The 115,343-nt window shown below is 67.3% G+C and carries 99 protein-coding genes (2 of these 99 running past the window's edge); 52 read left to right on the top strand and 47 right to left on the bottom strand.

Annotated elements, in window-relative coordinates:
* The 5 genes in view from EP380_RS18220 to EP380_RS18200 are tightly spaced (at most 5 nt apart) and all read left to right on the top strand, a layout consistent with a single transcriptional unit that may run on beyond the window.
* Positions 1-1,402: the 3' portion of a TonB-dependent receptor plug domain-containing protein gene (locus EP380_RS18220; protein WP_164749911.1), read on the top strand. Its footprint begins 539 nt before the window's first position; the window shows 1,402 of its 1,941 coding nt (coding positions 540-1,941); the start codon falls outside the window, past its left edge; the stop codon is at positions 1,400-1,402.
* Positions 1,403-1,407: 5 nt separating this feature from the next.
* The gene (locus EP380_RS18215) at positions 1,408-2,277 is read left to right on the top strand and encodes an ABC transporter substrate-binding protein (protein WP_127599830.1); all 870 of its coding nucleotides are present in this window, start codon (positions 1,408-1,410) and stop codon (positions 2,275-2,277) included.
* Entirely contained in the window at positions 2,270-3,271 is a 1,002-nt protein-coding gene (locus tag EP380_RS18210; RefSeq protein ID WP_127599828.1) for a FecCD family ABC transporter permease, read from the top strand. Before EP380_RS18215 ends, EP380_RS18210 begins: the two co-directional genes overlap by 8 nt.
* Complete coding sequence (locus tag EP380_RS18205) at positions 3,268-4,074, top strand: ABC transporter ATP-binding protein (protein WP_127599826.1); 807 nt, start codon at positions 3,268-3,270, stop codon at positions 4,072-4,074. The genes EP380_RS18210 and EP380_RS18205 overlap by 4 nt, the downstream gene beginning before the upstream one ends.
* Entirely contained in the window at positions 4,071-5,102 is a 1,032-nt protein-coding gene (locus EP380_RS18200) for a DUF6925 family protein (RefSeq protein ID WP_127599824.1), read from the top strand. The genes EP380_RS18205 and EP380_RS18200 overlap by 4 nt, the downstream gene beginning before the upstream one ends.
* 41 nt (positions 5,103-5,143) lie before the next feature.
* Here EP380_RS18200 and EP380_RS18195 read toward each other — a convergent pair whose 3' ends face one another.
* Entirely contained in the window at positions 5,144-7,429 is a 2,286-nt protein-coding gene (locus EP380_RS18195) for an NADP-dependent malic enzyme (RefSeq protein WP_106572930.1), read from the bottom strand.
* A 200-nt stretch (positions 7,430-7,629) separates the two neighbouring features.
* Here EP380_RS18195 and mutS point away from each other — a divergent pair, with 200 nt between their 5' ends.
* From mutS to EP380_RS18160, 7 genes are all read left to right on the top strand, one after another.
* A complete protein-coding gene (gene mutS, locus EP380_RS18190; RefSeq protein WP_127599923.1) occupies positions 7,630-10,278 on the top strand; it encodes a DNA mismatch repair protein MutS in 2,649 nt (882 codons plus the stop codon).
* 111 nt (positions 10,279-10,389) lie between these two features.
* Positions 10,390-13,065, top strand: coding sequence for a bifunctional diguanylate cyclase/phosphodiesterase (locus EP380_RS18185; protein WP_238719915.1), 2,676 nt, complete (start codon positions 10,390-10,392; stop codon positions 13,063-13,065).
* Positions 13,066-13,149: 84 nt separating this feature from the next.
* Positions 13,150-15,957 (top strand): [protein-PII] uridylyltransferase, encoded by a 2,808-nt coding sequence (locus EP380_RS18180; protein WP_106572929.1) that lies wholly within the window; start codon positions 13,150-13,152, stop codon positions 15,955-15,957.
* Positions 15,958-16,040: 83 nt separating this feature from the next.
* Complete coding sequence (murJ, locus tag EP380_RS18175; RefSeq protein ID WP_106572928.1) at positions 16,041-17,633, top strand: murein biosynthesis integral membrane protein MurJ; 1,593 nt, start codon at positions 16,041-16,043, stop codon at positions 17,631-17,633.
* Positions 17,634-17,761: 128 nt separating this feature from the next.
* Positions 17,762-18,829, top strand: coding sequence for a tryptophan--tRNA ligase (trpS, locus tag EP380_RS18170; protein ID WP_127599822.1), 1,068 nt, complete (start codon positions 17,762-17,764; stop codon positions 18,827-18,829).
* 109 nt (positions 18,830-18,938) lie between these two features.
* A complete protein-coding gene (locus EP380_RS18165; protein WP_127599820.1) occupies positions 18,939-19,430 on the top strand; it encodes a universal stress protein in 492 nt (163 codons plus the stop codon).
* 107 nt (positions 19,431-19,537) lie between these two features.
* Positions 19,538-20,107, top strand: coding sequence for a NifU family protein (locus EP380_RS18160; RefSeq protein ID WP_127599818.1), 570 nt, complete (start codon positions 19,538-19,540; stop codon positions 20,105-20,107).
* Positions 20,108-20,209: 102 nt separating this feature from the next.
* Here EP380_RS18160 and EP380_RS18155 read toward each other — a convergent pair whose 3' ends face one another.
* Positions 20,210-20,827 (bottom strand): L,D-transpeptidase, encoded by a 618-nt coding sequence (locus tag EP380_RS18155; protein ID WP_106572924.1) that lies wholly within the window; start codon positions 20,825-20,827, stop codon positions 20,210-20,212.
* A 274-nt stretch (positions 20,828-21,101) separates the two neighbouring features.
* Here EP380_RS18155 and EP380_RS18150 point away from each other — a divergent pair, with 274 nt between their 5' ends.
* Entirely contained in the window at positions 21,102-21,602 is a 501-nt protein-coding gene (locus EP380_RS18150; RefSeq protein ID WP_106572923.1) for an MmcB family DNA repair protein, read from the top strand.
* Positions 21,603-21,639: 37 nt separating this feature from the next.
* Here EP380_RS18150 and EP380_RS18145 read toward each other — a convergent pair whose 3' ends face one another.
* From EP380_RS18145 to EP380_RS18125, 5 genes are all read right to left on the bottom strand, one after another.
* Positions 21,640-22,053: a DUF1801 domain-containing protein gene (locus EP380_RS18145; RefSeq protein WP_127599816.1), complete on the bottom strand. Its 414-nt coding sequence runs from the start codon at positions 22,051-22,053 to the stop codon at positions 21,640-21,642.
* A gap of 34 nt (positions 22,054-22,087) precedes the next feature.
* Positions 22,088-22,324, bottom strand: coding sequence for a hypothetical protein (locus EP380_RS18140; protein WP_106572921.1), 237 nt, complete (start codon positions 22,322-22,324; stop codon positions 22,088-22,090).
* 57 nt (positions 22,325-22,381) lie between these two features.
* On the bottom strand, positions 22,382-22,792 hold the full coding sequence (locus tag EP380_RS18135; protein ID WP_127599813.1) for an SRPBCC family protein: 411 nt from the start codon (positions 22,790-22,792) through the stop codon (positions 22,382-22,384).
* Complete coding sequence (locus EP380_RS18130; RefSeq protein ID WP_106572919.1) at positions 22,789-23,112, bottom strand: ArsR/SmtB family transcription factor; 324 nt, start codon at positions 23,110-23,112, stop codon at positions 22,789-22,791. Before EP380_RS18130 ends, EP380_RS18135 begins: the two co-directional genes overlap by 4 nt.
* 184 nt (positions 23,113-23,296) lie before the next feature.
* Positions 23,297-24,907, bottom strand: coding sequence for a CHASE domain-containing protein (locus EP380_RS18125; RefSeq protein ID WP_164749910.1), 1,611 nt, complete (start codon positions 24,905-24,907; stop codon positions 23,297-23,299).
* Positions 24,908-25,132: 225 nt separating this feature from the next.
* Between EP380_RS18125 and EP380_RS18120 the strand changes: the two genes are divergently transcribed.
* Positions 25,133-25,330 carry a CsbD family protein gene (locus EP380_RS18120; protein ID WP_106572917.1) on the top strand — a complete coding sequence of 66 codons (198 nt, stop codon included), beginning with the start codon at positions 25,133-25,135 and terminating at the stop codon, positions 25,328-25,330.
* A gap of 104 nt (positions 25,331-25,434) precedes the next feature.
* Here EP380_RS18120 and EP380_RS18115 read toward each other — a convergent pair whose 3' ends face one another.
* From EP380_RS18115 to EP380_RS18105, 3 genes are all read right to left on the bottom strand, one after another.
* Positions 25,435-26,448, bottom strand: a complete 1,014-nt coding sequence (locus EP380_RS18115) for a sensor histidine kinase (RefSeq protein ID WP_127599809.1) — start codon at positions 26,446-26,448, stop codon at positions 25,435-25,437.
* A 66-nt stretch (positions 26,449-26,514) separates the two neighbouring features.
* Positions 26,515-26,679, bottom strand: coding sequence for a DUF1328 domain-containing protein (locus tag EP380_RS18110; protein WP_106572915.1), 165 nt, complete (start codon positions 26,677-26,679; stop codon positions 26,515-26,517).
* A gap of 101 nt (positions 26,680-26,780) precedes the next feature.
* Complete coding sequence (locus EP380_RS18105) at positions 26,781-27,575, bottom strand: response regulator (protein ID WP_106572914.1); 795 nt, start codon at positions 27,573-27,575, stop codon at positions 26,781-26,783.
* Between the two features lie 144 nt (positions 27,576-27,719).
* Here EP380_RS18105 and EP380_RS23945 point away from each other — a divergent pair, with 144 nt between their 5' ends.
* A complete protein-coding gene (locus EP380_RS23945; protein ID WP_106572913.1) occupies positions 27,720-27,935 on the top strand; it encodes a NepR family anti-sigma factor in 216 nt (71 codons plus the stop codon).
* Positions 27,932-28,498 (top strand): RNA polymerase sigma factor, encoded by a 567-nt coding sequence (locus EP380_RS18095; protein ID WP_106572912.1) that lies wholly within the window; start codon positions 27,932-27,934, stop codon positions 28,496-28,498. The genes EP380_RS23945 and EP380_RS18095 overlap by 4 nt, the downstream gene beginning before the upstream one ends.
* Here EP380_RS18095 and EP380_RS18090 read toward each other — a convergent pair.
* Complete coding sequence (locus tag EP380_RS18090) at positions 28,495-28,872, bottom strand: response regulator (protein ID WP_127599805.1); 378 nt, start codon at positions 28,870-28,872, stop codon at positions 28,495-28,497. The two genes, EP380_RS18095 and EP380_RS18090, sit on opposite strands and share 4 nt — an antisense overlap.
* A gap of 162 nt (positions 28,873-29,034) precedes the next feature.
* Between EP380_RS18090 and EP380_RS18085 the strand changes: the two genes are divergently transcribed.
* Both EP380_RS18085 and EP380_RS18080 read left to right on the top strand, forming a co-directional pair.
* Positions 29,035-29,793: a Crp/Fnr family transcriptional regulator gene (locus EP380_RS18085; RefSeq protein WP_106572910.1), complete on the top strand. Its 759-nt coding sequence runs from the start codon at positions 29,035-29,037 to the stop codon at positions 29,791-29,793.
* A 465-nt stretch (positions 29,794-30,258) separates the two neighbouring features.
* Positions 30,259-30,945 (top strand): IS110 family transposase, encoded by a 687-nt coding sequence (locus tag EP380_RS18080; protein ID WP_238719914.1) that lies wholly within the window; start codon positions 30,259-30,261, stop codon positions 30,943-30,945.
* Between the two features lie 46 nt (positions 30,946-30,991).
* Here the strand turns inward: EP380_RS18080 and EP380_RS18075 are convergent, their stop codons facing one another.
* The 8 genes from EP380_RS18075 to EP380_RS18040 all read right to left on the bottom strand — a co-directional run bounded on the left by EP380_RS18075 (position 30,992) and on the right by EP380_RS18040 (position 37,884).
* Positions 30,992-32,296, bottom strand: a complete 1,305-nt coding sequence (locus EP380_RS18075; protein WP_127599918.1) for a polyhydroxyalkanoate depolymerase — start codon at positions 32,294-32,296, stop codon at positions 30,992-30,994.
* Positions 32,297-32,421: 125 nt separating this feature from the next.
* Positions 32,422-32,865 (bottom strand): GNAT family N-acetyltransferase, encoded by a 444-nt coding sequence (locus EP380_RS18070; protein WP_275069014.1) that lies wholly within the window; start codon positions 32,863-32,865, stop codon positions 32,422-32,424.
* Positions 32,866-32,960: 95 nt separating this feature from the next.
* Positions 32,961-33,254: a DUF1330 domain-containing protein gene (locus EP380_RS18065; RefSeq protein ID WP_127599801.1), complete on the bottom strand. Its 294-nt coding sequence runs from the start codon at positions 33,252-33,254 to the stop codon at positions 32,961-32,963.
* 25 nt (positions 33,255-33,279) lie between these two features.
* Complete coding sequence (gene pyrF / locus EP380_RS18060; protein ID WP_106572967.1) at positions 33,280-33,981, bottom strand: orotidine-5'-phosphate decarboxylase; 702 nt, start codon at positions 33,979-33,981, stop codon at positions 33,280-33,282.
* Positions 33,978-34,568 (bottom strand): NADPH-dependent FMN reductase, encoded by a 591-nt coding sequence (locus tag EP380_RS18055; RefSeq protein WP_106572968.1) that lies wholly within the window; start codon positions 34,566-34,568, stop codon positions 33,978-33,980. Before EP380_RS18055 ends, pyrF begins: the two co-directional genes overlap by 4 nt.
* A gap of 345 nt (positions 34,569-34,913) precedes the next feature.
* Positions 34,914-35,531, bottom strand: a complete 618-nt coding sequence (locus EP380_RS18050; protein ID WP_238719913.1) for a transglutaminase-like cysteine peptidase — start codon at positions 35,529-35,531, stop codon at positions 34,914-34,916.
* 139 nt (positions 35,532-35,670) lie between these two features.
* Complete coding sequence (arfB, locus tag EP380_RS18045) at positions 35,671-36,108, bottom strand: alternative ribosome rescue aminoacyl-tRNA hydrolase ArfB (protein ID WP_106572970.1); 438 nt, start codon at positions 36,106-36,108, stop codon at positions 35,671-35,673.
* 165 nt (positions 36,109-36,273) lie between these two features.
* A complete protein-coding gene (locus EP380_RS18040; RefSeq protein WP_127599799.1) occupies positions 36,274-37,884 on the bottom strand; it encodes a phosphoenolpyruvate carboxykinase in 1,611 nt (536 codons plus the stop codon).
* Between the two features lie 351 nt (positions 37,885-38,235).
* Here EP380_RS18040 and EP380_RS18035 point away from each other — a divergent pair, with 351 nt between their 5' ends.
* The 13 genes from EP380_RS18035 to trxA all read left to right on the top strand — a co-directional run bounded on the left by EP380_RS18035 (position 38,236) and on the right by trxA (position 56,066).
* Positions 38,236-38,937, top strand: coding sequence for a response regulator transcription factor (locus EP380_RS18035; RefSeq protein WP_106572972.1), 702 nt, complete (start codon positions 38,236-38,238; stop codon positions 38,935-38,937).
* A gap of 35 nt (positions 38,938-38,972) precedes the next feature.
* Positions 38,973-40,742, top strand: coding sequence for a sensor histidine kinase (locus tag EP380_RS18030; RefSeq protein WP_106572973.1), 1,770 nt, complete (start codon positions 38,973-38,975; stop codon positions 40,740-40,742).
* Between the two features lie 22 nt (positions 40,743-40,764).
* The gene (locus EP380_RS18025) at positions 40,765-41,274 is read left to right on the top strand and encodes an HPr kinase/phosphorylase (protein ID WP_127599797.1); all 510 of its coding nucleotides are present in this window, start codon (positions 40,765-40,767) and stop codon (positions 41,272-41,274) included.
* 47 nt (positions 41,275-41,321) lie between these two features.
* Positions 41,322-41,630: a hypothetical protein gene (locus EP380_RS18020; RefSeq protein WP_127599795.1), complete on the top strand. Its 309-nt coding sequence runs from the start codon at positions 41,322-41,324 to the stop codon at positions 41,628-41,630.
* Entirely contained in the window at positions 41,627-42,028 is a 402-nt protein-coding gene (locus EP380_RS18015) for a PTS sugar transporter subunit IIA (RefSeq protein WP_106572975.1), read from the top strand. Before EP380_RS18020 ends, EP380_RS18015 begins: the two co-directional genes overlap by 4 nt.
* Positions 42,025-42,315, top strand: coding sequence for an HPr family phosphocarrier protein (locus EP380_RS18010; RefSeq protein WP_106572976.1), 291 nt, complete (start codon positions 42,025-42,027; stop codon positions 42,313-42,315). The genes EP380_RS18015 and EP380_RS18010 overlap by 4 nt, the downstream gene beginning before the upstream one ends.
* A 322-nt stretch (positions 42,316-42,637) precedes the next feature.
* A complete protein-coding gene (gene ahcY / locus EP380_RS18005) occupies positions 42,638-44,038 on the top strand; it encodes an adenosylhomocysteinase (RefSeq protein WP_127599793.1) in 1,401 nt (466 codons plus the stop codon).
* A gap of 202 nt (positions 44,039-44,240) precedes the next feature.
* On the top strand, positions 44,241-46,799 hold the full coding sequence (locus tag EP380_RS18000) for a sensor histidine kinase (RefSeq protein ID WP_127599791.1): 2,559 nt from the start codon (positions 44,241-44,243) through the stop codon (positions 46,797-46,799).
* A gap of 6 nt (positions 46,800-46,805) precedes the next feature.
* Complete coding sequence (gene tsaE / locus EP380_RS17995) at positions 46,806-48,299, top strand: tRNA (adenosine(37)-N6)-threonylcarbamoyltransferase complex ATPase subunit type 1 TsaE (RefSeq protein WP_275069013.1); 1,494 nt, start codon at positions 46,806-46,808, stop codon at positions 48,297-48,299.
* Complete coding sequence (locus tag EP380_RS17990; protein ID WP_127599789.1) at positions 48,296-49,030, top strand: nucleotidyltransferase family protein; 735 nt, start codon at positions 48,296-48,298, stop codon at positions 49,028-49,030. Before tsaE ends, EP380_RS17990 begins: the two co-directional genes overlap by 4 nt.
* Positions 49,027-52,152, top strand: a complete 3,126-nt coding sequence (addB, locus tag EP380_RS17985) for a double-strand break repair protein AddB (protein ID WP_127599787.1) — start codon at positions 49,027-49,029, stop codon at positions 52,150-52,152. Before EP380_RS17990 ends, addB begins: the two co-directional genes overlap by 4 nt.
* Positions 52,149-55,670, top strand: coding sequence for a double-strand break repair helicase AddA (gene addA, locus EP380_RS17980; protein ID WP_127599785.1), 3,522 nt, complete (start codon positions 52,149-52,151; stop codon positions 55,668-55,670). Before addB ends, addA begins: the two co-directional genes overlap by 4 nt.
* Before the next feature lie 72 nt (positions 55,671-55,742).
* On the top strand, positions 55,743-56,066 hold the full coding sequence (gene trxA / locus EP380_RS17975; RefSeq protein ID WP_106572982.1) for a thioredoxin: 324 nt from the start codon (positions 55,743-55,745) through the stop codon (positions 56,064-56,066).
* Positions 56,067-56,319: 253 nt separating this feature from the next.
* Here trxA and EP380_RS17970 read toward each other — a convergent pair whose 3' ends face one another.
* The 3 genes from EP380_RS17970 to EP380_RS17960 form a co-directional block, all read right to left on the bottom strand.
* Complete coding sequence (locus tag EP380_RS17970; RefSeq protein ID WP_127599912.1) at positions 56,320-57,651, bottom strand: bifunctional folylpolyglutamate synthase/dihydrofolate synthase; 1,332 nt, start codon at positions 57,649-57,651, stop codon at positions 56,320-56,322.
* A 156-nt stretch (positions 57,652-57,807) separates the two neighbouring features.
* Positions 57,808-58,731 carry an acetyl-CoA carboxylase, carboxyltransferase subunit beta gene (gene accD, locus EP380_RS17965; protein ID WP_106572983.1) on the bottom strand — a complete coding sequence of 308 codons (924 nt, stop codon included), beginning with the start codon at positions 58,729-58,731 and terminating at the stop codon, positions 57,808-57,810.
* A gap of 126 nt (positions 58,732-58,857) precedes the next feature.
* Positions 58,858-59,499 carry a phosphoribosylanthranilate isomerase gene (locus EP380_RS17960; RefSeq protein ID WP_106573044.1) on the bottom strand — a complete coding sequence of 214 codons (642 nt, stop codon included), beginning with the start codon at positions 59,497-59,499 and terminating at the stop codon, positions 58,858-58,860.
* 121 nt (positions 59,500-59,620) lie between these two features.
* Between EP380_RS17960 and EP380_RS17955 the strand changes: the two genes are divergently transcribed.
* Positions 59,621-60,718 carry an AI-2E family transporter gene (locus EP380_RS17955; protein WP_238719912.1) on the top strand — a complete coding sequence of 366 codons (1,098 nt, stop codon included), beginning with the start codon at positions 59,621-59,623 and terminating at the stop codon, positions 60,716-60,718.
* Between the two features lie 51 nt (positions 60,719-60,769).
* Here the strand turns inward: EP380_RS17955 and EP380_RS17950 are convergent, their stop codons facing one another.
* Positions 60,770-61,528, bottom strand: a complete 759-nt coding sequence (locus tag EP380_RS17950) for a M48 family metallopeptidase (protein ID WP_106572984.1) — start codon at positions 61,526-61,528, stop codon at positions 60,770-60,772.
* Between EP380_RS17950 and EP380_RS23625 the strand changes: the two genes are divergently transcribed.
* Positions 61,463-61,960, top strand: a complete 498-nt coding sequence (locus EP380_RS23625; RefSeq protein ID WP_164749898.1) for a hypothetical protein — start codon at positions 61,463-61,465, stop codon at positions 61,958-61,960. The genes EP380_RS17950 and EP380_RS23625 overlap by 66 nt on opposite strands.
* A 79-nt stretch (positions 61,961-62,039) precedes the next feature.
* On the opposite strand, the gene EP380_RS17940 is transcribed toward EP380_RS23625, so the two are convergent.
* Together EP380_RS17940 and EP380_RS17935 are read right to left on the bottom strand one after the other, a co-directional pair.
* Positions 62,040-62,483: a DUF2852 domain-containing protein gene (locus EP380_RS17940; RefSeq protein ID WP_106573046.1), complete on the bottom strand. Its 444-nt coding sequence runs from the start codon at positions 62,481-62,483 to the stop codon at positions 62,040-62,042.
* A 232-nt stretch (positions 62,484-62,715) separates the two neighbouring features.
* Positions 62,716-63,495, bottom strand: a complete 780-nt coding sequence (locus EP380_RS17935) for an alpha/beta hydrolase (protein WP_127599783.1) — start codon at positions 63,493-63,495, stop codon at positions 62,716-62,718.
* A gap of 209 nt (positions 63,496-63,704) precedes the next feature.
* On the opposite strand from EP380_RS17935, the gene infC reads away from it, so the two are divergent.
* The 8 genes from infC (at position 63,705) to EP380_RS17895 (ending at position 74,143) form a co-directional block, all read left to right on the top strand.
* The gene (gene infC / locus EP380_RS17930; protein ID WP_106573047.1) at positions 63,705-64,241 is read left to right on the top strand and encodes a translation initiation factor IF-3; all 537 of its coding nucleotides are present in this window, start codon (positions 63,705-63,707) and stop codon (positions 64,239-64,241) included.
* 299 nt (positions 64,242-64,540) lie between these two features.
* Positions 64,541-64,741, top strand: coding sequence for a 50S ribosomal protein L35 (rpmI, locus tag EP380_RS17925; protein ID WP_106572987.1), 201 nt, complete (start codon positions 64,541-64,543; stop codon positions 64,739-64,741).
* Between the two features lie 41 nt (positions 64,742-64,782).
* Entirely contained in the window at positions 64,783-65,184 is a 402-nt protein-coding gene (gene rplT, locus EP380_RS17920; protein WP_106572988.1) for a 50S ribosomal protein L20, read from the top strand.
* Between the two features lie 158 nt (positions 65,185-65,342).
* Positions 65,343-66,428 carry a phenylalanine--tRNA ligase subunit alpha gene (gene pheS / locus EP380_RS17915; RefSeq protein ID WP_106573048.1) on the top strand — a complete coding sequence of 362 codons (1,086 nt, stop codon included), beginning with the start codon at positions 65,343-65,345 and terminating at the stop codon, positions 66,426-66,428.
* A complete protein-coding gene (locus EP380_RS17910) occupies positions 66,425-66,850 on the top strand; it encodes a GFA family protein (RefSeq protein ID WP_106572989.1) in 426 nt (141 codons plus the stop codon). The genes pheS and EP380_RS17910 overlap by 4 nt, the downstream gene beginning before the upstream one ends.
* Positions 66,847-69,294 (top strand): phenylalanine--tRNA ligase subunit beta, encoded by a 2,448-nt coding sequence (gene pheT, locus EP380_RS17905; protein WP_127599781.1) that lies wholly within the window; start codon positions 66,847-66,849, stop codon positions 69,292-69,294. Before EP380_RS17910 ends, pheT begins: the two co-directional genes overlap by 4 nt.
* A 142-nt stretch (positions 69,295-69,436) precedes the next feature.
* A complete protein-coding gene (locus tag EP380_RS17900; protein ID WP_127599779.1) occupies positions 69,437-70,423 on the top strand; it encodes a Gfo/Idh/MocA family protein in 987 nt (328 codons plus the stop codon).
* 87 nt (positions 70,424-70,510) lie between these two features.
* Positions 70,511-74,143: a tetratricopeptide repeat protein gene (locus EP380_RS17895; protein ID WP_238719924.1), complete on the top strand. Its 3,633-nt coding sequence runs from the start codon at positions 70,511-70,513 to the stop codon at positions 74,141-74,143.
* Between the two features lie 79 nt (positions 74,144-74,222).
* On the opposite strand, the gene EP380_RS17890 is transcribed toward EP380_RS17895, so the two are convergent.
* Complete coding sequence (locus EP380_RS17890) at positions 74,223-75,917, bottom strand: glycine/sarcosine N-methyltransferase (protein WP_106572994.1); 1,695 nt, start codon at positions 75,915-75,917, stop codon at positions 74,223-74,225.
* A gap of 406 nt (positions 75,918-76,323) precedes the next feature.
* Positions 76,324-77,442 carry a zinc metalloprotease HtpX gene (locus EP380_RS17885; RefSeq protein ID WP_127599775.1) on the bottom strand — a complete coding sequence of 373 codons (1,119 nt, stop codon included), beginning with the start codon at positions 77,440-77,442 and terminating at the stop codon, positions 76,324-76,326.
* A gap of 302 nt (positions 77,443-77,744) precedes the next feature.
* Between EP380_RS17885 and dnaK the strand changes: the two genes are divergently transcribed.
* Both dnaK and EP380_RS17875 read left to right on the top strand, forming a co-directional pair.
* On the top strand, positions 77,745-79,661 hold the full coding sequence (gene dnaK / locus EP380_RS17880) for a molecular chaperone DnaK (protein ID WP_106572996.1): 1,917 nt from the start codon (positions 77,745-77,747) through the stop codon (positions 79,659-79,661).
* A 326-nt stretch (positions 79,662-79,987) separates the two neighbouring features.
* Positions 79,988-81,106 (top strand): acyltransferase family protein, encoded by a 1,119-nt coding sequence (locus EP380_RS17875; protein WP_127599773.1) that lies wholly within the window; start codon positions 79,988-79,990, stop codon positions 81,104-81,106.
* Between the two features lie 89 nt (positions 81,107-81,195).
* Here the strand turns inward: EP380_RS17875 and hemA are convergent, their stop codons facing one another.
* The 3 genes from hemA to EP380_RS17860 all read right to left on the bottom strand — a co-directional run bounded on the left by hemA (position 81,196) and on the right by EP380_RS17860 (position 84,747).
* The gene (hemA, locus tag EP380_RS17870; protein ID WP_106572998.1) at positions 81,196-82,410 is read right to left on the bottom strand and encodes a 5-aminolevulinate synthase; all 1,215 of its coding nucleotides are present in this window, start codon (positions 82,408-82,410) and stop codon (positions 81,196-81,198) included.
* Between the two features lie 268 nt (positions 82,411-82,678).
* Positions 82,679-83,380, bottom strand: coding sequence for a GntR family transcriptional regulator (locus tag EP380_RS17865; RefSeq protein ID WP_106572999.1), 702 nt, complete (start codon positions 83,378-83,380; stop codon positions 82,679-82,681).
* Entirely contained in the window at positions 83,377-84,747 is a 1,371-nt protein-coding gene (locus tag EP380_RS17860) for a formimidoylglutamate deiminase (protein ID WP_127599771.1), read from the bottom strand. The genes EP380_RS17865 and EP380_RS17860 overlap by 4 nt, the downstream gene beginning before the upstream one ends.
* An 80-nt stretch (positions 84,748-84,827) precedes the next feature.
* On the opposite strand from EP380_RS17860, the gene hutI reads away from it, so the two are divergent.
* The 7 genes from hutI (at position 84,828) to EP380_RS17825 (ending at position 93,335) form a co-directional block, all read left to right on the top strand.
* Entirely contained in the window at positions 84,828-86,036 is a 1,209-nt protein-coding gene (hutI, locus tag EP380_RS17855; protein WP_127599769.1) for an imidazolonepropionase, read from the top strand.
* A gap of 2 nt (positions 86,037-86,038) precedes the next feature.
* Positions 86,039-87,574, top strand: a complete 1,536-nt coding sequence (gene hutH, locus EP380_RS17850; protein ID WP_127599767.1) for a histidine ammonia-lyase — start codon at positions 86,039-86,041, stop codon at positions 87,572-87,574.
* Complete coding sequence (gene hutG / locus EP380_RS17845) at positions 87,571-88,383, top strand: N-formylglutamate deformylase (protein WP_127599765.1); 813 nt, start codon at positions 87,571-87,573, stop codon at positions 88,381-88,383. Before hutH ends, hutG begins: the two co-directional genes overlap by 4 nt.
* Positions 88,380-90,053, top strand: a complete 1,674-nt coding sequence (gene hutU, locus EP380_RS17840) for a urocanate hydratase (protein WP_127599763.1) — start codon at positions 88,380-88,382, stop codon at positions 90,051-90,053. The genes hutG and hutU overlap by 4 nt, the downstream gene beginning before the upstream one ends.
* An 87-nt stretch (positions 90,054-90,140) precedes the next feature.
* Complete coding sequence (locus EP380_RS17835; protein ID WP_106573005.1) at positions 90,141-91,232, top strand: TRAP transporter substrate-binding protein; 1,092 nt, start codon at positions 90,141-90,143, stop codon at positions 91,230-91,232.
* A 55-nt stretch (positions 91,233-91,287) separates the two neighbouring features.
* The gene (locus EP380_RS17830; protein WP_127599761.1) at positions 91,288-91,791 is read left to right on the top strand and encodes a TRAP transporter small permease subunit; all 504 of its coding nucleotides are present in this window, start codon (positions 91,288-91,290) and stop codon (positions 91,789-91,791) included.
* Entirely contained in the window at positions 91,788-93,335 is a 1,548-nt protein-coding gene (locus EP380_RS17825; RefSeq protein WP_127599759.1) for a TRAP transporter large permease, read from the top strand. Before EP380_RS17830 ends, EP380_RS17825 begins: the two co-directional genes overlap by 4 nt.
* Before the next feature lie 98 nt (positions 93,336-93,433).
* On the opposite strand, the gene mgrA is transcribed toward EP380_RS17825, so the two are convergent.
* The 11 genes from mgrA to EP380_RS17770 form a co-directional block, all read right to left on the bottom strand.
* Positions 93,434-94,480 carry an L-glyceraldehyde 3-phosphate reductase gene (mgrA, locus tag EP380_RS17820; RefSeq protein ID WP_127599757.1) on the bottom strand — a complete coding sequence of 349 codons (1,047 nt, stop codon included), beginning with the start codon at positions 94,478-94,480 and terminating at the stop codon, positions 93,434-93,436.
* A gap of 41 nt (positions 94,481-94,521) precedes the next feature.
* The gene (gene gndA / locus EP380_RS17815; RefSeq protein ID WP_106573009.1) at positions 94,522-95,934 is read right to left on the bottom strand and encodes an NADP-dependent phosphogluconate dehydrogenase; all 1,413 of its coding nucleotides are present in this window, start codon (positions 95,932-95,934) and stop codon (positions 94,522-94,524) included.
* 36 nt (positions 95,935-95,970) lie between these two features.
* Entirely contained in the window at positions 95,971-96,921 is a 951-nt protein-coding gene (locus EP380_RS17810) for a glycosyltransferase family 2 protein (RefSeq protein WP_164749908.1), read from the bottom strand.
* 4 nt (positions 96,922-96,925) lie between these two features.
* A complete protein-coding gene (locus tag EP380_RS17805; protein WP_127599753.1) occupies positions 96,926-98,677 on the bottom strand; it encodes an ABC transporter ATP-binding protein in 1,752 nt (583 codons plus the stop codon).
* On the bottom strand, positions 98,677-99,900 hold the full coding sequence (locus tag EP380_RS17800; RefSeq protein WP_127599751.1) for a glycosyltransferase family protein: 1,224 nt from the start codon (positions 99,898-99,900) through the stop codon (positions 98,677-98,679). Before EP380_RS17800 ends, EP380_RS17805 begins: the two co-directional genes overlap by 1 nt.
* Positions 99,901-100,003: 103 nt before the next feature.
* Complete coding sequence (locus EP380_RS17795; protein ID WP_127599749.1) at positions 100,004-100,744, bottom strand: GNAT family N-acetyltransferase; 741 nt, start codon at positions 100,742-100,744, stop codon at positions 100,004-100,006.
* The gene (locus EP380_RS17790; RefSeq protein WP_127599747.1) at positions 100,741-101,748 is read right to left on the bottom strand and encodes a glycosyltransferase family 2 protein; all 1,008 of its coding nucleotides are present in this window, start codon (positions 101,746-101,748) and stop codon (positions 100,741-100,743) included. Before EP380_RS17790 ends, EP380_RS17795 begins: the two co-directional genes overlap by 4 nt.
* The gene (locus EP380_RS17785; protein WP_127599745.1) at positions 101,745-102,968 is read right to left on the bottom strand and encodes a lipid-A-disaccharide synthase-related protein; all 1,224 of its coding nucleotides are present in this window, start codon (positions 102,966-102,968) and stop codon (positions 101,745-101,747) included. The genes EP380_RS17790 and EP380_RS17785 overlap by 4 nt, the downstream gene beginning before the upstream one ends.
* On the bottom strand, positions 102,965-103,741 hold the full coding sequence (locus EP380_RS17780) for a DUF2334 domain-containing protein (protein WP_127599743.1): 777 nt from the start codon (positions 103,739-103,741) through the stop codon (positions 102,965-102,967). Before EP380_RS17780 ends, EP380_RS17785 begins: the two co-directional genes overlap by 4 nt.
* Before the next feature lie 93 nt (positions 103,742-103,834).
* The gene (locus EP380_RS17775; RefSeq protein WP_127599741.1) at positions 103,835-105,442 is read right to left on the bottom strand and encodes an ArnT family glycosyltransferase; all 1,608 of its coding nucleotides are present in this window, start codon (positions 105,440-105,442) and stop codon (positions 103,835-103,837) included.
* Positions 105,443-105,460: 18 nt separating this feature from the next.
* Complete coding sequence (locus EP380_RS17770) at positions 105,461-106,648, bottom strand: LptF/LptG family permease (RefSeq protein ID WP_127599740.1); 1,188 nt, start codon at positions 106,646-106,648, stop codon at positions 105,461-105,463.
* 291 nt (positions 106,649-106,939) lie between these two features.
* Between EP380_RS17770 and EP380_RS17765 the strand changes: the two genes are divergently transcribed.
* Positions 106,940-108,634 (top strand): ArnT family glycosyltransferase, encoded by a 1,695-nt coding sequence (locus tag EP380_RS17765; RefSeq protein ID WP_164749907.1) that lies wholly within the window; start codon positions 106,940-106,942, stop codon positions 108,632-108,634.
* A 15-nt stretch (positions 108,635-108,649) separates the two neighbouring features.
* On the opposite strand, the gene EP380_RS17760 is transcribed toward EP380_RS17765, so the two are convergent.
* The 6 genes from EP380_RS17760 to EP380_RS17735 form a co-directional block, all read right to left on the bottom strand.
* The gene (locus EP380_RS17760) at positions 108,650-109,501 is read right to left on the bottom strand and encodes a sugar phosphate isomerase/epimerase family protein (protein ID WP_127599736.1); all 852 of its coding nucleotides are present in this window, start codon (positions 109,499-109,501) and stop codon (positions 108,650-108,652) included.
* Between the two features lie 41 nt (positions 109,502-109,542).
* A complete protein-coding gene (locus EP380_RS17755) occupies positions 109,543-110,541 on the bottom strand; it encodes an ABC transporter ATP-binding protein (protein WP_106573021.1) in 999 nt (332 codons plus the stop codon).
* Positions 110,542-110,685: 144 nt separating this feature from the next.
* Entirely contained in the window at positions 110,686-111,525 is an 840-nt protein-coding gene (locus EP380_RS17750) for a carbohydrate ABC transporter permease (protein WP_106573022.1), read from the bottom strand.
* Between the two features lie 10 nt (positions 111,526-111,535).
* Positions 111,536-112,465 carry a carbohydrate ABC transporter permease gene (locus tag EP380_RS17745; protein WP_106573023.1) on the bottom strand — a complete coding sequence of 310 codons (930 nt, stop codon included), beginning with the start codon at positions 112,463-112,465 and terminating at the stop codon, positions 111,536-111,538.
* 65 nt (positions 112,466-112,530) lie between these two features.
* On the bottom strand, positions 112,531-113,790 hold the full coding sequence (locus EP380_RS17740) for an ABC transporter substrate-binding protein (RefSeq protein ID WP_127599734.1): 1,260 nt from the start codon (positions 113,788-113,790) through the stop codon (positions 112,531-112,533).
* 24 nt (positions 113,791-113,814) lie between these two features.
* Positions 113,815-114,738 (bottom strand): N-acetylmuramic acid 6-phosphate etherase, encoded by a 924-nt coding sequence (locus EP380_RS17735; protein ID WP_127599732.1) that lies wholly within the window; start codon positions 114,736-114,738, stop codon positions 113,815-113,817.
* A gap of 199 nt (positions 114,739-114,937) precedes the next feature.
* Here EP380_RS17735 and EP380_RS17730 point away from each other — a divergent pair, with 199 nt between their 5' ends.
* Positions 114,938-115,343, top strand: partial view of a glucosamine kinase nucleotide-binding domain-containing protein gene (locus EP380_RS17730; RefSeq protein ID WP_127599730.1) — the 5' end (the start) only. Its footprint extends 467 nt past the window's final position; 406 of the gene's 873 nt are visible here — the first part of the coding sequence; the start codon lies at positions 114,938-114,940; its stop codon lies beyond the right edge, outside the window.

The following is a 115,343-nucleotide window of genomic DNA, read 5'->3' as shown; positions in this document are numbered from 1 at the left end:
CTGGCTCGGCGGCCTGTCGATGCGCGGCGGCGGCGAGAACTACGACGTGGCGCTGTCGGGCCTGTTGCGCAACACAGGCGGTTTCAACGTCTCCGACTACGGGACCGAACGCGACGGCGACCGCAACGCCACGATGAACGGTCGTTTCACGGTCGACCTGACGCCCGCGCTCAGCGTCGACGGCACGCTGCGTTACGTGGACCGCAAGAGCGACCTCGACGCGCAGGATTATGGCTGGGGCAGCCCGACCTACGGCCAGGTGCTCGACACGGACGACCAGGTCGCGAGCCGCGAACTGTTCGGCTCGCTCGGCGCGACCCATGTCGCCTTCGACGGCGCGCTGACCCAGCGGCTGCGCTTTACCGGCAGCGATACGTTCCGCGAAAACTTTGCCGGCGGGGCGCTGACTTCGTCCAATTCCGGTGCTCGCTATAACGGTCTTTACCAGGCGACGTGGGAATTCGACACGCCGAGCCTGCTGGAGGCCCGCCACCGTCTCACCGGCGGATATGAGTGGGAGCGGGAAACCTTCCTGCCGTCGCACCTGACGAACAAGCTTGCCCGCAACACCAATTCCTTCGTGGGCGAATATCGCGGCGAGTTCCTCGATCAGGTCTCCCTGAACGCCGCGCTGCGGCGCGACGACAACGACGCCTTCAGCGACGTCACCACCTACAGCCTCAGCGCTGCCTGGCGCATTCCCGGCACCGACACCCGCCTGCACGCCTCGCTGGGCACCGGGGTCACCAACCCGACCTTCTTCGAGCAGTTCGGGTATCTGCCGACCCAGTTCGTCGGCAATCCGGGCCTGTTGCCTGAAGAGAGTTTCGGCTGGGATGTCGGCGTCGAGCAGGGCTTTTTCGGCGGCATGCTGGTCGTCGACCTGACCTATTTCAACCAGGATCTCACCAACGAGATCGCCACCTCCTATGCCGGGCCTTTGCCGACGCCGGTCAATCTCGGCGGCCGCAGCGAGCGCCAGGGCGTCGAGGTCGCCGCGACGGTCGATCTGTTCAACGGGTTCACGGCCACGGCGACCTATACCTATACCGACGCTACCGAGCAGACGGTGGCCGGCGGGCCGCGCCTGGTGGAAGTGCGCCGGCCGAAGCATTCGGGATCGCTGAACACGGCCTATAATTTCTACGACAACCGTGCCCGCGTCTTCGGCGAAGTCGTCTTCAACGGCGAAATGCTCGATCTCGACTTCTCGACCTTTCCATCCTCCCGTGTGAGGCTGAAGCCCTATACGGTGGTCAATGTCGGCGGCAGCTTCCGCTTCAACGAGACCGTCGAGGGGTTCGCCCGCATCGAAAACCTGTTCGACGAGGAGTACGAGGACGTGCTCGGCTACAACACCCAGGGCCTGGTCGCCTTTTTCGGCCTCAAGGGCAGTTTCTGATCGCGATGACGCAACGACGCGTCCTTCGCCGATGGCTCGGGGCGGCGTGCGCCGCCGCCCTGGCGGTCTGCGCGCCGGCGCTGGCGCGCGCCGAAACCGCACCTGCCCGCGTCGTGTCGATGAATCTGTGCACCGACCAGCTCGCCATGCTGATCGCGGACAAGGACCAGCTCCATTCGGTCTCGTATCTGGCCGCCGATCCGGGCGCATCGGTGCTTGCCGCACGCGCTCGCGCCTATGTCGCCAATCACGGCTTGGCGGAGGAAATCTTCCTGATGCGGCCGGATCTGGTAATTGCCGGCACCTACACGACGCGCACGACGGTGGCGTTGCTGCGCCGGCTCGGCTTCCGCGTCGAGGAGTTCGCGCCGGAAACCGGTTTCGACGACGTCCGGCAAAACATCGCCCGCATGGGCGCGATCCTCAACCGGCAGGAGCGGGCGGCCATGCTGCTTGCCGATCTTAACGCCGGGCTTGCCGCGCTGGCCGCATCGCCGGCTCAGGGCTCGGTGGCCGTCTATTCCTCCAACAGCTATACGGTCGGGCCGGGCTCGCTCGCCGACGCCGTCATCGCCGAAACCGGGCTCGACAACATCGCCGCTTCGCTGGGCATCTTCGGAGCCGGTCGGCTGCCGCTGGAAAGCCTGATCGCCGCCGATCCCGACCTGATCGTGACCGGCGCACGGCGCTTCGACAGTCCCGCGCTCGCCCAGGAAAATTTTCGTCATCCGGCCTTCCGCGCCTTTGCGCACCAGGTCGCGGAGGTCGAAATCCCGGACAAATACTGGCTGTGCGGCGCCCCTTTCACGCTGATTGCCGCCCGCATCCTCAAACAGGCCATGGACGACCGGCAGCGGGCGACCCGGAATGAGTGAGGTGGCACGCTATCGCCTGTTGCTGGCACTGCTCGGCGGCGCGACAACGGTGTTGTTCGTCTTGTCGCTGACGGTCGGGCCGGCGGCGATCGGTTTTGGCGATTCGCTTGCCGCGCTCGTCTCCGGCGATGGCGGCGCGATTGTCCTGATCATGCGCGAAATACGCCTGCCGCGCGCGCTGCTCGGCCTGACGATCGGCGCCACGCTCGGCCTTTCGGGCGCCGCGCTGCAGGGTTATCTGCGCAATCCGCTGGCAGAGCCGGGGTTGATCGGGGTTAGCGCCTCGGCCTCGCTCGGCGCCGTGCTGGCGATCTATACCGGGCTGTCGGCCGCCTTTCCGCTCGCCTTGCCGCTGTCGGCGCTGGCGGCCGCGGTTGTCGGTGTGCTCGTCGTCCAGGCATTGGCCGGTATGCATGGCGGCACGCTGACCGTCATTCTGGCCGGCGTCGCGGTGTCGAGCTTCGCCGGGGCGATGACCTCGCTGGCGCTCAACCTGTCGCCCAACCCGTTCGCCGCGCTCGAAATCCTGTTCTGGATGCTGGGCTCGCTCACCGACCGCTCCATGGACCATGTCTGGCTGGCCGGCCCGTTCATCCTCCTCGGCTGGGCGATGCTGGCCATGCTCGCCCGCCCGCTCGACACGCTGACGCTGGGCGGCGACGCCGCCACGAGCCTCGGCGTCGACATGCGCCGGGTGCGGTTCCTCGCCGTTTTCGGCACCGCGGCCTGCGTCGGCGCGGCGACGGCGGTGGCCGGCGCGATCGGCTTTGTCGGCCTGGTCGTGCCGCATCTGCTCAGGCCCTTGGTCGGCGCGCGCCCGTCAAGGCTTTTGCCGGCATCGGCACTCGGCGGCGCCTGCGTCTTGCTGGCGGCCGACATCCTGGTGCGGCTGATCGCGCCCGGCCGCGACCTGAAGCTCGGCGTTCTGACGGCGATCGTCGGCGCGCCGTTCTTCCTCTGGCTGATCTGGCGCAGTCGCGGGAGGCTGACATGAGCCTGCTTGCCCTGTCCGGGATCGGTGTCGCGCTTGGCGGCCGCGAGGTTCTCGACGACGTGTCGCTGCGCGTCGGCGAAGGCGAATTCGTCGGACTGATCGGGCCGAACGGTGCCGGCAAGTCGACCCTGCTGCGCGCGGCGCTGGGATTGGTCGCGGCACGCGGCACGGCGGAGATCGGCGGCATGCCGGCGGCGCGGCTGTCGGCGCGGGAGCGCGCCCTGCGCATCGCCTACCTGCCGCAGGAGCGCGAGATCGCCTGGCCGGTCTCGGTCGAGATGCTGGTCGGGCTCGGCCGCGCCCCGCATCGCGGCCCGTTGACCGCTCCGGGGGTGCAGGATCGCGCGGCGGTCGACGCCGCGCTCGCGCGCATGGAGATCGCCGCCTTCCGCCACCGCCAGGCGACGGCGCTGTCGGGCGGCGAAAAGGCCAGGGTGCTGATCGCCCGCGCGCTGGCGCAGGAGGCGCCGCTGCTGCTTGCCGACGAGCCGACCGCCGGCCTCGATCCCGAGCACCAGATCGGCCTGATGCGCCTCTTCGCGGATCTCGCCCGCGAGGGTCGCGGCGTCGTCGCCTCCTTGCACGATCTCGGGCTTGCGGCGCGCTGGTGCACGCGGCTGGTGCTGCTCGACCGTGGCCGCATCGTCGCCGACGGTCCGCCCCGGCAGGTGCTGAGCCCGCAACGCCTGCGGGACATCTATGCCGTCGAAGCCTTTTTCGGCGAAGCGGCCGGCGGTCTCGTCGTGCAGCCGCTGGATCTGACGACACAGAACGCCAAGGACGAAAGGACGGTGCTCCGGTGAACGATCTTGAAAATCTGTTGCGACGCGCCCTGGCCGACTGGCAGTGCGGCTGGAGCATGGGCACTTTCGGCGCCATCGCCGAATTTCATCAAGATGATGGCGAGACGGCGGTCGTGGACGATCCCGCCACCCTGACGCGCGCCACCGCCCGCGGCGGCATTGCGCTCGACCGTGCCGCGCTGGCGGCGGTCGTTCCCGTCGCCTACGAGACGCTGAGCCCGAAACGGCATCGCTGGAGCCATGCGCTGGCGCTGTGCCTGCCGCAGACCGCGGCCCGCCGCGCCTGCCGCGCGACGCTCAGCGAACTCGGCCCCGACGACGGCGCCATTCGCGAGGCGGATCGCGGCGCGATCCTGTTCGACATGGGGCTGTCGCTGCCGCAATCGGATTTCTGCATCCGGACCCGAGACGCCGCGCTGCTTGCCGTTTTGCGGTCGTCGCTCGGTCGCTCGCTGCTGGAGCCGGGCAATCCGGCAATGGCGGCGATCCTTTCGGCCCATCCGCATCGCGTCGCCGTCACCGGGATCGGCCGGGTCGAGGTCTACCAGAAGATCGGCGGTCCCGACACGGGCGGCGTGTCGCCGCCGGGGCCGCATACCCACGTTCTGCCCAAGCTTCTCAAGTCGGGCCGCACCCATTCCGCCAACACGCCGATTCCCGACGGGCTGATGCCGCTCGCAGCGCTGCATCCGGGTCATCCGGTGATCGGCCCGTTGGGTGAGGACCGGGCCTTCGACGCCACGCTGGATGCCGGTTTCCAGGCCCTTTTGACGAAGTATGGCCTTCCCGAGGCGGTCGCGGAGAAGAACCGGGTGCTAACCGCCCTGTCGCGCGGCGAAGCGCCCGACGAGTTCACGCCGTCCGAAACCCGCCTCGCGCGCTCGGCCCTGCGGCTCGCCCTGCGCCAGGAGATGCACCGCTGCGGCCATCGCGGCGAGGACGCCCGCCTGCGATTGCTGACGCAATGGCAGGCGCGCTTCGAGCCGGCCGCCGACGACGAGGCCGAGGACGACAGGCCGGGACACTGATGGCGGCCTTGCCCGGCCCTTTTTAAGGGCCGGCGGAACGGTCATGCCCCGGCATTGTAGGCCGCGATCGCGGCCATGTTGACGATGTCGCTGTCCTTGGCGTTGAGCGAGACGATCTGCACCGGCTTGTTCAGCCCGACCAGCAACGGGCCGATCACCATCGAGCCCCCCAGTTCCTGCAGCATCTTGGTGGCGATCGAGGCCGAGTGGAAGGCCGGCATGACCAGCACATTGGCCGGCCCCGACAGGCGGCAGAACGGATATTGCGCCATCAGCTTCGGGTTGAGCGCGACGTCGGCGGCCATCTCGCCGTCATACTCGAAATCGACCCGGCGCTTGTCGAGGATCTTGACGGCCTCCTGCACGCGCTCTGAGCGCTCGCCCGGCGGGTGACCGAAGGTCGAATAGGCGAGCATGGCCACGCGCGGCTCGTAGCCCATGCGCCGCGAAAAGCCGGCCACCTCCTCGGCAATGTCGGCGATCTGCTCCGAATTGGGCATGTCGTGCACGGCGGTGTCGGCGACGATGACGGTGCGTCCGCGGCACAGCGCGATCGACACGCCGATCACCCGATGGCCGGGTTTGGCGTCGATCACCCGGCGCACGTCGTCGAGCACGGTGGAATAGTTGCGGGTCACGCCGGTCACCATCGCGTCTGCATCGCCGAGCGCGACCATGGCGCCGGCGAAATGGTTGCGGTCGTTGTTGATCAGCCGCTGACAGTCGCGAAACAGGAAGCCTTTGCGCTGCAGGCGTTCGTACAGATAGTCGGCATAGATGCCGTTGCGGCGCGACAGGCGCGCATTGATGATCTCGATCCCGGGCTTGTTGAGATCGACGCCGGCCTGTTTGGCGGTTTCCCGGATCTGCTCGTCGCGGCCGAGCAGGATCGCGGTGCCCAGGCGCTGGTTGGCATAGGAGACGGCGGCGCGCATGACCTGTTCCTCCTCGCCCTCGGCGAACACCACGCGCTTGGGCTGGCGGCGCACGCGCTCGTAGATGCGCTGCAAGGTGGAGGCGATCGGATCGCGCCGGGCCGACAGTTCCCGCGCATAGTTGGAAAGGTCGAGGATCGGCCGGCGGGCCACGCCCGAATCCATCGCCGCCTTGGCCACGGCGACCGGTACCGCCGAGATCAATCGCGGGTCGAAGGGCACCGGGATGATGTAGTTGGCGCCGAATTTCGGCCGGTTGCCCTGATAGGCGGCGGCCACGTCGTCGGGCACGTCCTGGCGCGCGAGCGCGGCCAGCGCCTCGGCGGCGGCAAGCTTCATGTCGTCATTGATGGTCGTCGCGCGCACGTCGAGCGCTCCGCGAAAAATATAGGGAAAGCCGAGCACGTTGTTGACCTGGTTCGGATAGTCCGAACGGCCGGTCGCCATGATGGCGTCGGTGCGGATTTCGGCCACTTCCTCCGGCGTGATCTCGGGATCGGGATTGGCCATCGCGAAAATGATGGGGTTCTTGGCCATCGACTGGACCATGGCAGGCGTCAGCGCGCCCTTGGCCGAGAGGCCGAAAAAGATGTCGGCCCCGTCGAGCGCCTCGGCCAGGGTCCTGTGCTTGGTGTTGACGGCATGGGCGGACTTCCACTGGTTCATGCCCTCCTTACGCCCCTGGTAGACGACGCCCTTGGTGTCGCACAGGATGACGTTTTCGGGCGGAAAGCCCATCGCCTTGATCAATTCGATACAGGCGATGCCGGCCGAGCCGGCGCCGTTGCACACCAGCCGGGTCGTCTTGATGTCGCGCCCGGTGATCTCCAGCGCGTTGATCAGCCCCGCCGCGGCGATGATCGCGGTGCCGTGCTGGTCGTCGTGGAAGACGGGGATGTCCATTATTTCGCGCAACCGGCTTTCGATGATGAAGCAGTCGGGCGCCTTGATGTCTTCCAGGTTGATGCCGCCGAAGGACGGGCCGAGAAAACGCACGCAGTTGATGAACTCGTCGACGTCGTCGGTGTCGACCTCGAGGTCGATCGAATCGACGTCGGCGAAGCGCTTGAACAGCACCGCCTTGCCCTCCATCACCGGCTTCGAGGCCAGCGCGCCGAGATTGCCCAGGCCGAGGATCGCCGTGCCGTTGGAGATCACCGCCACCATATTGCCGCGGGTCGTGTAGTCGAAGGCGCGGCTGGGATCCTCGTGGATGGCCTTGACCGGCGCGGCCACGCCCGGCGAATAGGCCAGCGACAGGTCGCGCTGGGTCGCCATCGGCTTGGTGGGGTTGATTTCAAGCTTGCCGGGCCGTCCGGCGGCGTGAAAATCGAGTGCTTCCGCCGCCGAGACAGAGGGACCTTGTTGATCGTTCTTGCTTTTTTCGGCCATGATGGGTCTGCGCTTCCTGCCCGGTTTTGCGCCTTTTCGGCGCTTCTTTTGTGGAGCGTTTCGATTAAGGCTACACTTCGGGCCTGTAAATCGCCAAGCAGGAAACAGTTTCAGGATTTACGCGAAAACGGACCTTTGGCCGCGGCTCGAGAGTGAACCAGCATCGCCCCGTCAAGAACGCTTCCCCGGCGGCCACGCCGATGATGGAGCAATATATCGAGATCAAGGCCGCGAACCCGGATTCGCTGCTGTTTTACCGCATGGGCGATTTCTACGAACTGTTCTTCGACGACGCGCTGGTGGCCTCGCGCGCGCTCGGCATCACGCTGACCAAGCGCGGCAAACATCTCGGCGAGGATATTCCGATGTGCGGCGTGCCGGTTCATGCCGCCGACGATTATCTGCAAAAGCTGATCGCCCTCGGTCATCGCGTGGCGGTGTGCGAGCAGACCGAGGACCCCGCCGAGGCCAAGAAGCGCGGCTCCAAATCGGTGGTGCGCCGCGACGTGGTGCGGCTGGTCACGCCCGGCACCATCACCGAGGAAAAGCTTCTGGCCCCGTCGGAGGCCAACCATTTGATGGCGCTGGGGCGGGTGCGCGGCGAGGACGGGCTGGGGCTCGCCTGGATCGACATCTCGACCGGTACCTTCCTGGTCGCCGCGACCGCGCCCGACCGGCTTCTGGCCGACATTCTGCGGATCGATCCGCGCGAGATGATCGTCGCCGATCCGGTGTTCCACGATCCGGAGTTCAGGCCGGTCTTCGATGTGCTGGGCCGCATCGTCACGCCCTTGCCGCCGAGCCTGTTCGAATCGACCGCCGCCGCCGAACGCGCGGCACGGTTCTTCGGCCTCGCCACGCTTGACGGGATCGGCGATTTCGCGCGTGCGGAACTCTCCGCCATCGGCGGCGCGATCGCCTATGTGGAGCGCACGCAGAAGGCGGAGCGGCCGCCGCTGATGCGCCCCGCGCGCCAGGATGCCGGCACGACGATGTTCATCGATCCGGCCACGCGCGCCCATCTCGAGCTGACCCGCACCCTGTCTGGAAAGCGCGAGGGGTCGCTGTTCAACGTCATCGACCGGACGCTGACGGGTGGCGGCGCGCGCCTGCTCGCCGAGCGGCTGATGTCGCCGCTGACGGATCCCGACGCCATTAACGAGCGGCTCGATTCGGTCTCCTATTTCCGTGCCGAACGGGCTCTGGCCGATGCCGTGCGTGCGAGCCTGAAAGGCGTGGCCGACATGCCGCGTGCCCTGGCCCGCCTGGCGCTCAATCGCGGCGGGCCGCGCGATCTGGGCGCGCTCGCTTCGGGGATGGCGGCGGCCGCCGAGGCGGCGGCACTGTTTGAAGACGCCTCCCCGCCGGCCGAGATCGCCGGCGCGCTGGAGGCGATCGCCGCTTTGCCGGCGGCGCTGCGCGGTCATTTCAGGGCCGCACTCGCCGACGAACTGCCCTTGCTGAAGCGCGACGGCGGTTTCGTGCGACGCGGCTATCACGCCGAACTCGACGAGATGCGGGCTCTGCGCGACGAGGCGCGCCGGGTGATCGCGGCGATGGAGGCGAGCCTGATCGAGGAGACGGGCATCCGCTCGCTCAAGATCCGCCACAACAACATTCTGGGCTACTACATCGAGGTCACCGCCAACCATCATGCGGCGCTGACGGGGACGGACGCGGCCAAGGCGCGCTTCATCCACCGCCAGACCATGGCCAACGCCATGCGTTTCACGACCACCGAACTGGCCGGGCTCGAAACCAAGATCGCCAACGCGGCCGACCGCGCGCTGACGATCGAGCTGGAGATCTTCGCCACGCTTGTCGCCGAGGCGGTGGCGTGTGCGGATGCGATCCGGGCCGGCGCGCGTGCGCTCGCCGTGCTCGACCTGTCGACGGCGCTCGCCGTGCTCGCCGAGGACGAGGGCTACGCGCGCCCGGTGGTCGACACCAGCCTGGACTTTCAGATCGTTGCCGGCAGGCACCCAGTGGTGGAAAAGGCGTTGCGCGCCCAGGACGGCGAGCCGTTCGTGGCAAACGACTGCGACCTGTCGCCGGCGGACGCCGGCCGGCCCGGCGCGATCTGGCTCCTGACCGGCCCCAATATGGGCGGCAAGTCGACCTTTTTGCGCCAGAACGCGCTGATTGCCATTCTCGCCCAGATGGGCGGCCACGTGCCGGCCGCCGAGGCGCGCATCGGCGTCGTCGACCGGCTGTTTTCGCGCGTCGGCGCCTCCGACGATCTGGCCCGGGGGCGCTCGACCTTCATGGTCGAGATGGTCGAGACGGCGGCGATCCTCAACCAGGCCGGCGAACGCGCGCTGGTCATTCTCGACGAGATCGGCCGCGGCACCTCGACCTTCGACGGCCTGTCGATCGCCTGGGCGGCGGTGGAATATCTGCACGAAAACAATCGCTGCCGTGCCATCTTCGCCACCCATTTCCACGAGATGACGGCGCTCGCCGACAAGCTCGAGCGCCTGTCCAACGTCACCATGCGGGTGAAGGAGTGGGAAGGCGACGTGGTCTTCCTGCACGAGGTCGGTCGCGGCGCGGCCGATCGCTCCTACGGCGTTCAGGTCGCCCGTCTCGCCGGCCTGCCCGATGCGGTGGTGGCGCGCGCCCGCGCGGTGCTTTCCCAACTCGAGGCGAGCGAGATGTCGGGCAAGGCCGGACGCCTGGTCGACGATCTGCCGCTGTTTTCGGCCGTCGCCGACCGCCCGCCGCAGCCCGCCGCTCCTCTGGAACCCCTGACCGGCGCGCTCGAGGCGCTCGACCCCGACGACATGACGCCCAAGGAAGCGCTCGAGGCGCTTTACCGGCTGAAGGGGATGGCGCGCAAAACGCACTGAGAGCGACGTCTCCCAGGGTCTTTCCCTCCTGCTCAATGCAAATTTAAGGACTGCCAACTATTTTCGTGCGGTGTATGGGCGAGCCCCGGACGAAGAGGCCAGTTGGACAGTATGAAGTCAGTCCTTGCCCGGATCGGGAACGGAATTTTCCGGGTCACCAACATTCCCGTTGCGATCGTTTTCGTCGTGGTCGTCGCCGCGGGCCTGTTCGCCGAAAACCAGCATCGCGAGGCGTTCCGGCGCGATCTGCGCGCCGAGGTGCTCGGCGATATCAGCCTGATCCGCGCCAAGCTGGAAGGGAACATCAAGGGCAATATCGAGCTCGCCCGCGGCCTGGTCAGCGTGCTGGAGGCACAACCGGATACCGATCAGGCCGGCTTCGCGGCGCTGGCGCGCCGCCTGCTGGCCGGAGAATCCCAGATCCGCCACCTCGCGGCAGCCCCCGGCCTGGTCGTTTCGATGGTCTATCCGCTCGAAGGCAACGAAAAGGCGATCGGCCTCGACTACCGCAGCAACGACACCCAGCGCGCGGCAGCCGTCCGCGTGCGCGATTCGGGCAAGATCGTGCTGGCGGGGCCGCTCGATCTCGTCCAGGGCGGCAAGGCGCTGATCGGCCGGTTCCCGGTCTTCACCGGGCCGGAGGGCGGGCAATTCTGGGGCATCGTTTCGGCGGTGATCGACATCGAGCGGCTTTACGCCGCCAGCGGCCTGAATGCGGTCTCCGACAGGCTCGATATCGCAATCCGCGGCAAGGACGGCACCGGTGCCGCCGGCGGGCCGTTTTACGGCACCGCAACCGTCCTGGCGCAAGACCCCGTCGTCGTCGATGTCGGTCTTCCGATCGGCTCCTGGCAGGTCGCGGCGGTGCCGAGAGGCGGCTGGGATTCCATTGCCCCGAACGCCTGGCCGTTGCGGCTGTTGGTTTTCGCCGCGGGCGCGCTGATCCTGATTCCCACCTTCTTCACCGGCAGGCTGATCGAAGAGCGGCAACGCCATATCGGCGAACTGCGCAACCGCCAGAAGCTGCTGGCGCGCCTGTCGCGCCGCCTCGGCCTGGCGCTGGCCACGTCACGGATCGGCGTTTGGGAAATGGACATCGACAACAACGAGCTGTTCTGGGACGATCGCATGAACGAGCTCTACGGCTATCCGCGCGATGACGGCGCGCGCGCCTACGACCACTGGGCGCAACGGCTGCACCCCGACGATCTCGCGCAGGCGCAAGAGGAGTTCCGCGTCGCCGTGGACACGCGCGGGCGTTATGATTCGCAATACCGGCTGTGCCTGCCGGACGGATCCGTCCGGCACATTCGCGCCATCGGTGCGGTATATCGCGACGAGGGCGAGCCGACCCGGATCGTCGGCGTCAATTGGGACGTTTCCAGCGACATCCTGCTGACCGAGGACCTGAAGCGGGCCAAGCAGCTCACCGAGGCCCGCAACACGGAACTGGAGGCGACCAGGGCGCGTATCGAGCACAATGCGCTGCATGATTCGCTGACCGGGCTCGCCAACCGCCGCTACCTGGACGAGATGCTCCGCGAAAGCGCCGGGGCGCATGACAGCGCCCGAAAGGTCACCGCGCTTTTGCATATCGACCTCGACCGCTTCAAGCAGATCAACGACACGCTCGGCCATGCCGCCGGCGACGCGATCTTGACCCATGCGGCGTCGGCTTTGGCCGATACGGTCGAGGCGGGCGATTTCGTCGCGCGCGTGGGCGGCGACGAATTCGTGGTGCTGTGCCGCCGTCCCGTCGGTGCGGGCGCCGGGCCGGCCGAGGCGCTGGCGCGGCTGGCCGAGCGCATCATCGCCCGCATCCAGCGTCCGGTGGTCTACGAAGGTCATGAATGCCGGGTCGGCGGCAGTATCGGGATCGCGTTCGCGGCCGATGACGGGGCCGATCCGAAAAAGCTCCTGGTCAATGCCGACATCGCGCTCTACCGGGCCAAGGGCCGCGGTCGCAACCGCTACCAATTCTTCACCGAGGCCCTGCAGGCCGAGATCGTCACCACCAAGCGCGTGGCCGACGAGATCCTGACCGGCATCGAGCGCGGCGAGTTCATACCCTATTACCAGCCGCAGTTCGACGCCGACACGCTCGCCCTGACCGGCGTCGAGGCGCTGGCACGCTGGCGGCACCCGCGCGAGGGCATCCTGGCGCCGGACCGGTTCATGAAAATCGCCGAGGAACTCAATGTCGTCGACATGATCGACCGCATGATCCTGGAAAAGACGCTGGCCGATATGCAGACCTGGCAGCGTGCCGGCCTGGCGATCCCCAAAGCCTCGGTCAACGTATCCGCGCGCCGGCTGCGCGACGAGGACCTGGTCCGCAGCCTGCGCGACCTGGAGATCGCGCCGGGCACGATCTCCTTCGAACTGGTCGAGTCGATCTTCCTCGACGAGCAGGACGAGATCGTGGCGTGGAATGTCGATCACATCAAGGAACTCGGCATCGACGTGGAGATCGACGATTTCGGCACCGGTTACGCCTCGATCGTCAGCCTGCTCAAACTGAAGCCGCGCCGCCTGAAGATCGACCGCCAGTTCATCCTGCCGATCGTCGACGACGACCAGCGGCGGCAATTGGTTGGTTCCATCATCGATATTGGGTCGTCGCTCGGCATCGAGGTGCTGGCCGAGGGCGTGGAGACGATGGCGCATGCCCGCATCCTGCGCCAGATCGGCTGTCACGCGCTGCAGGGTTATGCCTTCGCCCGGCCCATGCGCGCCGGCGACCTGGCCGATTTCGTGCAGTCCAGGCGCTGGCGGGCGGCGTCCTGACGTTCCGCGCCGGCCTGCCCCGTATCGCCGGAGCGCGTTTCACGCTATAGACGCCGTCGCGGCGATCCCGAACGGCTCCGAGACATGGCCAAGGTACCCCTCAAGCTCGGCGAAATCATCAATGGTACGCTCCTGCGCGAGCGGCTGTCGGCGTTTGCGTCGGAGGCCGGCGGGGACGGCTCGGGCCACGCAGTGCGCGCGGCGGTGCTGAAGGCGCTGCGCGAGGAGTTCGCGGCCGGCCGTGCCAAGGCCGAGGCGATGCTGATGAAGGACGGGGGCGGCACCGCCTGCGCGGCACGGCTGTCGCACCTGATGGACGAGATCATCCGCGCGCTGCACGATTTCGCCGTCTCGCACGTCTACGCCTCGAAGAACCCGTCCGCGGCCGAGAAGATGGCGATCGTGGCGGTCGGCGGCTATGGCCGCGGCACGCTGGCGCCCGGATCCGACATCGATCTGCTGTTCCTTCTGCCCTACAAGCAGACGCCCTGGGGCGAGCAGGTCACCGAATATGTGTTGTACATGTTGTGGGACATGGGCCTGAAGGTCGGTCATGCCACCCGCAATGTCGACGAATGCGTGCGCCTGTCGCGCACCGACATGACGATCCGCACCGCGGTCCTGGAAGCCCGTTTCCTGTGCGGCGAGACCGCGCTTTACGACGAGCTTCTGCATCGCTTCGACACCGAGCTGATGCGTCAGTCGGGCGGCGAATTCGTGCAGGCCAAGCTCGCCGAGCGCGATGCCCGCCATGCCAAGGCCGGCGAAAGCCGCTATCTGGTCGAGCCCAATGTCAAGGACGGCAAAGGCGGTCTGCGCGACCTGCACACGCTGTTTTGGATCGGAAAATATTATTATCGCGTGCGCAGCGGCGAGGAGCTGGTCGAGCGCGGCGTCTTCACCCGCAAGGAATATCTCGTCTTCCGCAAGGCGGAGGATTTTTTGTGGGCCGTGCGCTGCCACATGCATTTCCATGCCGGCAAGGCCGAAGAGCGCCTGCATTTCGACATTCAGCGCGATATCGCCGACCGGCTGGGTTATACCAGCCACCCCGGCCTGTCGGCGGTCGAACGGTTCATGAAGCACTATTTCCTGGTCGCCAAGGATGTTGGCGACCTGACCCGGATTTTGTGCGCGGCCCTGGAAGAGGAGCAGGCCAAGCACGTGCCGGGCTTCAACCGGCTGATCCAGTCCTTTTCGCGCCGCCGCCGCAAGGTGCCCGGGACGAGCGATTTCATCATCGACAACGATCGTATCAACGTGGCCGACCCGCAGGCCTTCGAGCGCGACCCCGTCAACATGCTGCGCCTGTTCTGGTTCGCCGACCGGCACGGGCTGGAATATCATCCCGAGGCGCTGAAATTGCTGCGCCGTTCGTTGAAGCTGATCGACCGCAATCTGCGCCGCGACGCCGAGGCCAACCGGCTGTTCCTCGACGTGCTGACCTCGGACCGCAATCCCGAGCTCAACCTGCGCCGCATGAACGAGGCCGGCGTTTTGAGCAAGCTCATCCCCGATTTCGGCAAGATCGTCGCGATGATGCAGTTCAACATGTATCACCACTACACGGTGGACGAGCATCTCGTGCGCTGTGTCGGCGTCTTGTCGGAGATCGAGCACGGCGACGACGCCCGCGTCCATCCGCTTTCGCACAAGCTGATGCCAGGCTTGCGGCCGCAGCGCGAAGTGCTCTACACGGCCGTTCTGCTGCACGATATCGCCAAGGGCCGGCCCGAGGACCATTCGATCGCCGGCGCGCGCATCGCACGGCGCATGTGCCCGCATATGGGATTCTCCGCCGCCGATACGGAAACCATCGCCTGGCTGGTGGAAAACCATCTGGTGATGTCGAACACGGCACAGATGCGCGACCTCAACGACCGCAAGACGATTGAGGATTTCGCCGCCGTCGTGCAGTCGGTGGAGCGGCTGAAACTGCTTCTGGTGCTGACCGTGTGCGACATACGCGGTGTCGGACCGGGCGTATGGAACGGCTGGAAGGGGCAGTTGCTGCGCACGCTCTACTACGAGACCGAGCTGCTGTTGACCGGCGGCTTTTCCGAGGTCGCCCGCGACAAGCGCGCGGCCCATGCACGCGCACAGCTCGCTAGCGCCCTCGACGACTGGCCCGAGGCCGAAAGCCGGCGCTATGTCGACCTGCACTACGAAAACTATCTTTTGACCGTCGATCTGGACGACCAGCTTCGCCACGCCGCCTTTGTGCGCGAGGCCGACGCGGCCGGCCGCCGCTTGGCGACCATGATCAGGACGCATGAATTCGAGGCGGTGACCGAGATCGCCGTGCTCGCGCCCGACCACCCCCGCCTGTTGTCGGTGATCGCGGGAGCCTGCGCGGCCGCCGGCGCCAACATCGTCGACGCCCAGGTCTTCACCACCTCGGACGGGCGCGCCCTGGACACGATCCTGATCAACCGCGAGTTCGACCGCGACGAGGACGAGCGCCGGCGTGCCGAGCGGGTCGGAAAGCTGATCGAGGAGGCGCTGGCGGGCAGGTCCTGGCTGCCGGAGATCATCGAAAAACGCGCCAAGCGCCGGCGCGGTGCGGGCGCCTTCCGCATCACGCCGCAGGCCGAAATCCGCAACACGCTGTCGAACCGCTTTTCGGTGATCGAAGTGTCGGGCCTCGACCGGCCGGGCCTGTTGTCGGAAATCACCGGCGCGCTGTCGGACCTCTCCCTCGACATCGCCTCGGCCCATATCACCACGTTCGGCGAAAAGGTGATCGACACGTTCTACGTCACCGACCTGACCGGGCAGAAGATCGAAAATCCGACCCGTCAGGCCGCGATCCGCGAGCGCCTGGTCGCCACGCTGGCGGGGCCCGCGCCCTCCAGGCCGGCGCGCGGCGGCCGCGCCGCGGCGGCGCAATAGGCAAAAGGTGGGTACCCGATGATCCGGCCAGTCCGTCCACGCGGCTTTTGCCGCTTCGCCACGACCGCAAGGTGCCTGCCCGCATGAGCCTGATCAGAAAATTCGCCAGCGTCGCCTCGGGCACGATGGCAAGCCGCGTCTTCGGCTTCGCGCGCGAGGCGCTGATCGGCGCTACGCTGGGTGCGGGGCCGGTCGCCGACGCGTTTTATGCCGCCTTCCGCTTTCCCAACCTGTTTCGGCGGCTGTTCGCCGAGGGCGCCTTCAACACCGCCTTCATTCCGCTGTTCGCCAAGGAACTCGAAGGCGGCGGCATCGACGGCGCGCGCCGCTTCGGCGAGGAGGTGCTGGCGGTGCTGGTCATGAGCCTGGCGGTGCTGTCGGTCGCGGCGATCGTGTTCATGCCGTCTCTGGTCGGCACGATCATCGCGCCCAAATTCGCCGACACGCCGGACAAGTTCGACCTGACCGTCGTGCTGACGCGGATCATGTTCCCCTATCTGTTCTGCATGTCGCTGGTGGCGATGCTGTCGGGCATCCTCAACTCCATGCGCCGCTATTTCCTCGCCGCCGCGGTGCCGGTGCTGCTCAACATCATCCTGATCGCGGTGCTGGTCACGGCGCTCATCATGGGGGCGGAACAGCGTGTCGTCGGGCTGGGACTGGCCTGGGGCGTGCTGGTTTCGGGTATCGCGCAGCTCGCCATCCTGGTGTGGGCGGCGGCCCGCGAGGGCTATGCCATGCGCCTGCGCTGGCCGCGTCTGTCGCCATCGGTCAAGCGCCTGCTCGTTCTGATGGGGCCGGCGCTTCTGACCGGCGGCGTCACCCAGATCAATTTGCTCGTCGGCCAGATCATCGCCTCGGCCCAGGACGGGGCGATCGCGCTTTTGAACTATGCCGACCGCATCAACCAGCTTCCGCTCGGCGTTATCGGCATCGCGGTCGGCGTGGTGCTGTTGCCGGAACTGTCGCGCGCGCTGAAGGCCGGCGACGCGGCCGACGTGCAGCACCTGCAAAACCGCTCGCTGGAATTCGCGCTGGCGCTGACCCTGCCGGCCGCGGTCGGCTTCGCCGTCATGCCCGCACCGATCGTAGCTCTGCTCTACGAACGCGGCGCCTTCACCGCGGAGACCACCGCACTGACCGCCGCCGCCCTTGCCGCCTTCGCCGTCGGCCTGCCGGCCTTCGTGCTGAGAAAGGTGTTCCAGCCGGCATTTTTCGCGCATGAGGACATGAAGACGCCGATGTGGTTCACCGGCGTCGAGGTCGCGCTCAACATCTCCCTCAGCCTCGCCCTGTTCCCGGTCTACGGCCATGTCGGCATCGCCGCGGCCACCTCGATCGCGGCCTGGGCCAACGTCGCGCTGCTGGTTGTGACGCTCTGGCGTCGCGACCTGTTCCGGCCCTCGCCGGCGACGCTGCGCCGCGTCGCGCTGATCGTTTTGGCGAGCGCGATGATGGGCGGCGTGGTCTGGTGGCTGCAGGAGACGTTTTCGTCCAGCCTCACGGGCGCGCCGCTGCTGATCCGCCTCGTCGCCGTCGCCGGGGTGATCGGCGCCGGCGCGGCGGTCTATTTCAGCCTCGCGATCGTCACCGGTGCGCTCGACCGCAGGGAACTGGCCGGGCTTGTCCGTCGCCGTCGCGCCAGGGCGCCCGCCGCTCCGGCCGAAACGGACTGAGCCGTCCACGACGGGCCTGGGTGCCATATCCGGCTTGAAAGCGTGCCCGGCCTCGTTCATAAGCCCCTCGCACTCGCGATGCCCTCGCCATACACGAGGCCCTCCACAAGCCCCGGAGACCAACAGCCATGTCGTCCTTCAAGCAGCTCGTCTTTTCCGGCGTCCAGCCGACCGGGAATCTGCACCTTGGCAACTATCTCGGCGCGCTGCAGAAATTCGTGGCGCTGCAGGATAGCCACGACTGCATCTATTGCGTCGTCGACCTGCACTCGATCACCGCCCAGCTCGTGCACGACGACCTCGTGGGGCAGACCCGGGCCATCACCGCGGCCTTCCTGGCCTCGGGCATCGATCCGAAGAAACACATCGTCTTCAACCAGAGCCGGGCGCCGCAGCACGCCGAACTGGCCTGGATCTTCAACTGCGTCGCCCGCATCGGCTGGATGAACCGCATGACGCAGTTCAAGGACAAGGCCGGCAAGGACCGCGAAAACGCCTCGCTCGGCCTGCTCGCCTATCCCAGCCTGATGGCGGCCGACATCCTGGTCTATCGCGCCACGCACGTGCCGGTCGGCGACGACCAGAAACAGCATCTGGAACTGACGCGCGACATCGCCACCAAATTCAACAACGATTTTTCCAAGCGGATCGCCGAGCGCGGTCTCGGCGTCGAGATGGCGATGGGCGAGGAGACGGTCAACGGCTTCTTCCCGCTCACCGAACCGCTGATCGAGGGGCCGGCCACCCGGGTGATGAGCCTGCGCGACGGCACCAAGAAGATGTCGAAGTCCGACCCGTCGGACCTGTCGCGCATCAATCTGACCGACGACGCCGACCAGATCGCCAAGAAGATCAAGAAGGCCAAGACCGATCCCGAGCCGCTGCCCTCCGACGTCGAGGGCCTGGCCGGCCGCCCGGAGGCGGAAAACCTGGTCGGCATCTACGCGGCGCTGTCCGGCATGACGCGCGCCGCCGTGATCGGCGAATTCGGCGGCAAGCAGTTTTCCGTCTTCAAGCCGGCCCTGGCCGAGCTGGCGGTCGACAAATTGGCGCCGATTTCCGGCGAAATGCGCCGGATTTCGGCCGATCCGGGCTTTGTCGACGGGGTTTTGCGCGATGGCGGCGCGCGGGCCGGCGCACGCGCCGAAAAGACGATGAAGGACGTGCGCGCGATCGTCGGACTGCTGGGCGATTGAGCCGGCGGCGGCGCGGCCGGCCGTCGATCGGGGTCCGCGAAGCCATGCCTTGCCGTGCCCGGCGCCGGATGGCAGATTGCGCCCGGGCATGGTGCCCCAGGATGACTGAATGGTTTCGAAACGACTGAGCCGCGAAGTCGGACACCGGCGCAAATTCCTCGCGATCGTGGACGAAACGCCGGAATGCGAGCGCGCCGTGGCCTATGCCTCGCGGCGGGCCCAGAGCACGGGCGGGGTTCTGGTGCTTCTGTTCGTGATCGAGCCGACCGATTTTCAGCAATGGTTCGGCGTCGAGAAGATCATGCGCGAGGAGGCCAACGCCGCCGCGACGGCCGCGCTCGACGCCGCCGCGCGGCGGGTGCGCGAGCAAATCGGCATCGAACCGGAACTGGTGGTCCGCGAAGGCGAGCCCGCCGAGGAAATCCACAGGCTGATCGAGGAGGACCAGGACATCGCCATCCTGGTGCTTGCCGCCGGCGCGGCCAAGGAGGGCCCCGGCCCGCTGGTGTCGTCGATCGCGGGCAAGGGCGCGGCCTTTCCCATCCCGGTCACCGTCGTGCCGCTGAACCTCAGCGACGAGGATATTGAAAGCCTGGCCTGAGAAAACTATTTCGTCACAGCCGGCACGGCGGCCCCGTCATCGCTTGATCAAACCGGCCGCAGCCATTATTTAGAATAATTCAAAACTGGAAAGGCTGGAGTCCCGCCATGTTCATTCAGACCGAGGCGACCCCCAATCCCGCGACGTTGAAATTTCTGCCCGGCGTGGTGGTCATGAACGAAGGCACCGCCGATTTCCGCGATGCCGCCCAGGCGCGCGAGGCCTCGCCGCTCGCCGGCCGCCTGTTCGAGGTTCCCGGCGTGACCGGCGTGTTTTTCGGCTACGATTTCGTCACCATCACCAAGGACGGGCCCGACTGGCAGCATCTCAAGCCGGCCATTCTCGGTGCGATCATGGAACATTTCATGTCGGGCCAGCCGGCCATGGCGATGCCGACGGCCGGTTCCGAACCGGTCGAGGAAGGCGAGTTCTACGATCAGGCCGACGAGGAGATCGTCTCCACGATCAAGGAACTGCTCGATACGCGGGTGCGCCCCGCCGTGGCGCAGGATGGCGGTGACATCACTTTTCGCGGTTTCGAGAACGGCACCGTTTTCCTGCACATGAAGGGCGCCTGCGCCGGCTGCCCGTCCTCGACCGCCACGCTCAAGCACGGGATTCAGAACCTGCTTCGCCATTTCGTGCCCGAGGTGCAGCAGGTCGAGCAGGTCGTCTGAGCGCGCCGCCGGCGCCGTTTCCGTTCCCTTTCACGACAAAAGGCCGGGTTGCGAAAACCCGGCCTTTTTTGGGACGTCCGTGTTGCCTGGACGGTCCGCGGATTATTTCACGATCACCTTGGCGCCGATCTCGGCGCGGTCATAGAGATCAATCACGTCCTGATTGATCAACCGGATGCAGCCCGACGACATCGCCCGGCCGATCGAGGCCCATTCCGGCGTGCCGTGCAGGCGGTAGCCGGTATCGCCACGCTTGTTGTGCAAATAGAGCGCGCGCGCGCCGAGCGCATTGTTGAGGCCCGGGGGCATTCCGCCGGCATATTTGGCCAGTTCCGGCTGCCGCTTGATCATTGCCGGCGGCGGCGTCCACACCGGCCATTCCCGCTTGGCGGCGATGCGTGCGGTGCCGCTCCATTCGAAGCCCTCGCGCCCGACGCCGATGCCGTAGCGCATCGCCTTGCCTTCGGGCATGACGAAATAGAGGAATTTCTCCGACGTATCGACGATGATCGTCCCCGGCTTTTCCTTGCTGTCGTAGCGCACGATCTGGCGATGATACTTGCGCGGAACCTTGCTGATCGGGATCGACGGCAGCCGATACCCCGCATCCCGCTTCGATCCGTATTCCGACGTAAACACCCGGAAGGACGTACTCGTGCACCCGGCCAGGGCCACGACCAATGCCAGCCCGGCGGCAGTTACCAATGATCTGATTGTCATGCTCACGATCCGCGCGTTCCCCACCCTGCGCAATTGCGCCCGATTCAAGCCATGTTTATGCCACGTTCGTTAAACTGCGATAAACCAGTTTTGCCAAGTCGGGAAGTGGGCCCGACGGGCGCGGAGAAGCATTTGCGGCGTTCATCATTGCATTTCAGCAACATTTTCACGCATTTGTGATAGATAATTGCCGAACACCTTGTCCTGTCAGGAGTGAATGCGTTCGCTCGCCGGGCCGGTTTGCGGGCCGGCGCGATCATGGCATGGTGGCGCCATGCCGATCGTGAGTCCCGTTTCCGCCAACCCGCTGGCCGATGGCCGCCAATCGCAGAACGCGCTTCTGGTCCGGCGCGGCGTGCAGCGCATGCTGGTCCAGATGAACGCGCACGTGCTGCCCGAACTGTCGCTGGCCGGCGGCCGCCGGGCCGACCTGGTGGCGATCATGCGCAACGGCGAGTTCTGGATCATCGAGATCAAATCGTCGGTGGAGGATTTTCGCGTCGATCGCAAATGGCCTGACTACCGGGCGCATTCCGACCGGTTCTTCTTCGCCACCCATCCCGATGTGCCCGCATCGATCTTCCCGCCCGAATGCGGCTTCATCCTTGCCGACGGCTACGGTGCCGAAATCCTGCGCGAGGCGCCCGAGCACCGGCTGGCGCCGGCGACGCGGCGCGCGTTGATGCTGCGTTTCGCGCGCGCCGGGGCGGCGCGGCTGACCAATGCCGAATTGGCCGGGCTGAGCGTGCCCGTGCTCGACGGCGAAAGTGATTAGCCGGTGTCGGCCGGGCCGGCGCGCGGCCCGGTTCGCGTCATGCCGTCTTGCCGGCGCGTTTGTTTGCGCCCGCGGACGCGTTTTTCTTCAAGCTGGTCCGGTTGTGGTCGATTGCTGCGCGCACCAGCGCGGTCAGGGCGCGCGCATCGACACGATCGCCCTCGAAGAGATCGATCGCCCGCCGCGCATTGCCGTCCAGCCCCGCATTGAACAGGCCGTCGGGGTCCGGCAGGCTGGCCCCGTGGGCGAAGGTCAGCTTGACCTTGTTCTTGTGAGCATTGCCGACCGCGATCAGCCCGTCGCGCGACCAGGTCGGACTGCCCATCCACTTCCATTCCTCGACGATCCCGGGGTCGGCCCGAAGAACGGCCTTGCGCAGGTCGGCCAACGTCTTGCCGCGCCAGTCGGCTAACTCGGCGATCATCTGGTCGATGCGTTGCGATGCGGTCATGGGACGGTTGTGCCTTCGATGTCTGTCGGTGCGTTCACGCCGCGCCGCGCCCGCCGCGCCGCCTGGCCGCATAGGGCAGTACGAACAGGTACAGCCCGCTGGGCAACAGCAGGAACAGCGGGATCAGCACCAGCAGATAGACCCAGAAGGCCGGGTCTTGCCCGGTGCTGATGGCGACGATGTTGACGAGGAAGCCTGCTGTGAAGGCGATCGACAACCAGCGGTGACACTGTCTGATCCACGTGCTCCAGCTCCATCTGCTCCGGGTCAAGGAAACCTCCTTTTCGGTGATTGGCGTCGGCGGATCGGCGGGCCGGCCGGGCGCTTTTCAGTCCAGCCCTTCCAGAACCCGCTCGAGATCGGCCATAAAGCGCGGCCAACCCGCCATGGCGCCTCGGTAATAGGACGACTGGTCGGGCCGGAAGCCGGTTTGCTCCAGGCGCAGCCTTGTGCCCTGCGGGGTGGGGATGAGCCTCCAGGTGACGACGCTTCTAAGGTCCTTGGTGTCCCAGGTGTAGGACAGCGTCCGGTTGGGCTCGATGGCCTGAACCTGGCAGGCGACGGCGCCCCAATCTGCGCGAAGGCCGAAACGGTGGCCCAAAACGGGCGAAAAATCGTTTTTCATCAGCCACTCGGCGATCAGGTGCGGTTGGGTCAGCGCGCGCCAGACCTTTTCGGGTGGATGCGGCAGCTCGCGCTCTACGACGATGGTTTTCGTCTCGCTCGCGGCCTCGTTCATTGGTCCATCCTTTCGAGCAGGTCTTCCAAATCGTCGAACCGGCTCTGCCAGAAACCGGCCATCTGCTGCGTCCAGTCGACGAGCGGAGCCAGCGCGCCCGGTCGTGCGCTATAATGGGTCTGCCGGCCTTGGTGACGGTCGCGCACCAGTCCGGCCTGCCGCAACAGAGCGAGATGTTTGGAAACGGCCGGTTGCGAAATGCCTGCCTGGGCCGTCAGCGCCTTGACCGTCTGCTCCCCGTCCCGGCACAGGCGCTCGAAGATCGCCCGGCGGGTCGGGTCGGAAAGCGTCTTGAAAAGCGTGTCTTGAGGCTGCGGCATCGCGATTGATAACTTTCCGGCTATTGAATAATTAATAACCATCCAGCTATGGTTTCGTCAAGCCGCGCGGCGCAAAGCCAGGAGACCCGATCCCGGCCGGCAAGTTCGAGATGGCGTGAGGTCTGTGCGTCGCGTATCGGCCGGCAAGGCGCGAATGGCCACCGGCGACACGTCGCGCCCGCCGCTACCGACGGTGTGGAACGGTGATCGTGACCGAAAACCCGGTCTCGCCAAAGCTGCGTTCGACACGGCCGCCCAATTCGCCGATGATGTTGGCGTCGATCAGGCGGCTGCCGAAGCCGCGTGTTTCCGGTTCGCGGATCGCCTCTTCGGTCTGTTCGGTCCAGATCAGGCGCAGCATCCGCTTGCGCGGCGGCCCCTCAAGGCGCCATGTCACCTTCAGCCGTCCTTGCGGTTCGGCGCCCGAGCCGTATTTCAGCGTGTTGGTCGCCAGCTCGTGGAAGGTGAGCGCAAAAGCCTGGCTCTGTTTTTCGTCGAGTTCCACGCGGGGTCCCGCGACACGGTCCCCGCCCAGCGCTTCGCCGAAGACCTGATCGAGTTCCGTGCACAGCAATTCGCGCAAATCGGCCTTTTGCCAACGCGACCGCGTCAGCATGTCCTGCGCGTTGGCCATCGCCTGCAGGCGGGCGGTGAAGGAGTCCGAAAACTCCTCAACCGAGGCCGCCCGCGCCCCGGTCTGGCGCGCCATGGCCAGAATGCGCGCGATCGCGTTCTTCAGCCGGTGCTTCATCTCCTGGAGGATCAGTTCCTTCTCCTTGACCGTTCTCTCGGAGATAGCGTGAAGCGCATGCGCGCTTTCGACCGCCTTGATCTGCCAGCGGGCCGAGGCGGCGATCGCGGCGGCCAGAAGCAGCGAGATCGCGCCGACGATGAACGTGTAGAAATTTGTGCGGCCGCGCAGGAAGCCGGGACTCTCGTGCATTCTCAGCGTCCATTGCCGGCCGGCGACCTCGATCGAGCGACTGACCACGTAGCGCGCCGTCGTCTCCTCGTCGTCGAAAGCCTCGGAGCGATAGAGCACCCGGGCGTCGTCGCCGGTCGTATCGAGCGTCTCCACCTCGACCGGCAATTGGTAGCTCGTGTTGAGCGCGGCCGCGTGCAGGTCCCCGGCCCGGAACGGCGCGTAGACGAACCCGGCATGCTCTCTAAGACCCGCGCCGCGCGCATCCCGCAAAGGCAACGGCAGATAGACCAGGAACCCGGCCTGTTTTTCGTTGGTGATTTCCTGAACCAGTTCCACCGGCGCGCTGGCACGCGGCTTGCCGCTGGCCATGGCGCGCTCCATCGCGTCGCGTCGCGTGGTCTCGGCATACATGTCGTAGCCAAGGGCCTCGCGGTTGCGCGCGTCCTGCGGTTCCAGCATGACGATCGGCGCGCGCAGCGCCTGGTCCGTTGCCGGTCTCACGGCGCGCTCGATACCGTAATTGCGCGCGATTTCGCGGACGATTTCAGCATCGTCGGCCGGCGTGGACAGGCGCGCGAAGCCCAGACCGTGGATGCCGTCGAACTCACCGTCGAGATCCAGCCCGTCAACGAACCGGGTCAACGCCCGCCGCGTGACCCTGCCGTCGTTCGCCTCGAAGAACGACATCGTCGCCACCAGTAAAGCGATATGCTGGTTGACCCGGTTGCTGATGCGATCGACGGCCTCGTTGGCGATCACCTCGAAACGGGCGCGATTGGCCGCCTCCTCGGTCCGGTAGACCACGGAGGCGACGCCGGCCCCGACCAGGGCGACGAGCAGGAAGGCGATCAGGGGCAGATATCGTTTCACGTCCTGTGTCCGCATTTGGCAGCCGGCGAGTGTTAGCATCGTTGCCGGCGGCTGCAACGACTTGTTTCGCGCCGGTGCCCGTCCAAATCCGTCCGACGCGCCGATGGCGGCGCTTTTCGGCCAAGCCTGCCCATTTCGACGTTTACGGTGGAACTCCGCCGCCTGCCGGACGTTTTGAACACGACGATCGCAGCATCGATTGTCTGACAAGAAAAGGAGAATGGCATGAACTGGAATCAGGTTGAAGGAAACTGGGAGCAATTCAAGGGCAAGGTGCAGGAGCAGTGGGGCAAGCTGACCGGCGACGACCTCGACGTGGTGGCGGGCAATCGCAAACAGCTCGCCGGCAAGCTGCAGGAACGGTACGGCAAGGCCGAGGCCGACGCCGAACGCGAGATCGACGATTGGCTGAGCCGCCACTGACGTGCCTGGGGCGGGCGCGTATGCCGGCCGCGCAGAAGCGGGCCCTGACGGGTCCGCTTTTTTGTGCGTGCCTTGCCGACCCCGCCATGGTTGCGCGCCGCGCTCTACCGGTTCGCATGCAGCGGAAAGGTCAGATCGTAGGAAATCACCCCTTCGACGTCGCCATAGCGCGCCGTCCCCTCGAGCGCGGAAGGTGTGATCCGGTTGAGAACGGCGCTGCCGAAAGCGTCTTCGGTCTCTTCGCCGTGAGGTTCGAGATCAGTCGGCGTTCGATGTTCCCGCCATTGAATCGACGCCGTTTCGATGCCGGCCTTTTCGACGACCGTGCAATCGAGTTCGATATGCGGCGCGCCGCCATTCAACCGCGACGCCGCAAGCGCGTTGACGATCAACTCATGCAGCGCCAGCCCGACATGAACCGTCTCGTTCGGCGACAGGGTCGGGTCGTCGCCACTCAGCCGCATTGCCTTCGCCACGTCGCGAAAATATTTGGCGCCCTGCTGCTGGGCCAGGGTGCGGAAGCTGGCGCCGCGCCAGCTCGAATCGGTGATCAGATCCTGCGACCGCGATAGCGAGTGCAGCCGGCCGTAGAAATTGGGCAGGAAACTGGCGAGCGACCCGGACGAGCGCGCCGTCTGCGACGCGATGCTTTGGATGATGGCCATCAGGTTCTTCGATCGATGGCTGACCTCGCGCAACAGGCTTTTGAGTACCTTCTCGCGCCGACGCTCTTCGGTCAGCTCCGTCACCGTCGTCAAAATCGCGACGTCGGAACCGTCCGGATAGGATTCGATGAAAAACTCGAAATAGCGACCGTCCGCCTGTTCGGTATGAACGCGCTCGGGATTGCCGCTGTTGCAGACCCTGGTCTTGGCCAAGTCGAGGCGGCCCGAGAGTTCGGCGCCGTAAATCTCCGCGTCGCGCGGCTCGGCCCCGTCGGGCAAGGCCCAGCTGTCGGGAAGATTGATGATGAAGACGTAACGGCCGCGTCCGTCCTGCAGCGTCAGGCAAATGCCCGAGCGCAACAAGGCGGTGACCAGATGATGCCGAAATTTCTGCGTATCCTGGTCTGGCCGTTCCCAATTCCGTCCGGTTTCGTCGGTTGTTTTTCTACTCAACGCTATTCCCCGCCAGCGACCCGGCCGCCTGTGTCGCGGCCGGACCGGTTTCGGATCGGATCTATCTTATGTTCGCCTTATAAAGCCCGCCACCAGCGAGATGACCAGCAATATCAGAAAGAGATAGAACAGAATTTGTGCGATCCCCGTCGCCGCTCCCGCGATGCCTCCGAAACCGAGGACGCCGGCGATGATGGCAATCACGAGAAAGACCAGAGCATAATAGAGCATTGCCGTTCTCCTTTGGATAGGTAGGAGAACAAACGGTTGCGCTCGCCTTATGTTCCGCTGAACGTGTTGAAATCATTGTCCGCCCGGCGCCCAGGCCACATTTACGCGGCCGCTTCTGCGTTTTCGTTGAAAAACAGCGCCTGGCTGATCAACGCCTTCAGCATTTGCGGATTGAAGGGTTTCGTCATCAGGAAGGCCGGCTCCGGTCGCTCGCCGGTCAGCAGGCGCTCCGGGAAGGCGGTGATGAAGATCACCGGCACGCTCGCTGTCTTCAAGATGTCGTTGACCGCGTCGATGCCCGAGCTGCCGTCGGCGAGCTGGATGTCGGCGAGCACCATTTTCGGATTCGTGCCGCGATAAAGCGCGACCGCCTCCTCGTGCGTGCGCGCGATTCCCGTCACCGTGTGGCCGAGCTCTTCGACGATCTGCTCGATATCCATCGCGATCAGCGGTTCGTCCTCGATGATCATGATGTCGGTCGCGACCTGGCGCGAAATCTCCGTGGCAGCCGCCTCGAGCAGGACGCCGATCTCGGCTTCTTCGAGATCGAGGATCTCGGCCGTCTCGGATTGGCTGAATTCCTCGACCGCCACCAGCAGGTAGGCCTGGCGCGCGACCGGAGGAATAGCGGCCAGATTGGACACGGCGCGCTGCTCCCAGGCGAAGGGCGACTGCGGCGGCTCGATCTTGACGGCGGTGGAACCGAACACGGTCGAAAAGAGTTTGTAGATCGCAACCCGGTCGCTCGAGGTGTCGGGAAAGGCCGACACATCAGCGATCAGAGCTTCGAGCACGGCGGCGACGTAGGCGTCGCCCGAGGTCTGCGAACCCGTGACCGCGCGCGCATATCGCCGCAGCAGAGGCAGATGAGGGGCGATGCGGGTGGAAAGCGACATCGTGACGGGTCTCCCTTGTCATGACAGTGGTTGGGCGTTCAAAGTGCTGGTCAACGCATCATGAACAAAAAAGTTCCTGGAAATGGAACTTTTTGTCGGCTTTCGCATTTTGGTTCGAACCAGGGCTCGGGAATCCGTCGAAAAATGAAGGAAAGTAAGAAAATGCCGGCAATCGATCCAGCGCAAGCCGACTTTGCCGGATCGTCTGAAACGGGCGGTCGCATCTCGATGAAATTGCGTGAACTCTACGATTCCATCAAGGAGGAGGCGATCCCCGATCGGTTCCTCGATCTGCTTGAAAAACTGGACGAGGCCGAAAAATCGGCGTCCGCCCCCAAGGGCAGAAAGGACCGGGCATGAGTTGCGCTTCCGCCGGCGACAAGTTGGCGTTCAAACGCGAACTTCTGGCGTCGCTGCCCAATTTGCGCGCCTTCGCGGTCTCACTGATCGGCCGGCACGACCGGGCCGACGATCTGGTCCAGGATACGATCATGAAGGCCTGGGCCAAGCAGGACAGTTTCGAGCCTGGCACCAATTTGAAGGCGTGGCTGTTCACCATCCTGCGCAACGAGTTCTACAGCCAGATGCGCAAGCGCGGTCGCGAGATCCAGGACAGCGACGGCATCTTCACCGAAAGATTGTCCACCCATCCCGCGCAGTACGGGTCGCTCGACCTGGCCGATTTCCGCAAGGCGCTGGGCGAACTGCCCGACGATCAGCGTGAAGCGATCATCCTGGTCGGCGCGTCCGGGTTTGCCTACGAGGAGGCGGCGGCGATCTGCGGCTGCGCGGTCGGCACGATCAAGAGCCGCGTCAGCCGGGCCCGCCAGCGCCTGCAGGAACTGCTGGCGGTTTCGGGCGAAGCCGATTACGGGCCGGATCGCGATTCGGCCTCGATCGTCTCGCGCGCCTTCGCCGGCTAACGGGCCGTGGGGCGTCTGGCGTGCAGAATGGCCGTCACCGACCGGGCGATCTCGCCGGAAGGAAACGGTTTTAAGACGACGGGCCATTGGCAAAACCCGTCGACGCCGTCGCGGTCCTCCTCGGAGGTGGAGGTGAAGACCACCGCGCCGCCGGCCGCGCACGCGGCGGCAGCCAGAGCCTCGGTCATGGCCCGATCGTCCTGGACCTCGATCACGACAATGTCGAAGCGGCGTGTGCGCAGCACCTCGCGACCCGCCTCCGGTGTGGCCGTCTCCACCTCGCAGCCCAGTTCCTCGGACAGGATCTGCGCGGTGTCGAAGGCGATCAGATATTCCGAATCGATCACCAGGATCTCGGGTTTGTGGTCGGGCAAGGCATGTGTCCAGTCTGTGCTGTCGGCCTGGCCCCGATCGGGGGGCGGCCTGTTCTTGACGGCTTCAAGTGCCGTTTGCGGCGCGCGCTGTCATTTAAAAAAGACACGACCCCGCACCGGCGCCGTTGGCGGCGTGGATAGGCGTGCATCAGGGGGAGTGCGATGGCAAAAAACGGCAAGCTGATCGCTCCGCGCACGAAATGTTCGGCCTGTCCGCTGCGCAAGCGCGAGCATTTTCGCGATTTCGAGGCGGACGAGCTCGATTTCGTATCCACCTTCAAGACGGGGGAACTGACGGCCGATGCCGGTGCGACCATCCTGGTGGAAGGCACCCACAGCGCCCATTTGTTCACCGTCCTCGACGGCTGGGCCTTCCGTTACAAGATCCTCGACGACGGACGCCGCCAGATCCTGAACTTCATCCTGCCCGGCGATCTCGTCGGCCTGCAGGGGTCGCTGATGGGGGAGATGCAGCATTCGGTGGAGGCGCTGACGCCGCTGACCCTGTGCGTGTTCGAGCGCGCACGGCTGGCATCCTTGTTTTCAGGCTATCCCGATCTCGGCTTCGACCTGACATGGATCGCGGCGCGCGAGGAGCGTATTCTGGACGAACACCTGTTGAGCCTCGGCCGCCGGTCGGCGCTCGAGCGCGCGGCCTATCTGCTGGCTTTCCTCAACCGGCGCGCGCGCCTCGCCGGCCTGTTCGACAGCGGCCGCAAGAAGATGCTGCCGGTTTCCCAGCAACATCTGGCCGACACGCTCGGCCTGTCGATCGTGCACACCAACAAGACCCTGCGCAAGATCGCCGCGCGCGGGCTTGTGCGCTGGCTCGATCGCGGCTGCGCGGTCTTGGACGAGGACGGACTGTGCAAGATCGCGGGCTGGAGCGATCCGGTTGGCGGCAAGCGCCCGTTCATCTAGCCCCGGCTGGCTTTCCGCGAAATCGCAGACCGGCTTGTCTTATGATTCTGGCTGCCATTCCGCGAAGAATGAACCACTGCACGCCCCTCGAATCATGGCATGCAGTGACGGTGGCTGGATCGCCGACGGCTTGGTCGTGATGGGTCGTTTTAGAGTGTGATCAGCCATCGTCTTCGCATGAGGCCTGAACGGATACGCAGCAGCCTTATATCAATTACAGGGCTCTGCACGACAAGCACGGGACATGGCCAAGTCCATGAAGGATGGCATCGGCGTCGACATCTCGAAAGTCCATCTGGACGCGCATCGGCTCGGCACGGGCGTCTCGGCCCGATCCGGCAACGCTCCGGCCGGGTTTTGCGCACTGAAGCGCTGGATCGGTTCGGAACTGCCGGCTCTGGTGGTTTATGAAGCGACCGGCCCTACCATGCCCGTTTCGAGCGGGCCTTTGCGGGGCGGCTGGCGTTGGCGAAGGTCAACCCGCTGCAGGCCCGCCGCTTTGCCCAAGCGTGCGGAACCAGGGTCAAAACCGATGCCGTGGATGCGTGTCTTCTGACGCGGATGGGCTCGGCTCCGAACCTGGCTCCTGACAGGCCTGTGGCGGAAAACCAACATGCCCTCAAGGAATTGCAGGTTGCCGGTACAGCCTTGTTCAAGGAAAAGACCCGGCTCAAGAAGCGTTTGAAAACACAGAGCCTCGCCTTCACCCAACGTCAGACCGCAGCCCGCATCGATCAGGTCGCTCGAAAGTTGAAAGCGCTACGGGGAGAGATCGAAGCGCAACTGCGCTTTCGCGCGCGGCGTGCCCCGGCCCATGACATCCTGCGCTCCATTCCCGACACCAGCGAGATCGCGGCGGCAATCCTCATCGAATGTCCCAAAATCGGAACGCTCGGCCAAAAAACAGGCGACCAGTCTAGCAGGTCTCGCTCTCATGATAAGACAATCCAGCACGTGGCAGGGAAAGGCATTCAGTCAGAGCGGCCCAAGTTCCTGCGTGACGCCCTCTACATGTCCGCCCTCGTCGCCGCACGCTTCAACCCCGACATGGCGCGAAAGTACAAGGCGATGACCGCCTTCCCCCAAACTTGCCCTAGCAGCCATCATGCGCAAGCTCATCGAACTCGCCAACACCCTCGTCAAGCAGGATAGAAGATGGACCCCAAAATCTGGCTTGATCAAAACCGATACTCTAAGGTCAGGCCCTGGTGCGTCCCGTCGACTTGGCGGCGGGTTTTTTGGCGGGCAGGTGCCGGCCGAGCGCGTCGCGGTTCTCGCGGCCATAGCTGGTGATGAAATCGACGATGCGCGGCACGATCTCGGCGCGGAAGCGCGAGCCGTTGAAGACGCCGTAATGGCCGACGGCCGGCTGCATGTAGTGCACGCGCATGTCGTCGGGAATATTGGTGCACAGCGTCTGCGCGGCCTTGGTCTGGCCGACGCCCGAAATGTCGTCGTTTTCGCCCTCGACCGTCATCAGCGCGATCGAGCGGATCGCGGCCGGATCGACCGGTTCGCCGCGATGGGTCATCTCGCCCTTGGGCAAAGCGTGGCGGATGAACACCGTGTCGACCGTCTGCAGGTAGAACTCGGCCGTCAGATCCATCACAGCCAGATATTCGTCATAAAAATCGCGATGCTTGTCGGCCGAATCGCCGTCATTCTTGACCAGATGCAGGAAGAAATCCTTGTGGGCGATGATGTGGCGGTCGAGATTCATGCTCATGAAGCCCGAAAGCTGCAGAAAACCGGGATAGACCTCGCGGGCGAAACCGGGATTGGGCCAGGGAACCTGCATGATGGCGTTGTCGCGGAACCAGGCGAGATCCTTTTCCTCGGCGAGCTGGTTGACGGCGGTCGGGTTGATGCGCGTGTCGATCGGCCCGCCCATCAGCGTCATGGTCGAGGGCGCGAATTGGTCGCCGCGCGCCTCCATCACCGCGGCCGCGGCCAGGACCGGCACGGAGGGCTGGCACACGGCCATGACATGCGTGTCCGGCCCGAGCGCGTGCAGCATCTCGATGACGTAGTCGATATAGTCGTCCAGGTCGAAATGCCCCTTGGAGAGCGGCACCATGCGGGCGTCGACCCAATCGGTGATGTGAACCTCGGCATGCGGCAGCATCGCCTCGACCGTGCCGCGCAACAAGGTCGCGTAGTGCCCCGACATCGGCGCCACGATCAGGAGCTTGGGATCGGGCTTGCGGCCGGCCGGCAGGTCGCGCTTGAAACGGATCAGGTTGCAGAACGGCCGCTTCCAGACGATGTCCTCGCTGACCGAAACCGGCTTCCAGTCGACCACGGTGGAGGTCAGGCCGAAATCCGGCTTGCCGTAACGCCGCGTGGTGCGCTCGAACATCTCCGCCATTGCCGCGGCGGAGCGCCCGAACGCGGTGTGGGAGAGCGGGTTGAGCGGATTGCTGTAGAACAGCCGCGTCGCATCCGCCACCGCGCGATAGGGCTGGATCGCGGCATGATTCCACTCATAGGCCTGATAAAACATCGAAATGTACCGCCTTCCGTTCCGATAGCCGCCCAGAATCGCGACGCGAAGGGTCATTGGTTATGACCGATGACGGTAACAGGCTTTTGCTGCATTGCAATAGAGCTGTTCCGCCCTGCACCAGGCTAGGCCCCGATGCGCCGCACCATCAGCACGCGCGCCGACGCCTCGACGCCCGGCGGCATCTCGCGCTTGAACCGGGCCAGAAGCGCCGGCGGCGCATGCGCCGGCTCCAGTTCGCTAAAGCCGAGCTTGCCGTAAAAGGGCGCGTTGAAGGGCACGGCGCGGAAGGTGGAAAGCGCGGCATCGCGATAGGCGAGCCGCCGCGCCGCGCCGAGCGCGGCCAGCACGAGGGCGGTGCCAAGCCCGCGCCGGCCATGGGCGGGATCGACGGAGAGCTCCATCAGGTAAAAATAGCCGCCGACATCGCCGCCCACGACGAAGCCGGCCGGCGTGGCATCCCGGCTTTCGGCGACGAGCACGCTGGTGCCGGCCGTGAAGCGGGCGAACGCCTTGGGCGTGCGCGGAGGCTCGTCGGCGAGCGCGGGATAGCCGTGGTCGGCGAACAGGCGCGCGGCCGCCGTCTCGACGGCGATCAGCCGGGGGACCTCGTCAGGCCGGGCGGCTCTGATGGCGTAGCCGGCAGGCAGGGCGGGAATGCCGCTCAGGCGTCATATCCCTCGACGATCACCATCTCGGCATCGGCGACCGTCACGCGGATCGCCTTGGCCGCCTGGTATTCGGGCGAATTGTAGCATTCCTTCGCCGCCTGCAGGGATGGAAACTCGATGACGACGTTGCGCGCGCGCCCCGCGCCTTCCATCGCCTCGTAGGCGCCGCCGCGGGCCAGGAAATTGGCGCCGTGTCGTTCGAAGGCCGGCTTCGCGGTCGCGACATAATCCTTGTAGCGTTCGGGATCGCGGACATCGACATGGGCGATCCAATAGGCTTTCGGCATGTTTTCCTCCCGGGACGGTTCTGGTTCAGGCCGTTTCCATTTCCGTGATGATCGCCTGGGCGGCGGCGCGGCGGTCGCGCGCGCCGACGACCGGACGGGCGACGACGAGATGGCTGGCGCCGGCGCGCAGCCCATCGGCCGGCGTCATCACCCGCTTCTGGTCGCCGTGGGCGGCGCCGGCCGGACGGATGCCCGGCGTCACCAGCGCCATCTCCGGGCCGACGATCGCGCGCACGGCCGCCGCCTCGGTGGCCGCGCAGACGATGCCGCCCATGCCGGTCTCGCGCGCCTGGCGCGCGCGGCGCTCGACCAGGGCGCGGGCGTCGAAGCCGTAACCGGCCTCGGAGAGGTCGCGATCGTCCATCGAGGTGAGCACGGTCACGCCGAGCAGGCACAGATCGCTGCCGGCGGCCGCTTCGACGGCGGCGCGCATCGCCTTGGGATAGGCGTGCACGGTCAGCATCGACACGCCCATCGCGGCGACGTTCTCGACGCCCTCGGCCACGGTGTTGTCGATGTCGAGCAGTTTCATGTCGAGAAACACGTTCTTGCCCGAGGCGACGAGATCGCGCGCGAATTCGAGACCACCGGCGAACACCAGCCGATAGCCGATCTTGAAGAAGGAGACGACACCGTCGAGTTCCGAAACGGCCTTTTCGGCCGTCGCCACATCCGGCAGGTCGAGCCCGACGATCAGTCTTTCGGCGACGTTGTTCGCGTCCTTCATGCATCCACCCTCGTCGACAGCATCGAGGCCCGTTCGATCAGCGTGCGGCAGACCTTTTCCAGCATCTTGTGCTGGCGCTCGTTCTTCAGCCGCCCCTCCTCGTCGAAGGCCTCGGCGGCGCCCGCGACCGAACATTGCGGCGTAACGATCTCGGCCTGGCAGTTCATCAGCACGGCGCGCAGATGATAGAGGCCGCGATTGCCGCCGAACTGACCGTTGGACGAGGAGCACAGGCCGACGACCTTGTCCTGATACGGGTGCAGCGGCGCGGCGCCGTCCTTTTTGACGCGGCTCACCCAGTCGAGCGTGTTCTTGAGCAGCGGCGGGATCGAGGCGTTGTATTCGGGACTGGCGATCAGAAGCCCGTCATGGGCTGCGAACAGCCGTGCGAGCTTGAGCGCGTTTTCAGGGATGCCTTTTTCCTTTTCGAGGTCCTCGTCCATGATCGGCAGCGGATAGTCCTCCAGCGAAATGCGGGTGACCTCCGCGCCCTGCAGGGCCAGTTCTTTCATGGCCGCGTCGGCGGTGCGGCCGCTGAACGCGCCGCTGCGGATCGAGCCTGCGAAAACGAGTATACGTACCGTCATGTCCCACTCAGTCGATTTCCGTTCCTGTCCGGGTATAGGGATATGGGCGGCAAATCAATCGCAACCGAGGCCTGTCGTCCCCTCACCGCCGGAAAGGGTATTCGACGGCTGGCGTACATGGCTTGAGGCCGCGCCGGGCGCCCCCGGCTTCGCGCCATCGCCGCCGTTCTTCGGGGCCGGCCTGGCCGGTCGGCGCGACCGCGATCGCACGCCCTGACGAGTGGGCGGGCAAAACCGGCGCAAGGCCGTCCGGGAGGAGTTTTTGGAACGCTCTTTGAAGGGCGCGGTCGGGCCGGCTGGCTTGGCGAGCGACGGTCGCGCGCCAGGCCGTTCAGACGGACCCGCTCAACGGTTGACCGAGCCGACGAACCGGTTGCGCTCGGCGTGGAGATTGACCCAGCGGCCGGTATGGTTGCTCGCCTGCCGTTTGAGGAACCGGTAGCCGGTCTTGCTCCACGGGCGGATATCGTCGCGCAGATTGTCGAGAATGAGGTCGCCCTTGTCGGTGCGCACGGTCAGCACGGCGTGGCCCTCGCCGTCGGGCTTGCGCACCACGGTGATCAGCAGGTTGGTGAGCGACACGCCCTTGCCCTGCAGCAGGCGGCGCTTTTCGAGCACGTAGTCCTCGCAATCGCCGACACCGTCGGGATAGCTCCACACCTCGTCCTTGCCGAAAATGTCGATGTCGTTCATCGGCTTGACGGCGCGGTTGACCGAAACGTTCACGCGCGACAGCGTCGACCACAGCGTCTTGGTGAGCCGCGCGGGACCGCGGTCGCGCATGGCGATGGAACATTCGCGCGGATTGGCCTTGCAGAACTCGTAATGGCCGATCGGCTGCGAGGTCAGGCTGCCGGTGACCATGGAATCGACCGGCTGCGCGGCGGCAGGCGCGAGCGACCCGGCCACCAGAAGCGCCGCGAGGATCGTTGGCCGGAGTCCCGGCGTCGTCTTGCCATGCATCGGCTCGCCCCCTGCAACCCGTGTCTTATCGTTAAGAAAAGGTTAAGAGGCTTGCGCTGCCGCTGTCAATTCACGACACCGCCAATCCGAAAATCATGGTTACCATCCACAGCCGGCCGGATCCGCCGCCGGCGTGACGTCACTCCTTGTCGACACGCCCGCGCATCTTCTTGATCGCCGCGCGGCCGGCCTTGGCCTTCAAACGGCGCTCGACCGCGCCTTTCGACGGCCGCGTCTTCTTGCGCGGCGGCGGCGGCGGCTCGGCGGCGCGGGCGACGAGCGCCAGCAGGCGCTGGCGCGCGTCCTCGCGATTGCGCTCCTGGGTCCTGAACCGCCCGGCCTCAATGACGATCACGCCGTCCTTGGTGGCGCGCTGGCCAGCCAGCTTCACAAGGCGATTGCGCACGGGCTCCGGCAGGCCGCGGGCGTTGCGCGCGTCGAAGCGCAGCTGGACGGCTGTCGCGACCTTGTTGACGTTCTGGCCGCCGGGACCGGAGGAGCGGATGAAATGCTCCTCGAGTTCGGCCTCGCCGACCGTCACGCCGGGCGCGATCGAAAACACCTCTTCGCCTGACATGCCCCTCTCCCGGGGTGCGGACCCCAATCCTGGCGCGGTTTCGGACACGGAGATTTCGTCGTGCGCCGAACCCGCCGCAATCCACACATGCCGCGCCGGGGGCCAAAAGAAAAGGCCCGGCGCGAGGCCGGGCCGCTATCTGCGCGCGAAACCGGCGCCGCAACGCTACTCGGCGGCGACCTGAACCTGCGGCGCCGCGCTGCGCACGCCGGCGTCGACATGATTCTCGAACTTGGCGAAATTGTCGATGAACATGCCGACCAGCTTGGCCGCCTGCCGGTCGTAGGCGGCCTGATCGGCCCAGGTCGCGCGCGGGTCGAGAATGGCGGCGTCGACGTCGGGCACGGCGACCGGCACCTCGAAGCCGAAATTCGGATCGGTGCGGAACTCGCAGGCGTTGAGCGAGCCTTCCAGCGCCGCCGTCAACAGCGCGCGCGTGGCCTTGATCGGCATGCGCGAGCCGGTGCCGTAGGCGCCGCCGGTCCAACCGGTGTTGACCAGCCAGCAATCGACGCCGTGGCGGGCGATCAGTTCGCGCAGGAGATTGCCGTATTCGGCCGGGTGGCGCGGCATGAAGGGCGCGCCGAAACAGGTGGAGAAGGTCGCTTCCGGCTCGGTCACGCCCTTTTCGGTGCCGGCGACCTTGGCGGTGTAGCCGGACAGGAAATGATACATGGCCTGGGCCGGCGACAGCCGGGCGATCGGCGGCAGGATGCCGAAGGCGTCCGCCGTCAGCATGATGATGTTCTTGGGATGGCCGGCGCGGCCGCTGTCGCTGGCATTGGGAATGAAATGCAGCGGATAGGCGCAACGCGTGTTTTCGGTCAGCGACCCGTCGTCGAAATCGGGAACCCGGCTCTCGTCCAGGACGACATTTTCCAGCACGGTGCCGAACCGACGCGTCGTGGCGAAGATTTCCGGCTCGGCGGCGGCCGACAGGCGGATGGTCTTGGCGTAGCAGCCGCCCTCGAAATTGAAGATGCCGTCCTCGCCCCAGCCATGTTCGTCATCGCCGATCAGCGTGCGGCGCGGGTCGGCCGACAGCGTGGTCTTGCCGGTGCCCGACAGGCCGAAGAACACCGCCGCGTCGCCGTCGGGGCCGACATTGGCCGAGCAGTGCATCGGCATGACGCCGTTGTCCGGCAGCAGATAGTTGAGCACGGTGAACACCGACTTCTTCATTTCGCCGGCATAGGAGGTGCCGCCGATCAGCACGATCATGCGGCTGAGATCGACGGCGATCACCGTTTCGCTGCGGGTGCCGTGGCGGGCCGGATCGGCGCGGAACGACGGCAGGTCGATGATGGTAAGCTTCGGCTCGAACGTGTCGAGCGCCGTCCGGTCGGGACGGATCAGAAGGTTGCGGATGAACAGCGAATGCCACGCATATTCGGTGACGACCCGGGTCGGAAGCCTGTTTTCGGGATCCGCGCCGCCGGCGAGGTCCTGCACGAAGAGGTCGCGGCCCTCGACCTGGGCCTGGAAATCGGCCAAGAGCAGGTCGAACTGCTCGGGCGTGATGGCGTTGTTGTTGTCCCACCACACATGCGGCTCGCTGGCCGCGTCGCGCACGACGACCTTGTCCTTGGCGGAACGGCCGGTGTGCTGGCCGGTCAGGGCGACGAGCGCGCCGTGGGCGGTCAGACGCGCCTCGCCGCGGCGCAACGCTTCCTCGTAGAGTTCGGCTTCGCAGAGATTGTAGTGGGCGGCCGCGGCCTTGCCGAGCCCGATAATATCGATCCCGCAACGGGCATTGCGCTTGCCGATCTCTCGCATTCGTTCCGCTCCCTGGCGTCTTTTTGCGTTGGTTCGTCCGCCAATGCGCTAACCTCGACCCCGGCAAGCATCGGCCAGAGGTCACAACCAGAAAAGCCTTTTTGTTTCAAATCATTAATCGATTTAAAAATTTTTGAATTTTTCCTAAATCGTTTAAAAACGGGCAGGCTGTTGAAAAAGGGTTAAATTTTTCCGTTCGCCGGAATAGGTCGTGCACAGGCGATATGGGGCTTGCGGGTCCGCGCATGTGACATGGCCTTTGTTCTATGCCACATTTTGTACCCAATTTGTCCGCCTATAGCCCTTTCCGGAAGCAGGAAGGGACGCCCGCTTATGAGGGATACGTTTGACATGGCAACGATCGCACTCGTCGACGATGACCGCAACATCCTGACTTCGGTCTCCATCGCCCTGGAATCGGAAGGCTATCGCGTGGAGACCTACACGGACGGGTCGTCCGCCCTGGACGGGTTTTCCGCCCGCCCGCCCAATCTGGCCATTCTCGACATCAAGATGCCGCGCATGGACGGCATGGAGCTGCTGCGCCGGCTGCGGCAGAAATCGGACATGCCGGTGATCTTCCTGACGTCGAAGGACGACGAGATCGACGAATTGTTCGGCCTCAAGATGGGCGCCGACGACTTCATCCGCAAACCGTTCTCCCAGCGCCTGCTGGTCGAGCGGGTCAAGGCGGTGCTGCGGCGCGCCAACGCGCGCGAGGCCGCCGCCAAATCGCCCAGCGGCCAGACGAAATCGCTCGAACGCGGGCAACTGGTCATGGACCAGGAGCGGCATACCTGCACCTGGAAGGGCGAGCCGGTCATCCTGACGGTGACCGAATTCCTGATCCTGCACTCGCTGGCCCAGCGTCCCGGCGTGGTCAAAAGCCGTGACGCGCTGATGGATTCGGCCTATGACGAGCAGGTCTATGTTGACGACCGCACGATCGACAGCCACATCAAGCGGCTCAGGAAGAAGTTCAAGGTCGTCGACCAAGAATTCGACATGATCGAAACACTTTATGGTGTTGGATACCGCTTCCGCGAGGCGTGAAACTGGGACAGGCGTCGGGTGGACCCCGGCAACAGATGGTAGCCGAAACCGAACGCAAACGGGCAGGCACGGCACGAAACGGTCCATCCGTCGTCGGATGGCTGACCGTGCCCCTGCGCCGGTTTCTGGGCCATCACATCTTTTCCAGCCTGACGCGGCGCATCCTGTTTCTCAACCTCGCCGCGCTCGGGGTGCTGGTTCTGGGCATTCTTTACCTGAACCAGTTCCGGGACGGGCTGATCGAGGCGCGCGTCGAAAGCCTGATGACCCAGGGCGAGATCATCGCGGCCGCGGTCGCGGCCTCGGCGACGGTGGAGACCGATGCCATCAGCATCGATCCGGAAAAGCTGCTCGAGCTGCAGGCCGGCGAAAGCCTGGCGCCGGGTACGGACCAGCTCGACAGTCTGGAGTTCCCCATCAACCCGGAGCTGGTCGCCCCGCTGCTGCGCCGCCTGATCTCGCCGACGCGCACCCGGGCGCGGATTTACGACCGCGACGCCAACCTGCTTCTGGATTCGCGCCATCTCTATTCGCGCGGCCAGATCCTGCGCTACGACCTGCCGCCGCTGGAGGAGGCCGAGCCGGACTTTTTCGACCGCGTCGAGAAAATCCTCTCCGATTTCTTCCGCCGCAGCGACCTGCCGCTTTACCGCGAGCAGCCGGGCGGCAACGGAGCCGCCTATCCGGAGGTGATGCGGGCGCTGATCGGCACGCCCGGCTTCGTCGTGCGCATCAGCGAACAGGGCGAGATGATCGTGTCGGTGGCGGTGCCGGTGCAGCGCTTCCGCGCCGTGCTCGGTGTGCTTTTGCTGTCGACCCAGGGCGGCGACATCGACAAGATCGTCGCCGACGAACGCAAGGCGATCTTCCGCGTCTTCGGTGTGGCGGCGCTGGTGACCGCGATCTTGTCGATGCTGCTCGCCTCCACGATCGCCAATCCGCTGCGGCGGCTGTCGGCGGCGGCGGTGCGGGTGCGCCGCGGCGTGCGGAGCCGCGAGGAGATCCCCGACTTCTCCGAGCGCCAGGACGAGATCGGCAATCTGTCGATCGCGCTGCGCGACATGACCAGGGCGCTTTACGCGCGCATCGACGCGATCGAGAGTTTCGCCGCCGACGTCTCGCATGAATTGAAGAACCCGCTGACCTCGCTGCGCAGCGCGGTCGAGACGCTGCCCCTGGCACGCAACGAGGAGGCGCGCAGTCGGCTTTTGGCCATCATCCAGCACGACGTGCGCCGGCTCGATCGCCTGATCACCGACATTTCCGACGCTTCTCGGCTCGACGCCGAGCTGGCGCGCGCCGACGCCGCACCGCTCGACCTGCAGAAATTCCTGACCGATCTCGTCGCGGCGGCAAGCGCGCATACCCGCGACAAGAAACAGGTCGCGATCGAGTTTCGCGTTGCCAAGGCCGGCCAGAACGGGCGCGGCTTCCTGGTCAACGGCCACGATCTGCGGCTCGGCCAGGTGTTCACCAACCTGCTCGAAAACGCCCGCTCCTTCGTCCCCGACGAGGGCGGGCGCGTTCAGTTGACGCTGGCGCGCAGCGCCCGCAACATCATCGTCACCATCGACGATAACGGGCCGGGCATCCGTGCCGAGAACATCGACCGCATCTTCGAGCGGTTTTACACCGACCGGCCCCAAGGCGAGGCGTTCGGGCAGAATTCGGGCCTCGGCCTGTCGATCAGCCGCCAGATCGTCGAAGCCCATGGCGGCACGCTGACGGCCGAAAACATCCCCGGCAGCAAGTCGGGCGACGTGCGCGGCGCGCGCTTCATCGTCAAGCTGCCCGCCGAAGGCTGAGGATGCGACGCATGGCCGGCCGATGAAAAACGTCCACGCGAGCGGACTCGTCATCGGCGATCGCGGCGTGATCGTGCTGGGACCGTCCGGGGCCGGAAAATCGACGCTGGCGCTGGGCCTCGTGGCGCGGTGCCGGGCGGCCGGCATGCCGGCCTGGCTCGTCGGCGACGACCGGCTCGTGCTCGAGCGGCACGGGCCGCGTCTGGTGGCGCGGGTGCCCGGGGCGATCGCCGGGCTGGCTGAGGTCTACGGACACGGACCGGCCGCCCAGGCGCACGAAGCCGCGGCGGTGATCGATCTGTGCGTCAGGCTCGTGCCGGCACGCGAAGCGCCGCGGCTCGATCCCGGCGGCGTGGAACTGATCGAGACGGTGGAAATCGCAGCCCTCGCCGTGGCCGAGCGCGCCGTGGCCGCCGCCATGCCGGCCGTGCTCGCCCGGCTGGAGGCGCTCGGCCGGTTGCGGGCGGGTTGCGACGAAACGCGCGCCTTGCAGCCACGGCCCGTCGGCGCGGACCGGACGCCGTCGCCGTAACCGCGGCCGCGAACAGTCGGGACGACGACTCGCCCCCATTCGAGAAAATGATTATTTCTCAACATATTACGGAAAAATTCCCGGATTTTTCGGCGATCGTTCCGCTCGGACCGGCGTCCGTCTTTTCTAGTCGCAAGGCTGCGCAAAACAGCCAGGAACCGACTCGGTTTGGGCCGTTTTTCGGCCGCTCGGCCCCGATTTCGGCCATATTGATCGGCCGTGATCCGAGATTTGGGCTTGTCAAAGGCCGGCCCGTCGACAAGATAGCGCACCTGCCGCCGGGCTGGCGGATGACGAAAAACCAGAACAGACGCGCCCCGACCCTGGGGGCGCTGACGGGAGCGAAGCATTCATGATCGGAGTCGTGCTGGTCACGCACGGTCGCCTTGCCGAGGAATTCCGGCATGCCGTCGAACATGTCGTGGGGACCCAGGATGCTTTCGAGACCGTCCCCATCGAGGCCGACGACGATATCGAACTGCGGCGTCAGGATATCGTCGAGGCGGTCGCCAGGGTCGATGACGGCGCCGGCGTGGTCATTCTTACGGATATGTTCGGCGGCACGCCCTCCAATCTCGCCATCTCGGTGATGGAGCCGGGCCGCATCGAGGTGATCGCGGGCATGAACCTGCCGATGTTGATCAAGCTCACCAGCGTGCGCGCCGGCAACGACATGGCCGCCGCGCTGGAGGGCGCTCAGGCCGCCGGACGCAAATATATCAACGTGGCGAGCCGGGTCCTGAACGGCAAATGACGACGACGCGGGAAGTCTCGATCGTTCGCGACATCGAGATCGTCAACAAGCGCGGCCTGCATGCACGCGCCTCCGCGCGCTTCGTGCAGCTCGCCGGCAGTTTCAAGGCCGAGGTGACCGTGGAAAAGGACGGCGTTTCGGTCGGCGGCACCTCGATCATGGGCCTGATGATGCTGGCGGCAAGCCCGGGCTGCCATATCCGCATCACCGCCGCCGGCGCCGACGCGCACGAGGCGATGGCCGCATTGGAGGAACTGGTCGCCAACCGCTTCGGCGAGGACGCCTGACGACGGCGCCCGCAGCCCGCGCGACGGCCGCCGGCCGGAACCGGAACGGCGCCAGTCCATATGCACAGATAAAGATTTCCTTATATCCTGTTGTGAGCTTTTCGCCGATCTGCTAGACAGCGCCGCGTCGGGCAGGCGCGCGCCGCATCGCGGACGCTTGTCGGCCCGCCGGAACCAATCGGATGCGCAGCGTGTCGCGACACGAGCGCCGGTCGGCGACCACCGCGCCCGCCCCGTGCAGCGTCCGACGAAAGTTCGAACGACCGGCAGGGTCTTTCCAGGCCGCCGGCCGCCGCACAGCGAAGACATCAGGAGTAATGCGATGACAGAGAAACTGGATTACAAGGTCGCGGATATCGCGCTGGCGGACTGGGGCCGCAAGGAGATCGATATCGCCGAAACCGAGATGCCGGGCCTGATCGCGTGCCGGGAAGAGTTCGGCGAGGCGCAGCCGCTGAAGGGCGCGCGCATCACCGGCTCGCTGCACATGACGATCCAGACCGCCGTGCTGATCGAAACGCTGCAGGCGCTGGGCGCCGAGGTTCGCTGGGCCTCGTGCAATATCTTCTCCACCCAGGATCACGCCGCCGCCGCCATCGCGGCCACCGGAACGCCGGTCTTCGCCATCAAGGGCGAAACGCTCGAGGATTACTGGGCCTATTCCGACGCCATCTTCCAGTGGCCGGACGGCGAACCGTCCAACATGATCCTCGATGACGGCGGCGACGCCACCATGTACATCCTGATCGGCGCGCGCGCCGAGGCGGGCGAGGACGTTCTGTCGAATCCCGGCAACGAGGAAGAGGAAATCCTCTTCAAGCAGATCAAGAAGCGCATGGCCGAAACGCCCGGCTTCTTCACCCGCCAGCGCGACGCCATCAAGGGCGTGACGGAAGAGACGACCACCGGCGTCAACCGGCTCTACCAGCTCCAGAAGAAGGGCCTGCTGCCCTTCCCCGCCATCAACGTCAACGATTCGGTCACCAAGTCGAAATTCGACAACAAATATGGCTGCAAGGAATCGCTGGTCGACGGCATCCGCCGCGCCACCGATGTGATGATGGCCGGCAAGGTCGCCGTGGTCTGCGGCTATGGCGATGTCGGCAAGGGCTCGGCTGCCTCGCTGCGCGGCGCAGGCGCCCGCGTGAAAGTGACCGAAGTCGACCCGATCTGCGCGCTGCAGGCCTCGATGGACGGCTTTGAAGTCGTGACGCTCGACCAGGCCGCGCCGACCGCCGATATCGTGATCACCACGACCGGCAACAAGGACGTGATCACCATCGATCACATGCGCAAGATGAAGGACATGGCCATCGTCGGCAATATCGGCCATTTCGACAACGAGATTCAGATCGCCGCGCTGCGCAATCTGAAATGGACCAACATCAAGCCGCAGGTCGACATGATCGAGTTCCCCGGCGGCAACCGCATCCTGCTTCTTTCGGAAGGGCGCCTGCTCAATCTCGGCAACGCCACCGGCCATCCGAGCTTCGTGATGTCGGCCTCGTTCACCAACCAGGTGCTCGCCCAGATCGAACTGTGGACCAAGGGGCAGAATTACCAGAACGAGGTCTATGTGCTGCCCAAGCATCTCGACGAGAAGGTGGCGCGGCTGCATCTCGACAAGCTCGGCGCGACGCTGACCACCCTGACGGAGGACCAGGCGAGCTATATCGGCGTGACGCCGGCCGGTCCGTACAAGCCGGAACACTACAGATACTGATCCGATAGGCTCCAAACACTAGATATTGATGCCGGGCGGTTGACAAACCGCCCGGCATTACTTTTGTGGCGCCGCCTTCTTCACGCCGATTCGCTGGGCCGGTACAGTGACGTGATTCGCCACGATGGCGCGCCCGGGACGGGGCATTGCCGACGATGCGGCCGGGCGGCCATGGCGTTCATGCGGCGGAGAGGAAAAAGGGATGCCAGGACAAGGCCCGCGGGATTCGGGGATCAGCGGGCATGACACGCAGGCCGGGGCAGCGGACCGACCGGATCACGCGGGCAGCGGGCGCGCGCGGGTGCCCGCAACCGCCGGCGTCGGGCTTGCCGGCTATCTGTCGTCGACGATCCTCTCACACGCTCAGGAAATGCCCGCGACCGGGCTCGATGCTCTCAGAAACCTGACATTCGGCGCGTCCGAAGTGATCCAGATCGCCACCTTCGCCGGCGTGATGGGCGCCGCCATGCTGTCGGCGATCTGGCTGATTCGCGAGCGCGGGCGCATCGCCGCCGAAAACCTCGTGCTGCGCGAGCGGATCGCCGAACTGAACGCGGCCGTACAGCGTGCCGAGGCGATGATGACCACCAGGGACCAGAGAACCGTGGTGTGGGCGGGTGACAGGAGCAAGCCCGATCTGGTGGGCACGCTAACGTCGGCCCCCGGCGTTCCCGACGAGCGCAGCTCCTTCCTCGCCTTCGGGCGCTGGCTGACGGCGCGCTCGGCCGCCATGCTTGACAATGCCATCGCCGCGCTGCGCGAGGCCGGAACATCCTTCGATCTGGTCGTGGCGGCGCAGTCGGGCACGCTCTTGGAGGTGCTGGGACGCCGGTCGACCTCGCACGCGATCGTGCGTTTCGTGTCGCTGACCCGCCGCCAGGCCGAGCACGCCGCGCTCAAGGCCGAGCACGCCGCGCTCGCGACCGACCACGAGGCCGTGCTCGCGCTGGTGGCCAATCTCGACATGCCGTTCTGGCTGCGCAGCGAGACCGGCCGGCTGCGCACCGTCAACGCCGCCTATGCCGCGGCGGTGGAGTGCGAGACGCCCGAGACCGCGGTCGCCCAAGGCCGGGAATTGCTGGCGACCCAGGCGCGCGAAAACATCGCGCGGCAACATCTGACGGAACCGACGCTGCGCCGCAACCTTCCCGCCGTCGTGGACGGGGACCGCAAGCTATATGCCGTCACCAGCGTTTGCGCCAACGGTGTGGTCGCCGGCCTGGCGGTCGACAAGAGCGATCTCGAGGCGCTGCGGGCGGAATATCAGCGCACCGTCAAAAGCCACGCCGAAACGCTGGACCAGCTTTCGACCGCGGTCGCGATCTACGATGCCGACCAGAAGCTGCGTTTCTTCAACCAGGCGTTCCAGAAATTGTGGGAACTCGACAGCGCCTTCTTGGAAGCGCGGCCCGACAACACCATGTTCCTCGACCGGCTTCGCAGCGAGGGCAAGCTTGCCGAGCAGCCCGAATGGCGGCGCTGGAAGGAAAATCTGCTGTCGGCCTACCGGGCCGTGGAGCCGCAGGAACATTGGTGGCACATTCCGGACGGGCGCACGATCCGCGTCGTGGCCAGCGCCCATCCCCAAGGCGGCGTGACCTGGGTGTTCGAGAACATGACCGAGCGCTTCGACCTGGAAAGCCGCTACAATGCGGCCGTGCGCGTGCAGGGCGAAACGCTGGACAATCTCGCCGAAGGGGTCGCGGTTTTCGGACCGGACGGACGGATCAGGCTGTTCAACCCGGCCTTCGTCGCGCTGTGGCGCCTCGACGGCGCCGAAATCGGCACCAATACCCATATCGCCACGATCCGCGATGCGTGCGCGCACCAGTGTCCGCAAAGCCCGTGGAGCGACTTCGTCGCGGCCGTCACCGGCTTCGACGACGAGCGGCTGGAAACGCACGGCAAGGCCGAACTCGCCGACGGCACGATCCTGTCCTATGCGATGATCCCGCTGCCCAACGGCCAGGTGATGACGACCTTCGTCGACGTGACCGACAGCGTGAACTTCGAGCGCGCGCTGCAGGACAAGAACGAGGCGCTGCAGAAAGCCGACCAGCTCAAGAACGATTTCGTGCAGCACGTCTCCTACGAGCTGCGCTCGCCTTTGACCAATATTATCGGCTTCACCGAATTGCTGACGATGCCCGATACAGGGCCCCTCAACGCGCGCCAGCGCGACTATGTCGACCACATCGCCTCCTCCTCCTCGGTGCTGCTGACGATCGTCAACGACATTCTCGACCTGGCCACGGTCGACGCCGGCATCATGCAGCTCGAGATCGGCGAAGTGCAGGTCACCCGCATCGTCGGCGAAGCGGCCGAACTGATCGGCGAGAAGCTGCGCGAACACCAGATCGCGATCGCGGTCGACACGAAGGACGCGCCGCCCAGCCTGCATGCCGACGAGAACAGGCTGCGCCAGATCCTGTTCAACCTTTTGTCCAACGCCGCCAACTACGCGCCCGAGCGCAGCACGATCGCGCTCAGCTGCCGGATGATCGGCGACCAGGTCGAGTTCCGCGTCCATGACGACGGGCCCGGCATGCCGCCCGAGATCCTCGACGCGGCCTTCGAGCGCTTCGAACCCCACGCCAATGGCGGCCGCCGTCGCGGCGCCGGCCTCGGCCTGTCGATCGTCAAGAGCTTCGTCGAGCTGCATGGCGGCACGGTGGAGATCGACACCGGCGAGGCGCGCGGCACCACCGTCACCTGCCGCTTCCCGGTCGCGCCGAAAGGGGCACGGGCGGCGGCGGAGTAGCGGCGGTTGCGTATTGCCCTGCCCGACGAGGCGGCCACGACGCGCTTGGGCGACGACCTTGCCATGGCGCTCGTTCCCGGAGACGTCGTGCGGCTGCAAGGCGATCTCGGCGCCGGCAAGACGGCGCTGGCGCGCGCCGTCATCCGCGCCATCGCCGCCGATCCCGAACTGGAAGTTCCCTCGCCGACCTTCACGCTGGTGCAGAGCTACACGCTGCGCTTCGACCTGCACCATTGCGACCTCTACCGGCTCGCCGCGCCGGACGAACTCGACGAACTCGGCTTCGACGAGCTGGCCGAGACCGGGGTGGTGCTGGTCGAATGGCCCGAGCGCGCCGACGACCGTCTCGACGGGGCCGCGTTGACGGTGCGGCTCGACCATCACGGCGACGGCCGGCTGGCGACGATCGACGGCGAGGCCGGCGCGATGGCGCGGCTCGCCCGCTCGCTGGCGGCCAGGCGCTTTCTCGACAATGCGGGGCGGGTCGGCGCCCTCCGGCACCATCTGCAGGGCGACGCGTCCTACCGCACCTACGAGACGGTGACCGAGGCCGGCGCGCGCACCATCCTGATGAACGCACCCGCGCAACCGGCCGGGCCGCCGCTCAGGGACGGGCGGTCCTACAACGAGATCGCGCACCGGGCCTTGTCGGTCACGCCGTTCGTGGCGATGGCCGATGCCCTGCGCGCCCGCGGGTTCTGCGCCCCGCGAATCGAGGCCGCAGACCTCGACGCGGGTTTCCTGCTGCTCGAACATCTGGGAACCGGCCGGTTCCTGTCGGCGACCGGCGAGCCGGTCGCGGAGCGCTATTGCGAGGCCGCGCGCCTGCTTGCCGCGCTGCACGGCGAAGCCTGGCCGGACAGCCTGCCGGTCGCCGGACGCGCGTCCTACCGCGTCCCGCCCTACGATCGCGATGCACTGATGGTCGAGGCGGAGCTGTTTGTCGACTGGTATGTGCCGCATGTGCTCGGCCGGCCCGCCGACGCGGCGCTGAAGGCGCGTTTCGCCACCGCCTGGAACACGGTGTTCGATACGATCGCGGACGCCGAGACCGGTATCGTCCTGCGCGACTACCACTCGCCCAATTTCGTCTGGCGGTCCGACCGGATCGGCTTCGACCGGATCGGGCTGCTCGACTTCCAGGATGCGCTGATCGGACCGGTCGCCTACGACCTCGCGTCGCTGGCCCAGGATGCGCGCGTCAGCGTGCCCGAGGGGCTGGAGCGGCAGATCGTGTCGGCCTATTGTGCGGCCAGGCAATCGGCAGGTCCGTTCGACAGCGGACGGCTGGAACGGGATTTCGCGGTCATGGCGGCGCAGCGCAACTCAAAGATCCTCGGCATTTTCGTGCGCCTCGACCGCGGCGAAGGCAAGGCCGGCTATCTGCGTCACCTGCCGCGCATCCGCGCCTATCTCGAGCGCGCGCTGCGCCACCCCGCCCTGGCGCCCGTCGCCGCCTTCTACCGCGACAACGCGCTTTTGGACGCGCCCGCGCCATGAGCACGGTTCCCGCCACCGCGATGGTGCTTTCGGCCGGGCTCGGCCTGCGCCTGCGCCCGATCACCGAAACCCTGCCGAAACCGCTGGTGAAGATCGGCGGCAAGGCGATGCTCGACCGGGCGCTCGACGCGCTGGCCGAGGCCGGCACGGCGACCGCCGTGGTCAATGTCCACCATCTGGGCGCCCGCATCATCGACCATGTCGCCGCGCGGCGCCGGCCGAAAACGCTGATATCGGACGAACGCGCCTTGCTGCTCGATTCGGCCGGCGGCATCGTCAAGGCGCTGCCGCTTCTGGGAGCCCGGCCGTTCTTCGTCCTCAATTCCGATACGTTCTGGATCGACCAGGATCAATCCAACCTCGTCCGGCTGGCGGCCGCCTGGGACGACGACCGCATGGATATCCTGTTGATGCTCGCCAACCCGGCGCTCGCGATCGGTCATAGCGGCGGCGCCGATTTCTCGGTCGACGCGGCCGGTCGTCTGCAGCGGGCGCGCGGCGCGCCGGACGGGGCGATCTACGCCGGGGCGGCAATCCTTCATCCGCGCATCTTCGCCGGCGCGACGGTCGAACCGCATTCGCTCAACCGCTATTTCGACCAGGCGATCGCCAGCGGACGCCTGTACGGACACCCCCTCGCCGGGCGCTGGTTCACCGTTGGCACGCCCGATGCGATTCCGCTCGCCGAGGCGGCGCTGGACGCGGTGATGGCGGAGGCGGAAGCGCGGTGAGAACCGCGCCGCGCCTGTTCTCGGTCCCCCCTGGCGCGGCCTTTCTGCCGACTCTCGCCGAGGCCCTGTTGAACGGCACGCTGGTCGAGGATTTCGTTTTCGACGGCGATCCGCTGGCGCTCGCCGACGTCACGCTCTACGTGCCGACGCGCCGGGCCGCGCGCGCGCTGCGCAGCACCTTCGTCGACCGGGTCGGCTCCGGCTCGGCGATCCTGCCGGTCATCCGTCCGCTCGGCGATTTCGACGAGGACGCCGCCCTGTTCGACGAACAGAGCGCGGCCGCGCTCGACGTCGCCCCGCCGATCGCGGCGATGGAACGCCTGCTCGCGCTCGCGCCGCTGGTCCAGGCCTGGAAAAGACGACTGCCGGCCCATGTCGCGGCCCTGTTCGAGGAGGAGGTCACGGTGCCGGCCTCGATGGCCGACGCGATCTGGCTCGCGCGCGATCTCGCCGCGCTGATGGACGAGATCGAGACCGAGGACGCGGATTGGGGGGCGCTCGCCTCGCTGGTCGGCGGCGAACTGGCCGCGTGGTGGCAGGTGACGCTGGAATTTCTCGACATCGTCACCAAGGCCTGGCCGCAGGCGCTTCAAGAGCGGGACCGTGCCAATCCGGCCGCCCACCGCAACGCCCTGATCGACGCCGAAGCCCGGCGCCTTGCCGCCGCGCCGCCGCGCGGACCGGTGGTTGCGGCCGGCTCGACCGGGTCGATACCGGCCACCGCGCGGCTGTTGTCGGTGGTCGCGCGCCTGCCGCGCGGCGCGGTGGTGCTGCCCGGCCTCGATCCGGAGCTCGACGAGCGGTCGTGGAACGCCATCGGCGATCCGCGCCAGCCGGCCTCCGCCTTCGGCCATCCGCAATACGGCCTGAAAAAGCTGATCGCCACGATCGGCGCGGGACGCCGCGACGTGGTCGAGATCGGCCACGCGCCGCCGGCGTTGGCCGCAAGGGCGCGGATCGTCAACGAGGCGCTGCGACCGGCCGAAACCACCGATGCCTGGATCGACGGCCGAAAGACCGTCGAGGCCGCGCTGGCGGCCGGCGCGCTCGACGAGGTGGTGCTGGTGGAAGCCGCGCACGAACGCGAGGAAGGGCTCGCCGCGGCGATCGCCCTGCGCCAGGGGCTGGCGCAGGGCGCGCGCCACGTCGCGCTCGTCACCGGCGACCGCGCGCTCGCCCGCCGGGTCGCCTCGGAACTGTTGCGCTTCAACATCACGGCGGACGATTCGGGCGGCGCCCTTCTGGCGCGCACCATGCCCGGGCAGTTGCTGACCGACCTCGTCGCCGCCGTGTTTTCTCCCGGCGATCCGGTGCCGCTGCTGGCCTTGTTCAAACATCCTTTGTTCCGGCTCGGCCGCGACCGCGCAACGGCTCGGCGGCTCGGCGAGCTGATCGAACTGGTGGCGCTGCGCGGCGGCACCGGCCGCCCAGACATCACCGCGCTCGCCGCGCTGTTCGACCGCCGTCTCGACGAATTCGCCGCCGACCCGCGCAAGCCGTTCTGGCTCGCCCGGCTCGGCGCCAAGGACATCGAGGCCGCGCGCGCGCTGCTGCGCGAGCTCGACGCGGCCGCCGCGCCGCTTGCCGCGCGACGCCGGTCCGACGAGACCGGGCTCGGCGGCATTGCCCGACTGACGGTCGAGCTTCTGGAACGGCTGGCGCGCGACGATACCGGCGATCTCGCCGCGCTTTACGGCGGCGACGCCGGCGAGGCTTTGGCCGGCTTCCTGCGCGGGTTGACCGAAAATACCGCCGAAATCGCCTTTGACGGCGCAGAATGGCCGGCGATCCTCGCGGCCCTGATCGCGCCGGAAACGGTCAAGCCGTCCATGGCCGGCGACAGCCGCGTGTCGATCTGGGGCGCGCTGGAGGCGCGGCTGCAATCGGTCGATCTTCTGGTGGTCGCCGGCCTCAACGAGGGAGTGTGGCCGGCCAGCGCCCAGGCCGACCGTTTCATGTCGCGGATGATGAAGGCCGGGCTTTCGCTCGAGCCGCCCGAACGCCGGATCGGACTTGCCGCGCACGATTTCGTCATGGCCGCCGGGTGCCGGCGACTGGTCCTGACCCGCGCCGCGCGCCAGGGCGACGCCCCCTCGGTGCCGTCGCGATGGCTGCAAAGGCTTCTGGCCGTGATCGGTCCCGACGAGGCCGCGCGGCTGCGGGCGCGGGGCGCCAGCTTGACCGGCTGGGCACGCGCGCTCGACATCGGCCCCGACATCGCCTTCGTGCCGCGGCCGGCCCCGACGCCGCCGGTCGACACGCGCCCGCGCCGCTTTTCGGTCACCGAGGTCGAGACGTTGCGGCGCGACCCCTACGCGATCTATGCTAGGCGCATCCTCGGGCTGGAACCGCTGCAACCCTTGCTGCGCGATCCGGGCGCGGCCGAGCGCGGCACGCTGTTTCACGACATTCTGCACCGCTTCACCGAGACCGGCACCGACCCGCACGCCAGCGACGCCGCCGAGCGGCTCGTCGCGATCGCGCGGCGCTGCTTCGCCGAGGCCGGCCTGCCGGCCGATGTCGAGGCGGTGTGGTGGCCGCGCTTCGGCGCCATGGTCGCCAACATCGTCGCCTTCGAACGCGCGCGGGCGGGCGGCATCGCGGCCGCCCATGCCGAGCTCAAGGCCGATCCGCTTGCGATCGGCGCCACCGGGGCGCATCTGTCGGGCCGTGCCGACCGGATCGACGTTCTCCGCGACGGGCGAGCCGACATTCTCGACTACAAGACCGGGTCGGGCCCCTCGCGCGGCCAGGCTCACACGCTCGTCTCGCCGCAGCTTGCGCTCGAGGCGGCATTGCTGCAGCGCGGTGCCTTCACCGCGATCGGGCCGTGCGAACCGGCCGATCTCGCCTATGTGCGGCTGAGGCCGAACGGCGAGGTCGAGACCGAATCGATCCTCACCTACAAACGCCAGGCGCGCACCGCGCCCGACATGGCGACGGAGGCCTGGCAGCGGCTCGAACGGCTGGTCGCGCACTATCAAGAGCCCGCCAACGGATATCTGTCGCGCGCCCTGCCCTTCCGCGAGGGCGACACGGATGGCGATTACGACCATCTCGCCCGGGTGCTCGAATGGTCGGCGGGCGGCGACGGCGGCGGCGACGGCGGAGACGAGGCATGAGCGGATCGCGGATCATTCCGCCCGACACGCTGGCGAACCAGGCGCTGGCGTCCGACCCCGGCCTGTCGGCCTGGGTTTCGGCCAATGCCGGCTCGGGCAAGACGCATGTGCTGTCGCGCCGGGTGATGCGGCTCTTGCTGGAAGGCGTCGATCCCGCCCGCATTTTGTGCCTGACCTATACCAAGGCGGCGGCGGCCAACATGGCGACCCGCGTGTTTGCCGATCTCGGCCGCTGGGCGACGCTCGACGACGGCACGCTTGCCGCCGAGATCGAGGCCCTGGAACAAAAAAAGCCCGACGGCGAGCGGGTGCGGCTGGCGCGCCGGCTTTTCGCGCGGGCGCTGGAAACGCCGGGCGGGCTGAAGATCCAGACCATCCACGCCTTTTGCGAGGCGCTTTTGCACCGCTTCCCGCTCGAGGCCAACATTGCCGGCCATTTCGATCTGCTCGACGGGCGCATGGAGCAGGCGCTGGTCGCCGAGGCGCGCCGCGACCTGCTCGCCGGCGTCGGCGAAGGGGGCGATGCCGGCATCGCCGAGGCGTTCGCCACCGTGCTCGCGGCCGGCGGCGAACACGGGCTGGAAGCGCTTTTGAACGAGATTGTCGGCAAGCGCGACGCGCTCCGGCGCTTCATCGCCGCGATCGGCGGCGATGGCGGCGTCTTCGCCGACCTCCTGGAGGAGTTCGGCTTTTCGGGCGAGGCGGACGAGGCGGACATCGTCGCCGCTTCCTGGCCGGACGCCTATTTCGACGCCGGGTTTGCCGCCCGCTTCGGCGCGGCCGCGCGCGAGGCGAAGAAGAAGACCGCGGAAAAATTCGCCGCCGGGCTGGCCGCAGCCTGCGCGGCGCCGCCGACGGAGGGTTTCGTTGCCGCGCGCGCGCTGTTTTTGAGTGAAAAGAAGGCCGGCATGGCCGAGCCCCGCCCGATCGAACGCATCCTGGCCAAGGGCGTGGCCGAGCATTTTCCGGAGTTTTCGGCCGAGTTCGCGCGCGCCGCCGACGCGATCGCCGCCGCCGCCGACCGCCTCGCCACCTGGCGCATGGTCGCGCGCAGCCGCGCCGCGCTGACGCTGGCCGACTGGCTGATCGCCCGCTACGAACGGCTGAAATCGGCGCGCGGCTTTCTCGACTTCAACGACCTGATCACCCGCACGGTGTGGCTGTTGTCGCGCACCGATGTCGGCGCGTGGGTGCAGTACAAGCTCGACCAGGGCATCGACCACATCCTCGTCGACGAGGCGCAGGACACCAGTCCCGACCAATGGCAGGTGGTGGCGCGACTGACCGAGGATTTCTTCGCCGGCGCGGGCGCCAGAAGCGAGACGAACCGCACCATCTTCGCCGTCGGCGACGAAAAACAGTCGATCTATTCCTTCCAGGGCGCCGAACCGGAGGCCTTCGAGCACTACAAGCACGAATTCTCGCGCCGGGTGGAGGGCGCCGGCGGGCGCTTCGCGCCTGTGACGCTCGCCCATTCCTTTCGCTCGACCGAGGACGTGCTGGCCGCCGTCGACCAGGTGTTCGCCGCCGAGGAGGCGCGCGCCGGGCTGACCCGCGACCCCGAAGCGATCGAGCACAAGGCGATCCGCGTCGGCGAGCCCGGCCATGTCGAATTGTGGGATCAGATCGCGCCCGAACAGGTCGAGGCGCCGGAGGACTGGGCCGAGCCCGTCGACCATGCCTCGGCGCCGGCGGCGCGGCTGGCCGAGATCGTCGCCGACACCGTCGCCCACTGGCTCAGGTCCGGCGAGGTGATCGAGGGCCGCGGCCGGCCGGTGACGCCCGGCGACGTGCTGGTTCTGGTGCGCAAGCGCGACCGGTTCATCAACGCGCTGTCGCGCGCGCTGAAGAACCGCGAGATCGCGGTCGCCGGCGCCGACCGGCTCAACCTGCGCGCCCACATCGCGGTGCAGGACATGATGGCGCTCGCCCGCTTCGTCCTGCAGCCGCAGGACGACCTGTCGTTGGCCACGCTGCTGAAAAGCCCGGTCTTCGGCCTCGACGAGGATGCGCTCTACGCGCTTGCCGCCGATCGCGGCAAGGCGCGCTCGCTCTATGGCGCGTTGCGCGCCCGCGCGCAGGCCGAACCGCTCTGGAAGACGATCGCCGCCGACCTGGCGCGCTGGCGCGGCGAGGCCGATACAGGCACGGTCTTCGCCTTCTTCGCCGCGATCCTGGCGCGCGACGGCGTGCGCCGCAAGATGGTGCGCCGGCTCGGACACGAGGCCGGCGACATTCTCGACGAGTTCCTGAATTTCTGCCTCGCCGCCGAACAGGCCGGCGTGACCGGGCTGGAAGCCTTTCTGGCGACGCTCGAAAATGCCGGGCCCGACATCCGCCGCGAAATGGACCAGTCGCGCGACGAGGTGCGTATCATGACCGTGCACGCCTCCAAGGGGCTGGAAGCGCCGATCGTGATCCTGGTCGACAACGGCGCCGCGCCGTTTTCGGACAGCCATCTGCCCAGGCTGATGCCGTTCGCCTCACACAAACGGCTGTGGACCGGCGACGGGTTCGTGTGGCGCTCCGGCGCCGATACCGCCAACCGCCGCGCCAGGGCGATCGCCGAGGGCATCGCCGAGCGGGCGCGCGAAGAATATAGGCGGCTGCTTTATGTCGGCATGACGCGGGCGGAAGACAGGCTGATCGTGTGCGGCTATCGCGGCGTGCGCGCGCCGCAGGACGGCATCTGGCACAGGCTGGCGGAGGCCGCCTTCGCCACCGGTCCGGTCGTCGAGGCCGAACATCCGGTCGCCGCGCTTAGGGTGCGACAGTTTCGGGTCACCAGGCAGCGCGGCCCGGCAGTGGCGGCGCGCGAAACGCCCGAAGAGCCGCAGCAACCCGAACTGCCCGCCTTTCTGACCGAACCGGCACCGCCGCCGCCCGCCCTGCCGCGGCCGCTCTCGCCCTCCGGGGCGGGGCTGTTGATCGAGGCGGGCCGCGAGGAGGGCGTGCGCGACGCCTCGCCCGTGCTGGCGCCGGCCGGCGCGGCATCGCCGGTCGCGCCACGCGGCACGGCGATCCACCGCCTGCTGCAGATGCTGCCGGCCGTTCTGCCAACCGCGCGCGAAGCGGCCGCGCGCCGCTATCTCGACCGCTTCGGTGCCGATTGGCCGGCGGCCGAGCGCGAGAGCGCGTGGCGCTCGGTGCGCGCCATACTGGAAAACCCCGATTTCGCGCCGGTGTTCGCCCCCGGCTCGCGCGCCGAGGTGGCGCTGATGGGCACGGTGCGTCTCGGCGCGGCGGAGCGCGCCGTTTCGGGCAAGATCGACCGGCTTGCGGTCGACGACAAGACCGTGCTGATCGTCGACTACAAGACCAACCGGCCGCCGCCGCTGACGCTGGAGACGGTGCCGCCGGCCTATCTCGCCCAGCTCGCGCTCTATCGCGCCCTGCTTCAGCCGCTTTATGCCGGCCGCGCCGTCGAGGCCGCCCTGTTGTTCACCGAAGCGCCCGCCCTCGTCCGGGTGCCGGCCGCCGCGCTGGACGAAGCCCTTGTCCGACTCACCGCGGCGTGAGACAAACGCCGCTTGACGCGCCCGCCGCCGAACCCCACATGGATCTGGAAACGATCGATCAAGGAGATCACGATGTCCCCTCTCACGACGGACAAGAACAGCTTTAAAACCGACGTGCTCGACTCGGCCGAACCGGTCGTGGTCGATTTCTGGGCCGAGTGGTGCGGCCCGTGCAAGATGATCGCGCCGTCGCTCGAGGAAATCTCCAAGGAAATGGCCGGCAAGGTGAAGGTCGCCAAGGTCAATATCGACGAGAACCCGGAACTGGCCGCCCAGTTCGGCGTGCGTTCGATCCCGACCTTGATGCTGTTCAAGGGCGGCGAAGTGGCCGACATCAAGGTCGGCGCCGCGCCGAAGACCGCACTGTCGGCCTGGATCGACAACGCGGTCGCGTAACCGGCTGCGCATCCAAGCAAAAAAGCCCGGCCGCCGCGCCGGGCTTTTTGTTGGCTGGCGGGAAAGCGGTTCCGCCGGGCCGGACACGGTCCGCCGCCGCGCACGCGCAAGCGCCGGGGGGCGCTGGCTTCGGCCGCGATCGCGAGGCGCGCCGATAGCGTTTGCGGGCGAAGCGGAAGCCGGTTCGCCGTTCAAAACCGCGTTAAAACAATGAGATGGAGCCGGTCTGCGAACCCGTGAAAAGCAGAACGGCCTATTGCGGCGGGGTGCCGTTTTCGGCCAGAACTTCGCCGATCAGATAAAGCGATCCGCAAATCAGGATGCGCGGCGGCGGCTCGGTCTCGTCCCATGTCGCGCGCAACAGCTTCAGCGCATCGGCCGGCGAGTGGATCGGCTCGGCCGACAAGCCGGCCTCGCTGGCCCGCACGGCGAGTTCGGCATTGGGCACACCGGCCTCGGTGTTGTTGACCGGCACGGCGAAAACATGGCGCGCCATACCCTCGAAGGCGCGGAAATAATTCACCTGGTCCTTGGTGTTGATCATGCCGCAAATCAGGAACAGCGGGCGCGAATGCCGGTCCTCCTGCTCGGCCAGCGTCTCGGCGATCGCCGCCGCCGCGCCGGGATTGTGGCCGCCGTCGATCCACAGTTCGGCGCCGTCGGGCGCCAGCGCCGCCATCAAGCCGTCGCCCAGGCGCTGCAGACGGCCCGGCCACTGCACGCCGGTCATGGCACGTTCGACGGCGTCGCCGGTCAGCGCGAATCCGGCCGCCTTGACCGCGGCGATGGCTGCGGCGGCGTTGGCGAGCTGATGCCGGCCGGCCAGTCGGGGCATCGGCAGATCCATCAAGCCATCCTCGTCCTGGTAGACCATGCGGCCATGCTCGGACGCGGCCAGAAAGTCCTGGCCGTAGACGGAACAAGGCGCGTCCAGCCTTTCGGCGGTCGACACGATCACCTCGCGCACCGTGTCGGAATCCTGCTGGCCGACCACCACCGGCACGCCCGGCTTGATGATCCCCGCCTTTTCCACCGCGATCAGTTCGACACGGTCGCCGAGATAGGATTCGTGGTCGAGCGAGATCGGCATGATGACCGATACCGCGGGCCGCTCGATCATGTTGGTGGCGTCGAAGCGGCCGCCGAGGCCGACCTCGAGGATCGCCGCGTCGGCGGGGTGTTCTGAAAACAGCAGGAAGGTGACGGCGGTCAGGATCTCGAAGACGGTGATCTTGTCGCCGCCATTGGCCTCCGCGACCCGCGCGACCGCATCGGCAAGCACGTCGTCGGCCACCAGGCGTCCGCCGCCCGGCGCTCCCAGCCGATAGCGCTCGTGCCAGTTGACGAGATGCGGCGAGGTGTGGACATGGGTCGTCAGCCCTGCGGCCTCGAGGAGCGCGCGCGCAAAGGCGGCGGCCGAGCCCTTGCCGTTGGTGCCGGCGATGTGGATCACCGGCGGCAGGCGGCGATGCGGGTTGCCGAGGCGCTCGAGCAGCCGCGCGATCCGGCCCAGCGACAGATCGAAGCCTTTCGGGTGAAGCGTGGACAGCCGCGCAATCTCACGGTCGGCCTTGCTGGTCAAAATCTGCATGTCCCTTCCAAGATCATGGCGGGATGGGGTTGAACCCGATCGTTATGCTGCCCGGACCGACGGTGCTCCGCGTCGAAGCCGGCAGCCGTTCGTGTCGGGCCCGTGCCGCAGCGCAGTTCGCACGCGCGGCGCTTGCCCGACATCGGCGAGTTAGGCTTGGGGCTGTTCGTCTTGCGTTTCCGCCAGCGGCGCGGCCGGTTCTTCCTGCGCCATCGCCTCCTCCTGCGGCGCGTGGACGAGGATCTTGAGCAGGCGCGCGATGGTGGGTTTGAGTTCCGTGCGCGGCACGACCATGTCGACCATGCCGTGCTCCATCAAATATTCGGCCCGCTGGAAACCCTCCGGCAGTTTCTCGCGGATGGTCTGCGCGATCACTCTCGGACCGGCAAAGCCGATCAGGGCGCCGGGCTCGGCGATATGGACATCGCCGATCATCGCGTAGGACGCGGTAACGCCGCCCGTCGTCGGGTTGGTGAGAACCACGAGATAGGGCAGGCCGGCCTCCTTCAACCGGTCGACGGCGACCGTGGTGCGCGGCAATTGCATCAGCGACAGGATGCCCTCCTGCATGCGCGCCCCGCCCGAGGCGGCGAACAGGACGAGCGGACGCTTCATCTCGAGCGCGGTCTCCAGAGCGTGGATGATCGCTTCGCCGGCGGCCATGCCCAGCGAACCGCCCATGAAGGCGAAGTCCTGGACAACGGCGACGATCGGCAGTCCCTCGATGGTTCCGGTCGCGCCGAGCACCGTGTCGTCCATGCCGGTCTTGGCGCGGTTTTCGCGCAGCCGGTCGGTATAACGCTTCTCGTCGCGGAATTTCAGCGGGTCGGTGGCGACCTTCGGGTTCTCGAGCGCGTCGAACCGGCCGTCGTCAAAGAAGAATTTCAGCCGCTGGCGCGCCGAAATCTTCATGTGATGGCCCGACGAGGGGATCACCCATTGATTGTCCTCGAGGTCCTTGTGAAAGACCATCTCGCCGGTTTCGGGACATTTGATCCACAAATTCTCCGGCATGTCGCGCCGGCCGAGCATGGAATTGATCTTGGGCCGGACGTAGTTGGTGATCCAGTTCATCGGTCGGGTCTCCGCATTCAGGAGAAGATGGGGCCGTCGGTCCGCCGTCGCAAGATATCGCCGCGACGGCGTTCTTCGGGGGCAAGGCCGGGGCGGGTCCGGCTTTCGGCGGGAATTGGGACGCGCTCAGCCGGCTTTTTCGGCCACAGCCTCAAGGAAAGCTTCGATCAAGGCAACATCCTTCTGGCCCGGCGCGCTCTCGACTCCGGACGACACGTCGATGCCCGGCGGAGAGAGCAGGCGCAGCGCCTCGCCGATATTGGCTTTGTTGAGGCCGCCTGAAAGCATGTAGTCGACGGACGGGTCAAGCCCGGCCAGCACCCGCCAGTCGAAGGCGACACCGTTGCCGCCGGGCAATGCGGAGCCTTTCGGCGGCTTGGCGTCGAACAGGAACCGGTCGGCAAGGCCGCGATAGGCCTCGACGGGGGCCAGATCGGCGGGCGCACTCACCGAAAACGCCTTCATCACCGGCAAGCCGTACCGCGCCCTGACGGCGGCCACCCGCTCGGGCGTTTCGCGTCCGTGCAACTGCAACATATCGGGCTCCATCGCCGCGACGATCGCGTCGAGCGTCGCGTCGTCGGCGTCGACGGTCACGGCGACGGCCAGGGCGCGGCCGCGCGCGGCACGGCGCAGGGCGCCCGCGCGCTGCGGGTCGACATGGCGCGGGCTCTTGTCGAAAAAGATGAAGCCGACATGGCTGGCGCCGCCCGCGAGCGCGGCGGCGACCGCCTCGGCCGTGCTCAATCCGCAAATCTTGATGTCCATGTCCCCGCAATACCCCCGGCCAATGCCGATGTCGAGACGCGCGGCCACCGGCGCCGCGACAGGCCGGGCGAACCTTTTGCGCCTGGATGTGTTATCGGAAGGGGAACAACGGAATTTTTCGATGAACATGTTCGAATGGGGCGTACACCGCCGCCCGGCGCCAAGGACGGTTTTGGATCCCGACACCCTGCTGACGCGCGGCGCGATGATCGCCGTGCTGCTGATCGGGCTTTTGGGCTTCGTCTTCATGCTGGTCGCCGGCGAATTCATCCTCGCCCCGCTGTCGCTGGCGATCGTCATCGGGCTGATGCTCGGACCGATCGCCACCCGGCTGGAAAAGCGCGGCCTGCCGTCATGGCTGTCGGCGGTGATCGTGTGCCTGCTGTTCGTGGCGCTGGTCGCGTTGTTCGCCGCCGCCCTGATCGGACCCTTGTCCTATTGGACCGGGGAATTGCCGCGCATCTGGCAGAAACTGCAGATCCAGCTCGCCCAGCTTCGCGAACCCATCAACACGCTTCGCGACGTGCAGAACGAGTTGCGCACGGTCACCGGCGGCTCCGGCGTCACGGTGGAGGTCGACGAGGGCGGCGACGTCACCGACATCGCCATCATGGCGCCGGCGCTCGGCGCCCAGGTCCTGCTTTTCCTGGCCAGCCTGTTCTTCTTCATGGCGACGCGCCACGACATTCGCACGGGCATCATGAAGATCGTCGTCGACCGCCGCCTGCGCTGGCGCATCGCGCATATTTTTCGGGATGTCGAGGCGCTGGTGTCGCGCTATCTGCTGTCGATCGCCGTCATCAATGTCGGGCTCGGGGTGGCGGTCTCGCTGGTGCTTTGGATCATCGGCGTGCCGTCGCCGGCGCTCTGGGGCATGCTCGCCATGTTGTTGAATTTCGTGGTCTATATCGGACCGGCGATCATGGCAGGGCTGTTGTTCGCGGTCGGGCTGGCGACGTTCGACACGCTTGCCGGCAGTTTCGTGCCGCCGCTGGCCTTCCTGGCCGTCAACCTGATGGAAGCGCAGTTCGTCACCCCGATGGTGCTCGGGCGGACCCTGACGCTGAACCCGTTCCTCGTGCTTCTGGCGCTGGCCTTCTGGATCTGGGTCTGGGGCCCGATCGGCGGCTTCATCGCCATCCCGGCGCTGCTGATCGCCTATGCCGTGTTGAGCAATCTCGTGCCGATCGGCCCGAAAGCGCCGCCACCGGGCGCGTGATCGCGGATCGCGCGTGAGAACCGGTATGGGGCGGCGACGGCCAGCGAACCATCAGGTGAAGCGGATCGCCTGCAGCGCGCCGCCATTGCGCTTGAGCCAGGTCTTGGCCTCGTCGGTGCGCGGACACAATGTGCGGCACAGGCTCCAGAATTTCGGCCCGTGGTTCATTTCCTTCAGATGCGCCACCTCGTGCGCGACCAGATAGTCGATGACGGCAGGCGGCGCCATCATGATGCGCCACGAAAACGACAGCACCCCGTCGGCGGTGCACGAGCCCCAGCGGCTCGTCGTATCGCGATAGCGGACCGCTCGCGCCGGGCGGCCGACCGCGCCGGCATGGCGGGCAACCAGCGCCTCGATGTCGCGGCGCGCCTCGCGCTTGAGGAAATCGGCCAGGCGCCGGGCCAGATGCGTGCGCTCGCCGTGGACGATCAGCGCCGGTTCGCCTTCGACGGCCGCCACCTCGACCGTGCCGCGGCGGCCGGGCTCGTGCACGATTAGATGCGGCACGCCGCGCAGCGGGATCTTGATCCCGGGCCGGACCTGCGGTCGGTCGGGAAATTTTTCCAGCCGCGCCTCGAGCCAGCCGCGATGGGTTTCCAGGAAACGGTCGATCTCGCGCGGCGGCAGGCCGGGCGGCACCGTCACCCGCAACCCCTGGCCGCCGGCGTCTATCCGCAGCGTCAGGCGCCGGGCGCGCGCGTTCTCCACGATCTTCAGCGGCAGGGCGCGTCCGGCGACATCGTGCACGCGCTCGATCGGAACGGCGCGCTTGGCACGGGCAGGCGGTTTTCTCAGTCCGGAGAACATGGCGCGACGTTAAGCGATTCGCCGGCCAAGCGGGAGATCGTCGTGACGGAGCGAGCCGACTCGCCGCGGGCGCGCAATTTTACTCGAACCTTTCTTCGTCCCGCCGCGACCAAGAAGCGGCGGCGGGATCGGCCCGTCGCGACAAGGGAAGGGAAAACCATGGTCAGGAAAATCGCCATGCTGACGGCCGTCATAGCGCTCGCCGCCTTCGCCACCTCGCTGGCGGCGGATGCCTATGCGCGCGACGGGGGCGGACCGCCGCCCCATGTCTACAAGCGTTCGAAGCCGGCCAAAACCACAAGACCCGCGGCCACCTCGTCGGTCGAAACCGACCGGCGGGGCGGCGAGAAGCCCGCCAAGCGCCGGCCCGCCGGCAAGACCTGCCCGGCTGCCGGGAACCCCGGCCTGTGCGACAATCGGGGCGGACGCTGAGCCGAGTGCGTCGCCCAAAGCGGCCAACAAAAACGGCGCCGTCGATGCGGCGCCGTTCACAATCGTTGCGGCTCTGCCTTCAGTCGTCGAGCAGGCCGCTCGCCTTGTCGTCGCTCGGCTTCTCGTTGCGCCGGCGTTCGCGGTCGGCCATGAAGCGGTCGAATTCTTCCTGGTCCTTGGCCCGACGCAATTCGCGCAGATAGTCGTCGAACTCCTGGCGCATTTCTTCCAGCTTGCGCCGCTCGGCCTCGATGCGCTCGAGCTCCTTGCTGCGCCAGTCGTCGAAAGCGACATTGCCGGTGCGGGCGTGGCGGCTGCGACGGCCGCCCTTGTGGGCGCGGCAGGAGGCAAAAAATCCGTCAGTCGCCTCGTTCACGTCGCGCTTGAAACCATCGAGCCGATCGCCCCACAAGATGTAAGCGAGCATGGCGAGGCCAAGCGGCCAGAACACGATGAAGCCAAGCACCATCAGCGCAATCGTCGCCGGCGTCCAGGCCGGGCGGATCAGTGCACTCGTGGTCATATTTTCCGGTTCCTTCCGTTCGAAGCAGCCCATCCGGCTGCATGAAATCGAGATGGGCACAAGACGGGGTCGTTTCAAGACAAACGCCAAGTAGAACCGGATAATCTCTTGATAATTCTTCCTTTTTTTCAGGCGCCTTCGGAAACCGGGCGGCGTTCCGGCGCCGGGCGGCCTGCCGTGCCGTCGCCGCCGGAACGGGCTTTGGCGGCGGGCGGGACGGGCTTAGCGCGCCTCAGCATTCACCGCCGCGCGCGGCGAGATCGGCGAGCGCGCGGCGCAGCAGGGCGATATCCTGCGGCCGCGACAGGCGGTGATCGCCATCGCGGATCAGCGTCAGCGTGACATCCTCGGCCGGCAGATGGTCGACCAGTTTCAGCGCATGCGCGTAGGGCACGTCCGGATCCTGCATGCCCTGAAGCACAGTCACCGGGCAATGGGTCTCGATCAGGCCGGTGAGCACGCAGTTGCGCGCGCCGTCCTCGAACAGGGCGCGGGTGTAAAGGTCGGGCTCCGGCCCGTATTCGGAGGGTTCCTCGAAATAGCCCTGCTGCTCCAGGTCGCGGCGATGGCGGTCCGTCAATTGCGGCTCCATCAGCTCGACCGTGAAGTCGGGCGCCGGCGCGATCAGCACCAGGCCGGCGACGCGATCGTCGGGTGCGCCGCGATTGAGTTCCTGCACCATGCGCAGCGCGATCCAGGCGCCCATCGAGGAGCCGACCAGGATCTGCGGGCCGTCGGTGAAATGGCGAAACACCGCCAGGCTTTCGGCCAGCCATCGCGAAATCGTGCCGTCGCGGAACGCGCCGCCGGATTCGCCGTGGCCGGAATAATCGTGACGGACACAGGCATGGCCGTTCTCGGCCGCCCACAAATCGAGTTGCTCGGCCTTGGTGCCCCGCATGTCGGAACGGTAGCCGCCGAGCCAGACCAGGCCGGGTGTCCGGCCCTGGCGACGCCGGACGGCGATCGGCACGCTGTCGACATCGAGCATTTCCACGGGGTGTTGTGCCATGCGTCATCCTCCGGGCGCCCTTTTGGCACAGGGCGCGCCGCGGGCAAAGGCCCGCCTTTCGCCGCAGTCGCCGCGCAAGCGGGAAGATGGTTTTTTTTGCGCTATCGTGCTATTGACATGGCCCCGAGCGCACCGACATAGACCGCTCGATGCCTTGGGCGGGCCGGATCGCCGTCCCCGAACGTCAACGGAACAAGGAGAATACGACCATTCGCAGACCTTACAAAGCCGCGGCGCCCGTCAAGGAAGGCCCGCGCGCCAATCGCGACATCCGGGCCCCCAGGGTCCAACTCATCGACCCCGACGGACAAAACCGGGGCGCGGTTTCCATACAGGAAGCGCTGGAAGCTGCCGAGGATCTCGGTCTCGACCTGGTCGAGATCGCGCCGAACTCCGATCCGCCGGTGTGCAAGATCATCGATCTCGGCAAGCTGAAATACCAGACCCAGAAAAAGGCGGCCGAAGCGCGGCGCAACCAGAAGGTCATCGAGATCAAAGAGATCAAGATGCGCCCCAATATCGACGACCACGATTACGAAACCAAGATGAAGGCCGTGCGCCGCTTCTTCGAGGAAGGCGACAAGGTCAAGCTGACGCTGCGCTTCCGTGGACGCGAGATGGCCCATCTGGAGCTCGGCATGCAGCTCTTGAACCGGGTGCGCGCCGAGGTGGAGGAAATCGCCAAGGTCGAGGCCGAACCCAAGCTGGAAGGCCGCCAGATGATGATGGTGCTTTCTCCGAGATAATTTCAGCGGCGGCCACGGGCGGCGGGGCCAGCGGCCCGTGGCGGTCGCGACCGGCGCATCACGCGGGCGCTTCGAAGAGGTGGCGGGTTGGATTTCGTGGTCGCCGTCGGGCTCCTGACCGGGTGACGTTCGCCGGTCTTCTTGCCCTCTTGCCCTTCGACGCCCCAATCGCTATAAGGCCGGCGTTCAAAGAGCCGCCCGGCAGGGCATGCCGTGGCGGTTTCTTATGCTTTCCGGATGCTGGTCCATCCGGAGCGATATGGCCTCGCGCGCGAGGCGAATAAGAAGAGGAAAGCAAAATGCCCAAGATGAAGACCAAATCGTCGGTCAAGAAGCGGTTCAAGGTGACCGCGACCGGTAAGGTGAAGGTTCAGGCCGCCGGCAAGCGCCACGGCATGATCAAGCGCTCCAACAAGTTCATCCGTAACGCACGCGGCACGACCGTTCTGTCCGATCCCGATACGAGGATCGTGAAGAAGTTCATGCCTTACGGCCTTTGAAACGCCGGACGCTGCAGGAAGCAATTTAAGGAGAGCATGTCATGGCCCGCGTGAAGAGGGGCGTCACCGCCCACGCCAAGCACAAGAAAGTTATGAAGGCCGCCAAGGGTTTCTACGGCCGCCGCAAGAACACGATCCGCATCGCCAAGCAGGCGGTGGAGAAGTCGCTGCAATACGCCTATCGCGACCGCAAGAACCGCAAGCGCAATTTCCGCGCCCTGTGGATCCAGCGCATCAATGCCGGCGCCCGCGAGCACGGCCTGACCTATGGCCGCCTGATCGACGGCCTCAACAAGGCCGGCATCGAGGTCGACCGCAAGGTGCTGGCCGACATGGCCGTGCACGAGCCGCAGGCCTTCGCCGCGCTGGTCGCCAAGGCGAAGACCGCGCTGGAATATCTGAAAGACACGACCCCGAACGCTTTTGAGCGCGCTGTAGCCTAACCAGCGCCTTCCCAAGCTTTCGAAAACTGGTATTTGGGAAACCCGCGCTGGCAGGGCCGGCGCGGGTTTTTCCGTGTGACGCTGAAGACACCGATCCGGCCGGCCGGATCGCGAAACGGTACCGACAAAGGCAAGCGAGCAACGCCGTGACCGAACAGATGACAGACTTGAAAACGCTTGAGGCGACAGTGCTGGCCGAGATCGCGGCCGCTTCCGACGAGGCGGCGCTCGAAGCCGTACGCGTGTCGGCCCTCGGCAAGAAGGGCTCCGTCTCCGAACGGCTGAAGATGCTGGGGACGATGACGCCGGAGGAACGCAAGCAGATGGGCCCGGCGCTGAACGGGCTGAAGACCAGCGTCGGCGAGGCGCTGGCCGCGCGCAAGGCCGAACTGCACCGGGAGGCGATCGCCGCGCGCCTGGCGGCCGAAACCGTCGACGTCACGCTGCCGGTGCGCCAGGCGCCGGCCGAGCGCGGCCGCATCCATCCGATCAGCCAGGTGATCGACGAGATCACCGCGATCTTCGGCGATCTCGGCTTCGCGATCGCCGAGGGGCCCGACATCGAGACCGACTATTACAATTTCACCGCGCTGAACTTCCCCGAAGGCCACCCGGCGCGCGAAATGCACGACACGTTCTTCTTCCCGCCCGGCGAGAACGGCGAGCGCAAGCTGTTGCGCACCCACACCTCGCCGGTGCAGATCCACACCATGGAGGCGCAAAAGCCGCCGATCCGCATCGTCATTCCGGGCAAGACCTACCGGCAGGATTCCGACGCCACCCATTCGCCGATGTTCCACCAGCTCGAAGGGCTGGTCGTCGACCGGACCTCGACCGTGGCCAACATGAAGTGGGTGCTGGAGGAGTTCTGCAAGGCGTTCTTCGAGGTGCCGTCGCTCAACATGCGCTTCCGGCCGTCCTTCTTCCCGTTCACCGAGCCGTCGCTGGAACTCGACATCCAGTGCGACCGGTCCAGGCCGGGCGAGGTGCGTTTCGGCGAGGGCTCCGACTGGATGGAGATCCTCGGCTGCGGCATGGTCCACCCCAACGTGCTGAGGATGTCGGGGCTGGATCCGGACGAATATCAGGGCTTTGCCTGGGGCATGGGCATCGACCGGATCGCGACGCTGAAATACGGCATGCCGGACCTGCGCGACTATTTCAACGCCGATACGCGCTGGCTGCAGCATTACGGTTTCCGCCCGCTCGACCTGCCGACCCTGTTTGGAGGGCTCAGCACATGACCGACACACTCCATAGCGGCGGCTGCCGCTGCGGGGCGGTGCGCTTTTCCGCCTCGGTCGCGCCGCACCACATCAGCTATTGCCATTGCCACGACTGCCGCCGCGCCAGCGGCGCGCCGGTCTCCGCCTTCGTCGGCTTCAAGAAGGAGCATGTGACGTTCGACGGCGACACGCTGAAAGCCTTCGAGAACGGCCCGGTGGCGCGCAGCTTCTGTGGCGTCTGCGGTTCGCCGGTCGCCTATGTCGACGACCGGCTGCCGGACGACGTGTGGATCGCACTCGGCGCCATGGACCAGCCGGCCGCCTACAAGCCCAGCCATCACGCCTATGTGCGCGAGCAGCTGCCGTTCGTGCACATGCCGGATTCGCTGCCGCGACACGTCAAATTCAGCGTACCGAGACCGACGGAAGACACGCAATGAAATTCACCCTTTCCTGGCTCAAGGACCATCTCGACACCGACGCCTCGCTCGACGAGATCGTCGAACGGCTGACCATGATCGGGCTCGAGGTCGAATCCGTCGACGACAAGGCGGCGCTGAAGCCGTTCGTGATCGCCAGGGTGCTGACGGCCGAAAAACACCCCGACGCCGACAAGCTCAAGGTGCTGTCGGTCGACACGGGCAGCGGCGCGCCGGTGCAGGTGGTGTGCGGCGCCCCCAACGCGCGCGCCGGGCTGGTCGGCGCCTTCGCCGCGCCCGGCGCCTATGTGCCGGGCATCGACGTCACGCTGTCGGTCGGCAAGATCCGCGGCGTGGAAAGCCACGGCATGATGTGCTCGGAGCGCGAATTGCAGCTTTCCGACGAGCATACCGGCATTATCGACCTGCCCGACAACGCGCCGGTGGGCGCGTCCTTCGCCGAATGGGCCAAGCTCGACGATCCGGTGATCGAGATCGGCCTGACGCCGAACCGCCCCGACGCCACCGGCGTTTACGGCATCGCCCGCGACCTCGCCGCCAGCGGGCTCGGCACGCTCAGGTCCGGCGCGGTCGAACCGGTCGAAGGCAAGGGCAAATGCCCGGTTTCCGTCACGCTCGAGGCGCCCGATCTATGCCCCGGCTTCGCGCTCAGGCTGGTGCGGGGGGTCAAGAACGGCCCGTCGCCGAAATGGCTGCAGCAGCGCCTGATCGCCATCGGGCTCAGGCCGATCAACGCGCTGGTCGACGTCACCAATTACGTCACCTTCGACCGCGGCCGGCCGCTGCATGTGTTCGACGCGGCCAAGGTGAAGGGCAACCTGGTGGTGCGCCGCGCGCGCGCCGGCGAAAAGGTGCTGGCGCTGGACGGCGCGGAATACACGCTGACGCCCGACATGTGCGTGATCGCCGACGACAACGGCGTGGAATCGATCGCCGGCATCATGGGCGGCGAGCTTTCGGGCTGCGAGGACGGCACCACCGACGTGCTGATCGAGTCCGCGCTCTGGGATCCGATGGCGACGGCGCGCACCGGCCGCGAACTCGGCATCATCACCGACGCACGCTACCGGTTCGAGCGCGGGGTCGACCCGGAATTCATGGGCGCCGGCCTGGATCTGGGCACGCGCATGGTGCTCGAATTCTGCGGCGGCACGCCGAGCGAACCGGAGATCGTGCTCGGCACGCCGACCGCCAGGGACGGCGAGATCGTCGGCGAAACCGGCCACCATTACCGCGAGGTCGACTTCCCGCTGTCGGAAACCAAGCGCCTGACCGGCCTGGACGTCGACCGGGCCGAAAGCATCGCCATCCTGAAGCGCCTCGGTTTCGTTCCGAAAGGCGCGACGGACGGCGCGGTCGTCCGTTTCGTCGTGCCGTCCTGGCGTCCCGACATCGACGGCAAGGCCGATCTGGTCGAGGAGGTGATGCGCATTCACGGCGTCAACCGGATCGCGCCGGCGCCGCTGCCCCAGACCACGGCCGTCGGCAGCCGCATCCTGACCACGCTGCAAAACCGCACCCGCGCCGCGCGCCGCGCGCTGGCCGTGCGCGGCATGATGGAGGCGGTCACCTGGTCGTTCATTCCCGAACGCCACGCCGCGCTGTTCGGCGGCGGCGCGCCGGCGCTGAAACTGTCGAACCCGATCGCCGCCGACATGTCGGACATGCGGCCCTCGCTGCTGCCGGGCCTGATCGCGGCGGCGCAGCGCAACGCCGATCGCGGTTTCGGCGACATCGCCCTGTTCGAGGTCTCGGGCACCTATCAGGGCGACCGGCCCGAGGACCAGCGCCGGGTCGCCGGCGGCGTGCGCCGCGGCACCGCCACGCTGGAGGGCGCGGGCCGGCACTGGGCCGGCAACGCGGCGACCGTGGGCGTGTTCGACGCCAAGGCCGACGCGCTCGCCGCGCTGGAGGCGGCCGGCGCGCCGATCGACAAGCTGACGATCGAGGCCGGCGGGCCGGACTGGTATCACCCCGGCCGTTCCGGCACGATCAAGCTCGGGCCGAAGAACCTGCTCGGCACGTTCGGCGAGTTCCATCCCGACACGCTGGAGGCGCTCGACGCGGCCGGGCCGATCTGCGGCTTCGAGGTCTATCTCGACGCCGTGCCCGAGCCCAAGGCCAAGGCGACCCGCACCAAGCCGCGCCTCGACCTGTCGCCATTCCAGGCGGTGAAGCGCGATTTCGCCTTCGTGGTCGACAAAGGTGTGGCTGCCGGCGTCCTCACGCGCGCGGTCGCGGCCGCCGACAAGAAGCTGATTGCCGGCGTGTCGGTGTTCGACGTGTTCGAGGGCGCTTCGATCGGGGCCGACAAGAAGTCGATCGCGATCGAGGTCGCCATCCAGCCGCAGGAGCGCACGCTGACCGACGAGGATTTCGAGGCGCTATCGGCCCGAATCGTTGCAAACGTGGAAAAGCAGACCGGCGGCGTCCTGCGCGGCTGAGGACACCACCGCCCCGCCCGTCGCGACGGCCGGGGCGCGCGCGGTCGCAGCCTCGCTGGTGGCCCGGCGGGGAGTGCGCGGCATCTTTTCATGTCACCCGGCGAGCGCTAGGCTGAACCCCTCGTTGCGAGGGAGATGGCCGTTGTTCCGCTGGGGTATCCTGTCCACCGCCAAGATCGCCCGCGATCATCTGCTGCCGGCCATGCAGGATGCAGAAAACGGCGTCGTCACCGCGATCGCCAGCCGCGACCTCGCCCGCGCCCGCGCGCTCGCCGACCGGTTCGGCGTCCCGCACGCCTTCGGCAGCTATGAGGACCTCCTCACCTCGCCCGATGTCGACGGCGTCTATATTCCCCTGCCGAGCGCGCAGCATGTCGAATGGGCGATCAGGGCGGCGGACGCCGGCAAGCATGTGCTGGTGGAAAAGCCGCTGGCGCTGGAGGCCGGCGACATTGCCCGGGTGATCGCGGCGCGCGAGCGCAACCGCGTCGTCGTCAGCGAGGCCTTCATGGTCTTTTATCACCCGCAATGGCAAAAGGTGCGCGATCTGGTGCGGCAGGGCGGCATCGGCCGCCTGCGCCACGTGCAGGGCGCGTTTTCCTATTTCAACGTCGATCCCGACAATATGCGCAACAAGCCCGAACTCGGCGGCGGCGCGCTGCCCGATATCGGCGTCTATCCGACCGTGACCACCCGCTTCGTCACCGGCGAGGAACCGCGACGGGTGCAGGCGGCCGTGGCGCGCGACACGCGGTTCGCAACCGACATCTATGCCAGCGTGAAAGCGGATTTCGGCGGGTTCGAACTCTCCTTCTACTGCTCCACCCAGATGGCGTTGCGCCAGTCGATGGTGTTCCACGGCGACACGGGTTTCATCGAGCTGCACGCGCCCTTCAATGCCGGCGACTACGACCATCATCGCGTCGAACTGCACGACCAGACCCATACCGAAGCGACCGTGTGGCGCTTTCCGGCCACCCGGCAATACCGGCTGCAAGTGGAAGCCTTCGCGCGGGCGGCGGCCGGCGAGGACGTGCCCGTCTTCACGCTCGAGGACTCGGTCAAGAACCAGAAGCTGATCGACGCGATCTACCGCGCCGGACGCCATGAGGGGTGGGAGCCCGTGTGAGCGTCGGGGCCCCGGCATGACCGAGGGCGGCCGCCTTGCTCCCGCCAAAAGCCCGCGCTTTGATGGAGCCGGGCATGGGTGGTGACGATGCGGATCGGCTGGCAGCGCAGAGCGGGACGTAACAAGCGTCGATGGGCAGGCGGGGTGCTGCTCGGCCTGTTCCTGGCGGGTGCGCCGGCTTTTTCCTATGCCGGTCCGGCCGAGGACGCCGAGGCGCAGGCAATGGAGGTCCAGCGACTGCTCGACGACGACCGGGCCGCCGATGGCGAGGCCCTGGCCCGCGCCGCGCTCGCCGCGGCGGAGACGGCGTTGGGCGCGGACGCGCTGGAGACGGCCAATCTCCACCGGCTGCTCGGCGACACGCTGTTCGAGCAGGGCCGCTTCGGCGAGGCCGAATCCCATTTCCGCAAGGCGCTCGCCGTGCGCAGGGCGCGGCTGGCGCCGGACGATCCGGAAATCGCCCGCTCCGCCAACGATCTCGCGGTGACGCTGAAATCCACCGGCGCCTATCGGGAAGCCGAAAAGCTCTACAACCTGGCGCTCGCCATCCGCCAAAGCGCGCTCGGCCCGGATCATGCCGACGTGGCGACGACCTTTTTCGGTCTCGCCCGGCTTTTCGGCGCCAGGGGCGACCATGCCGAGGCCGCCGCGGCGATCGAAAAGGCGATCGCGATCGGCGCGACCGCATTCGGTCCCGACCACAGGACCGTGGTCTTGTGGCGCGGCGAGCGGGCCTTCATGCTGCATTTCGCCGGCAGCTACGCGGTGGCGGAACCCGCCTATCGCGCCGCGATCGCAGCGGCCGAGGCGTCCTTCAAGGACGACGACGTTCATCTCGCCTCCTATCGGCAGGGGCTCGCCAATCTTTTGTTCGAGACGCGGCGACCCGGCGCGGCCGAACCGCTTTATCGCGCGGCCCTGGCCGCACGCGAAACCGCGCTCGGTCCCGACCATCCGGCGGTTGCCGCCTCGCTGGAGGGGCTCGGCCGCGCGCTCGAGAAACAGAAGAGGGCCGCCGAAGCCGTCACCGCCTACCGCCGCGCCCTGCCGATCCGCGAGGCGAGCGCGGGCAGGGCGGCGCCGGCCACCGACGCGGTGTTGATGCGTCTCGGCGTGGCGCTGATGGGCGACGAACGGGCCGACGAGGCCGAGCAGGTGTTTCGCCGGCTGCTCGCGTTGCGCGAGCGCGCCCAGGGGCCCGATGCGGCAGGCGTCGGCGAGGCGGCGCGCTGGATCGCCAATGCCGCCAATGCCGGCGACCGCGCCGCCGAAGCCGAAATCTTCGCCAAGCGGGCGCTGTCGATCAGCCTGGCGGCGCGCGGGGACGACGATCTCTTGACCGGGTTCGACTTTCTCGTGCTCGGGCTGGTCTATTCCGGCCAGCAGCGTTTTGCCGAGGCCGACCCGCTGCTGACACGGGCGCTGTCGATCATGGAAGGCCACGGCCAGGAAAGCGAGCAGATGGTCCTGGCGCGCACCGCGCTCGCCTACACCCGCTTCAGCCAGCGCCGGCTGGATGAGGCGGCGGCGCTGACCCGGCGCTCGCTGGACGCGGTGACGGCGGCGCGCGGCGCCAGCGATCCGACGGCGGGCGAGCTGATGCTGACGCTCGCCTATATCCGGCTCGAACAGGGCGATTTGGCCGCCGCCGAGCGCTTGAGCCAAGCCGCGCGCGCCATCTTCGCCACCCTTGCCTCCCGGCAGCGCTCGGCAATCCGCGCCGACAGCCTGATCGGCCGGATCCGCATGGCCGAGGGCCGGTTCGACGAGGCCGGCGAACAATTCGCCGCCGCGCTCGCCTGGCTGCGGGGGCGCTTCGGCACCGACAGCGCCGAGACGATCCCGGTGCTGGCCGATCTGGGGGAGGCCGCGTTCATGCGCGGCTCCTTTGCCGCCGCACGACGCGCACTCGAACGCGCGGCGACGCTGACCGAACGCCTGGCCGCGATCGACGCGCAAAACGCCTTCGCCAACCGCACCGGCAGGATCGAGGACCAGGCCGTCGCGCGCGGGGCGATCTTCGATCATCTGGTCAAGACCTATGAGCGCCTGTCGCAAGAACGGCCGCGGGAACGGACCGCCCTTGCCGAAAAGGCCTTTCTGACCGCGCAGCGCGTCATTGATTCGCGCGCCGCGGTCGCGCTTTCGCAGCTCGGCGCCCGCCACGCGGCCGGAAACGGCGACCTCGCCCGCCTGGTGCGCGAGCGGCAGGACCTGGTCGAGCGCTGGCAACGGGACGACCGCCGCCTGACGAGCCTGCATGGGCAGGACCGCTCGGGCGACGCCATGGCGAGCATCGCGACGCTCGAAGCCGCGCTGTCGCGGACCGACCGCCGCATCCGGGCCATCGATGCGCGGCTTGCCGAGGCGTTTCCCGATTTCGCCAGCCTGCGGCGGCCGGCGCCGGTCGGCTTCGCCGCCGCCCGGGCCGCGCTCGCCGAGGACGAGGTACTGTTGTTCTACGCCGACACCAGCCCGCTCGGCACGGTCGATTTCGAGACCTATCTGTGGGCGGTGCCCAAGCGCGGCGCGGCGCGCTGGATCAGGCTCGACAGGCCGAGCCGCGCGCTGGCGGCGGATGTGCGCCGGCTGCGCGGCATGCTGGGCGTCGGGCCGCTGACGCGCGGCGCGCAATCGCTGGTGGCCGACGGCGAGCCCGACCGAAAGGGCGCCGTGCTCGCCATCGCGGCCGGGCTTTATGAGACGATGCTGGCGCCGGTCGCCGACATGATCGCCGGCAGGACGCTGGTGGTGGTGCCGTCGAGGAGCCTTGCCAGCCTGCCCGTCCACCTTCTGGTGCGCGCGCGGCCGCGGACCGGCGGCGCGGCGGACTACAGCGAGGCCGGCTGGCTGTTGCGCGATCATGCGATCGCGGTGATGCCGTCCGTGGCCTCGCTCGCCGTCCTGGCCGCGGTCGGCCGCGCCGACGACGAGCGCGTCCCCTATCTCGGTTTCGCCAATCCGTTGTTGACCGGTCCGGGCGACGACGACCGGCGCGCCTTTACGCGCACCGAATGCGGTCCGGCGGCGGCCGGCGGCGGCGCGGCGGCGGCCGCGCCCATGCCGGCACTGTCGTCGCTGTTTCGCGGCGCCGTGGCTGATGTCGGCGCGGTGCGCCGGCTGGCGCCGCTGCCGGAAACGACCGACGAGGCCTGCGCGATCGCCCGGGCGCTGCGGGCCGGCGACGACGCCGTCTCTCTCGGCCGGGCGGCAAGCGAGGCCGGGGTCAAGCGTGCGTCGCAGGACGGCCGGCTCGCCCGGGCGCGCATCGTGCATTTCGCCACGCACGGGCTCGTCTCCGGCGATCTGTCGGGCCTCGCGGAACCGGCGATCGTGCTGACACCGCCGGCGACGGCGACGGCGCGCGACGACGGGTTGCTGACGGCCTCGGAAGTGGCGACACTGAAGCTCGATGCGGACTGGGTGATCCTGTCGGCCTGCAACACCGCCTCCGGCGACGGCGGCGGCGAGGCGCTTTCCGGCCTGGCGCGCGCCTTCTTTTATGCCGGCGCCCGCGCGCTGCTGGTGTCGCACTGGCCGGTCCAGTCGGATGCCGCCGTGCGGCTGGTGACCGGCGCGGTCGCGGCGCTTGCCGCCGATCCGCGCATCGACCGGGCCGAGGCGCTGCGCCGCGCCATGCTGGCCGAGATCGAGGCCGGCGGCGCGCGCGCCGATCCCGCCGCCTGGGCGCCGTTCATCCTGGTCGGCGCGACACGCTGAGGGGCCGCCGCACCCAAAAAAATACGGCGCCCCGTTGCCGGGACGCCGTCGTTTTGCGTCAGGCGCGCGCGCCCGTTTTTCAGTCCGGCTTGCGGAACAGCTGGATGCCCCAGGCCAGATGACCGGCATCGGCCGCCTTGACCCAGTTTTCGAGCCCGACCGCCATCTTGTCGAGATAGTCGCTCGAGGCGCCGCTCTCGCGCAGCTTGTCGTAATTGGCCAAAAGCTCCTCGCGAACCCGGAAATAATGGGTGCGCAGATCGCCGGTCAGGTCCTCCTGCGCCACGATCTCGAAGCCGAGCGCCTGCGCGGCCTCGCGGTAGAAGCGGAACGAGCCCAGGCTGTTCAACTGCAGGCGGTCGTAGACCGGCTGCAGCACGCCGTCGGGCACGTCGTCGGCCTGCATCGGGTCGGTGAAGACGAAATGGCCGCCGGGCTTGAGCACGCGCCAGACCTCCGCCAGCACCTTCTCGCGCTGGTCGGAATGCAGGATCGCGTCCTGGCTCCACACCACGTCCTGGCTGGCGTCGGCTTCGGGAATGTCCTCGAACACACCGTGCACGACGCGGATCTTGTCGGCGAGGCCGGCACGCCGGTTCTTGTGGCGGTTGGTGTCGTTCTGGGTCTCGGAGATGTTGAGGCAGGCCGCCTCGTTGCCGAACTTCTTGACCACATGGCGCATCGAGCCGCCGTAGCCGGCGCCGATGTCGAGGATCTTGGTATCGGAACCGATCTCCGGCAGGGCCGCGATCATGCGGTCGACGGTGACGACGGAGGCCTCGCGGATGTCCTTTGTGTCCTTGTAGATGCCGATATGGAGGTCCTCGCCGCCCCAGACCGTGGAGTAGAACGTGTCGGCGTCGTCGCCGTCGTAATAATCCTCGGTGACGTCGCGGATATCGGCCTGGCCCTCCGGGCGCGCCTCGCCGCCCCAGCGCACGACGTGCAGGGTCGACTTCTCGGCCACGTGGACGAAGAAATCCGGTTCGTTTTCGGCATAGGTCTCCTGGAAGTCGCCATAGGTGCGCACCCGCTGGAAACCGGCCTCCGACAGGAGCTTGCGCACGTAGTTCTTGCGGATCGGACACAAATTGAGCGTGTATTCGGCGCCGTCGGGGAAGCTGTATTTGAAGCGCACCAGGCTGTCGTCGATATGCTCGGGCTCGGCCGTGACCTTGTCGCCGCAATAGTAGAATTTGTGTTTCGACTTGAAGCCCTCGTCGAGCATGGTGTCGTAGTTGCGCTGGTCGAGGATCAGGATGCCGTCATGCTTGAGCGCGGCGTAGAATTCCGCCAGCGCGCGGCGGCGGTCGGCCTCGGTGTGCAGATGGGTGAAGGAATTGCCCAGGCAGATGATGGCGTCGTATTTGCCCTGGATGTCGCGGTTGAGCCAACGCCAGTCGGCCTGCACCGTCTTCAGGATCAGCCCGCGCGCCTGGCCGTTCTGGAACGCCTTGGCCAGCATCGCGGCCGAACCGTCGGCCGAGGTGACGTTGAAACCGGCCTCGTTGAGGCGCACGGAGTGGAAGCCGGTACCGCAGGCGACGTCGAGCACGGTTTCCTTGCCCCTGGCGCGCAGCACGTCGATGAAGAACTGGCCCTCGCTCTCGGCCCGCGCCGTCCAGTTGATGAGTTCGTCCCACTTCTCCACGAAGGTCATCACATATTCGCCGCGATAGAGATCGGTCTCGCGGTTGGCCAGCGGATCGTCGCCATAAAGCTGCTGGTCCATTTCCAGCTCGGCATTTGGCTGTTTGAGTGCTGCCTCGTTCATATCGCTCTCCGTTTCGCCTGTGGTTCGCATCGGCCGCAACCCGGCCGGCGCGGCGGGCAGCAGCGGCGCGGCCCGCTACGGACCACGCACAATGGATGGTGAACGCCTCGGACCCCCGACAGGGCGGCGCCTGCCCGCGCAGAAACGCGCCCGACGGGCGCGCGACAAAGGCTGCGAGAGCAGAGGTGGCCAAATTCAAGGCGCCGAAAGCGGCGCGGTTCCATCGACTGGAAAAGCCACCGTGATTGGTGGCCGCAGGATATCGTCCGAAAACGACATTGCAAGGTCCGATTACGACATTCTTGCCGGGAACGCGCGCAAGCCGGCGCAGGAGCCGCGTTTTGCCCGCGATCTCAGTGGCTTGGCCGAAACGAATTATGATCGCGGCGTGGCAGGGACGGGCTTACTACCACCACACGCCGCCGCGGCGGATGCGGATGCGCGGCCGCCCGGCCGGATCGGCCAGCGCGCCGGAACGGGCCGGACGCGCCGCCGCCTCCTCCGCCACGATGGACCCACTCGGCATCAGGCCGGCAAGACGCCGATAGGTCGCCGCGTCGGGCCGGCGACGGCCGATGGCGGGAATGAAGCTCGCGCGCCGCTGCCGCGCCCGGCCGCCCGCTTGACCGGGCAGATCCTCATGCGGCAGGTCGCCCGCGCCCTTCAGCGCCATCAGTCGCCGGACCCGCTCGTCGGTCGGCGGGTGGGTGCGCAGCACCGAGGGGTCGGGAATGCGCCCGCCCGGAAGCAGCAGGCTTTCCCACAACCGCCCCTGGGCACGCTCGAGCTTGACCAGCGCCGAGGCGAGTCCTTCGGGATCGCCGGTCAGCATGGCGGCGCCGAGATCGGCGTCGTATTCGCGCGTGCGCGACAGCGCCATCTGCAACAGGCCGCCGACGGTGGGCGCGGCCAGCAGCACCAGAACCGCCAGCCAGGGCACCTGCGCCTGATAGCCGCCGGCGAAGACGACCAGGTTCAACACCAGCGACAAAAGGCCGATCGTCGACATGACCGAGGTGAACCGCGAAACCATGTCGGCCAGGGCCATCACCTTCACGTCCTCATGGGCGATGTGGCTGACCTCGTGCGCCAGGATCGCGGTCAGTTCGCGCAGGCTCATGCGCCGGATGAGCGCGTCGGTGACCGCGATCGCCGAATCGTCGCGGCGGCCGACGGCAAACGCGTTCATCATGCGCGAGGGCACGACATGAAGAACCGGCGCGGCCGGCAGCCCGGCGCGCCGGGCGAGTTCTTCCAGAATGGCGATCCCTTCGGCGAGCTGCGCCCGCGAGACCGGCCTTGCCTTGTACATGGACAGGACCAGACGCGGGCTGACGCGGCGCATCGCCAGCATCGAGATCGTGCCGACCACCAGCGCGTAGACGAGCGCCACCAGGCCGCCGAACGCCCAGGCGCTGACGGCGAGGATCAACAGGCTGCCGGTGGCGAGCAGCCAGGTGTGCAGCGTGTTCAGCGCGCGGCTGCGGCGCTGCTGGACGAGGTCGAGATTGGATTGCCGGCTCATGCGCCCAATATGGGGAATGGATGGCGCTTTGCCGAGTCTCGACGATATCTCGGTCCGCGTGTCCCGCCGTCGGCCGAACCGGGCTTTTTTTGGTCGCGCCGGGGTTGGGAAGGTGCGGCGGACGGCATTTGCAGGCAAACGGCGCCGCACGACGCTTGCGCCCCGAAATCGCTGTTCTTATATACGCCGCAACGCTGCACGCGCATTCCCTCGGGAAGCTGTGGGGCGCTTTCTTGTGAACAGGGGCTGCCGCGCCGAACGCCGCAATGGGTCCTTGGCAGCCTGCTTAGCGGAGAAGAAGAATGGCAAAAGTAATTGGTATCGACCTGGGAACCACGAACTCGTGTGTCGCGGTCATGGACGGCAAGGAACCGAAGGTCGTCGAAAACGCCGAAGGCGCGCGCACGACGCCGTCGATCGTGGCTTTTTCCGACGGTGACGAGCGCCTCGTCGGCCAGCCTGCCAAGCGGCAGGCCGTGACCAATCCGGAAGGCACGATTTTCGCGGTCAAGCGCCTGATCGGACGGCGCTACGACGACCCGGTGACCGACAAGGACAAGAAGCTCGTTCCCTACAAGATCAGCAAGGCCGACAATGGCGATGCGTGGGTCGAGGTTCAGGACAAGAAATATTCGCCCTCGCAGATTTCCGCGATGGTCCTGCAGAAGATGAAGGAGACGGCGGAAAGCTATCTCGGCGAGAAGGTCGAGAAGGCCGTCATCACCGTTCCGGCCTATTTCAACGACGCCCAGCGTCAGGCCACCAAGGACGCCGGCAAGATCGCCGGGCTTGAGGTGCTGCGCATCATCAACGAGCCGACCGCGGCCGCGCTCGCCTACGGGCTCGACAAGAAGAAGTCCGGCACGATCGCCGTCTACGACCTCGGCGGCGGCACGTTCGACATCTCGATCCTGGAGATCGGCGACGGCGTGTTCGAGGTGAAGTCGACCAATGGCGACACCTTCCTGGGTGGCGAAGACTTCGACATGCGTCTGGTCAATTACCTCGCCGAGGAATTCAAGAAGGAGCAGGGCATCGATCTGAAGAACGACAAGCTCGCCCTGCAGCGGCTGAAGGAAGCCGCCGAGAAGGCCAAGATCGAGCTGTCGGCGACATCGCAGACCGAAATCAACCTGCCCTTCATCACCGCCGACCAGTCCGGCCCCAAACATTTGACGATGAAACTCACCCGGGCGAAGTTCGAAAGCCTGGTCGAGGATCTGGTCAGCCGCACCATCAACCCGTGCAAGGCGGCGTTGAAGGACGCCGGCGTGCAGGCCGGCGAGATCGACGAGGTGGTGCTGGTGGGCGGCATGACGCGCATGCCCAAGATCCAGGAGGCGGTCAAGCAGTTCTTCGGCAAGGAGCCGCACAAGGGCGTGAACCCCGACGAGGTGGTCGCCATGGGCGCGGCCATTCAGGCCGGCGTTCTGCAGGGCGACGTCAAGGACGTGCTGCTGCTCGACGTGACGCCGCTGTCGCTCGGCATCGAGACGCTGGGTGGCGTGTTCACCCGTCTGATCGACCGCAACACCACGATCCCGACCAAGAAGGGCCAGGTCTTCTCGACCGCCGAGGACAACCAGTCCGCGGTCACGATCCGGGTCTTCCAGGGCGAACGTGAAATGGCGGCCGACAACAAGATGCTCGGCCAGTTCGACCTGGTCGGCATTCCGCCCGCGCCGCGCGGCGTGCCGCAGATCGAGGTCACGTTCGACATCGACGCCAACGGCATCGTCAACGTCTCGGCCAAGGACAAGGGCACCGGCAAGGAGCACCAGATCCGCATCCAGGCGTCGGGCGGCTTGAGCGACGACGAGATCGAGAAGATGGTCAAGGACGCCGAGACCAATGCCGAGGGCGACAAGCAGCGCCGCGAGGCGGTCGAGGCCAAGAACCAGGCCGAGGCCCTGGTTCATTCCTCGGAGAAGTCGCTGGCCGAGTACGGCGAAAAGGTCTCCGAGGACGATCGCAACGCGATCTCCGAGGCGATCGCCGCGCTCAAGACCGCGGTCGAAGGCGACGATGTCGAGGACATCAAGACCAAGACCAACGCGCTCGCCGAAGCCTCGATGAAGCTCGGTCAGGCCATGTACGAGGCCTCGCAGGCCGAGGCGGCGGAAAGCGATGCCCAGGCCGACGCCGAAAAGAGCGGCGAGGACGTCGTCGATGCCGATTTCGAGGAGATCGACGACGACGACAAGAAGAAGTCCGCCTGAGCGGCCCCTTCGTTCGACTGAAGGCCCGGCGCACGGCGCCGGGTCCGCAGGCAGACGACGAACCCTCATTCGCGGCCGGGCCGCGGGTGAGGGTTTTTTGTTGCGCGGACGGCCACCGGACGCCGGGCGGCGGCGATGCCCGGTCACGGGAAACGCGTCGGGGACGGAGGCCCACAACCCAGCACACCCGAGGCGCACAGGATCTGTACATGACTACGTAAGCTTTACAAAAACAAGTCGTACGCCCCAATACAATCATTAGGTTTTTCTGAAGTATTTAATGTCATTGTCGGCTGGAATTTCTTGATGAAGCCGGCAGATGTTGCATGCATTACCGCATCTTCGAAACCTGGCGGCTCACCGCCGCGCTGACCATCATGATGTGGCATTTCCTGCGCTATGCGCCGCCGGGTCACGAGGAAGCCAGCGCGGCGCTCTACCGGCTGATGCCGCTGATGGAGATGTTCTTCATGATCTCCGGCTTCCTGATCATGGAGCGCTACGGCGACAGGCTCTTGAAGGAGCGCGGCAGTTTTGCCCGTTACTTGCTGCGGCGCATCGCGCGCTTCTACCCGCTCTACCTGGTTACGCTTTTGTTTTTCTGCGTCGTCGCGCTGGCGATCGATTTCGGCTTCGTGCAGACCGGCGATCCGGGCCGCTATGCCTGGTCGGCCTTGCCGGCCAATCTGCTGCTGCTGCAGGCCTGGGGCCTGACCGACACGCTGACCTTCAACTATGTCGCCTGGTCGATGTCGGCGGAATGGTTCTGCTATCTGCTCCTGCCGCTGATCATCCTGGCCTACCGGGTCGGCGGCAAGACCGGGCTGGCGGCGCTGGCGGCGCTGTGCATCCTGGCGCTGGAAGTCGCCGTGGCGGCCAGGATCATCCCGTTCGCGAGCTGGCTGGAAGCCAATACCTGGGGCGCCTATCGCGCCTTCGCCGATTTCGCGCTCGGCGCCTTCGTGGCGATGGCGGTGCGCGACAGCCGTTGGCGCCTTGAAAGCCACGCGCCGGCCTGGATCGTCTTCGCGCTGGCGATCGCGGCGATGGCGACCAATCAATATTCCTACGTGATCGTGCTGCTGCTCGGCCTGGCCATGTATTGCGCCGCGCTCGCCGAACGCAACCGGCCCGACTCCTCGCTCTACCTCGCCTTCCTGCACCCGCTCGGTAAGGTGTCGCTCGGCATCTACCTGATCCACCCGGTCATCGAGAGCGTGTTCCTGGCCATCGTCTGGCGCAAGCTGCTCGAGCCGCTCGGCGTGGTCAGCTTCTATACCTACTGGTTCGTGCCCGCCCTTGTGGTGATCGGCGTCGCCATGGTGTCCCACCGTTATTTCGAGCGCCCCGCGGGAGACTGGATCATGGGGCGGCTGCTGGGGGCAAAGCCGCGCCCGCGGCCGGCCGAGATCGTCGCGGCGCCGGCGAACCGGGTCGGCCGCTAGCGCGGTTCGCTTCGAGGAGCGTCACCCTTCGCTGAAGACGCCCGGGCCTGGACGGTCTCGCGGGGCGGTCGGGAACGGGCGCCGCGGCGTCAGGCCACGGCGCGGGCCAGCGCGCATTGCGACCACAGTTCCGAGAGCGCCTGCACCAGATGATCGATGTCGGCGTCGGTATGCAGCGGCGACGGCGTGATGCGCAGCCGCTCGGTCTTGCGCGGCACGGTCGGGTAGTTGATCGGCTGGACGTAGATGCCGTGATTGTCGAGCAACAGGTCCGAGATCCACTTGCACTTGGCGGCATCGCCCACCATCACCGGCACGATATGGCTCGGATTGGGCATGGTCGGGATGCCGATCGCCTCCAGGCGGGCGCGCACCTTGGCCACGCGGTCCTGATGACGGGCGCGCTCGAGCTGGCTCGACTTCAAATGGCGAATCGAGGTCAGCGCGCCGGCGGCCACGTGCGGCGGCAGGGCGGTGGTGAAGATGAAGCCGGAGGCGAAGGAGCGCACGAAGTCGCACAGCGCCGTCGAACCGGTGATGTAGCCGCCGACGACGCCAAACGCCTTGCCGAGCGTGCCTTCGATGATGGTGAGGCGGTCCATCAGCCCCTCGCGCTCGGCAACGCCGCCGCCGCGCGGGCCGTAGAGGCCGACCGCGTGCACCTCGTCGAGATAGGTCATGGCGCCGTGCTTTTCGGCGACGTCGAGGATTTCGCGGATCGGCGCGATGTCGCCGTCCATCGAATAGACGCTCTCGAAGGCGACGATCTTCGGCCGGTCGGGCCCGTATTCCGACAGGATGCGGTCGAGATCGCGCACGTCATTGTGCTTCCAGACGCGCTTTTCGGCCCGGGAATGACGAATGCCCTCGATCATCGAGGCGTGGTTGCCCTCGTCCGACACGATCACGCAGCCGGGAATGTTGGCGCCCAGCGTCGACAGCGTCGTCCAGTTGGAGACATAGCCGGAGGTGAAGATCAGCGCCGATTCCTTGCCGTGCAGATCGGCCAGCTCGCGCTCCAGCAACACGTGGTAGTGATTGGTGCCGGAAATGTTGCGCGTGCCGCCGGCGCCGGCGCCGCAGCGATCGAGCGCCTCGTGCATGGCCGCGATCACCTTGGGGTGCTGGCCCATGCCGAGATAGTCGTTCGAGCACCATACGGTGACCTCGCGGGTTTCGTCGCCGACAAAGCGCGTCGCGCGCGGAAACGAGCCCGCATGCCGCTCCAGTTCCGCGAAAACGCGATAGCGGCCCTCGTCGCGAAGGCCGTCGAGCTTCGTGGCAAAAAAGGCTTCGAAGTCCATCCGTGTTCTCCTTGGAACTTTTCTAACCTGCCGGACGGTTTTTGTCTTCCCTCGAAGACGCGGCAAAACGTTCCATTCAAAGATTTGCATATTTCAATGCAGACGGTCCAGCCCCGCGTGCCGCGGGGGCTCGTCCCCCCTTGGCCCGGTTGCCGCGGCGGCGCCTTGATCTGGCGCAAGCGCGGCGCCGGCACGACGCCGAAACCGGCGGCCCCGGTTTCGAGCCGCAGCGGCCCGGCGACAGCCCTGCGGGGCGAGGCCGAGAGGCTCAGATTTCCGTCACCATGCGGTGGCCGGGCGGGTGGACCATGCGCACGAAGGTGATCGGCTTGTCGGCAAGCCAGGTCATGCGCTCGGCCACGAACACGGCTTCGCCCTCGACCACCTGCAGCAGCGCGGCCTCGTCGCGGCCGGCGCGCGCGGCGCGAAAGGCGAACTCGGCGCGCGAGAACGGCGCGTTTTCGACCAGCCATTCGTTCGGCCCGATCTCTTCGAAAGCCTCGTGGCGGGCTTCCGGCACCGCATCGAGATTGATCCAGCGCTCCTCGAACTGGAACGGCGCCCGGTCGGCCAGATGCAGGCAGCGCAGATGCAGCACTTTGGCCGAAGCCGGCAGGGCGAGCCGCGCGCGCAGGAAATCGGGGGCGGCGACGACGGCGCGGCTCAGCCGCGAATAGGCGTAGACGGCGCCCTTGGCCTCGATCTCCTTGCGCACCAGCGGGATCGAAAGCCGCGCCTCGCGCACCGGATAAAGCGCGACCCGCGTGCCGGATTTGCGCTTGCGCTCGACGAGGCCGGACCGGGCGAGTTCCTGCACCGCGCGGTTGACGGTGGCGCGGGCGACGCCGAACTCGGCCGCCAGCGCCTCCTCGCCGGGGATCGTGGCGCCGGGCGGCCATTGCCGGCGCGCGATCCGGCGTTCCAGCTCGGATTTGATGTCGCGGAAGGTGGTGCGCCGATCGGTCGTCATAACCGTGCCATGACCGATTCCATGCAGCTTGCATAGCGCCGCACGATCGCGTCGCGGCCGCGATGCCGTCCGTCGCGAACCGCGTGGCGGCCTGCCGACCACAGATCGGTGACGGTCTCGTTGCCGCCGGCGAAGATCCAGCCGTCGAGCAGGCGGTCGCCGGCGAGACCGTAGAGCGCGGAACGGGCCGGATCGAGCGCGACCAGGTCGGCCCACCCCCCCGGCGCGAGCGCGCCGCTGTCGCGGCCGAGCGCGCGCGCGCCGCCCTTCAGCGCGGTCCGGTAGAGCACCCGGCCGCTCGATTCTCCGGCGTCGGCCAGCACGACGCGCAGCCGGTCGCGCAGCCGCTGCGAATATTCGAGCTGGCGCAACTCCCCGGCGACGCCGATGCGGATGTTGGAATCGGAACCGATGCCGAACACGCCGCCGGCGGCACGAAAGCGCGCGCCGTCGAAAATACCGTCGCCGAGATTGCCCTCGGTGACCGGGCACAATCCCGCCGTCGCCTCGGCGGCGGCGAGCCCGGCCGTCTCCTTTTCGCTCATGTGCGTACAATGGATCAGGCACCAGCGCCGGTCGACCGCGACCGTGTCGAGCAGCCATTCGACCGGCCGCGCGCCATGAACCGCCAGCATTTCGTCGATTTCCTGTTCCTGCTCGGCGATATGCATGTGGAACGGGCGGTCGCCGCGGATTCCCGCCAGCCGTTCGAGGTCGGCGGCGCCGACGGCGCGCAGCGAGTGCGGCGCATATCCCCAACCGGCATCGCCGGGCAGCGCCTTGATCGTCGCTTCGGCGCGCGCAACCAGCTCCAGATACCGGTCGAGATCGTTGCCGAACCGCAACTGGCCGCCCGCAAGCGGCCGCCCGTCGACGCCGCCCTGGGCGTAGTGCACCGGCAGCAAAGTGAGCCCGATGCCGGTTTCGGCCGCGGCGGCGGCGATGCGGGCGCCAAGCTCGCCGGGATCGGCATAGGCGGCGCCGCCGGGCTGGTGGTGCAGATAATGGAACTCCGCCACGGCGGCGAAGCCGGCCTCCTGCATCTCCATGAAGGCGAGCGCGGCAACGGCCTCGATCTCGTCGGGCTCAAGCACGTCGAGAAAGCGATACATGATCTCGCGCCAGGTCCAGAAGCTGTCGCGCGCGGCCGGCCCGCGCGCCTCCGCCAGCCCCGCCATGGCGCGCTGGAAGGTATGGCTGTGCAGGTTGGACGGCGCCGGCAGGAGCACGGCCACATTGTGGCTGTCTGCCGCCGGCGTCGCGTCGGCGCGCACGGCCGCGATGCGGCCGTCGGCGTCGATCTCGACCAGGACATTCGCCTGCCATCCGGCCCGGGTCAGCGCTTCGCGCGCAAAAATCGACGACATCGCACTCTTTCCAATTGACTCATTATGTCTAGACATAATAGCGTTATTCTTGAATTTGAAAACCGGAAATCGACCCATCGATGACGCGCAAGATCCTTGCCGACCTGCGTATCGCCACGCTTGAGGCGGACGGTGTTCCCTACGGGCTGATCGAGCGCGGCGCGATCGGCGTCGAGGCCGGGCGCATCGCCTGGGTGGCCCCGGCCGACGCCCAGCCCGCCGGCTGGGCCGACGCCCCGTCGCAGAGCTTTGGCGGGCGGCTGGCGACCCCGGCCCTGGTCGACTGCCACACCCATCTGGTTTTCGGCGGCAATCGCGCCCGCGAATTCGAGCTGCGGCTGGAAGGGGCGAGCTACGAGGAGATCGCGCGCGCCGGCGGCGGCATCGTCTCCACCGTCTCGGCCACGCGCGCGCTCAGCGAAGACGCGCTGGTCGAAGCAGCGTTGCCGCGGCTCGACCGGCTGATCGGCGAAGGCGTGGCGACCGTCGAGGTCAAGTCGGGTTACGGCCTGACCGTCGCCGACGAGCTGAAAATGCTGCGCGCGGCGCGCCGGCTCGAAAGACTGCGGCCGGTGCGCGTGCGCACCAGCTATCTCGGCGCGCATGCCGTGCCGCCCGAATACAAGGACCGCGCCGACGCCTATATCGACGAGGTCGCGATCCCGGGCCTGGAGGCGGCGCGGGCCGAGGGGCTGGCCGACGCGGTCGACGGGTTCTGCGAGGGCATCGCCTTTTCGCCGGCCCAGATCGCGCGCGTCTTCGACAGCGCCAAGGCGCTCGGCCTGCCGGTCAAGCTGCACGCCGAGCAATTGTCGGACCTGGGCGGGACCGGCCTGGCGGCGTCCTATGGCGCGCTGTCGGCCGACCATCTCGAATATCTTTCCGCCGACGGCATCGCCGCGATGGCGAAAGCCGGCAGCGTCGCCGTGCTTTTGCCGGGCGCGTTTTATTTCCTGCGCGAAACGCAACGGCCGCCGGTCGAGGCGCTGCGCGCGGCCGGGGTGCCGATCGCGGTCGCCACCGACTGCAACCCGGGCTCCTCGCCGATGACCTCGCTGCTGCTGGCGATCAACATGGCCTGCACCTTGTTTCGCCTGACGCCGGAAGAGGCGCTTGCCGGCGCGACGCGCGAGGCCGCGCTGGCACTCGGGCTCGACGGCGAGATCGGCACGATCGCGCCCGGCAAGCGGGCCGAACTGGCGATCTGGGACGTCGAGCACCCGGCCGAGCTCGCCTATCGAATCGGCGACAATCCGCTTTACCGCCGCATCGTGGAGGCGAAGGACTGACGATGATCATGCTGCATCCCGGCGCCGTACCGCTCGCAACGCTGGAAACCGTCTACCGCGGCAACGATGCCGTCATGCTCGACGATCGGTTCCGCCCCGCCATCGCTGGCGCCGCCGCGCGCATCGCCGCCATCGTCGGCGGCGACGCGGCCGTCTACGGCATCAATACCGGCTTCGGCAAGCTCGCCAGCGTGCGCATTCCTGCGGACGACGTGGCGACGCTGCAGCGCAATCTGATCCTGTCGCATTGCTGCGGCGTCGGCGCGCCGCTCGCCGGCGATATCGTTCGGCTGGTGATGGCATTGAAACTGATCTCGCTCGGGCGCGGCGCGTCGGGCGTGCGGCCGGAAACCGTGGCGCTGATCGAGGCGATGCTGGCGCGCGACGTCCTGCCGGTGATTCCGGAAAAGGGCTCGGTCGGCGCGTCGGGCGACCTGGCGCCGCTCGCCCATATGACGGCGGCGATGATCGGCGAGGGCGAGGCGGTGTTCGAGGGCCAGCGCATGCCGGCCGCCGACGCGCTCGACAAGGCGGAGCTCGAACCGATCGTGCTCGCGGCCAAGGAAGGGCTGGCGCTGATCAACGGCACCCAGGTGTCGACCGCGCTGGCGCTCGCCGGCCTGTTCCGCGCGCACAGGGCCGCGCGCGCGGCGCTGATCACCGGCGCGCTGTCGACGGACGCCGCCATGGGCTCGACCGCGCCGTTTCACCCGGAAATCCACACCCTGCGCGGCCATCGGGGCCAGATCGACACCGCCGCCGCGCTGCGCGCCCTGCTGGCCGGGTCGGAGATCCGCGACAGCCATATCGAGGGCGACCAGCGCGTGCAGGACCCCTATTGCATCCGCTGCCAGCCGCAAGTCGACGGCGCCTGTCTCGACCTGCTGCGCATGGCGGCGCGGACGCTGGAGATCGAGGCCAACGCCGTCACCGACAACCCGCTGGTGCTGTCGGACGACGTCGTCTCGGGCGGGAATTTCCACGCCGAGCCGGTGGCCTTCGCCGCCGACCAGATCGCGCTCGCGATTTGCGAGATCGGCGCGATCGCCCAGCGCCGCATCGCGCTGCTGGTCGATCCGGCGCTGTCCTTCGGCCTGCCGACCTTCCTGGCGAAGAAACCGGGGCTCAACTCGGGCCTGATGATCGCCGAGGTGACGTCCGCGGCGCTGATGTCGGAAAACAAGCAGATGGCGCATCCGGCCTCGGTCGATTCGACGCCGACCTCGGCCAATCAGGAAGACCACGTCTCCATGGCCTGCCACGGTGCGCGGCGCCTGCTCGCCATGAGCGACAACCTGGCCGGCATCGTCGGCATCGAGGCGGTGACGGCGGCCCAGGGCGTCGAGTTGCGCGCGCCGCTGAAGACCGGCCCGGAACTGATGCGCGCCCTGGAAACGATCCGCGGCGTCGTGCCGACGCTGGAGGTCGACCGCTTCATGGCCGACGATCTGGAGGCGGCGAGCGGGCTGGTGCGTTCCGGCGCGCTCAACGCCAGCGTCAGCGCCGGCATCCTGCCAAAGCTGGAGCCGGCCCCATGACCCCGGTCGACGTGCGCCAGGGCACCTCGCCCGTCATTCTCGGCCTGCCGCATACGGGCACTTTTCTGCCGGCCGAAATTTTCGAGCGGCTGAACGCACAAGGCAGGCTTCTGACCGACACCGACTGGCATGTCGACCGGCTCTATGACGGCCTCCTGCCCGGCGTCACCACCGTGCGCGCGACCTTCCACCGCTACGTCATCGACGCCAATCGCGACCCGTCCGGCAAAAGCCTCTATCCCGGCCAGAACACGACCGGGCTGGTGCCGGTAACCGATTTCGACGACCGGCCGATCTGGCGCGACGGCGCGGCGCCGACCGACGCGGACGTGGCCGAAAGGCTCGACGGCTTTCACCGGCCCTATCACGCCGCGCTTTCGGCCGAGATCGCCCGCGTCAGGACGCTGCACGGCGTCGCGGTGCTTTATGACTGCCACTCGATCCGCTCGGTCTGCCCGTTCCTGTTCGAGGGCCGCCTGCCCGACTTCAACATCGGCACCGATAACGGCCGAACCTGCGCGCCCGCGTTCGAAACCGCCGTCGCCGATCTCTGCGCGGCCGCCGACGGCTACAGCCACGTCGTCAACGGCCGCTTCCGCGGCGGCTGGACGACACGTCACTACGGAAAGCCCGCCGACAAGGTGCACGCGATCCAGATGGAACTGACGCAGGCCTCGCACCTGGCCTCGGAAGACCCGCCCTTCGACTATGCTCCCCAAAAGGCCGAGCGGCTGCGGGCCCATCTCGCAAAAATCCTGACGCGCATCGAGGCGATCGCGTCGTCCCTGACGCCCGGAGACCGGCCATGAGCAATCCCCGCCATAATATTCGCGACGTGCGCAGCCCGCGCGGCTCCGAACTCAACGCCCTGAGCTGGCAGACGGAAGCGCCGCTCAGGATGCTGATGAACAATCTCGACCCGGACGTGGCCGAGAACCCCAACGAGCTGGTCGTCTATGGCGGCATCGGCCGCGCCGCGCGCACCTGGGATGATTTCGATCGCATCGCGGCCACCTTGAAGACGCTCGCCGACGACGAGACCCTGCTCGTGCAGTCGGGCAAGCCGGTCGGCGTCTTCCGCACCCATGCCGACGCGCCGCGGGTGCTGATCGCCAATTCCAACCTCGTCCCGCACTGGGCCGACTGGAGCCATTTCAACGAGCTCGATCGCAAGGGACTGATGATGTACGGCCAGATGACGGCCGGGTCCTGGATCTATATCGGCTCGCAGGGCATCGTGCAGGGCACCTACGAGACCTTCGTGGAGGCCGGGCGCCAGCATTATGACGGCAATCTGACGGGCAAGTGGATCCTGACCGCCGGCCTCGGCGGCATGGGCGGCGCCCAGCCGCTGGCGGCGGTGATGGCCGGCGCCTGCTGCCTGGCGGTCGAATGCGACGAGAGCCGCATCGATTTCCGCATCCGCACCCGTTATGTCGACGAAAAGGCGACCTCGCTCGACGAGGCGCTGGCGATGATCGACCGCTGGACCCGGGCCGGCGAGGCCAAATCGGTCGGGCTGCTCGGCAACGCCGCCGAGATCGTGCCGGAACTGGTACGGCGCGGCGTGCGGCCGGACATGGTCACCGACCAGACCTCGGCGCACGATCCGATCAACGGCTATTTGCCGAAAGGCTGGTCGCTGGCCGAGTGGCGCGCCAAGCGCGAAAGCGACCCGCAAGCGGTGGAAAAGGCCGCCCGCGCCTCGATGCGCGAGCATGTCGAGGCGATGGTCGCCTTCTGGAACCAGGGCGTGCCCACGCTCGACTACGGCAACAATATCCGTCAGGTGGCGCTGGAAGAAGGGTTTGAAAACGCCTTCGCCTTTCCCGGCTTCGTGCCGGCCTATATCAGGCCTTTGTTTTGCCGCGGCGTCGGCCCGTTCCGCTGGGCCGCGCTCTCGGGCGACCCACAAGACATCTACCGCACCGACGAAAAGGTGAAGGAACTCCTGCCCGACAACGAGCCGCTGCATCGCTGGCTCGATATGGCGCGCGACCGCATCGCCTTCCAGGGCCTGCCGGCGCGCATCTGCTGGGTCGGGCTCGGCGACCGCCATCGGCTCGGCCTCGCCTTCAACGAGATGGTCGCCAAGGGCGAATTGAAGGCGCCGGTGGTGATCGGCCGCGACCATCTCGATTCGGGCTCGGTCGCCTCGCCCAACCGCGAGACCGAGGCGATGAAGGACGGTTCGGACGCGGTGTCCGACTGGCCGCTGCTCAACGCGCTTTTGAACTGCGCCTCGGGCGCGACCTGGGTGTCGCTGCATCACGGCGGCGGCGTCGGCATGGGCTTTTCGCAGCATGCCGGCATGGTGATCTGCGCCGACGGCAGCGCGGCGGCGGCGCGCCGGCTGGAGCGCGTCTTGTGGAACGACCCGGCGACCGGGGTCATGCGCCATGCCGATGCCGGCTACGACATCGCGCTCGACTGGGCGCGGGAAAAGGGCCTGAGACTGCCGGCGATTCTTGGGAATTAGCGCCGTTCACGGTCGCAAAAATGCATGAAAAAGCTCGGATTGCGGACGGAATCTGGGAAATTCAGTCGAAAAAGAGGGAGAAAAAAGATGAAACGCAGAGAGTTTTTGACAAAAACCGCGCTTGGCGGCGTGGCGGCCGGCGCGGCTTTGGCCACCCCGGCCATCGCGCAGGACAAGCGCGAATGGAAGATGGTCACCGCCTGGCCGAAGAACCTGCCCGGGCCGGGCGTGGCCGCGCAGATGCTGGCCGACCGCATCACCACGCTGTCGGGCGGGCGCATCGAGGTCAAGCTCTACGCCGCCGGCGAGCTGGTGCCGGGCAACGGCGTCTTCGACGCGGTCTCGGAAGGCACGGCCGAACTCTACCATGCGGTTCCCTCCTACTGGGGATCGAAGTCCAAGGGCATCCTGTTGTTCGGCTCGCAGCCGTTCGGCCTGAGGGCCGACGAGCAGTTCGGCTGGCTCGCCCATGGCGGCGGTCAGGCGCTCTACGACGAGATCTATGCCCGGTTCGGACTGAAGCCGTTCCTGTGCGGCAATTCCGGCCCGCAATGGCAAGGCTGGTTCCGCGGCGAGATCAACTCGGTCGACGACCTCAAGGGCCTGCGGTTCCGCACCACCGGCCTGGCCTCGGAAATGTGCGCCAAGATCGGCATGGCGGTGCAGGCGATGGGCGGACGCGACATGTTCCAGGCGCTGCAATCGGGCGCGCTCGACGCCGGCGAATTCATCGGCCCGTGGTCGGACAGCGCGCTCGGCTTCCATCAGGTCGCCAAGAACTATTACTGGCCGGGCGTCGGCGAGCCGTCCTCGGCGGAGGAGTGCGTGGTCAACGCCAAGGTCTTCGAGGACCTGCCCGACGATCTCAAGGCCGCCGTCGCGCTTGCCTGCGAGAGCCTCTACAATCCGGTGTGGACCGAATACACCACCAAGCACGCGCTGGCCCTGCAGAAGCTGGTCGCCGAGGAGGGCGTGCAGGTCAAGAAGCTGCCCGAAGAGGTTCTCGTGGCGCTGGGCAACGCCGCCGGCGAGGTGATCGCCGATCTGCGCGAGGACGACGACGAGCTGGTCAAGCGCATCGTCGAGAGCTTCCTGGCCTATCGCAGTTCGGTGGCCGACTATATGGTCTATGCCGATAACGGGCAGATGAACGCCCGCGCGCTCGACTACACATACTGACCGGGCTCCGCCGGCGCCACACCGCCGGCGGACCTTTTCAGACAAGGGGGGCAGCATGACCGCGCTTGCCGACTGGCTCGACGGCGTGAACCGGAATGTCGGCAATCTGGTGCGCTGGTGCGCGATCCTGATGGTGCTGGTGCAGTTCGGGATCGTGCTTTTGCGTTACGTCTTCGGCATCAGCTTCATCGCGCTCAACGAAAGCGTGCTTTACCTGCACGCGACGCTGTTCATGCTCGGCGCCGGCTACACGCTTCTGGTCGACGGTCACGTGCGCGTCGACATCTTCTACGCCAAGGCCGGCCGGCGGCGGCAATCGGCGATCGACCTATTCGGCCATCTCGCCCTGCTGATCCCGTCGATGACGGTGCTCCTTGTCTGGTCGTGGCCGTCGGTGCGCAATTCCTGGTCGATCCTGGAAGGCCCGATCTCGGTCGGCGGCATCCCGGCCTCCTTCCTGCTGAAATCGCTGATTCCGGGCTTCTGCGTGCTGCTCATCGTCCAATCCGTCGCCTGCCTGCTGCGCGACGTTGTGCGCCTGCGCGAGACGGCCGCATGATGCCGCTCGATTTGTTGATGTTCGCCGGCCTGATCGGCTGCATCCTGCTCGGCTTCCCGGTCTCGTTTTCGATCGCCGGGGTGGCGACCGTGTTCGCCTTCCTGGGCTGGGCCGCCGGCATGATGGATATCGCGCTGCTCGGCGCGCTCGGCCAGCGCGTCTTCGGCGTGCTCACCAACGACGTGCTGATCGCCATCCCGCTGTTCGTGCTGATGGGCGTGGTGCTGGAGCGCAGCCGGGTGGCGGAGGAACTGCTGGAAACCATGGGCCGGCTGTTCGGCGGCCTGCGCGGCGGGCTCGGCGTTTCGGTCGTGCTGGTCGGCGCGCTGCTGGCCGCCTCGACCGGCATCGTCGGCGCGACGGTGATCGCCATGGGCATGATCGCGCTGCCGACCATGCTCCGCAACGGCTACGACCCGCGGCTCGCCTCCGGCGTGGTCTGTACCGCCGGCACGCTCGGCCAGATCATCCCGCCCTCCACGCTGTTGATCATCCTGTCCGACGTGATGTCGAACGCCTATCAGCAAGCGCAGTTCGAACAGGGCAAGTTCACGGTCGAGACGATCTCGGTCGGCCAGACCTTCGCCGCCGCGCTGCTGCCCGGCCTAACGCTGGTCGGCATCTATATCGTCTACGTGCTGGCGCGCGCCTTCCTCGTGCCCGCCGACGCGCCGCCGGCCGATACGTCCGACCCCCGCCCGGATCTCGGCGCCATCGTCGGCGCGATCGTCCCGCCGATCCTGTTGATCGTCGCCGTGCTGGGCGCGATTCTCGGCGGCGTCGCCACCCCGTCGGAGGCCGCCTCCGTCGGCGCGGTCGGCGCGGTGCTGATGGCCGGCTACCGGAACGGCGTGCCGAAGGGCCTGATCCTGCTCGGCGCGGCGGCGCTGCTGCTGCTGGCCGTGGCGGCCGGGCTGGCGCCGGTGCGCCTGCAACGCAGCGACGTCACGCTGGTGGGCTGGATCCAGGGCGTGCTCTATGCCGGCCTGGCGCTCGCCGGCGTCGCCGCGATCCTGGCCTCGCTCGCCCACATGGCGCGTTCGGGCATGCTCAAGCCGGCGCTCACCGCGACCATGACGGTCACCGCGATGATCTTCGCCACCATTCTGACGGCCAGCATCTTTTCGCTGGTCTTCGTCGGGCTCGGCGGCGAGGAGCGCATCGAACAGATCCTCACCGCCATGCCCGGCGGCCCGACCGGGGCGCTGATCTTCTGCATGGCGCTGGTGTTCGTGCTCGGCTTCTTCCTCGATTTCGTCGAGATCACCGTCATCCTGTTGCCGCTGATCGTGCCGGTCTTGATCCTGATGGGCCACGACCCGGTGTGGCTGGCAATCCTGCTCGCCATCAATCTGCAGACGTCGTTCCTGACGCCGCCCTTCGGCTTTTCGCTGTTTTACCTGCGCGGCGCGGCGCCGCCGGAGATCACCACCGGGCACATCTATGCCGGCGTCGCGCCCTTCATCGCGCTGCAACTGGTCGGCATGGCCATCATCTGGCTGATGCCGGCAATCGCCACCTGGCTGCCGGCGGCGATCTTTTAGAGCCGTCCTGCCATTCACGGGATCGCGGGCCGGTTCCACCTTATTGTCTTAACGCGTTTGCGAGCGGCGAACCGGTATCCACTTCGCCTGGAAACGCTCTATTTGCGCGCCGGCCCCTCGCGCTCGGCCGACGCCGCCCAAAGATTGACGTTGGCGTCCCGGGCGTAGCGGTCGATCTCGGCCAGTTCGGCGTCGGTGAAATCGGGATTTTCCAGGGCGCCGACGCAGTCCTCGACCTGCTCGGGCCGGCTGGCCCCGATCAGCGCCGAGGTGACGCGGCCGCCGCGCAGCACCCAGCTCAACGCCATTTGCGCCAGCGTCTGGCCGCGCCGTTCGGCGATGGCGTTGAGCGCGCGAATGTTGGCGAGCGTCGCGTCGGAGAGGAAGGACGGCCGCAGCGACTTGCCGCGCGCGGCCCGGCTTTCGTCGGGGATGCCGCCAAGATATTTCGCCGTCAGCATGCCCTGCGCCAGCGGCGAGAACACGATAGACCCGATGCCGAGCTCGTCGAGCGTGTCGAGCAGACCGTCCTCCTCGACCCAGCGGTTGATCATCGAATAGCTCGGCTGGTGGATCAGGCAGGGCGTGCCGAGCTCGCGCAGGATCGCGGCCGCCTCGCGCGTGCGGCGCGCATTGTAGGAGGAGATGCCGGCGTAAAGCGCCTTGCCCGAGCGCACCGCCCGGTCGAGCGCCATCATCGTCTCCTCCAGCGGCGTGTCGGGATCGAAGCGATGCGCGTAGAAAATGTCGACATAGTCGAGCCCGAGCCGCTTGAGGCTCTGGTCGAGCGAGGCGAGCAGATATTTGCGGCTGCCCCATTCGCCATAGGGCCCCGGCCACATGTCGTAACCGGCCTTGGTCGACACGATCAACTGATCGCGGAACCCGGAAAAATCGCTGCGCAGAATTGCGCCGAAGGCGGCTTCCGCCGCGCCGGGCGGCGGGCCGTAATTGTTGGCGAGATCGAAATGGGTGATGCCGAGATCGAACGCCTTGCGGCAGATGGCCCGCTTGACCCCATGCGGGGTGTCGTCGCCGAAATTTTGCCACAGGCCGAGCGAGACGGCCGGCAGTTTCAGCCCGGAACGGCCGCAACGCCGGTAGTGCATGCGCTCGTAGCGGTTGTCGGCCGGCTGCCATCCCATCGGGGTTTTCCTTTCCGCGCGGGCGCGCCGCGCCGTTGTCGTCACCCCGACCAGGGGCCGTGATGGGTGCCGCCGGCGTCAATCCGCTCAAACCCGTGCGCGCCGAAATAGTCGCGCTGGGCCTGGATCAGATTGGCCGTGCCGCGCGCGGTCCTGTAGGTGTCGAAATAGGCCAGCGCGGCCGAAAGCGCCGGCACGGGAATGCCGGCCGCGGCCGCCCTGGTCACCGTGCGGCGCAGGGCCGGATGCGCGTCCTGCATCGCCGTCACGAAGCGCGGGGCGGCCAGCAGGTTGGCCGGCGCCTCCTCGTCATAGGCGCGGGCGATGTCGTCGAGGAACTGCGAGCGGATGATGCAGCCCGCCCGCCAGATACGCGCCACCGTCGCCAGCGGCAGACCCCAGGCGAATTCCCGCGAGGCGGCTTCCATCACCGCGAAGCCCTGCGCGTAAGCCGCGATCTTGCCGGCATAAAGGGCGCTTTCGAGATCGTCGATCACCGCGCGCTTTTCGGCTTTCGAAAACGCCGTGACCGGCGCGCCGTAAAGGGCTTCGGCGGCGACGCGTTCGTCCTTCATCGCCGACAGGCTGCGGGCGGCGACGGCGGCCTCGATCGCGGTGGCCGGCACCGCCATGTTCTGCGCCTCGATCGCCGCCCAGCGGCCGGTGCCCTTCTGGCCGGCGCGGTCGAGGATGACATCGACGACCGGGGCGCCGGTTTCGGAATCGCCGGCCGCCAGCACGCTGGCGGTGATCTCGACCAGATAGGATTCCAGCCGGCCGCCATTCCACGTTTCGAACAGCCGCGCCATCTCCCCGGTCTCGAGGCCGGCACCGTCGCGCAGCAGGCCGTAGACCTCGGCGATCATCTGCATGTCGGCATATTCGATGCCGTTGTGGATCGTCTTGACGAAATGACCGGCGCCATCCGGCCCCAAATGGGCCACGCAGGGCTCGTCGCGGTAGCGCGCGGCGATGGCGACCAGCACGTCCTTGACGCGCAGCCAGGACGACGGCGCGCCGCCGACCATGATCGATGGACCGTTGCGCGCGCCGTCCTCGCCGCCCGAGACCCCCATGCCGATGAAGGCGATGCCGCTGCCGTCGAGTTCGTCGAAGCGGCGCATCGTGTCGCGGAAATTGGCGTTGCCGGCGTCGATCAGGATGTCGTCGGCCGACAGCAGCGGCCGGAGCGCGTGGACCTGCTCGTCGACGACGGCGCCGGCCGGCACCATCAGGATGACCGGCCGCGGCGGCCGGATGGCGGCCGCCAGCTCGGCAAGCGTGTCGCAGGGCACGATCATGGCGCCGAGCGCGCCGGCCTGCTCGACGAAGCGGTGCGTGGTTTCGGTGGTCCGGTTCCACACCGCGATCCGGTGGCCCTTCTCGGCGATGTTGAGCGCCAGGTTGGAGCCCATCACGCCAAGTCCGATCAATCCGATTTCCGCCGTGCGCATGCCGTTCCCTTCCAAGGTTGCGCGCCTATTCACTAACTAGTTCGCCGTGCGCCGCAAGGCCGCCGCGCGCAAGGCGGCGCGTTTTTCGGGCCCGAGCCGTGCCCACATGCGCCGGCCGGCGTCGATCTCGGCATGGTTGACCAAGAGCAGCCGCAGCCAGGCCGAGTCCGGTTCGCGCCCCGTCTCGGCGGCGGCGGCAAGCCGCCCGTCGAGATCGGCGAGTCGGTTGACCAGGCGATCGAGAAGCCGGATCGCGCCAAGCTGCTTGGTCTGCCAGCCGACGGAAAACCGGGGATGCTTGGCATAAAACAGCGCCCCCATCGCCCCGCGATCGCGCTCGAGCCGGATCCGGTCGAAAAAGGCGCGCCGCGTCACGGCCGGCTTGTAGTGAAACACCGGCACGGCCGCGCAATACCGCCGCTTCAGGCCGCGCAAGGCCAGCCGTTCGAACATTTCGGGATCTTCCCAGCCATAGGCGGTAAACTCCTCGTCGAAGCCGCCGGCGGCCAGGATCGCGGCCCGGGCCACCGATACGTTGCCGGTGGGAAACGGATTGCGGTGCCAGCCCGCGAAGCGGCCGCGCGGCGGCGCCGGCGCGGCCGGCGGCTCCACGACCTCCACGATCGGACCGGTGACGGCAGAACCCGGCCAGCGCGCCTGGGCGGCGGCGTGGCGTTGCAGAAAATCCGGCTCGACCAGGCAGTCGTCGTCGAGGAAGACGAGCGTGTCGCCGCGGGCCAGCTCGAGCGCGCGGTTGCGCGCGGCGGCGGCCGCGCCGTGGACGGCGAGGCGGGTGGCGACCAGATTGTCGCGGGCGAAGCCACGCAGGACGGCCTGGGTGTCGTCGTCCGACGCATCGTCGACCACGATCACCTCATAGGCGTGGGGACCGAGCGTCTGCGCGAACAGGCGCGGCAGGGACAAGCGCAGCATGTCCGCGCGGTTGCGGGTCGGCACGACGACGCTGAGGATCGGGGTCCCGGTCACGGTCTCACCCCGCCGCCGGGCCGGGCTCGACATCGCGCATCTGCTCCCGGTAGAGCCGGCGATAGAGCCCGTCGCGCCGGAACAGCGTTTTGTGGTCGCCGTCCTCGACGATCCGGCCGCGGTCGAGCACGACGATCCTGTCGACGCCGCGCACGGTGCTGATCCTGTGCGCCACGATCAGCGTCGTGCGCCCGGCCGAGACGCGCTCGATCGCATCGCGCACGAGCTGCTCGGACACGGTGTCGAGCGCCGAGGTCGGCTCGTCGAGCATCAGGATCGGCGGGTCCTTCAGGAAGGCGCGGGCGATCGCGATGCGCTGCCTTTGACCGAGCGACAGGTTGAGACCGCGTACGGCGACGGGGGCGTCGTAGCCGCCCGGCAGGCGTTGGGCGAACTCGTCGACATGGGCCGACCGCGCGGCCTCCATGACCCTGTCCATCGGCGCGTGCGGGTCGCCGAGACGGATATTGTCGATCAGGCTGGTCTCGAAGATCGCCGGCTCCTGGAAGACGATGCCGATCGACGCGCGCAGCTCGGCCAGCCGCATGGCGGCGACGTCGGTGCCGTCGATCAGCACCCGCCCGGCCTCGGGCGCCAGAAAGCGCGGCAGAAGGTCGAGCAGGGTCGACTTGCCGGCGCCGCTCGGCCCGACGATGGCGACGCGCTGGCCGGCCGGAATGGTCAGGTCGAAATCCTCGAAGGCGAAGCCGCCCGGCTGGTGGAGAAAGCGCACCTTGTCGAAGCGGATCGCCCCGCGCAGCGGCGCGGCGGCCGGCGGCGCGGTGCCGTCGGCCTCGCGCGGCAGGCCCATGATGACCTCGAAGCGCTCGAGCACGGCGAAAAGCTGGATAAGCTGGCCGATCGAGTGGCTGCCCTCCTGCAGGGACGGGTAGGCCAGCCCGACAATGACCAGGAAGGCGGTCAGGTCCTCGAGCGAGATCAAGTCGCGCGACAGCATGAAGGCGCTGACGAACAGCATCGCCGACACGCCGAGCGCGGCAGCCATGGCGACCGCCGCGGGATGCAGCGATTCCATCATGTCGCGCTCGATCTGGACGGCGAGGGCGTCGCGGTTGAGCGCCTCGAACTGGCGGATCGACTGGTCTTCCAGACAGTAGGATTTGAGCTCCTTGGCGCCGCGCACCGTTTCCTCGAAGCGTCCGACCAGGGTCGCCAGCCGCCGCTGCGACAGATGGGCCTTGGCATGCAGCGTGCGGCCGAAGCGCGAGGTGATCCAGGCGAGCGGGCTGACGAGCACGATCGCGCAGAGGAAGAGCTGCCAGTTGGTCCAGGCCATCGCCACGGAAAAGCAGACCACGAGGATAATCGCCGGAATCAGCGATGCGACCACCCGGGTCATGGCGTGCTGGAAAACCTGCAGATCGTTGGAGAAGCTCGACACCAGCTCGCCGCCGCGCAGCGCGTGCAGGTTGCGGGGCGCGGTCGCCAGAATGTCGCCGAAGATGCGCAGGCGCACGGCGGCGGTGATGCGCTGGCTCAGCCGCGTCATCAGGTAGACCCGGGCGAAGGTGAACGCCGAGGCGGCGCCGAAAATCGCCAGGCCGAGCGCCAGGTGCCATGCCAGCGCCGCGGTTTCGCCGGCCGGGAACACCGACCGCACGAGCGTCGCCGCCCAGCCCGGCATCAACAGATAAAGGCCGGCCGAGACCGCGGTCGCGATCAGGGCGGCGACGAATTCGCCGCGACGGCGCCACAGCTCGCCGGCAAGCCAGGCCAGGTGCCGCCCGACCGCCATCAGGCCGCCTGTGCGGCGAGATCGGCCACCAGCGCCTCGGCGATGCGGCGGGCGGCGCCGGGCTCGCCCATGGCGGCGCGCAGCCCGGTTTCGATCGCGGCGAGATCGCCGCCAAGCATGTCGAGCATGGCGGCGGCGACCTGGGCCGCGGTCAGCCGGCCGACGATTTCCGGCGTCACCATCCTGCCCGCGCGCCGATTGGGATGGGCGGTGAAGGACAGGGTGCGCAGATAGGCATGGCCGAGCGCGCGCTTGATGTATTTTCCGGCCAGCGGAAGCCGGCCGATATGGCCGGCAAGTCCGGGCATCGGACTGGTTTCGGCCCAATAGGTCGGCAGCGTCACCAGCATCGGCAGCCCGAGCGCGGCCAGCTCGGCCGTGTTGGAGCCGGGCAGGGTCAGCGCCAGCCGCGCGCGCGCGGCCGCGTCGGCCGGCCGGACGATGTTGATGGCGTTGCCGCCGGGCGTGAGAAGGCGCGCGCCGTCGCCGTCCTTTTGCCAGTCGAGCCCGACCGCGTCGAGCGGGCGCCCGTCATCGATGTCGGGAAGCCGCGCCAGGAAATCCAGCGACAGATAGTCCGACTTCGCCAGCACCCATTCGATATCCGGGCGCTCGCGCGACACCAAGTCGGCGACCGCGCCGTAGAAGGGAAGGATGTATTTGGCGATATAGTCGCGGCTGCCGGGATAAAGCGCGATCACGGTCTTGTCCTGGCCATGGGCCGCACGGTGCGGACAGCGCAGCCTGGCCGCGTCGACCATCAATTCGCCGACCGCGGTCTCTTTCGGCGACGACGCACCGTTTTCGTGGCCGGCAAGGCCGGAATAGAAGATCCGCTCGAAACGCCACTCCAGGGCCGAGCGCGCCTCGAGATAGGCATAGCAGGGACGGCCGAGCCGCTTGGCGATCAGCCAGGTGAGATAGCGGTCGCCGCCGAGATGGAAGACCAGGCCCGGCAGGTCGCGCGCAATGCCGGGCGGCGTGCGGTTGCGGGTGATCAGGGCTTTCGACGCCGCGATCGTGCAGTGACCGTCGACAAAGGAAAACTGGCGGATGACGTCGCTTTCGGATCCGCTGGAAAACACGCACGGCACGACGGCGGCCGTGATCCTGACATCGGGGGCGATGTCCTTGAGCGCGGAGGCGAGCGGATAGAGCCAGCCGGACACCTCGCCCGGTCCGTTTACCGTGAAAACGATCTCCGCCCGAGCGCGAGACCCCATCAATTCCCCTTTTCGGCAGCAACCGAAGTTTCGGGACGCGATCCTGACGGGAGGAAAAGACGCGCCGCGGGACATGCCGCGTCCACATTTTCGCCCCCGCCCGTCAGATACGGAAGTCGCGCGCGATCCACAAGAGCCACATCCGGTAGGTTTCCAGCTTGATGCCCCAAACGCGATTGACCATCGGCTTTTCGACGCCGCGCACCCTGCGATGGAAGCTGGACGGGCGCTCGGCGTAATAGTCCATCAGGTCGTCGCGCTTGTAGCTGTTGACCATGTGCTGCCACGCCCCCCCGCTTGCCGGCTCCTCGACCTGGCCGTGCAGACCGGCAACCCCCAACGCCTTCAGGCGGTCGAGGAAGATGACCGCCATGGTGGAATAATAGCGGCCGCCATGCGCCTTGCGCAAAAGGTTGCAATGATAATGGGCCGGAAACCGCTCGACCGGCACGGGCGGGGCTTCCTTCCAGGAGCGAAACAGCAAATAGCGTATGGTGCGCCGTGTCACCGGCTCGCGGTAACGGCCGGTCGCAAGCCGCCACAGCATCTTGGCGATCAGCGGCGGCATGATGCGCCTCGACATCAGCCTGACGTGACGCCGCGCGTCGACGCAGCCGAACAGATAGCCGACGACCGCGCCGTCCTCCTCCACGACGAGGCAGGATTCGGGTTCGTAGTCGGTGTAGTAATTGCACCAATAGTCGGCGAAAAGCTCCTCATCCTCGAACACCGCCCGCGCACCGAGATTGCGGTAGGCGGTCTTGCAGCAGATGGCGCGCACCGCCGCGCGATCGCGCGGTTCGTAGGGGCGCACGGTTCCCGTTCTCGATCGCGCGGGGTTCATGGCGCTTTCACCGGACCCTTGCCGCGCTGGCGATAGATCTTCCCGCCCCATGCCACGCGCGGATCGACCGCGACGGCAGCAAGCACGCGCAGCCCGATCGCGATCGCCAACGGCTCGTAGAAAAGCGCCAACGGCAAAAGCCGGCGGAGCCCGCCGGCGAGAAGGTTGGCGGCGACGAAGGCGGCACCGGCAAGATAACGCACCGCGAAGGCGACCCAGAGCGCCGCCGATCCGCCGGCGAGCGCGACAATGGCGAGGAGCGGCAGCAGCGCCATCCAGGCGGCAAGCGCCACCGAAAGCGGCGCGACCGGGCCGGAGCCGACGCGCTTGGCGCGCGCGATCAGGCTTTGCCAGTCTGGAGCAGCGCGCACGCTCACCGTCGCGTCGTCATAGGCGATCCGGTAACCCGCCCTGGCGAGCGCACGCGCAAAGGCGAGGTCTTCGGTCAGTGTCGGCCCGATCGCGGCAAAGCCGCCGAGGGCCTGGTAGGCCGTGCGCAAGACGCAGAAATTGCCGAACAAGGCGCCGCGATCGACGCCGAGCCCGGACAGGAGCCGGCACACACCGAGATAAAAGGCGGCGTCGACGCTTTGCCAGGCCGCAAGCGCGCCGCCACCGCGAAACCGCACCCGCCCCGCCACCGCGTCGGCCCGGCCGTCGCGGATCGGCGCGGTGATGCGCCTCAGCCAGTCCGGCTCGACCAGCGCGTCGGCGTCGATCACCAGCACGATCTGCCCGCGGGCGGCGCGAAACCCCACATCGAGCGCATGCTGGCGCGCGGTCAAGGACGTGGCGGCCGCCTCGTCGATGCGGATGAGACGCAGCCCCTCGACGGCGCAGGCACGCGCGATCTCCGCCGTGCCATCGGTGCTGCGGTCGTCGACCAGGACGATTTCGAAACCCCCATCGGCAAGGGCGTCCTGGCGGGCGAGCGCGCGCAGGCAGGCGGCGATGGCGTCGCCTTCATTGTGCGCGGTGACGACGACCGAAAAGCGCGGGCTCATGCCGCCGCCCCCGGCGCGTCTTCCGACCCGGCACGGACGAGCCCGTGCAGGATGTGGCCGGCAATGGCGCGGCTGGCGCCGGGTTCGCCCATGCGCTCGCGGCCGGCCGCCTGCATGCGCGCCCGCGCCTGCGGATCGGCGAGCAGGCGCGACACCGCGCCGGCGATCGCCTCCGGCCGGCGCGCCACGGCGATGGCGGCCGGGCCGAAATACTCCATCTTCATGCGCACGTATTTTTCGCCCTGCGAGCCGGATCCGGGCACCGTGATCAGCGGCAGGCCGAGCCCGATCGCCTGTTCGTTGGCGGTGCCCGCCATGCCGACGGCCAACGTCGCCCTGTGCAGGATGTCGGCGAACGCGTCGGTTGCCAGCAAGGCGGAAGACGCCGCGGGTCCGCGATAAAAGATCGGCGCCGACCCGCCTTGAGGGGCGTCGGCAGACGGCCGCCATGCGGCCGCGCGCGGGTCCTCGGCGATCATCCGCCGGATCGCCTCGAGGTCGGCGTCGGGATGAAGCGCGAAGGCGAAGCATAACGGCGCCGCACCGTGCGCAACCGACGCGGCCGCCTGCAGAAGGGCGAGCAGGTTATCGCCCGCGTCGGCACGCGACCCGGGCAGCATGGCGACGACCGTCGTTTTGTCGGCGACACCCAGACCGCGCCCGCTCGCGTCGAGCTCGTCCATCATCGGATTGCCGAGATAGAGCGTCGGCACATGCGCACGCTCCAGCTCGCTCACCGTAAAGGCGTCGCGCGGGAAGGTCATCAGGCAATGCCGTCTCAAGAGCCTCTTTTCCAGGCCGGTATAGCCGTGCAGGGCGTCATAGTAGGAGGATTTGGCCGAACCGACAAAATAGAACGGGGTACGCGCCAGAACGGCGGCGGCGATCGGCACGATGTCGCCGACCGCCACCATCATGCGGTAACGGCCGGCCATGGCGCGCGCGGCGCGGACCTGGCGCCAGTGGGTCGCGATCCAACCGGCCTGCAGGTCGCGCCACATCATCGACCAGTCGAGCGTGGCGAACCCCTCGCTGGGCAGCGTGTTGAGCGCGCCGACCACCGGGACGCCGGCCTTGCGGTACGCCGCCCCTGTGCCGACCATCGGCCAGGCCTCGACGGAGAGCGCCTCCGGCCCGGCCTGCGCGCGCAGCGCACGCAACACCTTGACGGCGATCGTATCCTCGCCATGACCGTTGCCGAGAAACAGCACGTCCTTCATGGCGGCCCCGCCTTGCCGGGCGCAGCGGAGGCGCGCGTGCGCTTCCAGCGCGCGGCCGCCTCGCCGAGACCGAGCGGGCGCCAGCCATCATCGTCGAGCCTGCGCAGGAGCGTTTCGATCTCGGCCCGGATCGCGGGGCGGACCGCGTCGGCGGGATGCAGCGCCAAGCGGAACGGGGTCTGCGTGCGCAGCAGCCTGGCTGTGGCCGGCCGGCGGGTCAGGCCGGCGAGGGCCGCCTTGAGGCGGCGCTCGCCCTCGTCGAAATTCAACGCCGGACAGGGCACGAACTCGCCGTCAAGCATCAATCCGCGTGCCGTCTGGTGATGCGCTATCCCGACCCGGCCGAGCGCGGCGGCGACTGCCGGCGCCTGCTGCCAGCGCGGCGCGCAGAACCAGCGCGGCGCCGCGCCAAGCGTCTCGACCAGCGTCGCCCGGCCCTTGCGCAGCCGGTCGAGCGCCTGGTCGCCGCCGAGCCGGGCAAATTCGGAGCGGTTGTCGTGGCCGTAAACCAGCCAGTTCCAGAACTCGGGGCCGAGCGAATGGGTCCAGCCATGCAAAACCTTTTCGCCGCGATGGGCCCGCAGGCGCGCGACGAGCGCGCCGTCTCGCTCGAGCGGTTCCCGCCCTTGCCAATTCGGCACGACCAGCAGGGCGGCACGGTCCCGGGCGGCGGGCGGCAACAGGGCGAGAAGCCCTTCGAGCGACGCCTCCATCCCCGGATGGACGTCGTGAACCTCCGGTATGTAGAACCGGGACCATCCGTCTGGCTTCAAGCGCGGTTCCGACACCGATCGACTTTCCAGCTCGCAAAGACCATCACGCCACCGTGCCTGGCGCGCCAGGACGCATGGGCCATGACATCTTTCCTATCGCTCCACGCCGGCCGCCGCAATCACCAGCACGGCGCCCGCCAACGGCACCTCGGCAACGATTTCCAGCGTCGCGTCGTCCGCGAAATCGCGCCGCCAGCGCGGACGCGGCATGACGACCAGCGGCTTTTCCTGCGCCTCGATCCAGGCCCGAAGCGCGTCCCGGTCGCGAAATTCGGCGTAGGTCGCCTTGAGATCGTGGCCGAGCACACCGCGCACCAACCCGTAGGCGGCGAGGCGATGGCCGCCTTGCAGATAGGGCCGCAGCGCCGCGACGACCGGCTGCGGACTGAAGACGGCGTTGAGCGAGGGCATGACGGCAAGCACGACGGCGTTGATCCAAAGGGTCTGTCCGGCAAGCACGACCGCCAGCGTGACGACCGCCGCACGCTGGCGCGCCCGAAAAAGGGCGAGCGCGGTCGCGGCAGACAGCGCCGCGCACAGGACAAGACCGGGCAGCCAGAGCCGATAGGGCACGACGGCGGGCGCGACCACCAGCACGCCTGCGATCAGAACGAAAAACAGCGCCACCCCAGCCCAGAAACGCCCCCGGGAGGCCGGCGCCAGGCGCAGCAGCCGGTCGGCGGCCAGGATCGACAGCGGCAACAGCAGCGGCAGCAGGTAATATTCGTGCTTTTCCCCGACCAGGCTGACGATCACGAAACCCGAGAGCGCGGCCGACCAGGCATACCGAAACCCGTCGGCGGCCGGCGCGGCGCCGCGCGATGCATTTGTGCCGGCCGGCATGAGGAAAACCAGGCTCCAGGGCAAGAAGACCAGCGGCAGCGTGGCGACATAGCGCAGCATGCCGAGCACGCCGTCGCGGCCGTTTGCGACACGCTCGCCGATCTGGCCGGAAAAGATCGCCTCGACATAGGCCGGACCGCCGGCCAGGCCGATGCCGTAGACCCACAGGCCGACAAGTCCGAGCGCGAGCCCGAGCCCGAGCCCGACATCGACCGCGACAAGCCGTTTGAGATTCCGCCCGAGGATCAGGAACGATACCAGCGCGGCAAGCGGCAGCGCGGCCCCGAACGGCCCCTTGGTCAGGGTCGCCAGCGCCGCCAACAGAAATCCGCAGATCATGGCGGGCGAGACGGAGCGCGCGCGCGCGCCGACGAACAGGCAGGCCCAAGACAGGCCGATCAGCGCGGCGAACAAGAAATCCATGCGCGCGTAGTGGCTGAGCACCAGCACGTAGGTGCCGGTGGAGAAGATGACGGCCGCCGCCAGCCCGGCGCCGCGCCCGGCGCCGACGGCGCGCGCCAGCGCCAGGAGCGCCAACAGCGCGGCGGCCACGGTCAGGGCGTGCGCCGACATGATCAGCGGCGCGTCGACCGTCCCGCGCAGCCAGGCCAGGGGCGCCAGAAGCCAGAAATAAACCGGCGGCTTGTCGGGATAGAAGCCGTCGTTCAAACGCAGGGCCAGCCAGTCGCCGTTTTCGATCATGTGGCGCAGCACGTCGGCATGGCGCACCTCGTCGGCCCACCACAGATCGCGCGATCCCACAAGCAGCGCCTGCTGGGCGGCGACGATCAGGAGCGCCGCCAACCACGGCCTGCGCAGCAGCCAGCGCAGCCGGCGGATGATCTTCCGGTCGGTCATGGAAGCCCGGTCGCTCCGTTAGCCGCCATCGGCGGCGGCATTGGCGGGCCGATCGCCGCGCACCGCCGCCTTGCCGCCGCGGTAGGGCGACGAGCTGTTCCGCCGCCGGTCGCGACCGGGACGCAGCCGCAGGCCGCCGCCGAACGCGAGGACGGAAAACAGGGCGAAAGTGCAGACCGGAATCGCATAGGCGAATAGCGCGGCGAGCGTGCTTTGGCCCGATCCGTCGAGCGCCAGATAGCCGACGCCGCGCACCAGGAAGCCGGAAAGCGCGGCCCCCAGCAGCATGACGCGCTGCTGCGATCGTATCGAGCGCGCGCCGCCGCCGAACACGATCAGAAGCGGCGCGAAGGCGAGCGGGTAGAGCCAATCGGTGAAACGGCGGTTGATCTCCTTGGCGACCTTGTCGGGCGCAAATCCAGGCCCCGCGGTCGCGGGATCGAGCGCGAGCAGGTCGCCGGTGCGGTATTGCCGCGGCGAATAGTTGACGCCCATGCGGCCGCGATAGGTGAACAGGTCAAGCGACAGGGTCTGGAAACGGATCGAGCTGAGCTTGCCCGGTTCGGAGTCCGACTGCATCTCGCCATTGGTCAGCAGCAGGAAACCGCCACCCTTCACCGGGGCGAGCTGCCCGCTCCTGGCGTGGATATAGGATACACGCTCGCTGGTGCGCCGGTCGACGATGAACACGCCGAGCAAGTCGCCCTCGGCCCCGAACGAATCCACCGAGATGAACAGCCCATCCTCGATCTCCTTGAATTCGCCGGCGCTGACGGCGGCACGGATCAGGTCGGCATTGGCGGTGGCGGCGATGTCGCGGACCTTGCGGTTGGCCAGCGGCTCCACCCACACGCTGACGACGAAACACAAGGCCGCCGTCAGCGCGGCAAGCAGGAAGACGGGGCGGATATAGGTCGCCGGGCCGGCGCCGGCGGCCTCGATCACCGCGAGTTCGGAATCGGCGTTCATGGCATCCAGGATCACGATCGCGCCGACCAGGAAGGCGAAGGGGGCGATCGCGACCAGAACCGTCGGCACCAGCATCAGCGCCAGCGTCACCAGCGTCAGGAAGGACTGGCGCGACTCGACCAGGAAGCCGATGTGATTGAGCAATTGGGTGGTGAGAATGACGAGCGTCAGAATCGCCAGCGCGATGGCGGCGAATTCGAACATCCGCCGGAAGATGTAGCGCTCCACCAGGTTCATTCAGCCATTCCGCCACCGGCCGGGGTGCCGGGGCGCGCCCCGCTTGAAAAATACCAGCAGACGTTAGCAGTATTGCGCCGGGGAAGGAATGGCACGCATAAGACGCCATCCGGGCGGCCGCGGCGGCCGCCGGGCCCCCGGTCCGGAAAGGGATATGCGATTGCGCGGGTGCAGGGCGTTCGAGACAGGCGACGGGGCCGGCTTGTCGGCCTGGCGGAGGACGACCGGGCAGGCCGGCGCGCCCCGGAACCGCGGCCGCACGCGCCCCGCCGGCGGGGAATGCGGGCGCCGATGACAGAGGCCGTGCCGGAAACCCGCACGGGCGCCGTCGCGCGCTGGATCGGCCGGGCCAGCCGCCATCCGCATCTGGTGCTGTTGCTGATCCTGGCGGTCCAGACCCTGCCGACGCTGTGGGTCAAGGATGTGTGGTTCACCGACGAGACCCGCCACGCCGCCGCCTTCATGCAGATGGTGGAGAACGGCCATTGGCTGGTGCTTTACCTGTCCGACGTGCCCTATCCCGACAAGCCGCCGCTCTATTTCTGGATGGTGGCCGGCATGTCCTGGCTCGTCGGCAGCCGCGAACCGGTGCTCTTCAACCTGGCGGCCGCACTCTCGGCCGGGTTCTTGGTGTCGGTGACGGTGTTCGCGGCGCGCCAGTTCGGCCTCGGGCGGCGGGTCGCGCTCCTGGCCGGGCTCATCCTGTTGTCGAACCAGTTTTTCATCGAGCGCGCGCACATGCCGCGTATGGATCTCCTGTTCGCCGCCTTCATCGTGCTTGGCCATGTGTTTTTCTTCAAGGCCTATGACGGCAAGGGCCGGCGGACAAAGATGTGGGCGCTGGCGGGCTTCGCCGCGACGGCCGCCGCGCTGTTGACCAAGGGGCCGGTCGGCCTGTTGATGCCGCTTTTGTCGCTCACCGTGTGGCTGGCGCGCCAGCGGCGATGGACCGCGCTGCGCTCGAAAACGACGCTCGCCGGCCTCGGCCTGCTGCTTGCCGTCGGCGCGCTCTACCTCGGCGGCGTTTATCTGGTCGAAGGACCGGATTTCATCCGCGCGATCCTGATCGACCAGACCTTGAACCGGGCGGTCGACACGCCGCGCCTGTCGAATCCGGTCTATTTCTACCTGCACAAGCTGGCCGAAATCCTGCTGCCGTGGTCGCTGATCCTGTTCTTTCTGCCCTGGCGCCGGCTTGGCCAGCCCGCCCTGTGGCGCCGGCTCGTCCGCGCCGATCCGCATGCCGGCGCCCGGCAGCGCGGGCTCGGTTACGTGTGGTGCGCGCTGCTCGTCAGCCTGGGGCTGATCTCCAGCTTCGACTACAAGATCGCCTTTTTGCTCGTTCCGCTCTACCCGCTGTGCGCGCTGCTGATCGCCTCGGCGATCCTGGACATGGCGACGCGGACACGGCGAGCCTATTTCCTGTCGATCGGCCTGCTTCTGGCCGCCGTCGCGGCAGCGCTGCCGTTCGCGCACCACCTGACCTTGTGGCCCGAACGCGTGCAGGGCGGCACGATCGTCATGATCGCCACCCTGCCGCTGGTCGGCGCGGCGCTGGCCTTGCGCGGGAGCCGGCCGCTGGCGTTCGGCCTGGCGATGGCTGTCGGCATGACGCTTGCGGTCCTGCCCTATTATCTGATCACCATCCGGGGGCTGAACGACACCATGTCGCCCCGCGCCCAGGCGGAAATCCTGGCCGCGCGCGGCGATGCCGGCGACGCGCTCTATTTCTACCACCCCCATAGCGGCGGCATTTACGACTACCATGCCGGCCGCGCCATCGCGCATGTGTCGACCTGGCCGGCGCTGGCACGCGCCGTCGCCGCTAACGATTGCGGCACCGTGGCGATGCGCGAAAAGGACTGGCGGCAGCGCGCGGTGGACCTGCCGAACCCGGTCGCGGTCGACCGGCGCATCATCGACTACGACATCTACGTGGTGATGGCCTGGCGCGCGGATGGCGCTGCCTGCGCGGCAGCCTCCTGACGCCGCGCGCCGGCCTCACCCGGCCGCCCGCCAGCCGGCGCGGATATGGGCGATGCCCTCGCGGTAGACCGCTTCCGGGCTTTCGGCGAAGTCGCGCCAGACCTTGGTGGCGGCCGCCAGATCCTTCAGGCCGCGGCCGAAGGCCTCGATCGTCAGCCAGCGGTCGTAGCCGGAGCCGCGGATCGTCCGGAACGTCTCCGGCCAGGGAATGTTGCCGCGCCCGGGCGCGCCGCGGTCGTTCTCCGAGATATGGACGTGGACGATATGATGGCGATTGCGCTCGAACGCGGCGATCGGATCCTGCTCCTCGATATTGGCGTGGAAGGTGTCGTACATCGCCTTGATGCGCGGATGGTCGATCCGGTCGAGATGGTCGGCGAGCGCGTCCATGGTGTTGAGGAGATAACATTCGAAGCGGTTGAGCGCCTCGAGCCCGATGGTCACGCCCTTTTGCGCGGCATGGTCGCCGATCGCGCGCTGCGCGGCGACGGAACGCTGCAACTCGGCCGCCGACGGCCCCTCGCCGGAAAAATGGCCGAGCGTGGAATGGAGCGGGCCGGACAGCGTGTCGGCGCCGAGCGCGGCCGTGCAGTCGATCGCCCATTTCACGTAGTCGACACCGGCCGCGCGCGCGGCCGCGTCCGGCGAAATCAGGTTCATCGCCGGGTCGCCCATCGCAGAAACGGCGGTGCGTTCGAGCCCGATCGCGTCGAGCAGGGCGCCGAGCCGCGCATAGTCGTCCGGCACGCCCTCGAAGACGGGGATTTCGACGCCGTCGTAGCCGGCCCGTTTCAGGTCTCTGAGCAGCGCCTCGTGCGTCACCCCGACATGGGTCGTCCACAGAAACATGCAAAAGCCGATCTTCATCGACCGCTCCCCCCGGTTTTTCAGTGCCGCCCGCCCGGCGGTCAGCGCAGCGTACGGCCTTCGGCGTCGAACCGGCAAGTGCGCGCGGGATCGGGCGTGGCGAAAATGGTCTCGCCGGGCTCGGCCCTGAACTCCCCGAAGATGCGCGCGGTCAGCAGGCCCGCCTTTTCGGTGTCGATATAAAGATTGGTGTCGGCGCCGAGATGTTCGGCATGCATGACCGTGCCCTTCCAGTCGCCCTTGTCGCGATCGACGGCCAGATGCTCGGGCCGCACGCCGACGGTCCTGGCGGTTTCGCCCAGCCGCGCCCCGTCGATGAAGTTCATCTTCGGCGAGCCGATGAAACCGGCGACGAATTCGTTGGCGGGATTGTTGTAGAGCTCCATCGGCGCGCCGATCTGTTCGACGCGACCGGCGTTGAGAACGACGATCCGGTCGGCCAGCGTCATCGCCTCGACCTGGTCGTGGGTGACGTAGATCATCGTCGCAGAGAGCCGCTTGTGAAGCTGCGCGATCTCCAGCCTGGTGTTGACGCGCAGGGCGGCGTCGAGATTGGACAGCGGCTCGTCGAACAAAAACAGTTTGGGCTCGCGCACCACCGCGCGGCCGATCGCCACGCGCTGGCGCTGGCCGCCCGACAGTTCGGCCGGGCGCCGCGCCAGATAGGGTTCGAGCGACAGCATGGTCGAGGCGATCTCGATGCGCCGGGCGATCTCGGCCGCCGGCGCGCCGGACTGTTTCAGACCGAGACCCATATTGTCGCGCACGCTCAAATGCGGATAGAGCGCGTAGGTCTGGAACACCATGGCGATGCCGCGCTTGGCCGGCGGCACGGCGTTGACGCGCGCGCCCGCGATGGCGACCTCGCCGGCGGTCGCGTCCTCCAGCCCGGCGATGATCCGCAGCAGGGTCGACTTGCCGCAGCCGGACGGGCCGACAAAGACGACGAATTCGCCGTCGGCGACCTGCAGGTCGATGCCCTTGAGCACCTCCACCTGGCCGAAGGATTTGCGGATTTTCTCGAGTTTCAGCGCGTCCATGGGAAGCTCCCCCGCTTGCCGCAACCACCCGGCCGGACGCGCATCTGCGTCCCCTCGCCGCCTGTGCGCCCGCTCACAACCGCACCGCCTTGCGCGAGCGCACGCTTTCGTCGGCGACGAGAACGCGGACGGGATCGCTCCGGCTCATTTGACGGCTCCGGAGGTGATGCCGCGGATCAGTTGGCGCGAGAAGATCAGATAAAGGATCATCACCGGCAGGATGGCCAGCGACAGGGCGGCCAGCACCGCGTTCCAGTTGGTGACGAACTGACCGAGGAAGAGCTGGGCGCCGAGCGTGACCGTCTTGGTGGCCTCGGCCGGCGCCAGGATCAGCGGAAACCACAGATCGTTCCAGATCGGGATCATCGTGAAGACGGCGACGGTGGCCATGGGCGGACGCAGCAGCGGCAGCACCAGGCGGAAGAAGATGCGGTATTCCGACAGGCCGTCGATGCGGCCGGCATTCTTGAGATCGTCGGAGATCTGGCGGGTGAACTCGGTCAGGATGAAGATCGCGAGCGGCAGCCCCTGGGCGGAATAGACCAGCACCAGAGCGGTCAGCGTGTTGACCAGGCCGCTCGCCACCATCATCTCCAGGATCGCCACCGTGCCGAGGCGGATCGGGATCATGATGCCGAGCGCCAGATAAAGCCCCATCAGCGCGTTGCCGCGGAAGCGGTATTCGGCGAGCGCGAAGGCGGCCATGGCGCCGAAGACGAGCACGATCGCCAACGCCACCACCGTGACGACGACGCTGTTTTGGAAATAGAGCGGGAAATTGCCCTGCGCCAAAACAGTCTGGTAGCCGACCAGATCGAAGGTCTCGGCGCTCGGCGGCGACAGCGGCGAGCGAAAGATCGCCTTGCGCGACTTGAACGAGTTCATCACCACGATCAGCACCGGGAAAAGCGCGATCAGCGTGTAGACGATCAGGATCGCGTGGGCGGCTGCCGTACGGGCGGGGGAGGAGCGGGCCTGGCTCATGGTCGCCCCTTCAGAACTGGTAGCGCCTGAGGCGCGACTGGATGGCGAAGAGATACAGGCACACACCCGCCAGGATGATGAAGAACATGATCGAGGCGATGGTGGCGCCCATGTTGGGATCGCCGATCTGCAACTGGAAGCCGAAGAAGGTGCGGTAGAGGAAGGTGCCGAGAATGTCGGTGGCGTAGTTCGGACCGGCAAGCGCGCCCTGGGCGGAGTAGATCAGGTCGAAGGCGTTGAAATTGCCGACGAAGGTGAGGATGGAGATGATGCCGATCGCCGGCAGGATCAGCGGAAGCTGGATCTTCCAGAATTGGGCAAAGCCGGTGATGCCGTCGCATTCGGCCGCTTCGAGGATTTCTTCGGGGATGGACAACAGCGCCGCGTAGATCAGCATCATCGGGATGCCGACGAACTGCCACACCGAGATCAGGCCGAGCGTGGTCAGCGCGTAGTCCTCCTTGCCGAGCCAGGGGGTGAAGAGATGTTTCAGCCCGATCATGTCGAGCAGCTCCGGCGCCACGCCCCAGAGCGGGCTGAGGATCAGTTTCCAGGTGAAGCCGACGATCACGAAGGACAGGATGGTCGGCACGAAGATGGCCGTGCGGTAAAAGGCGGAAAAGCGCAGCCTGGGATGGCTCAACAGCGCGGCCAGCAGCACGCCGATCGGGTTTTGCACCACCATGTGGATGATGAAGAACCAGGTGTTGTTCCACAGCGCGTTCCAGAAACTCGCCGCCCAGCGCTCGTCGCCGAGCAGCGTGGCGAAATTTTTCAGGCCGACAAATACCTGCTGGTTGTCGACGGTGCTGAACAGGGAGAGCTGCAGCGTGCCGAACAGCGGAATGATCATCACCGCGGTGTAGATCAACACGGCCGGCGCCAGGAACACCGCGATGTGCCAGCGGATCGGTCTGCGGTCTGCGCGTTCGGCTGCCATGCGCCTGTTCCCCCGGAGCCGGGCCGCCGCGGCAGGCGGCCCGGACGTTCGGTTTCGGTCCGAGCCTATTTCTGCGGCTCGTACCAGCTCGCGAGCCCCTTCTGCAGCTCGGCGGCGGCGTCTTGCGGCGTGTCGGTGCCGTTGATCACATTGGCCGATTTCACCCAGGTCTCGTTCTCGAGATTGGGGGTGCCGCGCGACAGGATCTGGTAGGTCGAGCGGATCGTCGATTCGCACTCTTCACGCCAGGAGACGAACTCCCGGGCGAGCGGGTCCTCCATCTCGACCGGGGTCGAGGACAGGGCGAAAAAGCCGGGTAGGGCGTTGGCGTAGATGGTGGCGAATTCGGGCGAGGCCACCCATGACAGGAAGGTCCTGGCCGCCTCGGCGTTCGGGCTGTTGGCGTTGAGGCCGATGGCGATGTCGTTGTGATCGGAAATGTAGCACGTGTCGCCGGCGGCCTTCACCGGCGGGGCGAACGCGCCCATCTCGAAATCGGCCTGGGTGTTGAACAGCGATATCTCCCACGAGCCGGCGGGGTAGATCGCGGCGCGGCCGAGCGTGAACAGGTTCTGGCTGTCGGGATAGGACTGCGCCTCGAAACCGTCGCCGAGATAGTCCTTCCATCTGGCGAGCGTGGCGAACGGCTCGACCCATCCCGGGTCGGTCAGCTTCTGCTCGCCCTTGATCAGGGCCAGACGTCCCTCCTCGCCCTTCCAGTAATTGGGGCCGATATTCTGATAGCCCATGGTGGCGGCTTCCCACAGATCCTTGGTGCCCATCGCCATCGGGATATAGGTGCCGTCCTCCTTGAGCTTGTCGAGAGCGGCGAAGAACTCGTCCTCGGTCTCGGGCACCGCGACGCCGACTTCCTCGAACGCGTCCTTGTTGTAGATGAAGCCATGGATCACCGAGGCCATCGGCACGCAGAACGTGGCGCCGCCGTCGTCGGTCGACCAGGCCGATTTGGCGACGTCGGTGAAATTGTCCATGCCGGCCAGACCGGTGAGATCGGCGAGATGGCCCTTGTCGTAAAGTTCGAGCGAGGCATCGAACGGACGGCAGGTGATCAGATCGCCGGCCGAGCCGGCATCGAGCTTGGCGTTCAGCGCCGCGTTGTATTCGGTCGGCGCCGACGGCGAGAACACCACCTTGATACCGGGATTCTTGGCCTCGAAGGCTGGGATCAGCTTTTCCTGCCAGATGGCGAGGTCGTCGTTGCGCCAGCTCTCGATGGTGAGCGTGGTGTCCTGGGCCTGCGCCTGGCCGGCAAGGCCGAGAACGCCGGTGCCGAGCAGCAATGCCGTCAATGTCTCGCGTGTCATGATTTTTCCTCCCTATTGGCCCTGTCAGCTTGCCTGCGTGCGGGCGCGGGCGTCGCCCTTGAGCATCGAAAGCGCCGGCCTCAATCGCCAGCCGGCGTCCTGGAGCAGCGCCTCGGCGGCCGCGCGCGACACCGCACCCGCCGCCAGAAGCGTCGCGATCTTGACCGAGCCGCCGGCACGGTCGAGAAGCGTGTCGGCCTCGGCTTCGCCGCAACCGGCGATGGCGGCCACGATACCAACCGCGCGCGCTTTGAGTTTTTGATTGTCCGCCTTCAGATTGACCATGAACCCGTCATGCACATGACCGAGCCGGATCGCCATCAGCGTGGACAGCATGTTGAGCGCGATCTTCTGCGCCGTGCCCGCGCCCATGCGCGTCGAGCCGGCGACGATCTCCGGCGGCGTGGCGAGCACGACCGCAATGTCGGCGCGCTCCAGCACCGGCGCTCCGGCATTATTGGCGATGGCGATCGTGGGGACGGCGCGGGCGCGCGCCTCCTCAAGCGCGGCGAGCGCGTAGGGCGTCGAGCCGCTCGCGGTGACGGCGATCAGGCAGTCGGCCGGGCCGAGCCCGGCCTCGACGACAGCGCGCCTGGCCTCGTCCAGGTCGTCCTCGGGCGCGCCCGCCAGCGTGTGGAGAGCGGCCGCGCCGCCGGCGATCAACACGATGACCTGCTCCGGCGCGATGCCGAACGTGCCGGGCAATTCCAGCCCGTCGGCCAGCGCCATCAACGCGGAACTGCCGGCCGCGGCATAGGCGATCCGGCCGCCTTTCGCGACGGTGTCGGCAGCAAGGCGCGCGGCCCGGGCAAGCGACTCGCGCGCAGCGCGGACGCTCGCCGCCGCCTCGACCTGCGCGTCGGCGAGCCGCGCCAGAACGTCCTCGTCCGGCAGCAGGTCGATCCCGCCAGCTTCCGCGTGCCGCTCTTCCGTTCGGCGCAGCGCCATCCATTCCTCCCTTTGTCTCGACAATACCAAAAAAATACCACTTGTCCAGAACACGTTAACGATTTTTTGGGAATGGCCGATATTTTGCTTAAAAACACGAGATAAAACAATATTTTATGCTGATGTGCCGGTAATTTTGAATTCGGCGCTTGGATATTGGTATTTTATTGGTATTGTATCAACTCAGGAGGATGATGGCGTGAAATGGGTGTTGGGCATCGACGGCGGCGGCACGCAATGCCGGGCGGGGCTGGCAACGACCGCGGGCGAGATCGTCGGCCGCGGCGATAGCGGCGCGGCCAATGTGATGACCGACCTCGACGGCACCTGCGCCAGCATCGTGGAGGCCGCCCGGGCCGCGTTCGATGCCGCGGGACAGGAGCCCGATTTCGGCCGGACCGGCGCGGTCCTCGGCCTGGCCGGCGCCAATGTCGCCGACGTCCAGCAGCGCCTCGCCGCGCGGCTGCCCTTTGCCGAAAGCCGCGTCGAAAGCGACGCGCTGATCGCGCTGGAGGGCGCGCTCGGCGGCCATGACGGCGCGATCGGCATCATCGGCACCGGCTCCGCCTTCATGGCGCGGCATGGCGAGACGACCAGGTCGATCG

Origin of the sequence: Nitratireductor alexandrii, from assembly GCF_004000215.1 — a bacterium.
In the GTDB taxonomy this organism is placed as follows: domain Bacteria; phylum Pseudomonadota; class Alphaproteobacteria; order Rhizobiales; family Rhizobiaceae; genus Mangrovimarina; species Mangrovimarina alexandrii.
The sequence above is the reverse complement of the archived record's forward strand: the minus strand, read 5'-3'. Positions and strand labels throughout refer to the sequence as shown.

What these genes read in the sequence shown, in the direction of transcription:
- EP380_RS17785 (WP_127599745.1), bottom strand. Translation starts at nt 102,968, where the DNA reads ATGAAGGACGTGCTGTTTCTCGGCAACGGTCATGGCGAGGATACGATC.
- accD (WP_106572983.1), bottom strand. Translation starts at nt 58,731, where the DNA reads ATGAACTGGATCACCAACTACGTCCGGCCCAAGATCAATTCCATGCTC.
- hutH (WP_127599767.1), top strand. Translation starts at nt 86,039, where the DNA reads ATGATCATGCTGCATCCCGGCGCCGTACCGCTCGCAACGCTGGAAACC.
- EP380_RS18065 (WP_127599801.1), bottom strand. Translation starts at nt 33,254, where the DNA reads ATGCCGAAAGCCTATTGGATCGCCCATGTCGATGTCCGCGATCCCGAA.
- EP380_RS18085 (WP_106572910.1), top strand. Translation starts at nt 29,035, where the DNA reads ATGGCAAAAAACGGCAAGCTGATCGCTCCGCGCACGAAATGTTCGGCC.
- EP380_RS17860 (WP_127599771.1), bottom strand. Translation starts at nt 84,747, where the DNA reads ATGTCGTCGATTTTTGCGCGCGAAGCGCTGACCCGGGCCGGATGGCAG.
- EP380_RS18030 (WP_106572973.1), top strand. Translation starts at nt 38,973, where the DNA reads ATGGTAGCCGAAACCGAACGCAAACGGGCAGGCACGGCACGAAACGGT.
- EP380_RS18040 (WP_127599799.1), bottom strand. Translation starts at nt 37,884, where the DNA reads ATGCGAGAGATCGGCAAGCGCAATGCCCGTTGCGGGATCGATATTATC.
- EP380_RS17935 (WP_127599783.1), bottom strand. Translation starts at nt 63,495, where the DNA reads ATGGCACAACACCCCGTGGAAATGCTCGATGTCGACAGCGTGCCGATC.
- ahcY (WP_127599793.1), top strand. Translation starts at nt 42,638, where the DNA reads ATGACAGAGAAACTGGATTACAAGGTCGCGGATATCGCGCTGGCGGAC.
- EP380_RS18155 (WP_106572924.1), bottom strand. Translation starts at nt 20,827, where the DNA reads ATGACAATCAGATCATTGGTAACTGCCGCCGGGCTGGCATTGGTCGTG.
- EP380_RS17765 (WP_164749907.1), top strand. Translation starts at nt 106,940, where the DNA reads ATGACAGAGGCCGTGCCGGAAACCCGCACGGGCGCCGTCGCGCGCTGG.
- EP380_RS18180 (WP_106572929.1), top strand. Translation starts at nt 13,150, where the DNA reads ATGGCCAAGGTACCCCTCAAGCTCGGCGAAATCATCAATGGTACGCTC.
- mutS (WP_127599923.1), top strand. Translation starts at nt 7,630, where the DNA reads ATGATGGAGCAATATATCGAGATCAAGGCCGCGAACCCGGATTCGCTG.
- EP380_RS17760 (WP_127599736.1), bottom strand. Translation starts at nt 109,501, where the DNA reads ATGAAGATCGGCTTTTGCATGTTTCTGTGGACGACCCATGTCGGGGTG.
- EP380_RS18135 (WP_127599813.1), bottom strand. Translation starts at nt 22,792, where the DNA reads ATGAACGAGGCCGCGAGCGAGACGAAAACCATCGTCGTAGAGCGCGAG.
- EP380_RS17885 (WP_127599775.1), bottom strand. Translation starts at nt 77,442, where the DNA reads ATGAGCCGGCAATCCAATCTCGACCTCGTCCAGCAGCGCCGCAGCCGC.
- EP380_RS18095 (WP_106572912.1), top strand. Translation starts at nt 27,932, where the DNA reads ATGAGTTGCGCTTCCGCCGGCGACAAGTTGGCGTTCAAACGCGAACTT.
- murJ (WP_106572928.1), top strand. Translation starts at nt 16,041, where the DNA reads ATGAGCCTGATCAGAAAATTCGCCAGCGTCGCCTCGGGCACGATGGCA.
- EP380_RS17950 (WP_106572984.1), bottom strand. Translation starts at nt 61,528, where the DNA reads ATGTTCTCCGGACTGAGAAAACCGCCTGCCCGTGCCAAGCGCGCCGTT.
- EP380_RS18205 (WP_127599826.1), top strand. Translation starts at nt 3,268, where the DNA reads ATGAGCCTGCTTGCCCTGTCCGGGATCGGTGTCGCGCTTGGCGGCCGC.
- EP380_RS18145 (WP_127599816.1), bottom strand. Translation starts at nt 22,053, where the DNA reads ATGACCGCATCGCAACGCATCGACCAGATGATCGCCGAGTTAGCCGAC.
- EP380_RS17940 (WP_106573046.1), bottom strand. Translation starts at nt 62,483, where the DNA reads ATGACCACGAGTGCACTGATCCGCCCGGCCTGGACGCCGGCGACGATT.
- EP380_RS18195 (WP_106572930.1), bottom strand. Translation starts at nt 7,429, where the DNA reads ATGGCCGAAAAAAGCAAGAACGATCAACAAGGTCCCTCTGTCTCGGCG.
- EP380_RS18020 (WP_127599795.1), top strand. Translation starts at nt 41,322, where the DNA reads ATGATTATTTCTCAACATATTACGGAAAAATTCCCGGATTTTTCGGCG.
- EP380_RS18215 (WP_127599830.1), top strand. Translation starts at nt 1,408, where the DNA reads ATGACGCAACGACGCGTCCTTCGCCGATGGCTCGGGGCGGCGTGCGCC.
- EP380_RS18025 (WP_127599797.1), top strand. Translation starts at nt 40,765, where the DNA reads ATGAAAAACGTCCACGCGAGCGGACTCGTCATCGGCGATCGCGGCGTG.
- trpS (WP_127599822.1), top strand. Translation starts at nt 17,762, where the DNA reads ATGTCGTCCTTCAAGCAGCTCGTCTTTTCCGGCGTCCAGCCGACCGGG.
- EP380_RS17805 (WP_127599753.1), bottom strand. Translation starts at nt 98,677, where the DNA reads ATGGCGGTCGGGCGGCACCTGGCCTGGCTTGCCGGCGAGCTGTGGCGC.
- EP380_RS17830 (WP_127599761.1), top strand. Translation starts at nt 91,288, where the DNA reads ATGACCGCGCTTGCCGACTGGCTCGACGGCGTGAACCGGAATGTCGGC.
- gndA (WP_106573009.1), bottom strand. Translation starts at nt 95,934, where the DNA reads ATGCGCACGGCGGAAATCGGATTGATCGGACTTGGCGTGATGGGCTCC.
- EP380_RS18050 (WP_238719913.1), bottom strand. Translation starts at nt 35,531, where the DNA reads ATGCATGGCAAGACGACGCCGGGACTCCGGCCAACGATCCTCGCGGCG.
- pheS (WP_106573048.1), top strand. Translation starts at nt 65,343, where the DNA reads ATGACAGACTTGAAAACGCTTGAGGCGACAGTGCTGGCCGAGATCGCG.
- EP380_RS17835 (WP_106573005.1), top strand. Translation starts at nt 90,141, where the DNA reads ATGAAACGCAGAGAGTTTTTGACAAAAACCGCGCTTGGCGGCGTGGCG.
- EP380_RS17740 (WP_127599734.1), bottom strand. Translation starts at nt 113,790, where the DNA reads ATGACACGCGAGACATTGACGGCATTGCTGCTCGGCACCGGCGTTCTC.
- EP380_RS18000 (WP_127599791.1), top strand. Translation starts at nt 44,241, where the DNA reads ATGCCAGGACAAGGCCCGCGGGATTCGGGGATCAGCGGGCATGACACG.
- EP380_RS17800 (WP_127599751.1), bottom strand. Translation starts at nt 99,900, where the DNA reads ATGGGGTCTCGCGCTCGGGCGGAGATCGTTTTCACGGTAAACGGACCG.
- EP380_RS17825 (WP_127599759.1), top strand. Translation starts at nt 91,788, where the DNA reads ATGATGCCGCTCGATTTGTTGATGTTCGCCGGCCTGATCGGCTGCATC.
- EP380_RS18035 (WP_106572972.1), top strand. Translation starts at nt 38,236, where the DNA reads ATGGCAACGATCGCACTCGTCGACGATGACCGCAACATCCTGACTTCG.
- EP380_RS18130 (WP_106572919.1), bottom strand. Translation starts at nt 23,112, where the DNA reads ATGCCGCAGCCTCAAGACACGCTTTTCAAGACGCTTTCCGACCCGACC.
- EP380_RS18010 (WP_106572976.1), top strand. Translation starts at nt 42,025, where the DNA reads ATGACGACGACGCGGGAAGTCTCGATCGTTCGCGACATCGAGATCGTC.
- EP380_RS17955 (WP_238719912.1), top strand. Translation starts at nt 59,621, where the DNA reads ATGAACATGTTCGAATGGGGCGTACACCGCCGCCCGGCGCCAAGGACG.
- EP380_RS17910 (WP_106572989.1), top strand. Translation starts at nt 66,425, where the DNA reads ATGACCGACACACTCCATAGCGGCGGCTGCCGCTGCGGGGCGGTGCGC.
- EP380_RS17960 (WP_106573044.1), bottom strand. Translation starts at nt 59,499, where the DNA reads ATGGACATCAAGATTTGCGGATTGAGCACGGCCGAGGCGGTCGCCGCC.
- EP380_RS18055 (WP_106572968.1), bottom strand. Translation starts at nt 34,568, where the DNA reads ATGACGGTACGTATACTCGTTTTCGCAGGCTCGATCCGCAGCGGCGCG.
- pheT (WP_127599781.1), top strand. Translation starts at nt 66,847, where the DNA reads ATGAAATTCACCCTTTCCTGGCTCAAGGACCATCTCGACACCGACGCC.
- hutI (WP_127599769.1), top strand. Translation starts at nt 84,828, where the DNA reads ATGACGCGCAAGATCCTTGCCGACCTGCGTATCGCCACGCTTGAGGCG.
- hutU (WP_127599763.1), top strand. Translation starts at nt 88,380, where the DNA reads ATGAGCAATCCCCGCCATAATATTCGCGACGTGCGCAGCCCGCGCGGC.
- EP380_RS18105 (WP_106572914.1), bottom strand. Translation starts at nt 27,575, where the DNA reads ATGTCGCTTTCCACCCGCATCGCCCCTCATCTGCCTCTGCTGCGGCGA.
- EP380_RS18110 (WP_106572915.1), bottom strand. Translation starts at nt 26,679, where the DNA reads ATGCTCTATTATGCTCTGGTCTTTCTCGTGATTGCCATCATCGCCGGC.
- EP380_RS18165 (WP_127599820.1), top strand. Translation starts at nt 18,939, where the DNA reads ATGGTTTCGAAACGACTGAGCCGCGAAGTCGGACACCGGCGCAAATTC.
- EP380_RS17735 (WP_127599732.1), bottom strand. Translation starts at nt 114,738, where the DNA reads ATGGCGCTGCGCCGAACGGAAGAGCGGCACGCGGAAGCTGGCGGGATC.
- EP380_RS18210 (WP_127599828.1), top strand. Translation starts at nt 2,270, where the DNA reads ATGAGTGAGGTGGCACGCTATCGCCTGTTGCTGGCACTGCTCGGCGGC.
- arfB (WP_106572970.1), bottom strand. Translation starts at nt 36,108, where the DNA reads ATGTCAGGCGAAGAGGTGTTTTCGATCGCGCCCGGCGTGACGGTCGGC.
- EP380_RS17770 (WP_127599740.1), bottom strand. Translation starts at nt 106,648, where the DNA reads ATGAACCTGGTGGAGCGCTACATCTTCCGGCGGATGTTCGAATTCGCC.
- EP380_RS17865 (WP_106572999.1), bottom strand. Translation starts at nt 83,380, where the DNA reads ATGACGACCGATCGGCGCACCACCTTCCGCGACATCAAATCCGAGCTG.
- EP380_RS17895 (WP_238719924.1), top strand. Translation starts at nt 70,511, where the DNA reads ATGCGGATCGGCTGGCAGCGCAGAGCGGGACGTAACAAGCGTCGATGG.
- trxA (WP_106572982.1), top strand. Translation starts at nt 55,743, where the DNA reads ATGTCCCCTCTCACGACGGACAAGAACAGCTTTAAAACCGACGTGCTC.
- EP380_RS17875 (WP_127599773.1), top strand. Translation starts at nt 79,988, where the DNA reads ATGCATTACCGCATCTTCGAAACCTGGCGGCTCACCGCCGCGCTGACC.
- EP380_RS18160 (WP_127599818.1), top strand. Translation starts at nt 19,538, where the DNA reads ATGTTCATTCAGACCGAGGCGACCCCCAATCCCGCGACGTTGAAATTT.
- pyrF (WP_106572967.1), bottom strand. Translation starts at nt 33,981, where the DNA reads ATGAAGGACGCGAACAACGTCGCCGAAAGACTGATCGTCGGGCTCGAC.
- addA (WP_127599785.1), top strand. Translation starts at nt 52,149, where the DNA reads ATGAGCGGATCGCGGATCATTCCGCCCGACACGCTGGCGAACCAGGCG.
- EP380_RS17755 (WP_106573021.1), bottom strand. Translation starts at nt 110,541, where the DNA reads ATGGACGCGCTGAAACTCGAGAAAATCCGCAAATCCTTCGGCCAGGTG.
- hutG (WP_127599765.1), top strand. Translation starts at nt 87,571, where the DNA reads ATGACCCCGGTCGACGTGCGCCAGGGCACCTCGCCCGTCATTCTCGGC.
- dnaK (WP_106572996.1), top strand. Translation starts at nt 77,745, where the DNA reads ATGGCAAAAGTAATTGGTATCGACCTGGGAACCACGAACTCGTGTGTC.
- EP380_RS18015 (WP_106572975.1), top strand. Translation starts at nt 41,627, where the DNA reads ATGATCGGAGTCGTGCTGGTCACGCACGGTCGCCTTGCCGAGGAATTC.
- EP380_RS17795 (WP_127599749.1), bottom strand. Translation starts at nt 100,744, where the DNA reads ATGAACCCCGCGCGATCGAGAACGGGAACCGTGCGCCCCTACGAACCG.
- EP380_RS23945 (WP_106572913.1), top strand. Translation starts at nt 27,720, where the DNA reads ATGAAGGAAAGTAAGAAAATGCCGGCAATCGATCCAGCGCAAGCCGAC.
- EP380_RS17790 (WP_127599747.1), bottom strand. Translation starts at nt 101,748, where the DNA reads ATGAGCCCGCGCTTTTCGGTCGTCGTCACCGCGCACAATGAAGGCGAC.
- EP380_RS18185 (WP_238719915.1), top strand. Translation starts at nt 10,390, where the DNA reads ATGAAGTCAGTCCTTGCCCGGATCGGGAACGGAATTTTCCGGGTCACC.
- EP380_RS17745 (WP_106573023.1), bottom strand. Translation starts at nt 112,465, where the DNA reads ATGGCAGCCGAACGCGCAGACCGCAGACCGATCCGCTGGCACATCGCG.
- rplT (WP_106572988.1), top strand. Translation starts at nt 64,783, where the DNA reads ATGGCCCGCGTGAAGAGGGGCGTCACCGCCCACGCCAAGCACAAGAAA.
- hemA (WP_106572998.1), bottom strand. Translation starts at nt 82,410, where the DNA reads ATGGACTTCGAAGCCTTTTTTGCCACGAAGCTCGACGGCCTTCGCGAC.
- EP380_RS17775 (WP_127599741.1), bottom strand. Translation starts at nt 105,442, where the DNA reads ATGACCGACCGGAAGATCATCCGCCGGCTGCGCTGGCTGCTGCGCAGG.
- EP380_RS18150 (WP_106572923.1), top strand. Translation starts at nt 21,102, where the DNA reads ATGCCGATCGTGAGTCCCGTTTCCGCCAACCCGCTGGCCGATGGCCGC.
- EP380_RS18075 (WP_127599918.1), bottom strand. Translation starts at nt 32,296, where the DNA reads ATGTTTTATCAGGCCTATGAGTGGAATCATGCCGCGATCCAGCCCTAT.
- EP380_RS17890 (WP_106572994.1), bottom strand. Translation starts at nt 75,917, where the DNA reads ATGAACGAGGCAGCACTCAAACAGCCAAATGCCGAGCTGGAAATGGAC.
- mgrA (WP_127599757.1), bottom strand. Translation starts at nt 94,480, where the DNA reads ATGGGATGGCAGCCGGCCGACAACCGCTACGAGCGCATGCACTACCGG.
- EP380_RS18120 (WP_106572917.1), top strand. Translation starts at nt 25,133, where the DNA reads ATGAACTGGAATCAGGTTGAAGGAAACTGGGAGCAATTCAAGGGCAAG.
- rpmI (WP_106572987.1), top strand. Translation starts at nt 64,541, where the DNA reads ATGCCCAAGATGAAGACCAAATCGTCGGTCAAGAAGCGGTTCAAGGTG.
- EP380_RS17750 (WP_106573022.1), bottom strand. Translation starts at nt 111,525, where the DNA reads ATGAGCCAGGCCCGCTCCTCCCCCGCCCGTACGGCAGCCGCCCACGCG.
- EP380_RS17990 (WP_127599789.1), top strand. Translation starts at nt 48,296, where the DNA reads ATGAGCACGGTTCCCGCCACCGCGATGGTGCTTTCGGCCGGGCTCGGC.